This window comes from Tenacibaculum xiamenense, assembly GCF_964513065.1.
Lineage (GTDB): Bacteria > Bacteroidota > Bacteroidia > Flavobacteriales > Flavobacteriaceae > Polaribacter > Polaribacter xiamenense.
The window spans coordinates 115343-230685 of the sequence record NZ_CAZEQU010000005.1; the positions used below are offsets into that span (position 1 = coordinate 115343).

Sequence of the window (115343 nt, forward strand, 5' to 3'; positions counted from 1 at the left end):
GTCAGTACGCTCACGAACATGATCTTCTAATTCACTCATTTCAGCAACACCTCCCGCATTGTCGGCAATAGGTCCGAAAGCATCAATGGCTAATTGCATGGCAGTGGTTGCCATCATTGCAGATGCAGCCAATGCAACTCCGTAAAATCCAGCGAAATAATATGATCCATAAATTGCCGCAGCAAATAATAAAACGGATAAAAAAGTAGATTTCATACCTACTGCTAAACCAGCAATAATATTTGTTCCAGCACCCGTAGCACTGTTTTGAACAATATCTAAAACAGGCTTCTTACCTAAGCTTGTGTAGTAAGAGGTAACCATTGAAATTAAAGCACCAACAGCCAATCCAATACAAGCAGCCCAAAATACATTGATGGAAGCCACTTCTTGAATTCCTTCTCCGAAATAACTCATTTGTAAAGTTTCAGGAAGCATCCATTGTATTAAGAAATAACTTGCTGCTAGGGTGATGATGATCGAAACCCAGTTTCCTAAGTCTAAAGCCTTTTGAACTTGTGCTTCTTTTGCTGTATTATCTTTAATTCCAACTAAGAATGTTCCAATAATGGAAGCTACAATTCCTACCCCAGCAATAACTAAAGGTAAAAGGATTGGTCCTAAACCATTAAAATCATCGCTATAAGCAGAGTTTATTGACATGTCACGAATCACATAATTTCCTAAAACCATCGCAGCGAGAACGGTTGCGACATATGAACCAAATAAATCAGCTCCCATACCAGCAACATCACCAACGTTATCACCTACATTATCGGCAATGGTAGCAGGGTTTCTCGGATCATCTTCTGGAATTCCAGCTTCAACCTTACCAACCAAGTCTGCTCCAACATCGGCAGCTTTGGTGTAAATACCTCCACCAACTCTTGCAAATAAAGCGATAGATTCAGCCCCTAGTGAAAAACCAGCTAGGGCCTCTAAAACAACGGTCATTTCGTTATAGAAGTTACCGCCGTTAGTAATAAATTGATTTAGGAATAATAAAAAGAATAGTCCCAAACCTAAAACGGCTAAACCTGCAACACCTAAGCCCATAACAGTTCCACCTCCGAACGATACTTTTAACGCTTGTGGTAAACTAGTTTTGGCTGCTTCAGCAGTACGAGCATTTGCATCAGTAGCAATTCTCATTCCTATATTTCCAGCCAAAGCTGAAAAAATTGCTCCAATAATAAATGCTGGAACAATCATAATACTTGTTGTTTCTACTATTTGTGAAATTCCGAATAAGGCCAGAGAAGCAATAATAACGAAGATTAGTAAAAGGCGATATTCGGCTGCTAAAAAGGCAAGAGCTCCTTCTTTTATACTTTTTGAAATAGATTGCATTTTTTCATTACCCGCATCTTGTTTTTTAACCCAAACCATTTTTATATACATAAAAATAAGTCCTAATAATGCCAGTATAATGGGCACATAAACCATGTTTTCTTTCATGTTTTTTGTTATTTGATTAGTTATAGTTTTGGTAAATATAACTAAATCAACGGGTAATAAAAAAACTCTCAGAATTTTCTGAGAGTTTTTAATATTGTTATCCTAATGTTTACTTAGATAATAAAGCTTTCTTTTTGATTGTGCTCGCTTTCTTCATAACGATCGATGCACTTTTGAAGAATGTCATAAGCTTCGTCTGCATCTCCCCAATCTCCAACATCAACTTTTTTCTTTTCAAGATCTTTATAAACTTGGAAGAAGTGAGTAATTTCTTCTTTTCTATGTGGATTTAAATCAGAAAGATCGTTGTATTTATTCCAAATAGGATCAGAAACAGGAACACAAACTATTTTTTCGTCTGGACCTTTCTCATCAGCCATATGGAAAACACCAATTGGCTTTACTTCCATTACACACATTGGAAATGTTGGTTCTGCTCCTAAAACTAATACATCTAAAGGATCTCCGTCTAGTGCTAATGTCTTTGGAATAAAACCATAGTCACCAGGGTACATCATAGAAGAGAATAACATTCTGTCAAAACGAATTTTTTTTAATTCGAAATCATACTCGTATTTATTTCTACTTCCTTTAGGTATTTCTATTAAAACATCTACTGTTTGTTTTTCTTTTGCAGTCATATTGTTTGTTAACTTATCTTCGTTTTCTAAAATAGGTGTGCAAAAGTAGCCATTTTTTGGCATTTTTCAGGTAAAAAAAGCTGTTATTTTATAGTTAAATCTATGGTTATAAGCCTGGTCTAATTCCAATTCTAATTGCAAATTTAGGAGTCGGTGAAACCAAAGCTCCAGCTGGAGGAGTATAATTACTTCTCCAAATGGCATCAATACGTAAAAAACGTAGATTTCCGTACCCTATGTTTTCAATACCAACGCCATACTCATAATACACATCATTTGGAGTGTTGTAGTTGATATTTGAACGGCTAATAGCTCTATTTGCATCAGAAATACTACCGTAGGCGGCTCTAAATGTTACCAAACTTCTTAGCTTTAATTTTTTTAACAATGGAATTCTGTTGAATATAAAACCATTAAAATGATGTTCCAAATGCGTTGCAGCATAGGTATCAGTAACAAAATCGTAATAATTAAGTAAAGCAAAGGTGTTTTTTACCAATGAGAACGATTGGTTGGCAGGAATAGCATTTAGTAAACCAATTGGAACAGTTCCAAAGGTTTTACCACCTTCAAATGTTGCATCTAATAGTCCCAGTTCACCTAAAAGTATTGGATGGTTGTATTTAAATTGAATTTTATCATAACTATGCGTTCCGTTAAAAGGACCTTTATAACCTTTTCTATAGTTTAACACAAAAGTAGGGAAAATGTTACGCCCAAATCGTCGTTCGACACCTAAACCATAAACAAAACGACCAGGAGTATATGAAACATAAATATCAGAAGCAACATCCGTAATTTGTGACTGAAAATTACCATTTTCATCAACATAGCTCATAGAGAAATCAGCTTCTGAAGCTGAGCGGATTCTTGAATGAGAAAAGTTAACCCCAACATGGAAGTTTAATTTTACCTGATAGTCGAAGTTTGTAGCGATTTTATGAACTTTTGATAAAAAGAAGTTGTCTCCACGATTCAACAGGGCAGTAGTACCAAAAGTGTTTCCTAAAAGTTGTGTAGTGTTTAATAAACTACTTCCCAATTGCTCAATATCATTTTGATACGCTACTCCAACTGCAATTCTAGGTTTATATGAAAGCAAATATCTACTTTCCAAGCCATATTTGAATTTCTTATCTTTAAATCCATATGCAATATGTCCGCCAACTCTAAAACGATCGTCTTTAGTTTTAAACGTTCTAAATCCGAGCTTGGTTCTAAAACCTTCTACTTGGTTATTCGCAAATAATGTCCAAAAAGGTCCTATTTGAAAATTATGTCCAGTATTAAAATAACCATTAGCAACAGTATTAATAAAGCCAGTAATGGTTTTTATTTTTTTCTTCTTTTTAACGGTGTTGATTAAAGTATAAGTGTCTTCATCAACAATTTTACCCGACTTATCCCAAAACTCCTCATCTTTTTTAAATTGATCAGGTCTTATTTTTTCTACCGATTCTAAGTAAAAATTATCAGGTTTAGGCTTGTCCAGAAGATAATCACTAAAAGTGATGGTTTTTCTAATGGTAAGCCCTTTGTTTGTGTCATTTTTATCGACTAACGTAAAGTCTCCGTCATACACGTTTTTGGTGGGTAAGTAGATGCTGTCATTTTTTACTTCAAATTCTTTATCGAAGCTTAGCCCTCTTACAAAGTTAAGGTTGACTTTTTTATGAACAGCCATTTTAATTCTTCTGACAGAATAATTTTTGTCTGCTATCCATACATTCCCCTGAAAGGCAAGGTCACCATCTCTTCTTGGGAAAAAGTAAATATTATAAAGCTTTTGATCGTTTTTTACGATACTGTCGTATAATACATAATCGTAGGTTGCAAATCCGTTAGAAGATAAGGGACTCACAAATGATTTTTGAAGAAGTCTGATGTTATTTCTAAAAATATCAACATTTTGAAACGTATTGGACATCCTATCAAAAACAAAGCCTTGAGCACCCAATCCTTCTTCCTTTTCAGCTTTAATATCTTCCCTTACATTATTGTTTTTATTGTCTCCGTATACTTGTGATATAGTTTCTTGTAGATAAACAGGTATATAGTAGTTAACACCATCACTATCATACTTTACTTGTTTAATTTCTTTATCGTAATTTTTCTTAAAAACACTTTTTAGGAAAACAGTATCTAAATTGTTTAACCCAATTTCAATAGCTGAGTGTTTTTTATATTGATAGTGATTAACTAGGTTTAAGCCGAGTTTTCGTTTTCTTTTCCAATGCTCTTTTAAAATTTTGTAAGCAGGGTTTTCTTTTTTCTTTAGCCGTTTTTTAGGTCTTGTGACAACAACAACTTCTTCTAGCTGGTTTGACTCTTCTTTTAATACAATGTTTAGGTATTTAGTGTTTTCACTAACCTTTATTGTTTGTGTTTCAAACCCCACAAACGAGATCTCTAAAATACCTCTATATTTTTTAGTTTTCAGAAGAAACTTACCATCATCGTCAGTGACAGTTCCATGTGTTGTTTTTTGTAATACAACATTCACAAAAGGTAAAGGGTTGTCAAATTCGTCAACAACTTTTCCTTTTAATGTGAGTTGTGCACTTACTGAGGTGGTTATTAGGAGGAGTAAGTGTAAAATTTTATTTTTCATTCTCTTTTTTTACCGCAAAATCCTTTTGATTATTGAAATCAAAAGGATTTTAAATTATTTTTCAGTTTTAGTAAGCTTATTTGATATACATTACTTCTTTAACTGCTTTCACAACATCGTTAGCATTCGGTAGCCATTTTTCTAACAATACAGGAGAATATGGCGCAGGTGTATCAGCTGTAGTGATTCTCTTGATTGGAGCATCCAAATAGTCAAAAGCTTCATCTTGAATTCTATATGTTATTTCAGAAGAAACGCTTCCAAATGGCCATGCTTCTTCTAAGATAACGAGTCTATTAGTTTTCTTAACAGATTCTAGAATTGCTTTATGATCCATTGGACGAACAGTACGTAAATCAATAATTTCAATTGAAATACCTTCTTTGGCTAATTCATCCGCAGCTTTGTAAGCTTCTTTAATAATTTTACCAAAAGAAACTACAGTAACGTCAGTTCCTTCTCTTTTGATATCAGCAACTCCTATAGGGATAATGTATTCTCCTTCTGGGATTTCCATTTTATCACCATACATTTGCTCCGACTCCATGAAAATAACTGGATCGTCATCACGTATTGCAGCTTTTAATAAACCTTTTGCATCATATGGGTTCGAAGGAACAATAACCTTTAAACCAGGACAGTTTGCAAACCAGTTTTCAAAAGCTTGAGAGTGTGTTGCTGCTAACTGACCTGCAGAAGCAGTTGGTCCTCTAAAAACAATCGGACAGTTAAATTGTCCACCACTCATTTGTCTAATTTTAGCGGCATTGTTTATGATCTGATCAATTCCTACTAAAGAGAAATTAAAAGTCATGTACTCTACAATCGGACGATTACCGTTCATTGCAGAACCAACAGCAATACCACCAAAACCTAATTCAGCAATAGGAGCGTCAATAACGCGTTTTTCTCCAAACTCGTCTAGCATTCCTTTACTAGCTTTATAAGCACCATTATACTCAGCTACCTCTTCTCCAATCAAATAAATGGTTTCATCTCTGCGCATTTCCTCACTCATCGCTTCGCAAACGGCCTCTCTAAATTGTACTGTTTTCATACGTTTTATAAGTAGTTGTTTATCAAGATTGCAAAAGTAATAAAAATAGATGTAAAAAAATTATATTTGTCTGTTATAAAAGACATATAAAAATGTTAAAGGCTATGATTGAACAGTTAAAGCGAAACTTTCCTTTAGCGTTGTATTTATTTATAAACTCTTTATTTCTCTTGAGATATGCTTCTCGACAAAACTATATATCAGAATTTGTTGTTGTTTTTGTATACATAGTTTCTCTATTTTTTATCAAATTTTTGATGGGTAAATTGAGTTTTTTTAAGAAAGGGATTGTCATAAAAAAAGGTTACATAGTTCTTAGTCTTGTTATTTTTATAGCCACTATTGTCATTAATATTTTAGTTGATCCGAATAGCTTAAAAGTTGATAGATGGTCAGCTATGGAAGTTACTATTGAAAATATATTAAATGGTATCTATCCTTATAATAAGCTTGATCATTTAGGTCAAACTTCTTCGAATTTACCAGGGCTTTCGCTATTGGGGTTCCCATTTTATTTTTTAGGAGACGTAGGTTATTTACAAGTATTTACTTTTTGTGTATTTAGTTCATGGATTTTTATTTCTAAAAGAAAAGAGGTTGAAAAACTACTGATTTTAATATTCCTAGTGCTATCCCCAGCTTATTGGTGGGAGGTTTTTGTAAAAAGTGATTTAATGAGTAATTTATTGCTACTTGTTGTATTCATTGATTGTTGGAAGGAGAGTTTTAACAAGAACACATTTGAAAAGTCTTTGCTGTTAGGGGTGGTTATAGGTTTTTTTGTGATGACTCGTGGAGTTGTTCTTATTCCTTTAACAATAATGTTATTTCACGAGTTTGTTAAAGCAACATTTGAACAAAAGATATGGTTTTTGCTTGGAGTTGTATCTTCAGTATTGGTGATTTCATTACCCATAATTTTATCACTTGAGGATTTTAACACAGTTATTGAGAATAACCCATTCAATCATCAAACAAAATATGCTCCTAAGTTGTTAATTATTTGTTCGTTGGTTGTTCCTTTACTATTATCTCGAAAATTCAGCACCTCTATGCCAATTTTTAGATTATCAACGTATGTTTTAACTGGTTTGTTGCTGACTACCTTCATGTTAAATATATTTCAGGAAGGAGTATGGAAGAATATTTATGGAAAAGCTTTTGACTTATCCTATTTGGGAATGATAATTCCCTTTTTGTTATTGTCTTTATCTAGTCTAAATAGTAGGTCCGTTTCAATACAAGTTGAAGGTTAATTCATTATTTTTGTCGAGGAAGACTTGAGTATAATAAAAAATACTATGCACGCATAGTATTTTTTAAAAAAATTACTTAACTTCGTCGTTCAAAATAAGATTCTTTAAAACAACAATATATGAAAATATTAGTATGTATCAGTCATGTTCCTGATACCACTTCAAAAATTAACTTCACTGAAAATGATACTAAATTCGATACGAATGGAGTTCAATTTGTGATTAATCCGTATGATGAGTTTAGCTTAACTAGAGCAATGTGGTTTAAAGAAAAACAAGGAGCTAAAGTTACCGTTGTAAATGTAGGAGATGCGTCTACTGAGCCAACGTTAAGAAAAGCTTTAGCTATTGGAGCTGATGAAGCTATTCGAGTAAATGCCGTTCCAACGGATGGGTTTATGGTAGCAAAAGAGTTGGCAGAAGTGGTGAAAAGCGGAGAGTATGATTTAGTATTAGCAGGAAAAGAGTCTGCTGATTACAATGGACAAATGGTTCCAGGAATGCTTGCTTCTTTTTTAGATTTTAATTTTGTTAATGGTTGTGTTGGTTTAGAGGTAGAAGGTTCAAATGTAACTTTAGAAAGAGAAATTGATGGTGGTGAAGAAAAAGTTTCTTCTGTTTTACCCATGGTAGTTGCTGGACAAAAAGGAATTGTTGAAGAAAAAGACCTTCGAATTCCAAATATGCGAGGAATTATGATGGCTCGTAAAAAGCCATTAAATGTAGTTGAGCCAACAGGAGCAGCTGCTGCAACTTCAACGCAAACTTTTGAAAAACCAGCAGCAAAAGGTGCTGTGAAATTAGTTGATAGTGTTGACGAGTTAATCGATTTATTACACAACGAAGCTAAAGCAATTTAATTAAACCAAGTAGAATTCAACGTTGATAGTTTCGATTCATAGAAACTGTTAACATCAAAAAATAAAAAATATGTCTGTATTAGTTTTTGCCGATTCATCGGAAGGAAAATTTAAAAAATCAGCTTTTGAAGTTGTATCATACGGAAAAAAAGTAGCTGAACAGTTAGGAACTGATTTAGTAACGTTAGCAATAAATGGAGGTGATGCTTCTGAGTTATTCACTTATGGAGCCGAACACGTTGTTGAAGTAAAAAATGATTTATCGTCATTTAATGCAAAAGCTTATGCTGGAATCATTAAAGAAGTTGCTGACGCGAAGTCAGCTAACGTTGTTGTAATTGATTCAAGTATTGATGGATTAACTGTGGCTCCATTGGTAGCTGTTGGTTTAGATGCAGGATATGCTTCAAACGCAGTTGAGTTACCAAGTAGTACAGCTCCGTTTGTAGTAAAGAGAAAGGCGTTTTCAAATAAAGGATTTAACAATACTGAAATTTCAACAGAAAGAAAAGTTATTGGGGTTGCTAAAAACTCATACGGAGCGCATGAAAATGCGGTGTCAGGAAATGTTGAAAGTTTCGATGCAGCCGTTGCTGAATTAACAGTAAAATCAGAAGCTATTGAAAAAGCTTCAGGAAAAGTATCAATTGCTGATGCTGATGTTGTGGTTTCAGGAGGTAGAGGATTAAAAGGACCTGAAAATTGGGGAATGGTAGAAGAGTTAGCTGATGTTTTAGGAGCGGCTACTGCTTGTTCAAAACCAGTTTCAGATTTAGGATGGAGACCACATAGCGAACACGTAGGACAAACTGGTAAACCAGTAGCATCAAATTTATATATAGCAATCGGAATCTCTGGAGCAATTCAGCATTTAGCTGGGGTAAATGCTTCAAAGGTAAAGGTGGTAATTAACAACGATGCGGAAGCACCTTTCTTTAAGGCGGCGGATTATGGTATTGTTGCTGACGCCTTCACTGTGGTTCCAGAATTAATTGAAAAGCTTAAGGCATTTAAACAAGGATAGAAGATGGGAGAAAAGATTCTTTTTTAAGAAAATAGAAAAGAACCCATAATTTTTTGTTAAATTGTGCCCGCTTATAAAAGGCTGTCTAAAACTTTCACAAAGCCTAAGTTAGACAGTCTTTTTTATTTTATGTCGATGATAAATGGGTCTTATAAAACTAACTATTAAAGGAATTTCTTACAGTCAAACTCAAAGTGGTGCATATGCTTTGGTTTTGAGTGAGGTTGATGGTACACGAACGTTACCAATTATTATAGGTGCTTTTGAAGCACAATCTATCGCTATAGCATTAGAAAAGGAAATAAAGCCTCCAAGGCCGCTAACTCATGATCTTTTTAAAACATTTGCTGATCGTTTTTTTATAAACGTCAAGCAAGTAATTATTCATAAGTTGGTTGATGGAGTTTTTTTTTCGAGTCTTCTTTGTGAAAGAGATGGTGAAGAAGAGGTTATTGATACAAGAACATCGGATGCAATTGCGTTAGCTGTTCGTTTTCAAGCGCCTATATTTACTTATGAAAATATACTCGATAAAGCAGGTATTTATTTAAAGATTGATGAAGATCTTTCTGATCTTGATGAAGACGATGAAGATGATGAAGAATTTGAACTTGCATTGGAAAATGATGACAATGTTTTCAAAGAAATGTCTCTTACTGAATTGCAAGATCAGTTGAATGATGCTGTTACTAACGAAGATTATGAACTTGCTGCGAAAATTCGTGATGAAATAGGTAAGCGATCTTAATTTTATAAAACTACCAAGAATGAAAAAGGTATTAACTCTTTTAATGCTTTGGCTCTCGTTTGGAATGATAGCTCAAAGTATTGAAAAAGAATGGAGTTTTTCTTCTATAGAAACCTTAGATGGAAAGGAGATTCTTCCTATTAACGAAAATGATGTTTTTGAATTAACCGAAGGAAATTTCAATTATTCTTTAGTCTCAAAAGATAGTTTAAAGGCATTTGGAAGTTATATCCATCAGAATAATCTTTTAATTTTCAATTACAAATCACCAAAAGATACTGTACGTTATTACAATATTACAGAACTTTCTGATAGTGCGTTAGTGTTATCTGAGAAAAATATTCTGTATAAGTTTTCTAATACGAAAAATGAAGTTGTAAGTCCGGTGGTAATTGCCGAAAAGGGAGATGATCTAGGACAGGAGAAAAGCGAAATTGTACCAAGTCAAGGCTTCTCTATGAATAGTATGTTTAGAGGAATGCTGGGAATGTTTGTATTACTTGTATTGGCCTTTTTATTCAGTTCTAATCGAAGAGCTGTCGATTGGAAAACAGTTGGGTTAGGTCTCGCATTTCAAGTCTTAATTGCTATTGGTGTATTAAAAATTCCTTTGGTGCAAGCTGTTTTTGACTTTGTAGGAAAAGGGTTTGTGAAGATTTTGGAATTTACACAATCGGGAAGCGAGTTTTTATTCAAAGGATTGATTTCGGATATGGACACTTTTGGGTTTATCTTTGCTTTTCAAGTACTACCTACTATTATATTCTTTTCTGCATTAACTTCTTTATTATTCTATCTTGGAATAATTCAAAAAGTGGTTAAAATTATGGCTTGGTCATTAAGTAAAATATTAAAAATTTCAGGAGCTGAGAGTTTGTCGGTTGCTGGAAATATTTTTTTAGGTCAAACGGAAGCACCATTATTAATCAAGGCATATTTAGAAAAAATGAACCGATCAGAAATGCTGTTGGTAATGATTGGTGGAATGGCTACAGTAGCGGGGGCTGTTTTAGCGGCTTATATTGGATTCTTGGGAGGAAACGATGAGGCGCTGAAATTACTTTATGCTAAACACTTGTTAGCTGCCTCAGTAATGGCAGCTCCAGGAGCAATTATTATTTCTAAAATATTATACCCACAAACTGAAAAGGTAAATACGGATGTTCAAGTTTCTCAAGAGAAAATAGGTTCGAATATCTTGGATGCCATAGCTAATGGAACTACCGAAGGATTGCAACTAGCTATGAATGTTGGAGCTATGTTATTAGTTTTCGTTGCTTTTATTGCCATGATAAATGGAATTTTAGGGGGAATAGGAGGTTTTGATGGAATTGAGTACTTTGATTGGAAATTTACTTCATTAAATGAACGTATTGCAGGAGCTACTCCTTATCAATCTTTATCTCTTGAGTTTATCCTAGGATACATATTCGCCCCTTTAATGTGGTTGATTGGTGTGGCTAGTGAAGATATGGCGCTAATGGGGCAGTTATTAGGAATTAAGCTTGCCGCTAGTGAATTTGTTGGATACATTCAGTTAGCAGATTTAAAAAATGCTGCAAACGTTACTCATTTAACTTATAATAAATCCGTTATTATGGCTACCTATATGCTGTGTGGGTTTGCTAATTTTGCTTCTATCGGTATTCAAATTGGAGGTATTGGGTCATTGGCACCTGGTCAACGAAAAACCTTATCAGAATTTGGAATGAAAGCTCTTATTGGTGGAACAATTGCATCATTAATGTCAGCTACAATTGCAGGAATGATTATCGGATAATTCTAAAGTTTGATAGATTTTTTTTTCATAATTATATGATTGGTTTTACTATATTGTGATAACCAAATTTTTAAAAATTAACTAATTATGAAAGACTTAAAAAAACTACAAGGTTTTAAAATTTTAAGCAAAGAAGAAAAAAAGGAAATTAAAGGTCAAAGAGGATGGCATGTGTATTGCGGAGAACCTGGAGAGTGCTGTGTACGTTATGATGACGGAACTGGTTATTGTGATGCTGGGTATTGTACAGGATGGAGATGTATTTGGGCATAGAAAAATTTACTTTTTAGATTAAAACTTAAAGGGAACACCAATCGAGTAGATTGGTGTTTTTTTATTTAGTTTGATTTTATTAATATATTCAATAATACAAAAGCTAATTGGGTCTTTTTTAACATTTTAAATAAATGTTGGAATGGCTTTTTCTTTATATTTGAGAAAACCAAATTTATTATAAATCAAACAATTATGAAAAAATTGAAAAACATTCAAGGTTTTAAAACCTTGAATAGACAAGAACAATTAGAAATTAATGGAGGTATTGGACGAGCTTACTGTAAAGGAAGTAATCAGTGTTGCGTTCGTATAACACCTACCTTTGAATTTTGTGATTACGGTTATTGCTACGGGCATAGATGTGAATGGGCATAAATCGTTGAAATTAAAGATAAAGTAAAGGTATGAAACAAGGTTTTCATACCTTTTTTTACATCTCAACTTTTCCTCTATGAAGTCGATTTTGCGGTAGGTTTTAATGGTTAATAACTTGCTGAAAAGAAATTATCAAGCGTTAATATTTTTTATTGATGCTTTTTTATTTTTACCAAATATTATCGGAAAGGGAAGAATTAATTACTCTGATATATAATTTCAGGGTTTTTAATCGATTAATAACTTTAAATTTTGAGGCAACCATAAATCATTTAATCTTGATTGTTGCCGCGTGACAAGACAAAATGAAGCAATATTTAGATTTAGTAAAACACGTTTTAGAGAACGGAAATGAAAAAGAGGATCGTACAGGAACTGGAACCAAAAGTGTTTTTGGATATCAAATGCGATTTGATTTAAGTGAAGGGTTTCCCATGGTAACAACCAAAAAACTCCATTTAAAATCTATTATTTATGAACTGTTATGGTTTGTGAAAGGTGATACCAATATTAAATATTTGCAAGATAATGGTGTAAGAATTTGGAATGAATGGGCAGACGAGAATGGCGATTTAGGTCCGGTTTATGGTCATCAATGGCGTAATTGGAATAGTGAAGAAATTGATCAATTAAAGGAAGTTATTGAAACGCTAAAAAAGAATCCTGACAGTAGAAGAATGATCGTTTCTGCTTGGAATCCATCGGTGTTACCAGATACGTCAAAATCATTTTCAGATAATGTGTCAAATGGTAAGGCAGCTTTACCTCCTTGTCATGCGTTCTTTCAATTTTATGTAGCCGATGGTAAACTTTCATGTCAACTATATCAGAGAAGCGCAGACATCTTCTTAGGAGTTCCTTTTAATATAGCATCTTATGCGTTGCTAACATTAATGGTTGCTCAAGTTTGTGGCTATGAAGCAGGAGAATTTGTTCATACTTTTGGAGATGCTCATATTTATAACAACCACTTTGAGCAATTAGAATTACAATTATCGAGAGAGCCTAGAGCTTTACCTACTATGAAACTAAACTCTGAAGTTAAAAATATTGAAGATTTTACTTTTGAAGATTTTGAATTAATAGGCTATGATCCACATCCACATATCAAAGGAAAAGTGGCTGTATAGTAATCATTTTTTTAGTTCTTAGTAAGAAATAATAGTACAATATACATATATAAAAACACTACTTCTTGGAGTAGTGTCTTTTTTTATAGGCTTTCTTTATTAAGCTTCCTCCAGATTATGAGAGTATGCATTCTAATGATGCTTCTAAAGCATGCAATTTTTAACGTTCTTTTATCGTTCTACAAGTGTTAAAATTTAAAAGATGTTATTATCTTAGTAGAAAACAATTTAGCTAAAAAAAATGACCGCAGAAATAGACACTATAAAAGAAAGTATTTATGAAAAAATAGCTGAAATTCATGATGAAAATGTATTAATGGCTATTCAAACCATCATAAATAATATTGAGAACAGTAAAGATGATCAAATAACCAGTAAAAAAGATTTTTCGAGCTATATAAAAGAATGGGTGAAAAACATGTAATTGATACTGCTCTTACTTCTTTAAAACAAATACTTCTTGAGTTTCCTCTAAAAGCGGTATATATTACCGATAAGGATTGGAATGTCAAAAAATCTCCCAAGAAATGGAGTAGAAAAGAATTGTTAGGGCATTTAGTTGATTCCTCTTTTAATAACTTACAACGCTATATACGCATCCAACATGAAGATATACCACATGTGGTTTATCATCAGGATAATTGGATAAAAGCTCAACACTGGCAAAAACTCCCTGTAGCCAGAATTTTGAATCTTTGGGAGGCTATAAATTGGCAAATTGTACATGTTTGGGAACACTTTCCAAAAGAGAAAGTAAATCTTTTACTTGATATAAGTAAGGAAACTAAAGAGATTCATACTTTTGCAGAAATGATTGGAGATTATATCAATCATTTAAAACATCATATAACACAAATACTACCTCAAATGATAACGGTAATTGCAGCTATTGGAAAAAATAATGAGTTAGGAAAAGGGAACGATTTAATCTGGTATTTACCAGCAGATTTAAAGAGATTTAAGAAATTGACTTCTGGTCACCATATTATTATGGGGCGAAATACTTTTGAAAGTATAGGGAAACCATTACCAAATAGAACAAGTATTATTGTAACTAGAGATAAAAATTATCATCAAGAGGGCTGTTTAACAGCTGGTAGTATTGAAGAAGCTGTCGAACTAGCGAAAAGTGATGATGAAATTTTTATTATCGGAGGGGCACAAATTTATAAGCAAGTATTAAAATCTGAATTCGTGGATAGATTAGATATTACGCATGTTCACGAATCGTTTGATGCGGATGTTTACTTTCCTGAAATTAGTTCTGAAAAATGGAAAGAAGTCAGTAGAGAAGATTTTGAAGCCGATGATAAAAATAAATACGATTATAGCTTCGTTTCTTATGTAAGAAATTCTCAAGAAAAGGTGTAATAGGGAAATTGTTATTTCCTTATTCAAAGAAAACTAAGCACAGACTTAATGATTAATTTAGGTTTTGTTTGGTGTAATTTATATGAAATCGCTACAATATGTCGATACAACTTACTTCAGTAACAAAAAAATACAATACACAAACAGCTGTAAATAATATTTCTTTTTCAGCTCAAAGAGGAGAAATTGTAGGTTTTCTAGGTCCTAATGGAGCTGGAAAATCCACAACAATGAAAATGCTTACTGGTTATATTAAGCCCAGTGAGGGAGAGGTATTGGTTGGAGGAGTAAATGTTATTGAACATCCAATAGATGCTCAAAAGAAGATTGGTTACTTACCAGAACACAATCCGTTATATTTAGATATGTATGTTAGAGAGTATTTACAATTTCATGCAGCGATACACAAAATTGAAAAGACTGAAATAGAAACTGTTATTGAAAAGGTAGGACTTATCCCTGAAGTTAATAAACGCATAAAACAATTATCAAAGGGATACCGACAGCGTGTTGGTTTAGCAGCTGCGATTTTGCATAATCCTGAAGTGTTGGTTTTAGATGAGCCAACGACTGGACTCGATCCGAATCAATTGGTTGAGATTCGTCAGTTGATCAAAGAACTAGGAAAAGATAAAACAGTATTATTGTCAACACATATTATGCAAGAAGTGGAAGCAGTATGTGATAGAGTTATTATTATAAATAAAGGTGAATTAGTAGTTGATAAAACTCTAAAGGAGCTTAAAACAAGCAGTAAACAGGTAATTCGGGTAACCTTTGATTATAAACTAGAAGAACAGTTTGTAAAGAGACTACCAAATATCAGTGCTTTCAAAAATACAACAGAGAACAATTGGATTTTAGAGTTTGAGACAACAGAAGATATGCGTCCTGTTATCTTTGATTTTGCTCAAGAAAACGGACTTAAAATTCTTGGTTTAAATTCTGAAAATAAAAATCTAGAAAACTTATTTCAAGAATTGACAAAGTAGTTTTTTATTCGCTGTTACTTTATACGAACATACTTTTCAATGTTATAATGGTTTACGTTAAGTGACGTTACCTTCTCAATTCCTTTAGTAACTAAAGTGTCTCCTTGTATGCTATATTCAAACTCAAAAGTATTGTTTTCCCATTCTCGAAAATTACAAAAGTCTAAGTGTTCAATATATTTATGAGGAGTTATGCCACATCTTCCTCCTCCTGAAACAAAAATTGACGTACTATCTTGTTTAAGATCATGCCTTAAAAAGGCAAAATGTGTGCTATTAATAATTTTTATAACTTCTTGATTAGCTGTGTAGTCAGTAATAGTAGTGTCTTTTTCTTTAATAATGGTCCCGGTCAATAATTTCCATGTTCCAATTAAGGCAGTTTCATTTGTATTTTCTGATTTATGAGTCTTTGAGCTTTTTTCGCATGAAGCTAGCAATAAAGTGGAAAGAAATGCGAGTACTTTAAGGGGGAATAAAACGAATGATTTTTTCATGGATTGTTTTCTTTATAGGATAGCTAATATATAAGAAGGGTTAAAGAAAAACCTCATTTATACAAGCTTTAACAGGATATTAAGGATTTACCACGTTGGTCTAAATTTTTGATTTACTGATTTTTGACTCTTGGGGAAGAGAATTGATTATCAAACTAATTAAACATGATTACCCTTAAGAGTGTTACTTGTTAAGTTTTTTTCTTCTACGGATTTGTTGTTTTGTTCCTGTTAATTAGTGTTTTATGGATGTTTTTTAATAAGGTGATTAAAAGTTTTTCATCTTTGAATTGTAATCATAAACTGTTATGATGCAAGGTGAAACCCGAAAAGCCTATTTAAAAAGAGTAGGGAACTTAAACTTTATAATTATGGCACTTCAAGCACCATTTTCTATTACTATTAATCCAAAGAAAGATGTTTTAGATATTCATCAAGGAAAATTAATGACAACCTTAAATGGACATCATATTCATCCAAATGGAGTTTATGAAATTACCTATGCGTCAACAGTAAAATATCATAACAATGAATATCCAGTTGATAAGGTTGTTATTTACAATACCAACAATGCTTCTAAAGGGTGGTTTTACACAGTTGATACCTCGAACGATTCTAGTAATCCGTTAATTATTAGAACAGGAGCTTACGGAACAGATCATGATAAGCTGTATGCTTTTATTGTTGATGTTACATCTTCAGATAATACTGGTACTGGTACACTAACTGTTACACAAATAGCTTAAACTTGGCAAATATCATATTAAATAATGGCCTCATACATAGAGTTTCTTATGTATGAGGTTCATTAATATTCTATATCTAATAGGATAAATGGAAATGTTATTGAGATGGTTTTAATAAGCTAAAGCTCTTTTACACCATATTCTTTAGATAAAATAGGGCATTGTATTACATGCTGATCTATTTCGTTAAGTGTTACTCCTTCTTCTACAATTTTCCCACTTCTTAGAGTCATTTCTTCTATGCCAGCTGAGCTATAAAACAATAGCATTCTTGCTATTTTTTCACTATTGTTTTTAAATCCGCGTATCTCCTTTGGAGGGCAGGAAACAAAATCTTCTTTTCTAGCGATAATTTCAGCGTCCTCCAAATAAAAAGTGATTTCTCCTTCTAAAATAAAGAAAGCTTCATCTTCTCTGGTGTGTATGTGTAACGGAGCTCCTTGCCCAGGTTCTAATATAACTTCCATTAAAGAAAAGCGATTTTCTGTTCTTTTTCCGTCGGCAATAATTCGGTATAAATTACCTGTTGATAGAACTTTTACTCCTTCATTCGCTCTACAATAGAATGAGTTTTTAGTTTTTTTCATAATCGTAGTTTTGGTTGAAAATATGAATAACTGAAAATTGACATATTTGCTGTTTTCGTGTTCTTTGTTGCAAAGATGAACGATATATGAAAATTTTGAATAGGATATATTTTGAGAAGACTGGTACTTTTATAGTTTAAAAACAAGTTGTGGCTTGATAGTTAGTGTTTTAACTTTTTTCTCGTCAGTCCTTTTTGTCGAGCCAGCTAAATTTACATCATCAATATAGAGTATTAATAGGTGTAATTTCGATATTTTCTTTTTCTCATGTTCAGGCAAAAACTCGAACACAAGTCAATCATAGTACAAAGCCCATTTTAAACAAAGAATATCTTAATAATATGGGGTTATTTTTTATTGCTTTTAGAAATAGACCTCCATGTGTAGCTTTTTTGAACAATTTTCCAACTACCTTCATATTTTAAGAGTAAAAAGTAATCCGTAAAAATTCTCCAACTAGGAATTACGATTTCGGCCTTTGCCATAGCTGCATTATTTTCATAATCAATACTAATAATTCGCCCAATTCGATTGTTTTTTCGTCCTTCTTTTACATTAGATATATAGGTTTTCCCCGACCGAATCCATAGACTGTCATTAGTTATAGTATATAGATTAAAATCTGGGTGAAAGGCTTTTTTAAGTTTTTGAGGTTTACCGTTGGCGGTACCATCTATGTAAAGCATTAGGGTTTCTGAAATTTGTTGAATTTCTGAAGAGCTACTTTCTTGACCAAAAATTGTTATACATATAAAAAAGAAAATAGTTGTGAGTGATATAGTTCTCATTTGAAACGATTTTATGTAACAAATGTGCAACACCTAATCTTAGAATAGATATGAAATGATAAAGAAGTAGTTCGGATTTATAAAATAAAACTAAAAAGCTATTGAAAATTAGGTTTTTCGGTATTCGGAAGGTGTCTGCCCGATGACTTTTTTAAAGGCGGAAAAAAATGTGGATTTTGAGTTAAATCCACTATCATAACCAATACTTTCAATGGTGTAATTCTCTTTTGAAAGCAAAAGTTCTTGGGCTTTTTGTATCCTTAACTCGTTAATAAATGTTGAAAATGACTTATTTAACTTTTCATTTAGGTATTGTGACAATACATGTTTGGATATCTTTAATTCTTTAGCTACTTTTTCAAGAGTAATATTGGGATTTAAAAACAATTCTTTTTCTTTAATTTTTGGAAATCCTTCCCTTATTTTTTCCAATAAACTTTCGTCAATGTCTTTATTTTCATACCTCCCTTTTTCTTCAAAGAAAGAGCTGGTTTTGTTGCTCTTGAAAATAGTAAGCAGAATAATCAAATAAAGAACAAAAGAAAATGATAATGCACCTACAATATATGAGGTATAAGGAGCAATAAGATAAGCTAATAGAATAAATATAACACCAAAGTAAATACTTAATATCCAAATGTCGATGTTTTTAATGCGACCCTTAACTTTAATTTTTTTTAGAGATGGCTCTATAAATTTGAAAGAAAGAATTATATAGATGAACCATTGAAGATAGATGCCTTTTACAATCCAACGAGCCCAAATAAATCGATGTTCTACATAAGGATAAAAAATACCTAAAGTTGTTATTCCAATAAAATAGGGAAGTGTATGAGCTTGCCAATTGAGTTTGCCTTTATTGGTGTGATTTTTTAGATACAAATACAAAAACGGTCCAATAAGAATGCAGGCAGATAGTCCTATTTGAATAAAAACGTTGGATAAATTCGGATTAAAATAAAAAAATACAGATTTAATAATTCGGATACTCAAAACTAAAAGGAGTAAGGCCAAAAAGTAATTTGAAAAGTTCTTCTTTTCTGCCTTTAAAGCGAAGTATATTGAAAGTAAAAAACCATTGAATGCTCCTAAGGCACTAAAAAAGAAGGTTATTTCATTGCTAAAGCTCACTATGTTGGTTTCATTTGAATTAGAGCTAAATTAATATAAAATAAGACTATTTGAACTTATATTTTAAAAGATCACTATTCTAACAATAGATTTAGACATTGTAAAGAATCATTTTAATAGCAGTTTACTGTAGATCAAATTTAAAGACGTATCTTCAATTCATGAGCTTTATACCCAGTTTTTTCTTCCATAAGGTTTAGAAATTCAACAAAGCCAACAGTTTGTTGAGGTATTGTTATTGAATTCACTCTTGAATAGATTTTTAAATTACTTGTTATGATATTGAATTTTATATTTTCAATCTCATTCCATGATATGGTCGACTTCGCGTTGTACCAATTTGTTCTGGTGATTCTTTTTTGATCAAAAACTACCCCAAAATTATAATACCATATTAGGACAGTAACTCCCATTCCTAAAAACAAAAGTACGGTAAGAGGTCCAAGTATATAGATTTCGGTATTCCAGTGGGTAATAAGAAAGCCCAAAATAAATGAAGCAATAAAACAGCATAAAAAACCAAGCCATTTATAAATACTATTTAATTTTAGAAAGAACTTGCCATGAACATTTTTACGTATTCTTTTTTGCGATTGTAAATTAGAGTAAATCAAAAGCCCTCCCATAATTAAAGGAGTTATTAAATATTTTAAAATAGCTTCCATTCCATATTATTCTATAATAAGCTCGAGTTGATGATTAAATAACATTTCAATCTAATCATTACAATTAATTAAATACAGGTTCAGTTATAAATAAAAAACCACAAACAGGTTTTTTCCCCTTTTTAAAGTCAAAATTCACTCAAAATAATCTAGGGGAAACTACTTTTTGAAAAGAGATTTTCATTGCGAATTTTCGGTTTCAGTCGAAGTAATTTTACCATGTATTCAAAATGAGTCATTTGCTAATTAGTAAAGTATACACGTTTTGAAAGGGGAAAACAAACTAACCAAACTAACTACCAATGATTTTTGAGGTATTACAAATCATTACTGAAGATCTAAACGATTACCTTGGCGAAAACGCAGTAGCCTTGTCCAATATTGCAACAGCAGATGGAGAAGGAAGTTCACCAGGAAACAGTCCTGATATTTCGCTGAGTTTAATCAATCTTCAGGAAGAGTTTACCTTAAAAAACACTCCAAATAACTATACCAATGGAACTTCGGTGAGTTATAAAAATCCAAAAGTTTACCTAAACCTTTATGTACTATTTAGTGTTGATAAATCAACTTATACCGAATCCTTGAAAAGTCTTACGAAAGTTATAGAGTTTTTCCAAGGAAAACGAGTGTTTACACATAACAATACCAATTATGATGGTATTGATGGTTTGGGCGATTTAAAGAGTTTTAAGTTTATTACGCAATTATATACTCCATCATTTGAAGAGCTTAATTATATCTGGGGAACCTTAGGAGGAAAACAGTACCCTTCATCTTTATATAAGGTAACATTATTAGAAATAGAAAGAGATATGATCACCCGTGAAGGTACTGTCGTGTCAGGTATTCAAAAAGATCCATTTATTAAAAACTAAGGCTATGTATAAAACGGTATTCGACTTTAATTTATATCACACTTATTTTTTGGATGAAGGTGAAAAGACATTTTTCCAAACCAATGGATCTGTAAGACTGCCAGAGGAAGATCGTAAAGCTCTTGAAAGAGAGTATAAGCTAAAAGACTTTTTAAATATTGTGCCTACCACGAGCACTATAAAAAAACTAAAAGATCACCGACTTTTTATACGAGATCATTCAAAAGGTTTTCGAGTTTTGGCAGAAACTAATGAGCAAATAGCATTAGAAGGAGGCTCAGAAGTAAGTCGTTATAGCCCTGTAATTCCTTTAGACGACACATTAAATCTTACTTTTTATTTAAAAGTACATGATCCATATTTCTATAATTATTCAAATATCGTTGAAAAGAATACTTCACAGTTGTATTTATTGACTAATAAAGATTCTAGTGCTATCAATATTTTCAGGGCTACTTCGAAGGAAAGAAAGTGGAAGAAGTTTTTAATAAACGAAAGAGAAACAAGAGCATTGGTTTACAATTTAGAAATAGAAAATCAAAAACAATTGCTTGTTCCAAACTTGGTTTCCATTGATGTTATTCAACAAGATGAGTTAAATACGATAGAAACAAAAATTGAAAATGCACAATCGTTAACAGATACGGAGCAAGAGGTAATCGATACTCTTAATGCGGCTATTAAAGTACTTAAAAATAGAGGAATTGTAGGTGTACTTCAATTACAAGCAAAAGGAGATGATAACACTGAGTTTACTGAGAACATAAACGTTAAAAATCCGAATAATCAACAGTTTGATCTCATAAAACAGTGTTTACCTAAAGTATGTCCAGATTTTGAAGTGTTCATGAATAATAGAGAAACATTTTGGAGGTATAAAGAATTACAAACTTCCACAATAATGACTACTAAAAGAAAGAAGCCATTAACTAAAAATGGAAGAGTTGAAATTGAAAACCAAGATGTACTTCCTCAACCACAAGGAGATTATTTTTTCCCGAACCCAACCCCTGAGATTATTATTAAAGAAGCACAAAAGTATTATTCGGAAGTATTTATATAAACCAAAATTTAATTAAAACTAGTAATTATGTCAGCGTACAAAACACCAGGAGTTTACGTAGAGGAAATAGTTAAATTTCCACCTTCGGTAGCTCAAGTAGAAACAGCAATTCCTGCTTTTATTGGTTATACTGAAAAGGCAACTAATAAAATAAAGGGAGACTTAAAGGGAGTGGCCACTCGCATAAACTCTATGTTAGAGTATGAAAATCTTTTTGGGGGTGCCAAAGCGGAAACAGATATCGAAGTATTCGTGGAAGACGGAAAAGTATCGGTAAAAGCTCCTGATGCAGCCAACAGATCACCATTTTTAATGTATAACAGTTTGCAAATGTTTTATGCAAATGGTGGAGGGGCTTGTTATATAATTTCAGTAGGTAGATATGGTGACGATTTAGATGCTAATGATACACAGGTAAGTAGTGTGTCATTCAATACACTAAACGACAGCCTTGCCATTGTTAGAAAAGTAGATGAACCAACATTATTACTATTTCCTGACGCAACAGCAATAAACAACGATAATGATTTTTACTCTTTATACAATAATGCACTAATGCAGTGTAAAGATTTACAAGATCGATTTACAATTATTGACACTAGATCTTATGATGCTGAAAGTGTTACAGATCCGAATATTGCAGCTTTAAGAAACACTATTTCTTCGAACAAAGATGAAATTAAATATGGAGCGGCTTACTATCCGTTTATTGAAACAATTTTAGATTATAACTACGACGAATCTGAAATCGATGTAACCATAAGTACTGCCGCGCCAAGAAATGTACAAGCAGAAGTAAAAGCCATTTCAGATGCTATTGATACTACAGATTTAGGAGGATTATTAACGGATGTTAATGATTTGTCTACCACCATTAATGGATTTACAGGTCCAACAGCCACAGTTGATGCTGATTCTGTAGCTCAAGTTCCTAACATCATTGGAAAGATTAATGACATTAAAAACGTTTTAGGTAGTTTAGAAACTAATTTAAATAAGGCTTTAGATTTAGCTAGAGAGGATGGATCAGCTACTTCACAAGCAAACGATCTTGATTCTTGGATTACTAATGAATTGGAGGCAATTCAAGTAGATTTAAACAAAGCTATTGATCGTTTGAACAGTGATGACACGCAAACTAAAATCTTAAATGAGATTTCAGATTCGACTGCCAGTGACCCATCATTACAAAGAACATTGGGAACACATACGGCTTCAACGGATTCGATAGTTGATAAGATTACAACTTTAGTCGCTTCAGGTGAATTAAAAACTCTTATTGACAACCTACCAACTGCAAGTGGAAGCGCGACCGTTAAAAAACTGAGTGATGTTAAAAACGATAACAACCAGTTATACAATCAAATTACAGCAGAAATAGCAAACATTCCAATGGTATTACCTCCAAGTAGTGCTATGGCAGGTGTTTATGCTAAGGTTGATGCTGATAGAGGGGTTTGGAAGGCACCAGCAAACGTAAGTTTAAATTATGTAATTAAGCCTACAGTTCAGGTTTCTCATGAAGATCAAAGAGATTTAAATGTTGATACTCTAGCAGGAAAATCTATCAATGCGATTAGAACTTTTATAGGAAAAGGAACCTTAGTTTGGGGAGCAAGAACTTTGGCTGGTAACGATAACGAATGGCGTTATGTGCCAGTGAGAAGATTTTTTAACATGGCGGAAGAGTCAATTAAAAAAGCTACAGAGCAATTTGTTTTCGAGCCAAATGATAAAAACACTTGGGTAAGAGTGAAGGCAATGATTGATAATTTCTTAACACTTCAATGGAGAGCCGGGGCATTAGCCGGACCAACACCAGACAAAGCATTTTATGTAAGTGTAGGATTAGGTGAAACAATGACTGCACAAGATGTATTAGAAGGAAATATGATTATTGAAATCGGAATGGCGGTAGTTCGCCCTGCTGAATTCATCATCTTGAAATTCTCTCATAAAATGCAAGAAGCATAATTGAGGTATTAGTGTTGAGCATTGAATACTCCAATTCAAAATTAAACACTCAACACCTAAAACTTAAAAAATAACATTTAAAAATTAGAAGAATCATGTCACAAGCATATCCAATTCCAAAGTTTTCCTTTAAAGTAAATCACGGGGGAACAGAAATTAATTGTACAGAAGTTTCAGGTTTAGATTTTCAGAATGAAACCATCGAATATAGAGGTGGAGCTGATAGTGAATATCATAAAACAAAGCAACCAGGAATGTTTAAATACAGCAACATTACCATCAAAAGAGGAACTTTTGTTGATAAGAGCAAGCAATTCTACGATCAGTGGGCTAAAACAGTTTACTTCCAAGAAGATGGTGAAAAATTTAGAGGAGATTTGACCATTAGTTTATTAGATGAAAATGGCGATCCAGCCGTTACTTGGAAAGCACAGAATGCTTACGTAACTAAAGTACAGCCAACAGATTTAAAGGCAGATGGAAACGAAATAGCCATTGAAACAGCAGAGTTCGTTCATGAGAAGTTAACTATTGTTTAATGCATCAAAATATCTAGTCGATCAATGAATTGATTTAAAAATTGATAACTGATCACTGTTTATTAAACATTGAATATTAAAAACAATAATAATGGCTAATTACTATCCACCGGTTGGATTTCATTTTACGGTAAAGTTTTCAGATATCGCAAATAAAAAACACGATCATCGATTTCAAACAGTTTCTGGTCTTTCAGTAGATCTGGAAACTGAAGAAGTCGCTGAAGGAGGTGAAAATCGATTCAAGCATAAAATTCCGGTCAGAACCAAATACCCGAACTTAGTTTTAAAACGTGGAATGCTTATCGATTCTGGCGTGATTAAATGGTGTCGAAAAGCGATAGAAAACTTTGACATTCAACCGGTGGATTTAACCATATCACTTCTCGACGAAAAGCAACAAGCCTTGCAAACTTGGAAAATATCGCATGCTTATCCAATCAAATGGAGTGTAGCCGATTTAAATGCTGAGGAAAACAAGGTAGTTATTGAAACAATTGAATTATCATATCATTATTTCACAGTGAGTTAGTTATGGCAATAGAAATTAAAGAATTATACATTAAAATCAATGTAAAAGAAGGTCCGAACAAAGAAAGTTCAAATAGCGGTCAAGAAACAAAAGACAATAAAGAAGCTATTATTTCAACATCAATTGAAGAAGTAATGGAGCTTTTAGAAAAGCAAAAAGAACGTTAAGAGTTAAGTCATGAGCGAAGGTAAACTACAAAAACTGGTAATACGATGTTATAAAGAAGATAGCTTTGATCAGAAAGATGAAATCAAAGAGCTTCGTTATACAGCATTACTGAATCCTGAGAAATATACACAGTCATATAAAACTGAGTATAAAACCGAACAAGCATCGGGAAATAGTAATTCTGATCCTAAGTTTACAAGGTCTTTGCCTTCAGATTTAGACTTAGAGTTTCTTTTTGATAGAACCGGAGTTATTGCTCACTTTGGAAATGATAAAGAAGCAAAACAAGATGAGAAATTCTATAAAGATCATGGTAAGGGAATAATCGATGATATTGAAAATTTTAAAAAAGCAGTTTTCGATTATAATGGGGATAAACACAAACCAAACTATTTAAAAATCATCTGGGGTTCGCTCAATTTCAATTGTTTATTAACCACACTTTCGTTTGAATATAAGTTGTTTAAATCTGATGGAACTCCTTTGAGAGCTATTGCAAAAGCAAAGTTCATAGCGTATATCGAGCCTGAAAAAAGAGTTGCCGAAGAGAACAATCAATCACCAGATTTAACGCATTACAGGATAGCCAAGGCTGGAGATACCTTGCCTTTAATGACCTATAAAATTTATGGAGATTCGAAGTATTATTTGGAAATAGCCAAGCTAAACAAACTGAGCAACTTTAGAAAGCTGACTCCAGGACAAAAATTATTTTTTCCACCCATTGCAAAAATCTCATAAATGAATAATAGCGGCGTTATAGCAACATCAAAAAGTCCAGATTTAATTACCTATAAGTTATTAGTGGAAGGAGAAGAATTGTCTTCAGTATACCAAGTGAAAAGTATTTTGGTAACAAAAGAAGTCAATCGAATTCCAACGGCACAAATCGTTTTGATTGATGGCGAAGCGGCTAAAAGAGATTTTGAATTGAGTAATGAAGAATTATTAATTCCTGGAAAAAAAATAGAGATAACTGCGGGATATCATTCTGATGAAGAAACCATTTTCAAGGGAATCATTATTAAGCACAATTTGAAGATTAGATCGAATACAACACATCTAATTATTGAATGTAAAGATGAAGCTGTGAAAATGACCATTGGTAGAAAAAGTAACTACTACTTTGAAAGTAAAGACAGCGAAATCTTTGAAGAAATTATTGGGAAATATGGTTTAGAAAAAGATGTTGAAGCAACTAATCAGAAACATTTAGAATTGGTACAATACAATACTTCTGATTGGGATTTCATACTGTCAAGGGCTCAAGCAAATGGTAAGATCTGTATTGTAGATGATGGTAAAATAACAATAGCAAAACCTAATGTTTCTCAAAGCGAAATTGAGACCATCACTTTTGGTGCAACCTTACTTGATTTTGATGCTGAAATCGATGCAAGACATCAAGTTCAAAAAGTAGCTTCCTATGGTTGGAACTATGCTGATCAGGAACTTTTAGAGATTGAAGGAAAAGATCCATCAGTTAGTTTGAATGGAAATCTGTCAACAAATGATTTAACCGAAACCATTGGTTTGGAGAGTTATGAGTTGAGGCATGGGGGAGCGGTAACTGATACTTCATTACAGGATTGGGCAGATGCGAAATGGTTATTTCAACAGTTAGCAAAAGTTAGAGGAAGAGTCAAGTTTCAAGGAATTCCAGCGGTAAAACCTGATACTATTTTAAAATTGGAAGGCGTAGGAGATCGTTTTAATGGGAATGCTTATATCACAGGGATAAGTCATACCATAACAGAAGGAAATTGGGTGGTAAATGCCCAGTTTGGATTGAATCCGGAATGGTTTTCAGAAACCTATGATATCAGTGCACAGCCAGCTTCAGGATTAATTCCAGCAATTGCTGGTTTGCAAATAGGAATTGTTTCACAGTTAGAAGAAGATCCAGATGGAGAGGAACGAATCTTAGTTCAAATACCCATTATTAATAATGAAGAACAAGGTATTTGGTGCCGTTTGGCGCTACTTGATGCAGGAGAAAATAGAGGAACTGTTTTTAGACCTGAAATAGGTGATGAAGTAATTATAGGATTCATCAATCAAGATCCAAATAATGGAGTGGTTTTAGGAATGTTACATAGTAGTGCAAAACCTTCTCCAATATCTGCTAGTGATGACAATCATGAAAAAGGGATTGTTACTCGAAGTGATATGAGAGTTGTTTTTGATGATGATAAAAAATCAATAAATATCTCAACACCAGCTGGGAAAATTATCACACTTGATGAGGATGCAGGAACAATTGTAGTTGAAGACGATAACTCAAATAAAATAACTATAGACAGTAGCGGGATACTTATGGAAAGTGCCGGAGATATAGCTTTAAAAGCATCGGGGGATGTTTCAATAGAAGGGACAAATGTAAGTATTGCTGCTAATGCCGAATTCAAAGCAGAAGGTTCAGCGGGGGCAGAAGTGTCAACAAGTGCTATTGCCGTATTAAAAGGCTCACTAGTACAGATTAATTAATGTAGTGTTGAGTTATGAATGTTGAATGTTGAGTTTTTAATAAGGTATTTCTGGTAATAACTAAAAATTTAAAACTCAAAATTAATAATTAGAAAAGGGGTAATGCTAAGTGATGAGTTTTGAGTTGTAAGTTGTTGATAGGTAGTGTTTTTTGATGGTGGTTTAGACTTGAAAAGGAGTTTGTCATGTCTAGTGATTTTTAGGACTAGAAGGAATAAAAATTTTATCGAGACATATTTAATGTAACAATGTATCAATTCATAATTGAGCATTCATAATTAACAATTAATAATTAAAAAAAATGGGGAATCCAGCAGCGAGAGTAAATGATATGCATGTATGTCCAATGTCAACAGGACCTGTTCCACATGTGGGCGGACCAATCTTACCCGCGGGTGAACCAACAGTTTTAATTGGAGGAATGCCAGCAGCAAGAATGGGTGATATGGCAGTTTGCACGGGGCCTCCAGATACGATAGTTGCAGGTTCAGGTACTGTTTTGATAGGAGGAATGCCAGCCGCACGAATGGGTGACTCAACAGCGCATGGAGGAACTATTGTAGCAGGTGAACCAACAGTATTAATTGGATGATTTATCAATGAGTTAATGTAGAAATGGATCAATGTAACAATGTAAAAAGGCTATGTGATGAATTTTGAGTGTTAAGTTATTGACAAGTAGTATTTCAAATGACAACTCAAAATTAAAAGGAATTTGTCATGTCGAGTGATTTTTATGACTGGAAGGAGTAAAAATTTTATCGAGACATATTTAATGTACTAATGTAGAAATGTAACAATGAATTAATGTACCAATTCGTGATTCGTAATTGAGTACTCGAAATTAAAAACTCATAATTCATAATTAACAATTCGTAATTAAAGAGATGGAAAGTAAAAAAGCATTTTTAGGAACAGGTTGGGGATTTCCACCTGAGTTTAGCAAAGGAAGAAATGAAGTGATTATGACTTCCAATGAAGAAGATATTCAAAAGAGTCTTCAAATTCTGCTAACTACTCAGCTAGGTGAACGTGTAATGCTTCCTGAATATGGATGTAACCTCGAAGAATTACTTTTTGAAAAACTGAATAGAACACTAATTACTTATGTAACTGATTTGATTAGAACAGCTATTCTATATCATGAACCAAGAATTGATGTTTTGAAAATAGACATTTCCGAAACGGATACACTTGAGGGAAAACTAATCATCTCAATAGATTACATAGTGAGAGCAACCAACTCAAGAACCAACTATGTGTTCCCATTCTATAAAGAAGAAGGAACTAATATTTAACCAAACAAACCAAACTGATGTGTAATACATGTTGTCATATAGATAATGTCATTTTTAAAAGAAACGGGACCAATCAAAATGATCGTTTTCAAGCGTCATTGAATCCTGATAACGTGCAATTGCATGACTTTACGATTGAAGATTGGTTGTTGTTTGCATTTCATTTTGCACAACAGGTGAATTATTTTTCGCCAACCAATGCAGAGCAACCTGAAGGGAATTGGCAATCGTTTTTTAACCTATTGAATACTGCTGAAGGAGAAATTCCAAATAGAACAACAAAAGAGTATGTAAAATTAAAAGTGGCTGTAGCTGAAGTGCTGAATGAATTTGAAAGTAATGGGGGGTTAACGCCACACTTAACCTTGTTCGTTTGTTTTCTAAAACTATTAGAGTATTCAAAAGAAAGATTTAATTCTTTAACACAAAGACATCTTTCTTTCTTTTACAAAGATATTTTAAGAATAGAAAAGCTGCCAGCAAGGGAAGATCAAGTTCATGTATTGTTCGAACTGGCAAAAAAAGCATTAGAAGAGGAGATTCCTGAGAATGCTCAATTAGATGCAAAAAAAGATGTAAATGGAGGGAACTTAGTATATAAAGTTGATAATAATTTCGTAGTAAATAAAGCTACTGTTGCGAGTTTAAAAAGTACTTACAATGATATTTACGATGGAGAGTTTAAATATAGTGCTATAGCTAATTCATTTGATGGGCAAGGAAAAGAGCTTCCAGAGAGCTCACCATTCTGGTTGCCTTTTGGATACAATTCTTCAGAAAAAAATTATGACCCACTTCCAGACGTAAAACTTGGATTCAGTATCGCTTCACCAGTTTTAGCAATGAAAGAAGGGGTAAGAAATGTGTGTATTACGATTAACTTTAAAGAAGCAATTACTGTCGATGGTCTTACTCCAGACAAATTATTAGAATGGATTCAGGTTTCCTACAGTACTCAAAAAGCATGGCAAGAAATAGGACTATCGAAAACAGGTTTAGCCCTTCATGTTAAAGGAACACAAGCGTTAAAATCGACATTCATTAGTACAACGCAATTACAATTAGTGTTTTCAGTTGATAAAGATTTACCAGCTATTGAAAACTATAATGAGGAACGCTTAAAAACTCACTTGAAGACAGAGTTTCCTGTAGTACGTTTTTTATTGAAAACGGATAGCAAAGAAGGACACGACTTTTTTAGACGCATAGTAAAAAAAGCCATCTATAAAATAAAAATAAACGTCGCTGTTTTTGATGCAAAAGAGCTACAGATGGAGAGCGATTTTGGAATTTTAAATCCAGCAAAACCGTTTATGCCATTTACGAGTCAACCAATTAGAGGAGGGGCTTTTCGTATCAATTATCCAGAAGTTTTTACTAAAAAATGGAGTGATATTGCTATTTCAGCAAACTGGATGAATACACCAACAAGTTTTGTAAGTCATTATAACGCTTATAAAAAATCATTTTTAAGTAAGATTAGTAAAACCAATTATGTAGACGCTCTTTTGATGGAAGAAGAACCTTTAAGAGAAGCAAATCAACCTACAAATGGCGTAACACCTTCAATAAATGACACTACAAAAAAGTTAATTGTAAATAAATCAGACTTAATAATTAATTCTGATCAAGATTTTAAAGCGACTTCGAGTTTATATTACAAGGAAGACTGGAAAACTAAAGACAAAAACGTTGTCTTATTTAAAAAGAATAATGGTGTGTTTCAGTTGAACACATCTTTTAAAAATACAGAATCAGAAATCGATGAGAATTCTGAATTAAAACTAACATTAAATCAATCCTTCTTACATTCACTATATCCAATGTTGTATACATTGGCTTTTACCGCTAACAATGATCAGGCACCGATACCTAACCAGCCTTATACACCTCTTATTGAAAGTATTGAAATGTCATACGCCGCAGAAGAGGAAACAAACTTAGAAGTGCTTGAATCAGATGCTTATGAAACAAGTAGAATCCAGTTGCATCATAACGATGTGTTTGGTGTTTATGAGGAGCATAGTTTCTTAAAGGAGCAGGCGAGGAAATCTTCAATTATCGCCCAAAATACTTCATGCTACTTGGTACCTGATTATTGTCATGGTGGTGAATTGTATATTGGAATAAAAGATGTAGAACCATTGCAACAGGTGTCGCTACTAATACAAGTTTTAGAAGGTAGTGAAAATCCTAATGTAGATACTTTTGTTGGAAAGCAAGGTGTTTCTTGGTCTGTGTTATGCGATAATTACTGGAAAAAATTAGAAGATGAGGTACTGGTAAATGAGGTAGATAACTTTTTGAAGTCAGGAATAGTACAAATTAAAATTCCAGAACAAGCAACGACTACAAATACTAAGTTTTCTGAAAACTATGTTTGGTTACGAGCTAAAATGCACAAGAGTTACGATGCTGTTTGTAAGGTTTTTGGAGTGTATGCCCAAGCCACAACAGCTACTTTCTCAAATAAAAACAATGAGCTTTCTCATTTAGAGAATGGACTTACAGCGGAAACTATTTCAAAATTAGTGACTAGAATTCCTCAAGTAAGAGGGATTCAGCAGCCATTTAATTCTTTTGGGGGAAGACCAGAGGAAACCGATTTGAAATACTACCAACGTGTAAGCGAAAGACTTCGTCATAAAAATAGAGCGATTAATCTTTGGGATTATGAACATCTAATATTGGAAGAGTTTCCAGAAGTGTTCAGAGTGAAGTGTTTAAATCATACTTCAAAAACATCATTTATGTCGCCAGGGAATGTTTTGGTGATTGTTATTCCAGATATCATCAACAGAAATGTATTTGATATTTATGAACCAAGGTTGAGTCAAACAACACTGAATGATATAGAAAAATATGTAAATACCTTAAATGGAAAGCAAGTAGAAGCATTTGTTGATAATGCGCAATATGAGAGAATTCATGTTGAGGTAAAGGTGAAGTTTTATCCTCAGTTCGATGAAAACTTCTACAAAATGAAACTACAAGAAGATATTACCAAGCTATTATCACCATGGGCTTTTAATGAATCGGAGAGTATTGAATTTGGAATAGAGTTGAATAATAGTAGTGTCATCGATTATGTTGAAAAATTATCGTATGTGGATTATCTAGTGTCTTTAGAACTAGCTAAAATTTCTACGGAAGATGATATTAAGTTGGCAGAAGGCGATACATCTATTTTGGAGAATTTAACGTTTGAGAAAAAGCTTTCTCCATCGAGTCCAAAACACATATTAGTGTCTTCAAAAACGCATACGATATCAACTAATGTTCCCACATGTCATCAAATTAACCTTCAAGAATCAGAGCAATGTCTATATTAAATCAACATATAAGTATTCCTAAAAATGTCAGTACCAAGGACGACTTAGATTATTACTATTTAAGGCAAATAGGTATTGAGTATATCGAAAAACTTGGTGGTAAATTATGGACTGATTTTAATTCTCACGATCCAGGAATTACCATCCTTGAAGTAATCTCCTATGCAATTACCGATTTAGGGATGAGAATTAATTTACCTATTGAAGATGTATTATCATCTAATAATTCTGGCGATTTTCATGAGCAGTTTTTTAAAGCTTCAGAGGTATTACCAACAAGTCCCGTTACTGAAAATGATTATCGAAAATTGTTTATTGATATTCAAGGGGTAAAAAATTGTTGGTTGACTGTTCATGAAAAGCAAGTATTTGCTGACTTAAAAGAAGGAAAACTTTCATATGATTCTGCAGATACAAGTCATTTAACTACCAATTTGAAAGATAACTTTTGGTTAAAGGGACTCTATGATGTTTATGTAGATTATGAAGACGGAACAGAAGAGATTGTAGATGATATAAATGATGAAATTAAAAGACGTTTTCATGCCAATAGAAACTTATGCGAAGATTTAGTTTCTATAAAACCGATAAACCAGTACCCTATTAAAATTTGTGCTGATATAGAAGTTGAAACTACAGCTGATGAGGAAAAAATTCACGCACTTATTTTGAATGCAATTGATAACTACTTTTCTCCTTCAGTAAACTTTTATTCTATCCAGCAAATGCTAGATAAAGGGTATGGATCTACTGAAATATTTGATGGACCTATATTGGATAACGGATTTATTGAGAACGAAGAATTGGCGAAAGCCGATTTGACAAATGAAGTTCGATTATCAGATATTATCAAACTGATCATGGCCATTCCAGGAGTAAAACACATCAAAGAAATAGCTATGGGTGATTGTGCTCAAGAAGCTGCGATGTTAGATGATTGGTTGTTGTGCATGGGCGATTATCAGAAGCCAATGTTATGTGATAAAAGTGTTTTTAATTATAACAAAGGAGTATTACCATTAAGTATTAATAAAACCAAAGTTGCTGAGTATTTACAAGAGTTAAAAGATGAGGAAGAAGAAAAAAGAGTAAATGCGAGCGAAAACAAAACTTTTACACTACCTGAAGGTGAAAAATATAACTTAAGAGATTACACTTCTATTCAAAGTGAATTCCCTTTAACCTATGGAATTGGTCCAGAAGGTTTAATTGATACACCAACAACTGAGCGCGTTGCGCAAGCTAAGCAGTTAAAGGCTTATTTGACTTTTTTCGATCAAATTTTAGCAAGTTACTTCAAGCACTTGGAACAAGTGAGTGATTTACTTTCAGTAAAAGGAAATTTGACTCAAACCTATTTTACACAAGCTGTTAAGGACATAGAAGGGCTTAATGACTTGGTAACGGATTATGATGTAAATAGTGATAGTACACTAACACAAACTTTGTTTGAAAAACAAGACAATGATATTGAACGTAGGAATGCACTTTTAGATCATTTACTATCAAGATTTGCAGAGCGTTTTTCTGAATACACTTTTATTATGCGCGCTATTTATGGTGCGAGTACTGATGAAATGGTATTGAGAAATAAAGAAGATTTCTTGAGTGATTATAAAATAACAAGTACTAATAGAGGAAATGCAGCAAACTTGCACAAGCAAGAAGAAATTAACTTATGGAACACAAGTAATGTAAGTGGAACACAGAAAAGGATTGCTAGATTATTAGGAATTAAAAATTACAATAGAAGAAGTCTTTCACAGCAACATAATGTTGAAACGTACACACTTATTAACTCTGATAACGAAAGAGTATATCGTTGGAGGTTACGAGATAATAATCATAAGATAATTTTATCGGCTACTGATGAATATTATGATTTATCATCTGCCAACAGAGAAATCTACTTTGCGATATCACAAATCATTCAAACTTCAGAAGAAAAGATAAAAGAGGTATTTGAAAATCCTTTAATCATAGATGATGAGTTGGTTATTGATAATATTCAGATACATCAATCAGACTCTGGTAAGTATTCATACGATATTATAAATCCCAGAATAACCAGTCATCACAATCCAGACAGAATCATTGCAAAAAGATTCAATTATTACGAAAAACAAGATGAGTTAAAAGACTCTATTCTTCAATTAATTCAATTCTTAAAAAACGAGTTTTCAGAAGAAGGATTATTCGTCGTTGAACACATGTTGTTAAGACCAGATGTTACTGCTGATATAGTAGATAAAGAATTGTTTTTACCCATTAGTAAAGAAGACTGTCATCAATGTGAACCAACAGATCCTTACTCTTATCGGGTTAGTATTGTGATTCCAGGGTACACATTTCGTTTTATGAATACCGACTTCAGAAATTACATGGAAAAGATTATTAAAGAAACATTACCCTCTCATATTTTACCCAAAATATGTTGGATAGGGTACCGAGATAATGAAGTTCAAAATGAAGAAGACAATGACCTTTTGCAATTTGAAAACGCCTACCGAAAGTATTTATTTGAAAAGGCAAAAATTCAGAAAGAACCAGAAGAAGGACAAACTGATCAAGATCAGCCACCATTAGAACTGAAAACATTTATAGATAAACTAACTAAACTTTCAAACGTATATCCTACCGGAAGATTATTTGACTGTAGTGATGATGATAATGAATCATTATCCGGAAATATAATTTTAGGAAAAACAAACTTAGGATCACTTTAAAATTACGAATCATGGCTACGAAACTTTCAGATATAACAACAAACTACCGCCGATTTTCACCAAATCAAGTATTAACCGAAGGGCAGCTAAACGAAATAGTAAACTATTTTGATGATCAAGATCGTCTATCCAGAATTCTTTTGAGTGGAGTTGGATTATTATGTGGTTTTGAAGTGAAATTTTTCCAACATAAACCTTCGATATTTATTTCTCAAGGTACCGGAATTACGACAGATGGAGACTTAGTGAAGTTCTTTGAAAATATAAAAGGTGATAATACGCTTCTTAGAAATGGAAATGAATACTTGTTTTATCGATCACATAATAACGAGGAAGCCGATTATCAAAAATATTTCTATGATAATGGTGATCAATTAGAGATTTATGAATTATTTACTTCAGATCAAAGAGATAGTTCGAAAACCTTAACAGAGGAAACGAAAGAGTTAAAAGAACTTCTTGATTATGGACAAGGAGATGATGATTCATCAGATTTTCAAAAAATACCTGTAAACGATGCTGTTATTTTATTGTATTTAGAAGAATATGATAAGAAAAAAGATCTATGTGTGAGTCTTTCGTGCGATAACCAAGGTCTTGAAGTTAGTAGTAATTTGAAAGTGCTTTTGGTGAGAAGTGCTGTTGCTCAAAAGATAATGCGTTTTGATACCATTAGTAAACGACCAAATTTATCAACAAGCATTTTAAAGAGTTTACCTGATTTAATTGCGAATCGCGTATTAATGCAGCCTCAAGACTTTTCGGATTATGAAGAGTTGAAAACTGTATTTAGCAAAGGTAGTTTTAGAAATGAAATTGTAGGACGAACTTTAAAGGCATATCAACAATTATTTTATGGACTAAACCTTGCTTCTTGGTATAACGCATTTGAAGAACGTTATAAATTTTTGTTTCAATTTAGTGATGGAGAGAATATTCCACCCGATTTTCAATATAGATACGATGTTTTAAAAGATATTATTGATACTTACAATGAGTTGAAGAAGGAAATCCATTGCGTGGAGTATCATCTTTCTTGTACGCCAGATATTAATGCGTTCCCTAAGCACATTATGCTTGGGAAAATCACTGAAGAAAAAACAGGTGTGTTTAGACATAATTTTTACAAGTCGCCTATTTTTAAGCAATGCACAAAAACATACACCAAGTTTACATCACCAAGATTTATAGAAGATGAATTTAATCGTGAACAGGTTTTTGATTTAGAAGCCACCTTAAAACTATTATATCAAAGTCAGAATTTACAACAAGTAAAACTGTATACGCTGCTTAAAAGAAGTTTACAATTACTACTCAATTACAATGTCAATTTTACCAATATAAGAGTAACACCTTCTTACGAATTAGGAGCTTTAAGTAAAAAAGCAATTCCTTTTTATAATAATGTAGGTCAACATCTTATAAACCTTTGGGATATTGAAAAAACAGTAATAGATGAACAAGGAAAGAATCGAAGTTATCACACCCAACTACTAGATGAAAAAAGACCTTTGGAGGTAACTATTGATGCCGATTTTTATAGAATTGAAGGGCATCAAGGAAAAAATTATAAAGAAGTAGTAAAGGAGTTACAAACTATCCGTTCTAAGTATAACTTAAGCTTTAACATTGTTGCTTTAAAAGTAAAGGCTACTAGAGAGCAAAGTAAAGACTTTTTGCACCAGTATACTGAGCAGTATTTAAAGAGAAATCATGGATATGAACATAAGGCCGGAATAGTACCAGGAGGAACCTTTATCTTAATTTATATTGATAGCGAATATGATGGTTACCCTTATCCTTATGGATATGGTTATCCATATTATTATCCAAAAGCTTTAACACTTTCAGGCGATTTTGATGGAATGGAAGTGGAAAAACCAATCGAGGTGTTAACACCTGTGGTGGCAGATTTCTCAATTCCTTATTTATGTTGCGATGAAAACTTAATTGGACTCAGTTTACCAGTTAAAGAATTATGTTTTGATGAAAATACACCTGCAATTCCATTTACAGTAATGCCTAAAAAAGGGTATGTCGAAGCGGAAGTAGAAGAAGGCTTAAATGGAGGTGTGGTTTATAATGAGCAAGGTGAATTTGTTTTTGATCCGAAATTGGTTTCTTCGGAATTATATGGAAAACCTATCAAATTTACAGTGAACAACTTTGAAACGGAGTGTGCTATTATCGTTAGTCGACGACCTGAGTTTAGCTTTATCGTCGATACCATTTCAGAACCAACACCTGATAGAGAAATTAAGGTAGTTTTCAGGATAATTACGAGTCCAAATCAAGATGACGTTGATTATACATGGAATTTTGGAGATGGATCTGACCCGCTAACATCATCGGAAATAGTAGTTTCTCATACTTATAAGCTAGAAGAGAACAAAGCTAGATTCAAGGTTCGTTTATTTGGAAAGAAAGATCGTTGTTCGAATCAGTTTTCAGAAGATATTTTGTTAGAAATTCCAGAAGTGGAATTAAGTCTTCCAGATGATCATGTTTGTTTTGATGATAACACAATTCCATTACCGTTTAATGTTAAACCAAGAGGAGGAGTTGTAGAAGCTATAGTTAGCGGTGAACTCAATGCTGGTGTTGTTAGGTTAGACGGAAGCTATTTCTTTGACCCAAAATTAGTGAGCCCTGATTTACATGGCCAACCTATTGAATTTACTGTGAATGGTTTTGATACCGATTGTATAATTTCAGTTTCACCAAAACCTAATTTTGAGTTTATGGTCGAAACTCTTGGAGAACCGATTGAAGAGACTGTGTTGGTGACGTTTTTAGTAACACAAACACCTCCTATTGATGGAACGGAATTCACTTGGGATTTTGGTGATGGAACTCCAACCAAAACTACGACAGAAATTAGAATATCTCATAGGTATACTGTGTCAAGAGGTCTTATTAGACCTATAGTCACCGTAACAGCAAAAGCAGGGCCTTGTCGCAGTGAGTTTTCTGATACGATAGTGGTAGAATTACCTAGACAAACAACTGTGTCTATTGAGCCAAAAGAGTTTTGTAGAACAAGAAATGAAGTGCTCCCATTTGTGATTTTACCACCTAATGCTATCGTAGAATTGGATGGTGAAGGTGTGGTAAATGTAGAAGGACGATGGGGATTCAATCCAAGTTTAACAACCTCATCTAGCGTTACAGTTATTGTTGATGGAACTCCAAGTAATTTGGTTATCAGTATTTCTGATCTTCCAGTTCCTAGATTCGATGTAACCATTGAAGGTGAAAACTTAGTACTTGTAAATAACTCAGACAATGCAGACACGTATTTATGGAATATCAATGGTATAGAAACGGAAAAAACTACCCGACATCGAATGGTAATTCCATTGAGTGAAATACCAAATTCAGAAGAAGGAATTGTGGTTGCATTACAGACAGTAACTGAAATTTGTGGAGTTAGTGAAAAGTTAGAAAAAACGATAAAGAGAGATAAGTGTTTAGATGAAATCAATAATTATCTTGAAACTATAGGGGCCGAATATGAGTCATTGATACCTAATTTTGAAGATAAATTAGGAAGGATTATAGCTGGTTTATGGAATAGTTATTCAGGTACATTGTCTAAACTAGAAACACTTAGAGATAATCTAGAACAAAATCCAAATATTACCATTGATTTTGTAAACTTCTTTGGAGGTGGAGTTGAAGGACGTTTAACAAAATTCCAAGAATTAGAAAGAGCAACAATCAATATTGAAACAGAAGAGGATAAATTGGCTTTAAGTTTCTTAGGAAGAGCCTATACCACGTTATTCTATTTACTATGGTGTTGTGCAGGAAAGAGAGAAGGATTCAATTTCGAAGCAATAGCAGACCTAGAGGGAACTTTACAAAATTTCTTAGTAGCAGCAGCTCAAAACGATTTTGATATAGATAGAGAAAACATTCTAAAACCGTTTTTAATCAGGGTTAGAGAAGAATGTGATCAAACAAGAATAACAAGTTCGGTTAATAAAAGTTTAAGCAGTTTAAATTTTGGTATTAGATAATTCACATATCATTCATAAAGTTTTTGTAGAGGTTGATACCGATTCTCTATCAAGTGGAAATCAGTTTAAAGATTCTTTCTTGGAGTATTTAAAGGATAAAATTTTACCACTGTTAGATACCAAGTTAACTGAAGTTTCTGCGAAAACAGAAGGGTTTCAAGTTAGAATACCTCATCTAGAAGTTGATGTTTCTATAGATAAGTCTAATAACTTTAGAGGGATTGAGTTGGATGTTGTGACAAAAGTTGAACAACGTGTTGAAAAAACTATCGAAAAGGACTTATTACAAGAAAATAGTTTTGATGAGCCCGTTTTGATTAGTTCTAGTAAAAATAAGGAGCAATTATTTAAAGAGTTTTTAAGAACAGGTGCATCTCCATGGTGGGAGTTAAAAAATCTAACAAATTTTAAAAGTGAAGAATTTCTTGAGTTTGTAAAACCAGCATATTTACAGAGCATTGAAGTAAAAGAACGTTTCATCAAACAATTTGATAATGATTTTCTTTTAAAAACGGTTTTAAGGTTCAATAAAGACATTCAGGAAAAGACGAGTTCAGGAATAACTTCTGATAAAGTAGAGAAAATCTATACTCACATTATTGAAAAAGTTACGGATGTTAAGCAACGTTTTTTGGTTTGGGACATTTTGTTGTCCGAGTATGTTAATGCAAAGGGAATTGTTAGTCTTCGAGAGAAATTGAAGGTGTTTCTTCATAGATTTTTGATTCAAGAGCTAGAAGCAGTAAAGCTTGAACAGTATAGCAATGATTCTGTAAACCAGTTGTTAAAGTTGTCGAACGATACGTCTTTAAGGTTTTATGATGAAGTAAAGAACATTGATTCGAAAAAGAGTAGACTAAAACTTTATTTGATAGATAGAATTCTAACCACGGAACAATCTATGGATGCTTTAGTGCAAATTCCTGAAGAAATCAACAAGCTTCAAAAGGAATTGAAAGGAATTGAAAGGAAAATTAAGCTGGAAAATAAGGAAGAAAATAAGACTGAGTTGTCATTCCAAGACAAAGCTGTTAAGAGTAAACAGGATACTGTTTTAGATAAAACCAATTCTGGTGAAAATAATATAGAAGAAACCAGATCTGCAGTAGAAAATGCTGGTGAAGAAAAGGAGTTGAATTCGAATGTTTCCGAGAATGAGATTAACGGGATTGTCCATAAGTTGAAAGCCTATGGAGCTTTTATGAGCGAGTTCGATAAAGAGTTGTCAATACTTAAGAAAGAAAATGTAGCTATTACCTTAAATGGAATAAAAAAGTTACTAATTGAAGAATGGGGCCCTTATTTTACTCCAATGAAACTAGAGAGAAATTTTAGTGATGAGAAATTTCAGATCTCTCTTTTTGAGTTAAATAAATTGGTGGAAACCCTTGATTCGATAGTCATAGAAAACAAAAGCCTTCTTCGAAAAGATAAAGAAACAGAACAAAATAGATTCGCAAGATTAATCGCTTTGATAAATGAATTGAATCAAGAAATTAAAAGGAGTTTGATTCAGTTTTTAGAAAATGATGAACGAGATATTGACCTGTTAGAGTTTTTTGGTTCTGATAAAGAGTTAGTCTCGGAAATGCTTCCAAAGGAAGTAAATCAAAGCTCAAGCTTTCTGCAGAAAATAAATCCTTTTAAAAATAAAAATGGCAAGAATGAGGGAGGTGAAGATGATAAAAAAGAAGCGGCTTCTGAAGAACCAAGAGATTCGATTCAATCTCGTATAAAAACGGAAAAACACTTGAAAGAAGTGGTACAGGGAAAAGATACTAAAAAGCACGAAACAAATCAGGGGTCGAGTACTGATAAGATAGTCTTAAAAAATGAAGAGCTTTTTCAGATAGAGCAAGGAATCTTCGGTTCAGAGAATCATGAATCTTCAATTTTAAACTTAGAATTAAAACCTGAAATGTATGTCGAAAACGCAGGAGTCATTTTAACTCATCCATTTTTAAAATTCTTATTGATCAATAGAGAACTTTATGATGAAGAAACTCAAAAAATAACAAATCCTGAAAAAGCAATACACCTTATCCATTTTGTAGCTACTGGAAAAGAGCAGGATTTGGAAAGCAATATGGTTTTTGAAAAAATCATCTGTGGAATATCTCCAGATCAACCTATCAATCGGTTCATTTATTTATCTGAAGAAGATAAACAAGAGGCAGAGAATATGATTCAGGCGGTTTTATCAAATTGGGAGAAAATGAATAATGCATCTATCGATTTATTGAGATACGAGTTTTTCAATAGAAATGGAAAGCTAACAACAGGTAAGAAAACGGTTTCCTTAAAAATAGAGAGAAAACCACAGGATCTTTTATTGAATAAAATCAATTGGAATATGTCGATGGTAAAATTACCATGGTTAACTACAATGATTCAAGTTGAATGGTAGAAGTCTAATGTCTAAGGTTTAAAGCCTCAAGCTGATAGGATAAAAGATGAAAGTAAAAAGCTAAAAACGAGATGATATAGGTAAAAGTAGTTGGTAGTTATTTAAAATAATTGACTTCACGTTTACCTCAAATAATACTTTATAAACTGATAACTGATAACTGATAACTGATAATGAAGAATACTTATATAAATATTGACAATCGTTTGATTTTTAGGGAGCAAAAGCAGGTTCTAAGAAGCGTTTTTGATCAAATAGATATGAAAAAGATCGTATTTATAGGAGGAATAGCAGATTATATTAACCTGAGGAAACAGTACCATTTAATGGTCAATGATATTGATATAGCCTTCGAAAATGAAAATGATATAGCTCCTTTTCTTAATAATTATGGATATAAAAAATATAGGAATAGATTCTATAGCAGCGAAGAGAATGAGGTGATTGTGGTGAACATTCCAATAGGAGGTAAAAGTGTTCATTTTGATTTTTTTAAAAAAGGGTTTCGCCATTTAGAAGTAGAACATTCATATCTGTTGGGTGAAAAAGTAATGCATGCCGGCTTTAATCGAATGAGAAGATTCCACAATAGAGAAATAGGAAATCAAACTTCGACAATGCAGAGGGAACGATATGAATGGAAACGATTGTATAAGCACAGTATAAAAGCCTCTTTGTACAACGCAGTATATCATGATTTATTCACGAAAACGGAGAATGTTCCATTGAGATGTGCTTTAACAAGATAGTTAATTAAATATGTGAGAAATGAAACAGCAGCCTAAAATAATATACAGTCTTGATACCTATCCATTGATAAATAACCGATGGCATATGGGAAATCGATTAAAAGAAACTATCTATATGACGAGTTTGAGTGTATTGCAGAGCCATATGTGGTATCCAGAGATTGAATTGTTTGTTGATGAAACCGCTTATAAGTTTTTGTACATGCTGCCGTGTAAAGTAACATTGATTTCTCACGATTCGGATCCTGATTTATGGATGAAGGTAAAAATGGCTGCAATTGAGTGTCAGAATACTCCTTTTGTACATCTGGATACTGATGTTTTTTTGAGTAATAATATTGACTTTGATTTTTCTCAAATTATTATTGAGCGTCAGGAATTTAGTTACAAAGGACATTATAAACCTCAATTGAAGTTTTTCAATAAATATATGAAACATCTTAGTTTTTGGAATAATGATCTTGGAACATCATATAGTTGTGGAGTAGTTGGATTTCAAGATTTGGAACTTAGAGACAAGTATATTGAAAGTTATAATCAAGTTGAAGAACTGTTTAAATTATACAAGCAAAATTATCGGGCATTCAAACAAAATGGATATGAACCTTGCATTGTCATAGAACAATATACGCTCGCATGTTTACTAGATTATTTACAAGTTAAACCTAACCTTTTACTTAAAGGTAAAGATATGTACGAACAAGCAAAGAATGCAAAGAATATTGGATTTAGCCACTTGTTTGGAGTAAAAAAATACGAAGAGAATGTTAGTAATTTAATCGAAGAAAGGTTAGAAAAGATATTCCCGTATTGGTATCATCAAGTTAAAAATGAAGTGGATAAGTATAGTTATGATAATTCCATGGCATTATGCTTTTAGTGATTGAAGATGTAGTGAAAAGTAAAAACGAACCAAACTAGCTCAAAATGTTTTTAAAAGATAAAAAAACAAACGGACCTTCTACACCCAGTAAAAAGAAGTCGTCTTTTATTCAACCTAAGTTAAAAACTGGTAAGCCAGGAGATAAATATGAGGTTGAAGCAGATAAAATGGCAGACAAAGTAGTTAATAAACCCGATAGCTCCGATACCACTGTTTTCAAAAAAGAAGCTGAAGATGAGGTACAACAAAAACCATTAGCTTCGGAAGTAACTCCGTGGGTGCAAAAGAAAGAAATGGGAGAAGAGGAATCGGTTCAACAAAAAACTGAAGAGGAAGAGTCAGTTCAGAAAATGGAGGAGGAAGAAGCAGTTCAAAAACAAGAAGAGGAAGAGTCAGTTCAGAAAATGGAGGAGGAAGAAGCAGTTCAAAAACAAGAAGAAGAGGAGTCTGTTCAGAAAATGGAAGAGGATGAAGGAGTACAGCAACAAGAAGAGGAAGAAGTTCAAACGAAAAAAGCAGGAAATGCCGGAGTAGGAGCTATTGAAGGAAAATTGAAAAGAGGTACTGGAGGTTCAAAAATGGATGCAAGAACTAAACGTGAAATGGAGTCTGGGTTCGGAGCCGATTTTTCAAATGTAAAAATACATACTGATAGTGAGGCACAAAGAATGAGTGCCGATATAGGTGCACAAGCGTTTACTCATGGAAACGATATCTATTTCAATAAAGGGAAGTACAATCCAGGTACTACGGTGGGAAAACATTTGTTAGCGCATGAGTTAACGCATACCATTCAGCAAAAAGGAATGACCGAACTCCCTGTTCAAAGAAAATCGGTAGTCCCAGGTTCTGAAAACAAGGACAAAAACCAACTTAAAAAGTACAAGACAGCGTTTCCGTATTTCTACAAATACATGACAAGTCATTTTGGTGAGTATTTAACAGGAAGTGAAAAAATAAAGAAAGCGTTATTGAAAAACTCTGTAGGAATATTAACAGAAGAAAAGATAAAAGAAACTACGGATTTTGAGAAAGGGAATGGTCCTAAAATAGAACTTGTTGAATTCCCGAATCCTGACCAACATGGCGAATATTTTTATCAAGGAAACACGATCAAACTTGACTACCGATTGGTTGAGAAATATGAAGAAATTATGTCCAACCCAAAGTCAACTGCAGAACAAAAGAATGCAATTAGCATAAGCTTAAATCAAGTTCTTATCAATGAGTTTACACACTACGGAGATGCGCTTGACGATATAGATGCTATTAAAGATGATCAAGGAAACGTAGTCAATAATATGGAACCAGGAGAAGGTTTAGAAGGAAACTTTACCTCAAAGTATGACGAAGGAAACGAAGCTGTAGCAGAAATATTTGAGTTTTATGGAACCACAATGATTGAGGGGTTGCAAAATTATGCGGCACACGCCAAAGGAATTTATCTAGATCCTGACACTTTAAAGGAGATCGAAAAAGATCCTTCTTTGATTGATGAAAGTTTAATTCCGCCAATTCCTAAAATAGAAAAATAGAAAGATGTCAGATTCAGCTAAAACAAAATTTACTGCAACAATTATTGCCATTACTGGATTACTTACCGCTATAGGAGGAGTGATTACAGTATTGCATAATGTAGGTTTTTTAAATCTGAAAAAAGACAAAAAAGAAGAGTCGAAAATAGAAATAGAGATTCCTGAAAAGAAGAAGGTAATTGATGAAAAAGAAAAAGTAATAAAAACGATAGTTTCTGAGAAAAAGATAAAGAAAGAAGAACCTTTAGTCTTATCAGGATATTGGTGGAATAAAGACAATCGAAATGGTAAATACTATATTGAGTCCAACTCTAGTGGCAATATAAGTTTTACAGAATACTCTTTGATGTATGGACAATGGATTAGCACAGCCACTGGGACTGGCAGTGTTAAACAAAAAAATATTGACATTCCATACACAACTTATTTAGGAACTTCAGGGAAATTTACGGGTAAAGTCGTTGATAATGGTAAAGAAATTCATGGTTCAATTCATGATTTTAGCGCTGGGATGAAAGTAATACTCAATCTTATAAAAGAGGAATAAGAGATGTTTACAGCAAAGAAAAATATAGTAAAACCTTCACCAAATACTGGTTTGGCGAATTCGAATTTTATTCAGCCAAAAATGAAGGTGGTTAAATCTGATGATAAAAAAGAAGAGGCAACTCAAAAAGTTGAAAAAGCGAAAGAAAATACGCAAAATCAGAATACCTTTTTTGCTCCTAAAGTGCCAATAGATAAAAAGAATTCAGGGGATAAGTTACCTGAAAAAGAAGAAGGAAAGCAAAAAGAAAATCAAAAAAACGAAACAAAAAATAGTAGTTCAGAATTACCTGCAGTAGCGGCTCCAAAAAAAGGAGATACTCCTATTGCTGCTCCTAAGAAAGAAGCCTCTCCTAACAAGAATGAAGTAAAGAAAGACGCGAAAGATAATAAAGACAAAGAAACTCAAAAAGAGAAAAAAGAAGAGGTAGGGAAAGAAGAACAGCAAATACCAAAAGCACCAACAAGACCAGAAGATGATCCTGCTTTTCAAGAGCAAATTAAGCAAACTGAAAAAGTAAAAGAAGAAAAGTCACAACATCCTGAACCTGACACAAAGGTTTCAGAACAGAAAGAAGCTGGTCATGCTTCACCAGCAACCCAATCAAAGAAAAATGATCAAGCGGCTCACTCAGAAGCTATGAATTCTACTTCAGAAGCAGAGAAGAATCGCGAGCCATTTACGCCAGAAGGGTTTAAGAAAATGCTTCAAAAGAATTTAGATGATTTAGAAAAAGAGCTGCCCAAGAATTCTGATGAAGCCAAAAAATTCAGAGATGAGAAACCAATTAACAAGATTAAGGATAACATTTCAGGTCAGGTAACAGCTGAAAGTGATAAGTTAGCTGGTCCTATGAAGAGTGAGGCGGATAAACCAGCACCGGCAACTGGTCAACCAACTCAAGAAGCCAAGCCTTTACCTCCCGCAGCACCGGGGAAACCACCAGCGCCATTAAATTCAAAGGCAGCCATTCCAAAACCAAAAACTTCTCAGGAAATTTCCATGGAAAAAGAAAGTCAGTCTTTAGATGACTATATGGTGGAAAATGAGGTTACTGATGATCAATTGGCAAAATCAAATGAGCCTAAGTTTACAGGAGCTCTTGAAGAGAAAAATACTGCACAAAAAGAAGCGAAGTTAGCACCTGTTAAGTATCGTAAAAAAGAGCAGGCTCAATTAGCCGTGGCTAAAAAAGTAGCAACAGGAACGAGTAAGGACGGACTTGATCAAATGCAGGCGGCTAAGTTATTATCGGAGAACAATGTTTTAGCAAGCCAAGGAGAGAATAAAACTAGTGATAAAACAGAACAAGAAAAAATATATGCTGAATTTGAAAAGATTTATGAGGCGACGAAAAAAACAGTTACAGATAGCTTAGAAAAATTATCTGAAAGTGTTGATAAGAAGTTCAGTGAAGAAGCCGAGTCTGCTCAAAAGACGTTTGAGAAAAATGTTGAAGATGGATTGGGTGAAATTTATGGATGGACTGTAATAGATGACTGGCTTTTTGGAGAGGATACTGAGGCAATAGATAGATTGTTTAGAGTTGAAAAACGAAAGTTTGTGTCAACTATGAATAAAGTACTCGATGATATTTCAGTAATCATAGCTAATGGATTGAATGGAGCTTTAGACGCCATTGCAGAAGGAAAGAAAAAATCAAAAGAAAAGTTTGATAGCCTAGATGAGTCTCAGAAAAAACTGGCAGAAGATGCTTTCAATGATTTCAATGATCAATATGCCGATTTAGAAGATACTGTTTATGAAAAACAAGAGGAGTTAGCAGCGGATTTAGCACAATCATATAAAGAGAATGTAGATTCTCTTCAGGAGAAGTTTGATGAAATTAAAGAAAAAGTAAGTGCTGGTTGGATTGGAGCAGCATTTAACGCTTTGGCCGGAGTGATCAAAACTATTCTGAAGATAAAAGATATGTTAGTGAATCTATTGGCCGCTGCGGTTAGTGCTATTGGAGCTATTATATCAGATCCTATTGGATTCTTAAGTAATTTAATTAGTGGAGTAAAACAAGGTTTCTTAGACTTTGGAGCAAATATTAAACAACACATGATCAAGGGGCTAATCGAATGGTTAACTGGTTCACTTGGCAATGTAGGAATTACACTTCCAGATAACTTATTCAGTCTTTCAGGTATCTTTAGTTTGGTAACTCAAATGCTAGGACTTACTTGGGATTATTTCCGAAGCAAAGCCGTTAAGCTATTAGGAGAACCTGTTGTTGCTGGAATGGAAAAGGCTGTAGAAATTTTCCAAATAGTAAGAAAAGATGGAGTTGAAGGACTGTGGCAATATATCAAAGATCAGTTTAGTAACTTGAAGGAAATGGTAATGGATGCTATCCGAGATATGATCATTACCAAAGTCGTAGAGGCCGGTATTAAATGGATACTTGGATTGTTGAGTCCAGCAGGGGCTTTTGTAAAAGCAGCTATGATGATTATTGATATTGTGAAGTTCTTTGTTGAGCGCGCTGCACAAATATTTGAATTGGTAAATGCCTTTATTAATAGTATCAAAGCTCTAGCCGCTGGAAATGTAAAAGCCGTTGCCAAAGGAATTGAAACTGCATTAGCAAAAGCAATACCTGTATTAATAGGATTCTTAGCCTCTTTACTAGGAATCACAGGACTGACTTCTAAGATTCAAAAGATTATTAAAAAGGTTCGTAAGAAAATTGATAAGGCAATTAACAAGATTATTAAAAAAGCAAAAAAAGCGTTTAAGAAACTTGTTAAGAAAGGAAAGGCTAAGGTTAAGGGAGTTGCTAAGAAACTTTTGACATGGTGGAAATCTAAATTTGGTTTTAAAACAAAAGATGGTCATCAACATAATCTGTTATTAAAGGGAGGTCCCGATAACCCTAAAGTAATGGTGGCATCTAAATTAACAGATTATGAAATTTTCTTAACAAATGCACAAAATAAGTATAATGAACTAAAAAAAGAAAAATCTGATACACAAAGTGATGAAGGAGATAGGGATAAAATAATTTTAAGATTGTTAAACGAAGCAAGAACCAAGTACACAGAAATAAAAACGAAGATAAATAATTTAAGAAAACTCAAAAAAGATAAAACACAAGATAAAGATAAAATTGAGGCTTTACAAAAAGATCTAAGGGCTTTAAAAAAGGATACAAAAGCTTTAATGGATGCATTAATGTTAGAGCCTGGGAATGATGAAATCCCAGAAACAGCAAAAGTAAGTTACGGAACAAAATTTAAAGGTTTTGCGAGTTCAATGACGGTTAAACCATTAACTTTTAAAGGTCCTTCAGGCTCAGGTCCAAACCCGAATAGTGTAGGTAAGAAATGGAAGGATTTACTTTTAAGAAGAACAAGGACGAAGAAAAAAGGAAGTTATTATATTCTTGGGCATTTATTAAATGATAATCTTCATGGTCCTGGAGAAGGTAAAAATTTAACACCTTTAACAAGGGGAGCAAATAAAGATCATAGCGATAACTACGAAGAGAAAATAAAAAAGGCAGTATTCAAAGGAGCGGTTGTTTATTATAAAGTTACGGTTCAATATGGTATTTCAACCCCTACTGATGCCGATGTAGATGCTCAGACAAGTTGGTCCGATGATAAGAAAAACAAGGCTAAGAAAATTATAGCGGCAGAAAAAGAGGTGGTGCCTAAAACAATTACATTATGGGCATACAATACTGATAAAGACGGAAACGAGCTCGATACTACTGCGATGGGTGCACTACCACCGGAGAAAAAGTTAGCCAAAGTAACTGCTGAAACTGTTACAAATAATATTGAAAGTATAGGTGATTATGTTATTTCAGATGATAATGTTGATCAAATTGATGCTGCGCCAATTGATGACTTAGATGCAATGCTAGAAAATGGTGTAGATGCTAAGTTGGCGGAAGCTATTTATGAAGAAGTTGAAAGTAGAAAAGAAAGAGGACTGAATACTACAGAAACAGGACATTTAGGTAATATACCTTCTGTGTATGCATTGGCTTGGCAAAAAGCGTATAAAGAAGATATTAAACTTATTAAGTTAATACATGAGTTTGTTAAGAAAGAAGACGTATATTTAATTAAAGTTGGTTCACAAACTTTTAATAGAGATGATTTTAGATCTAACTGGTCAGATACGGATTGGAGTAGAGAATTCTATGAAAATAATAAAGAAAGTCCTGTTGTTTTAACTGTAAGAAAGGTAGGAAAAAAAGAAAAGATTGCTAGGTATCCAAGTTTTGATGAATTTTTCAGAAGTGGTGCATTAAGAAACAATATTTACAATAATGATTAATAATTATTTACTTATGTTAAGTGATAAACTTTTTAGTGAAAAATTGGATGAAATCAAAGAAGGACTGAACGAGGTAGATAAAACATCAGAAGATTATAAAACCTTTTTGGGAGATATTATGATGCTTGAAAGTTTTATTGAAGGTAATAGTTTTTTGCCTTTAGAAGAACTCATTTATCAAATTAACACAAAAAAGGAGCTAATTATTACTGGTAAATCTTTAAGTAGTGTTCTTTCTAAAATAAAGTACTATCGAAATGTGGATAGTGTTAAGTTTTTGAAAACTGATTTTGAAGTGATTCCTGAAGAATTGTGCTTATTACCAAAACTAAAATGCATTGAGTTTTTATTTGGAGTTTTGAAAGAAAGTATTCTTCCTGACAATCTTGATACTTCTATTCTTCAAACAATTCGTTTGGATAACAATCAAATACATGAGGTTTCTGAATCAATTATGAAGCTTTCTAATTTAAAAGAACTGTCTTTAAAAGAGAATCGAATAGAAAAAATTCCTGAGAAAATAAAAGGTATGGAAAATATACAACGTTTTTATTTAGAAGGGAATCCGTTAAAAAGTGTTAGTATAAATATCAATCAATTAACTTTTTGGGATTGGTTGGAAGGTAGTCAAGGAACAGCTCTAGAGACGGTATGTGAATTTTATTTACTATATAATAGTGTGGTTTATCCAAGAGAAAAAAACTTAGAGGAAGAATATAAAACTCAAAACTTTAAGGGAGTAAAGAAGAAGATAATGATAAAAAATCGCTTAGAAATAGATGAAAACTCTGTCCAGATACTATCTAATCTATCATATTTTGAAAAGGTCTCATCGATAGAAATTGTAGGAATAGATTTTAATGTTTTTTCTAATAAATTGCATCATGCAAAATGTTTGAGATCACTAATATTGAAGAGGTGCGGATTAAAAGAAATACCTTTAGAGTTAAAGAAATTAAAAAAAATTGAGTATTTGGAGATTTGCGAAGAAACTATTTTGGACACCAAAAATTTAAGCGTATTAAAAAAATTAAAATCTTTAAAATTGTATCAGTGCAATTTAAGTAATTTTCCTAAAGAAATTAGCTCGCTTTTGTATTTAGAGCATTGCGAACTAAATGATAATTTTATTCAAGAAATACCAAGAGGTATTTGGAAATCAAATAAAGCTTTAAAGTTTCTTAAGATTATTAATAACGAAATTGAAAAAATATATGATTTACCTCAGAATATTGAAGGGGTAGATTTTTCAGATAATCATTTAGTTGAATTTTGTGAAACAGAGATACCATCTAAAGAACAGTTAAAAAACATTCAATATATAATCTTAGAAAATAATATTTTTGATGAAAAGCCACAATATTTAAATTATTTTGAAAAAGGAATATTTCATTTAAAAGGGAATCCTTTTCTGAGTTAAATAATAGCAAAATAGTTTAAAAAAATATAGATATACTAAAAAAATAGAAAAGTATTTCTGTCTTTACTTAACAGGAATTCATAACGAAAAGATATTTCTAAAAGCAGTTCAGAGCCTAATAGTGATTTGTATGAATTATCTTAGATATTCAAAGAGAAAGAGTATTTTAAAATCCTAAAAAAACTACAAGACATGCGCATACTAAAATATCGATCACGAGGACCATCAGTTTATATTTTGGAAGAAATATTGGTCAAATTAGGTTATAAACTTAATGTTTCGGAATATTTTGGAAAAGACACGGATAAAGCAGTAAGAGAGTTTCAATTAAAAAACAACTTGGTCGTTGACGGTCTAGTGGGACCAAAAACTTGGTCTAAAGTTATTGAAAAAGAACAGTTATTACCGAAGTTTAATGACAAGTTTTTGTCGGAACAGGATTTAATAGATTTCGCCAGTGAGAATAATTTGGAGTTGGCTGTTGTTAAAGCGGTAAATGAAGTAGAAAGTAGGGGGAAAGGATTTTTCGTTTATGGAAAACCTGTTATTCTTTTCGAGGGGCATGTCTTTTGGAGACAACTAGAAAAAAGAGGTGTTTCACCTGAAAGCCTACTTAGTGAGGAAAGTAAAGATGTACTCTATAAAAAGTGGACGCGAAAATACTATATCGGAGGTGAAAAAGAATATTCTCGTTTAGAAAAAGCAGCAGAACTTTTAAATTCTGAAGATGTAAGAGAAGCAGCATATTGTTCGGCATCTTGGGGTGCTTTTCAAATCATGGGATACCATTATAAAAGTTTAGGATATGATTCTATAGACGATTTTGTTTCTAAGATGTATGACCATGAAAGAGAGCATTTAAAAGCCTTTGGTAAGTTTATTGGTGTCAACTATTTTAAAGGAAAGAAACTAATCGATTGGTTAAGAGATAAAAACTGGGCAAATTTTGCTCGTGCCTACAATGGACCAGGCTATAAAGAAAATAGGTATGATAGTAAATTACAAAATGCATATGAAAAGTATTTTCATTAATCTCGTCAAAACCACCAGGTAAGAACAGGTAAATCCCCTAGTCTTTGTAAGGAATAAACTAGTAACTTGCTTGTCTCATAAAGAAAACATTGAACTACAAACTAACTAATCATGAAAAAAACGGCATACAAAAAAGAACTAGTCCTAAAAGGAACTCAACAGAGAAATGGAGCAAACAATAGACGAAATGAAGTAATAAAAATTCAATCTTGGCTTACTTTATACGGAACTCAACACCCGACAAGTGGAACAGCTACTTCAATTGACGGCTCCTTTGGTCCAGCAACCGAAAGAGCTGTAAAGATTTTTCAAAATCACAATGGATTATTAGCTACAGGAATTGTAGATCAGGAGGTTTTTTCAGTCCTAACTCAAGGAATGGTCAATGCTTTTGAAACACCTTTGCAAGCGAATAATTTAAGAGATATGGTTTTGGAAGCTGCTCATTTACATTTAAATCAACAGCCTTTAGAATTACAAATTAATGGAGAGTGGAATAGTGGACCCTGGGTACGAAGTTATATGGATGGAAACGATGGAAGTATTTGGTTTTGGTGTATGGGATTTGTACAAACAATTATTGACCAAGCTGCTTCTGCATTGGGAAAGGATTTTACGAAGTTGATGCCATTAACCTATAGTTGTGATACTGTTGGTCAAAAAGGAGTTCAAGAAGGCTCTTTACATAGATATCAACAATTAAGAAAGAAACCTTCGTTTATGAAACCAGGAGATATTTTCTTAATTCAAAAATCAAAATTCGATTGGGTTCATACCGGAATTATCACAGAAATAGAAGGAGACACTATTCAAACAGTTGAAGGGAATACGAACCAAGCGGGATCAAGAAATGGCATTGCCGTGATGAAAAGGATACGCAATTTTCATAAATCGAAAATAGATGTATTCTCTATAGATTCGTTAGTTTAAATAAAAAATTACTAAAAGTTTAGTTGGCAAATGCAAGAGCATCTTACGATAATATCACCCAATAACATTAATGAAAAAGAAAATTACTTTTTTAATTTTTTATCAGAAGTAATAAAATACCGTCTTGATAAAGAGTTTGGAGAAGGGGGGGCTGAACAACCTATTTTTGAATATCGAAAAGGAGAAACTTACATTGATAAATTCATTATTGAGAATAATTTATCTCAAGAAGATACAGTTATTTTACTGTTAGCATTAATACCTCATATTTCACCAAACTTTATCAATGACATTATTGTTTCGTTTTTGCCAAATGGTGGCGAGTTTCCTGAGTTTGGAGGAGTAAAGGGAAAAAACCATAGAGGTATTTTACCAACCGTTGAAACGGCTTTATACATTTTGTATGGAAATAGTTTAAAGGATAGATTACAAGGAATTTCTTATGTTCTTAATGATTCTTTTGTTATCAATAATGGAATCGTAGATATTGAGAGAATTCCTTTAGGAGAGCCGGAAATGAGTGGTAAGCTTTTGATAGATGAAGAATATAAAAGTAAAATTTTATTAGGAGAAACAGTAAAACCAGAATTGAGTCCTTCGTTTCCTGCTAGTTTAATTGATACATCTCTTAGTTGGAATGACTTAGTTTTAAAATCATCAACACTACAAGAAGTTAAGGAGATAGAAGCTTGGTTGCAATGCAACGAAGTTCTCTTGAATCAATGGAATATGAAAGGTAAAATAAAACCAGGGTATCGTGTGTTGTTCTGGGGACCTCCAGGAACCGGTAAAACTTTAACAGCTGGTTTGCTCGGGAAGTATACTAAGAGAGATGTATATCGAGTAGATTTATCAATGGTAGTTTCTAAATACATTGGAGAAACAGAAAAAAATCTTTCAAAATTATTTGATAAAGCAGAGAATAAAGACTGGATTCTGTTTTTTGATGAAGCCGATGCTATTTTTGGAAAACGAACTAATGTAAGAGATGCACATGATAAATACGCAAACCAAGAAGTATCCTATCTTTTACAAAGAATTGAAGGACATGCTGGCTTGGTTATTTTAGCTTCGAATTTCAAAAACAATATTGATACTGCGTTTACTCGAAGGTTTAATAGCATTATAGAATTTGAAGCTCCGTCGTATGATGAAAGAATCAAGCTTTGGGAAAAGAGTTTACCAACAGGAATTGAAGTTGAAGAGTCTGTTTCTATTCCAGAATTAGCCAAGAAATACGGAATTACAGGCGCAAACATTATCAATATTGTACAATATGCTTGCCTAAAAACAATCCATGCAAGTCATGATAAAATTCAAAAAGAGTTCATTTTAGAAGGAATTAAAAGAGAGTATGGAAAAGAAGGGAAAACGATAAGGATATAAATTCAAAATTAGTTAAATTTTCTGCGATCTATAATGCTCTCTTTAGGTCTTTTACTTTCGTATAAGATTGGAATTGTTCCGTTCCTTAATTTACTATTGAGCTCTTTGAGAAATTTAGCATTTACAAGTTTGTTTAAAATTATACAGGTATCGGAATAGTATTTTTGATTTACTTCATAGTTGTATATTACGTTAAAAGAATTTGTTATTAAAGATGTTCCTGAAGCTCCATGAGAAAAACCATTATTCTCTGTAATGTTTTGAATTATGGCAGAGGTAGGAGTATCGTATTGAGAATAATCGGGTTCGGGAATATAATATATTGTAAAATATGTAATTAGCGATCCGAAGGATATTGTTAGTAAAACAAAAAATAGATTTTCAAAAATAATTTTTAAATCAAATCTTTTATAAAATGGGATAAACAATTTAGTAGGCTTTGACTTGTTTTCTGAAATTTGATCTTTGTGTTTCTTATTATATCTCAGATATTCTCTTATTTCCAACTCTTTTTTTGATAGAAATTTTTCAGACGTATGACGAGGTGAATTAGAGTTTATTATTTCTAATAGTTGATCATCTGTAAGTCTAGATAGTCTTTCTTTAACTTTTTTAAGTGATGTTTCTTTTGATTTCATAATTACAATTTTTAGCCACTCCTATATCCAGTAAAACTGAATAAATTGGAGGAATTTAAAAATGGTCTAATAAAGATTCATTTTTATCAATTAATCCTATTATATTTAAAAACAGATGATTTGCAATGTGGTTATAAGTATCTGATATTAAGGTTTTTTTTGTTGGATTGGCTGTTTTTTAATTTTAATTTTTTTTCATCGCATGATCGCCTATTAAACAAGCTTCTACGAAAACTGTTTCCTAAACCAAACCTTTTTCCAAATCCTTTTAAGGATTTCGAACGAGACTTTTTCGAAGTATTCAGTCATATTATTAGTGTTTGAGTAAGCTATTTTCTTTTCAGAAATATCAATCCTATATAATAGATTCAAATAGGTGTTGAAGTCCGTATTGATGAGGTTTTCTACAATTACAATTAGGTTTTCCTTTAGTTGAATAGGTGTTTGATCTTTTGAAAAAGTATAATCTAATCCAACTAAAGAAAAATCTTTGTTTAATTGTAATATAAGTTCTTGGTATAAGTCTTGCTCAGAAACAGTATTTAAAAGATCTAGACTGTTGTTAAATTCTGAGAGCATACTTTAATTTAGTTTATAATTAATGAATTGTTCATCTAAAGAAACAAGGAACTTATTAGAGATTTTCACTTTGGTGGTTCTACTCGGTAAACTGAGTTCTATTTTTTCCTCAGCATCCCAAATGGTAAAGTGTAAACTTTGTGAACCTTTATTTGTGGCAAATAAATGCTGTAAATCTTTTATGGTTTCTTCTTTAATTTCATTTAAAGGCATGGTGATGGTGATTTTCTTACAGAGCTTATCCATAATATCTTGAAGGAGTGTAAACTCCGTAAATGAAACTCTTGGATCTCCTTTTACACCTTCCTTGTTCGTCCATCCAGGCTTCACCATAGTTTTTACAAAAACAAAGGAGTTTGGTACTAAAAAGTGCTTGAATCGTAAGTATTCTTCTCCGAAAATTCTAAATTCAAAACTATCTCCGTAATCTTCCACTGTGAAGGCAGCCCATCCTTTACCCATTTTAGATACTCGATGCTGTACATCAGTAACAATACCAGCAAAGCTCAATGCCATACCTTCGTATTTCGCTAAATCTTTATAATGACTCAAAGAAGCATTACAGAACTTTAATTCATTCTTAAAGTCATCAAGAGGGTGCGCTGAAATATACATTCCAATAACCTCTTTTTCTTTGGCTAGAAGTTCCATAGTTCCCCAGGTATCACATAGAGGAATTGTAGGTTCAGGTAATTCTACTGCAGAGGCTTCCCCAAATAAAGAAACTTGAGAAGAGTTTTTATTTTCTTGATATTTATTACCAAATCGCAATGCTTTTTCTAAAAAGGTCTGATTTTTCTCATCTAAAGCAAAATATTGTGCTCTATGTGCACTGGTAAACGAATCAAAACCTCCAGCTAAAATAAGTCCTTCAAAAGCCTTTTTATTCGCAACCCTTAAATCTACTCTTTTGGAAACATCAAAGATAGAAGTGAAATTTCCATTTTCTTTACGTTCATCAATAATCGCCTTAACAGCCGATCCTCCAACACCTTTAATTGCTGCCATTCCAAAACGTACAGCTCCTTCGTTGTTTACTGAGAATTTAGAAAAAGATTCATTCACGTCAGGACCTAATACTTCAAGTCCCATTCGTTTACATTCTTCCATAAAGAACGAAACTTGCTTAATATCGTTCATGTTATTGGATAGAACTGCAGCCATATATTCTGCAGGATAATGAGCTTTTAAATAAGCTGTTTGATAGGCAACCCAAGCATAACAAGTAGAGTGGGATTTGTTGAATGCATATGAAGCAAATGCTTCCCAGTCTTTCCAGATTTTTTCAAGCTTCGTTTCATCATGACCATTTGCGGCTGCTTGCTCTACAAACTTAGGCTTCATTTTTTCAAGAACCGCAATTTGCTTTTTACCCATTGCCTTACGAAGTACATCGGCCTCACCTTTGGTAAAGTCGGCTAGCTTTTGGGACAAAAGCATTACTTGCTCCTGATAAACCGTAATACCATAGGTTTCTGCTAAGTATTCTTCCATAGCAGGAAGATCATATTCAATAGGTTCATCACCATGTTTCCTTCTAATAAAGGAAGGGATATATTCTAATGGACCTGGACGGTATAATGCGTTCATGGCAATTAGATCAGCGAAAACGGTAGGTTTTAATTCACGCATGTATTTCTGCATTCCAGGAGATTCATATTGGAATATCCCAACGGTTTCTCCTCTTTGGAAAAGTTCATACGTTTTTACATCATCAATCGGGAAACTTTCTGGGTCGAGATCCACATCATGACGCGCTTTTACAATTTTTACAGTATCCTTAATCAGGGTTAGTGTTTTTAACCCCAAGAAATCCATTTTAAGTAATCCAGCACTCTCTACTACGGAGTTATCGAACTGGGTTACATACATGTCAGAGTCCTTCGCTACCGAAACCGGTACGAAGTTGGTAATATCATCAGGTGTAATAATTACCCCACAAGCATGAATTCCTGTATTTCGAACTGATCCTTCAAGAATAACTGCTTGACTAATGGTTTCAGATTCTAAACCATTTCCTTGAGCAATATTTCGAAGTTCTTCTACACTTTCTTTCTCTTCCGAGCGAAGCCCTGCTATTTTCCCTTTACTCTTTTCATCATCACCAAAAATGTTTTTCAGCTTTACCCCAGGGATCAATTTAGATATTCGGTCTGCTTCGAAAAGGGGTAAATCTAAAACACGAGCGGTATCACGAATTGACGATTTCGCAGCCATCGTACCATAAGTGATAATCTGAGCTACCTGATTCGCACCATATTTATCAATTACATAATCCATTACACGTCCTCTACCTTCATCATCAAAATCGATATCGATATCGGGCATCGATACACGCTCAGGATTTAAGAAACGCTCAAAAAGTAAGTCGTACTTAATTGGGTCAATGTTTGTAATGGTTAAACAGTAAGCTACAGCAGATCCAGCGGCCGAACCACGACCAGGTCCAACGGATACTCCCATTTCTCGAGCAGCTTTAATGAAATCTTGTACAATCAAGAAATACCCTGGATATCCAGTATTTGCAATTACATCAAGTTCAAAGTCTAAACGTTCTCTAATGCTATCAGTAATTTCCTCATATCTTTCTTCAGCGCCTTCATAAGTTAAGGCTCTTAAATAATTGTTTTCTCCCCTTTTACCTCCATCTTCTTTATCGGCTTCATCCTGATACTGTTCAGGAATGTCGAATGCAGGTAATAATACATCTCTTGCTAAGGTATATTCTTCTACTTTGTCTACAATTTCCTGAATATTAATAATAGCATCAGGAATATCAGCAAAGAGTTTTTTCATCTCTTCAGATGACTTGAAGTAATATTCTTCGTTAGGTAAACCATAACGATATCCTCGCCCTCTACCTTTAGGAGTAGCTTGTTTTTCTCCATCTTTTACACATAATAAAATATCATGTGCATTGGCGTCTTCTTTGTCTAAATAATAGGTGTTGTTAGTCGCTATAATTTTTACATTGTGCTCTTTGGCAAATTTTAGAAGCGTCGCATTTACAGCATCTTCATCTTCTTGTCCATGGCGCATCAATTCAATATAAAGATCGTCACCGAAATGTTCTTTCCACCAAAGTAAAGCGTCCTCGGCTTGTTTTTCACCAACATTTAAAATTTTACCTGGAACTTCTCCGTACAAGTTACCCGTTAAAACAATAATATCTTCTTTGTATTGTTTTATAACTTCTTTATCTATCCTTGGAACATAATAGAAACCATCAACATAGGCAATAGAGGCCATTTTGGCCAAATTATGATATCCTTTTTTATTCTTAGCAAGAAGTACTACCTGATAACCATTATCTTTCTTAGACTTATCAGCATGATTTTCACAAACAAAAAATTCACATCCGACAATTGGTTTAATAGGAGTTTCGGCAGATTTGTTATATCCTAAAACTTCCTTAACAAAGTGAAAGGCAGCCATCATATTTCCACTATCAGTAAGAGCCACTGCGGACATTCCATCTTTTGCCGCAGCCTTTACAATACTACCAATTTGAATGGTTGATTGTAAAACTGAATATTGAGTATGATTGTGTAAATGAGCAAACTTTACGTTTTCTAATTTGGCTAAACCTTCAGAGGTACTATGTGTTGATAAATCACTCGTTTCAGAAGATTTTCTTTTACGAATTTTATCACTCTCCTTTTTTAAGTTTAAGTGCTTTAACCCAATTACCTTAATAGGCATTGGATTGCTTTCTGAATATTTATCAAAATAATCTTCAGGTACATCTAATTGTTCCTGAGTATATTGACGAAGTCTAATTAATTCGAGAAAACAACGTGTAGTTGCCTCAACATCGGCGGTGGCGTTATGAGCTTCACCAAAGCCTACACCAAAAAGGAAATTATGTAATTCAGTTAGGGTTGGTAGTTTAAATTTACCACCTCTACCTCCAGGAATTTTACAAAGCTCAGCAGTATGCTCGGTACATGTATCTAATACAGGAAGCTCTGTAAGATTATTTTCGACACCTAAACGATGGAATTCGCATCCCATAATATTCACATCGAAACCTACATTCTGACCTACAATAAACTTGGTTTTTTTTAACGCTTCATTAAATAAATCAAGACCTTCAGAAAGTGTAATACCTTGTTCATCTGCTAAATCTGTTGATATTCCATGAATACGTTCAGCATCGAAAGGAATGTTAAAACCGTCAGGTTGAATTAGAAAATCGTTGTGTTCAACTAAATTCCCCATTTCATCATGTAATTGCCAGGCAATTTGAATGGCTCTAGGCCAGTTGTCGGTATCAGTAATTGGTGCATTCCAACTCTTTGGTAATCCAGTTGTTTCCGTATCAAAAATTAAGTACATTCTCCTTTTTTTTCTGTTTGAAGCTTTATCCCAAGTAAGCATGTAAAAATACGAAGAATTTATGGTTCATTTGAGAGTTATATGATCAGTTTATTAACAGTGTTATTCTTTTTTTAAGAGAGACATTTCATCTATACTTTTTGTTGTTTAGTAGTTGGTTTTTAATTGTTTAAAGATTTTTTTTACTTGCGTTTGATATAAGTTTTTAAATTAGATTGTTTTTAACCTTAACCCCCCCAAGAAATGAAAGGAGCTAGTTCTAAGCTACTTCTACTATTGCTGTTATGCATTAGTATAAGTTGTTCTGATGATGTGTCAACGGAACAAATCGATCAACAGTCAGATATCGAAGATATCGAAAACCTCTACAAAGAATTATTAGAATCCCCAAACGAATTTACTTCAACAGATGCCGTCAAGAGAAATCCCAAAAAGCTATATGTTCATTACATGCCTTGGTTTCACAGTAAGGAGTATGATGGTTATTGGGGACAACATTGGACAATGACCAACAAAAATCCTGATAACTTTGATGAGTTGGGAAATAGAGAAATTGCAGCTCATTATTATCCCTTAATAGGTCCATATTCTTCTCAAGATCCAGACCTGCAAAAATACCACCTACTACTAATGAAATTATCTGGAATTGATGGAGTCATTTTTGATTGGTATGGAAGCCGTGATATTAATGATTATCTGTCAATTAAAGAAAATACTGAATCCTTTATTGAAGAAATAGAGGAAGTTGGATTGGAGTTTGCAATTATGTATGAAGATCGTGTTGCTGAATACACGATGGCCAGAGTACCTGATGCAAAAAATAGAACAGCGGCAGGAATGGAAGCTGTTATAAACGATATTAAGTATATTGAAAATACATACTTCACAAGCGAAAATTACATTAGGCATAATGGAGCTGAAATGTTATTTGTTTTTGGACCTCATTTTATGGTTACTTCAGAACAATGGAATGAAGTTTTTTCTAGTATTAATAGTAATCCAGAAGTTTTTTCACTTTGGAAAGCTAGTGATCGTGTGGGAAAAATGTCAGGAGGAGAATTTAGCTGGGTAGATAAGAATCATATGGAAACATTAACGGATTATTATAACTATGCTAGAGAAAATGGATTGACAACAATAGGTGGAGTATATCCCGGTTTTGATGACTTTTATGTAGAAGGTGGCTGGAGAGAACCTGGTGAGAACGATTGGAGAATTCCTCATAATAATGGAGAAACGCTTTCAGAAACCTTAAATCTTATGGATACAGAACCTGTTGAGTTTATTCAGTTGATTACTTGGAATGACTTTGGAGAAGGAACCATGTTGGAACCTACTCGAGAATTTGGTTTTAATTATTTAAAAGAATTACAGGCCTATACTGGAGTTGGTTTTTCGGAAGAAACGTTGAAGTTACCTTATCAATTGTATCAATTAAAAAAGAAGTACAAAAGTCACAGAAGATTGAACCGAGTATTAGATGGGGTTTATAAGTTTGTCTTTAAATTAAGAACAAAAAAAGCGAATAGATTACTAAAGCTTATTCAGAGAAGATTTCCTGTATAAATGAAAAAATATGTTCGAGTTTATTATGTTGAAAATTAATCGATTAAAAATAAATGAGAAAAATTTAATATGACTCAATAATTAAGCGTACATTGCCGGTTTAATTTTAATACATTTATAATGAAAGAAGGAACGGTAAAGTTCTTTAATGAATCTAAAGGTTTTGGATTCATCATTGAGTCAGGATCAAACAAGGAGCATTTTGTGCATGTGTCTGGATTAATCGACGAAGTTCGTGAAGGAGATACAGTTGAGTTTGAACTTAAAGAAGGAAAAAAAGGATTAAACGCTGTTAGCGTTAGAGTAATTTAAGATATAAATACTTTTAATTTTTTTAAGCACCTGTTTTACAGGTGCTTTTTTCTTTTAAAAAAGAATGTTTTACAGGTTATTAAGTTAAAAATATTTTATAAATTTGCCCACTTAAAAATTAATAATCAAGGTACGTGTACCTTAAAAATTAAAATTATGCCTGTAAAAATTAGATTACAAAGACACGGTAAAAAAGGAAAACCATTTTATTGGGTAGTAGCTGCTGATTCAAGAGCTAAAAGAGACGGACGTTTCTTAGAAAAGATTGGTACTTACAATCCTAACACTAACCCTGCAACTATTAATTTAGATGTGGATAGCGCTGTAAAATGGTTACAGAATGGAGCACAACCAACTGATACTGCGAGAGCAATTTTATCATACAAAGGTGCTTTGTTAAAAAATCACTTAGCTGGTGGGGTAAGAAAAGGTGCCTTAACAGAAGAGCAAGCGGAAGCAAAGTTTAATGCTTGGTTAGATGAGAAAGCTGGTAAAGTAGCTGGTAAAACTGAAGGTTTAGCGAAAGCTAAAGAAGAGGCTAAAGCAAAAGCTTTAGAGGCTGAAAAAGCAACTAATGAAGCACGTATCGCAGCAAAGGCTCCTGTAGCTGATGATGAAGATGCAGCTGGAGAGAATGCTAGTTCTGATAGTGAAGAATAAAAATTCTTAGTACGATGATGCACAAAGACAACTGCTTTTATCTTGGCAGAATCGTAAAAAAACATAGTTTTAAAGGTGAAGTGGTAATCAAATTAGATACCGATGAACCTGAACTTTATGGAAATTTGGAATCAGTTTTTGTCGATTTAGGCAATAATCTGGTTCCTTTTTTTATTGAAAAATCATCTTTAAGTAAAGGAACAATGCTCCGACTAAAGTTTGAAGGTGTTGATAGTGAAGAGGATGCTGAAGCTATTCTAAGATCAGGTATTTATTTACCTATAGATTTACTTCCAAAACTCACAGGAGATAAGTTTTACTATCATGAAGTTATAGGCTTTGACATAAAAGATAGTTCTTTTGGAACTGTAGGCGTTATTAAAGAAATCAATGATTCATCTGCTCAGCCTCTTTTCGTGGTAGATAGAGAGGGAAAAGAGATTTTTATACCGATGATTGATGATTTTATCAAGAAAGTAGATCGCGAAAATAAGACAATTGAAGTTGTCACTCCTGAAGGATTAATCGATTTGTATTTATAATTTTTAGGAAGAAATTTAAGGGGAAAAAAGAAGAAACGAACTTAAATTTTTTTAAGTCTAATTACATCAGTAATTTGATAACTGACTCCGTTAAAGTTTTTCTTAATTAAAACGTTTTCTAGCCAGTACATTGATCCTCTATAAAATAAAGGAAGCACTAAGAATTTTTCTCGTTTTGTTTTACTAATACGTGAGTCTTTCTGTTTAGATAATGGTAGTCTCATTTGGTTTGTAGTTGGTTTATATTGCTAATATTTCACTAAGGGGTAGTACTACAAAAGTATATTATTTAGAACGTTTTTTAAAATAGAAAATTTAAAAAAGGATAATTTTTTTCAACGATAATTGTCAATAAAGTTTAAACTGTTTTTAATCTTGTTGATACATAGGTGTTTATTGTTGTTTAAATCCTGTTGTTAATTGTAGTTTTTTTCAAAACAATTGTGCTTAGGTGTTGGATTGTAGTAGAGAATTCCCATTTAGAATGAATGATTCTTTTGATTTTCCATTTTTTTGAATTGTCTCTTAATTCATTTGTTTTTTATCATATTATATGACAATAACAACTTTGTTTTCCTTTGAATAAATAAAAATTATTGAAGTCATATTAAAAATGTACTTTTGCCTGATTAATTTAACGGATATCATGAGTTTATTACAAGAATTACAGGCAAGGAGTGGACATCAATGTGAATTATGTGGTTCAAAAGAGAATCTAAGTATTTACGAGGTACCTCCTATTTCTACAGGAGGAGTTGATGGAAGCTTATTGGGGTGTAATACTTGTATTGATCAAATAAATAATCCTGAATCTGTTAGTTCCAATCATTGGCGATGTTTAAATGATAGCATGTGGAGTGAATTTAGAGCTGTAAAAGTTGTCGCTTGGAGAATGTTACACAGATTAAAAAAGGATGGTTGGTCTCAAGATTTACTGGATATGATGTATTTAGATGATGAAGAGTTGCGTTTTGCAGAGGCTTCTGGAGATCATTTGGATGAAAGCGAAAAAGTAATCCATAAAGATGTCAATGGAACTGTTTTACAAGCAGGAGACAATGTTGTTTTGATAAAAGATTTAAAAGTGAAAGGCTCAAGTATGGTTGCAAAACAAGGAACTGCTGTAAGAAGAATTTCTTTAGACCCAGAAAATCCTAAATACATAGAAGGAAAAGTTGGAGGAACGCAGATCGTAATTATTACAGATTATGTTAAGAGAATGGCTGAAAAAGAGTAGTTTTGCAAATGAAGAAGAAAATAACTAATTATAGAGATAATTTGCTGTTAGAGAATGTTTTGTTTTTTTACTATTTTCTGACTATACATGCTACGAGAAGTTGAAAAGAGATAAAATAATGTTTTGAAAAGGAATTTAATAAATTCTTGAAAGGAATAATTGCTAGATTCAAAAATTGTATTGCACATAGACAACACTGAAGTTTAAAAATAAATCATAATTAATATGAAGAAGTCAATATTGGCTATGACCTTTTTAGGTCTGGCTGCATTTGCTAATGCGCAAGTAATAACTGAAAAAGATGGAAAGGTTGGAATTGGAACACCAACCCCCGCAACAAAATTGCATATTCAGTCAAGCTCCAACTCCGAGACTTTTAACACCTATTTTACAGGTAATAATTTACATTTTAGTAGGAGCACAGGAGGGAGTTCTTATTTAGATAAAACAGACTCTGGCCATCTTATTCTAAGATTTGGATTACCTGTTACAAATCGTTTTATTTTTAAAAATGATGGAAGTTTTGGTATAGGAACGACTACACCTTCAGAAAAATTGGAAATTTATGATTCAGCCACAGCTCCTGGAGCAATTTCTTTAAAAAGTTTAAGAAATGACGCTGGGTTTGTAGATGTAGGTAGGATATCAGCTAAGCAAGGTAGTACAGAGGTTTCAAGAATTGGAATGCCTAGAGCTGGAGGAACCTATACTGGTTATTTAACTTTTTGGACAAAGAAGAGTAATGAGACTGCATTAAAAGAGAGTGTAAGAATAGACCAAGGAGGTAATGTTGGTATCGGTAATACAAACCCAGTAGCGAGATTACATGTTGTTAATAATATTACTGGAGAAGGAGACTCAAAAGTAAATATGAGTAAAAACTCTGTATTAACATTAAAACCACATGCTACGAATTCAACAAATATGCAATTTGCACAGGTTAATAATGGAAATGGTATGGGGATTCAGGTTACGAATTCTGGAAATACTGCAAATTGGGATATTACTTTAAATCCATTCGGAGGTAAAGTCGGTGTTGGTACAACAAAACCAAGATCGAGACTGGATTTAGGAGGAAGTGTAGGTGCTGAAAAAGGATTAAGAGTAGGAGATTATATTGAGATAAACGAACGTGAAACAATTAACAATGCGGGAGTTATTGGGTTTAATGCTACTATTGATAAAGCGGATGTAAGTAAATTTAAACCTTCCTGGGCGGGCGCTTCAAATGCTTCGGGTATGGTTATGACAATGGAATCAGGAGGAAGAAGTGACTTGAATTTTTATGGATATCAATGGGGGACTAATGCTACCCCTCGTTCTCTCAATGAATTCACAAAGGTATTCCACTTAGGAACAGATGGTGATGTAGGTGTCGGTTTAACAGAACCAAATGGAAGATTAGAGGTTAGAGGTAGTTCCGCTGTCTACAGTGATTTTGCTGGTTATTCAGGAGTTACAAACAATGCAACCTCTCCAAATAATAAAAGGGCTACTTTTATTATAAGTGAAACAGCAACTGGAAATTATATGCCAGGTAATGGAGGTCAAGTTACCTACAAAGGAGGTTTAGTTTTTGGAAAAGGAGGCGCGGGTATTTACTCTATAAACCCAAACCCGGCTGGAAGTGGATATTATGGTGAGCTTCGTTTTCATACAACATCTTGGAATTCATCTGATAGGCAATTTTATAATGCAGATAGAATGGTTATAAAATTGAACGGACGTATTGGTATGGGGACTTCAAATCCTAATAATCAACTTCATGTAGTTGGTGAATCGGGTATAAGAGTATCAGGTAAGGGAATAAATCAAATATTTATTGAAGGTGAAAGGCAACAGTATGGGACCAATTTTAGATTATATGATAATCAAAATATAGTTTATTATGACTCTCGATCAAGTATGACTTTCAGAGCGAATCAATTAGGGGGTAATAATGGTACTATTAACCTAATGGGAGGTAATGTGGGAATTGGAACAATAACTCCAGATGCAAAATTATCAGTCAACGGATTGATTCATACAAAAGAAGTTAAGGTAGATTTGATAGGATGGCCCGATTACGTTTTTGAGGATGCTTACGAATTAAGAAGTTTAGAAGAAGTTGAAACACATATTACTGAAAAGGGACATTTACCAAACATTCCTTCCGCAAAAGAAGTGGAGAAAGTAGGTGGGATTCATTTGGGAGAAATGAACAAAAAACTTTTAGAAAAAGTTGAGGAGTTAACATTGTATACAATTCAACAAGAAAAGCAGTTGAAAAAGCAATCTAAAGAAATAGAAAAACTAAAAAGTCAAAATTCTAAGTTATTAGAATTGGCTAAAGAGATAGAAATTATCAAACAAAAATTAAAATAAAGAAGAGATGAAAAAGATTTTCCTTTTTGCTGTGATGATAACAATTTTTTATACAGTAAAAGCTCAGAATTATACGAATAATGATAATCCAGTGGGACTAGAACATAATGTTTTATTTAATGCTAATTCGCGATATAAAGTTACTCAATCGGGGAGTGCTCAGCTTAATTTATCTATTATGTTCGATGGTAACTTTACTCCGTCTTATACTTCTACGGCTCCTAGCGTGGCTAATCCAACGGTTGTATTGATCGAAAATTTACCCAATAGGCATAGTCAAAGAGGTGCATGGGTAGGTTGGTCTACAAGATATTGGCAGGCTAAACGTTTTAAAATTGAAGGGTTTAATTCTTACCAAGCGAATCAATGGGTAACAATAGCTGATTATACGAATCAAGATTACGCTGGTGGAGCAAAATTTATTAAAAAAGTACCCTCTGGATCTTATACGCAACTCCGCTTTACATTTTATTCTGCTTATGGAACTAATGGAAGATTAGGAGTTTCAGAATTGTTTTATTTGCATCCCGAAGCAACAACACCTTATCAAGGTCTTTTACCAGGTAAAACTCAAGAAGAAATGAGCTTTCCTTTGACTAACTATGACTTTTCAAAAGCACCTAGAACTCAATTAGGAGATATGAGCATAAAACTATTTGATGATTATCATACCAGAAGACCAGGAGGAAGTGCTCCTGACAATAATAATTATGGAACTTTGTTGTCACTTTATGGTTATAATAATCATTGGGAGTCAAATATTTATTTTGGTGCGAGTACTAAAAAAATGTATTTCCGAACGAGTACTTGGTCTGGAGGAACAGCTGAAGGAGGTGTTATTGGTGGTTTTCATCAGTGGCGAACTTTGTTAGATTCAAAAAGTGATATAGTATCATCAGGTTTGCTAAGGGTTACCGGTAGTGGAAATCATTTCATTGAAAATGGTAATATAGGAATAGGAACAACAAACACGAAAGGATTTAAGCTGGGCGTAAATGGGAAAATAGCTGCTACAGAAGTAAAAGTGGCAACTTATGGTAACTGGGCAGATTTTGTATTTTCAAAAGAATATAAATTGCCTTCTTTAGCTGAGGTTGAAGCCCATATAGAAGAGAAAGGACATTTGGAAAACATACCTAGTGCTGAAGAAGTAAAAAAAGATGGTTTTTTCTTGGGTGAAATGGATGCCAAACTTTTACAAAAAATCGAAGAACTAACATTATATACCATTCAACAAGATAAAGAGCTGAGAAAGCAATCTGAGGAAATAGAGGAGTTGAAGAAGTTAGTAAAAGCTTTATTAGAAAAAAAGTAAAGTTAAATGTCCAATTACTATAAAGAGAAACATTTACAAGCCACAAAGAATAAGATAGAGGCTGTTAAAAGTCAAGAAAACTTTTTAGGAAAACGTTTATGGAAAGTTATTTTCGGAGGTGTTTTATTCTCTTTTTGGGCACCACATTATACTTCTCATGATCCATTTAGTGATAGAGAATCTCTCTTTGAAAAAGGAGAGTATTCCTTTTTAGAGTTGGTTTTATTATGTGCTACAGTATACACTGTTTTTTGTTTGCTGTATCATTTTTCATCGAAGTATCAAGATAAGAAGAAGTTGAAAAAACTGACGGACTTAAAAGAGCAATTGGAAAGTGAATTAAATAAAAAAAGCGATTAGAATCTCTAATCGCTTTTTTATTCTGTTGAATAAGATTATTTCTCAGCATTGAAATAAACTTTGTAAAATTTCATTTTTTTATCTTCATCGTATCCTCTTTCTAGATATTCTGAAGGTGCATCTGGAGCATCTACATCAATTTTAATTTGAATATTGGTGTCTAGTTTAATTTCTGTTTTAAACTTGCTTTTTTCCTTTTTTAATACAGCATCAGAAACATCAAAGTTATTGCGAATTAAAACATCATTGAGTTTTTCGAAGTGCTTTTTGTAATCCTCAAACATGTCTTTATGCTTGTCTTCAGCAAACACATCATCCTTAAAATTATGATAATCTACACTTTCATGCTCTTTAAAATAATCAACAGTATTCGCTAAAAACGAACTCTGTTCTTGCTTTCCGAATTCAGGTTTAATTACCTCTTCTGAAAATTCTCTACATAGCTCCAAGTAGTTTTGTGTATGTAAATTTCGGTCATCTGCATATTTTACGTTCAAAAAGTTTTTAATCCAATATTGAGCGTCATAATTATTATTATCAACGGATAAAACTACCGTTCCTTCAACATCTGAAGTATTGAGGATTAAACATCCTTTATCCAGTTTTTTTGTTGAAATTCCTTTTTGAACAACTACGTCAAAACTATCCTCTTCATCCAAATAGGTCTGAAAGAAATCTACTTTACTTTCAATTTTAAAAATACCAACAGCTTCCACCAGCACATCTCGATATTCCAGTCCTTCAAAATAGGCAACGATTACATCACCAGTTTTTATATTGGCTGAGTTTGATTGCTCATATAAATGGTTCACAATATTTTTAGAATGCTCAATAAAACTTTCTTCATTTTCAAAGATATCCGCTGAATATTTATTGATCTCATTTAAACCAATATCAGCGTGATGGTTAAAACGATAACTTTGAGTAACAGAACCAAAAGGTTTCAGTAAAAAAGGAAGTAACAATTCATAACTTTCTTCATCAAAACGAACTAAACTTTCAGAGAGAGCATTTTGTCCGCTATTGTATTTATTAGCTACTTTATGAATAATACATTTATTGAGTTCAGCACGTGTTCTTTTGATCATTGTTCTAAAAAATTGAATCACAAAAATACATGAAATTTTTAATTTGAACTCTTTGTAGCAAAGCTTCGCTAAGTCAGGTAGATAACAGTTATTTCATCTCTGAAATTACAATGTGTACAAACAACTATTTTTCAAATAGTGCAGTAATTGATTAGCTAGAGCAGAAGTAATTACGTTTTTACAGAAGAAAAATAACTATTTTAGTGTCTTCTAAAAAAAATAGTGAGGTATAAATCGTTTACATTACGGGATAATTAATTAAGATCCTTCAATGTTTAGGAATACCTTACCTAAAAAACGGTAAAAATTAAAGAAATGAAATTATTAGGAATAGGATCAAGAATTAATCATCCAGAATATGGTTTTGGTGTAGTAACTAATGTTGATAGCAAACATTATTGGGTAACTTTTCAGGAAAAAGGTTTAGAAACAATTTCTTTAGATGAAGAAATTGAAGTTATTGAAGCAGTGAATGATGAAGTTGATACCGTTAGTTTTTATGAAGTTGAAAGTACATTAAGAAAAATATTAAAGCAATGGAGTGATATTTCTGAAGTAGTACCCATAGCAGACAAGTATAAAGGGGGAAAGTTAATTATTGAGCCGGCCGACACTAATTTAGTATCAAAAGAAATTCCTATTGATACCTTTTTTCATAAAATAGTTATGGTACGCGATAGAATTCGAGTAATGGAGCAAAAGATCAACTCAAGCAAAACACTCGATGATCAAGATAAAATTGACTTGCAACAATATATTACCAGGATTTACGGAAGTTTAACCACCTTTAATGTGCTTTTTAAGCTTAAGTCAGATCAGTTTGTAGGATCAAAGTCTAAGTAATAAAGAAATGATTATTTATCAGTATACTAATGGTTCTTGTGGTTGTTAAGTTTTAACCAAGAGGTGGAAAATCTAGAAAATTGTTTGTGTAAGAACTTATAAATCCAATTTTAATTGTTCTGGTAATAATTTAAAGGATTTACGGTGATATTGGGTTGCGCCAAATTCTCTAATGGCATTTCGATGTTCTTTAGTTGGGTAACCCTTATTTTTTTTCCAGTTATATTCAGGGAATTCTTCATGGATTTTCTCCATATAATCATCTCTATAGGTTTTTGCTAAAACGGAGGCCGCAGCAATATTCATGTATTTACCATCACCTTTAACGATGGTTTCATGTGGAATTTCTTCGTAAGGTCTAAATTTATTACCATCGACAACAATAAACTCTGGAGCGGTTTTTAGTTTAGCTATAGCTCTATGCATACCTGTTATAGAAGCTTGTAGTACGTTTAATTCATCTACTTCAGTTTGATCGATAAAAGAAACACCAAAAGCAATAGCATTTTCTTCAATATAAGGGCGGAGTTTTTTACGTTGTTTCTCAGAAAGTTGCTTAGAATCGTTTAGCAGTTCATGAGAAAAATCTTCCGGTAAAATAACAGCAGCGGCCACAACTGGACCAGACAAACACCCTCTTCCAGCTTCATCTGTTCCTGCTTCTAGAGAAAAATCGCTAAATTTTAGTTTCAACATGCTACAAATTAACAGTTTTCAAAGAAAATATTGGCGCTTTTTTTCGTTTTATTATTTTACTTTTGCCACTATGAAGAAAAACTTGTTGTTAATAGTCTTTTGTTTAATTGGAATTCAGACGTTTTCACAACTTAAAACAGTAGATGGAGGATTCGCTGCCCCAAGAACAGGGCAAGGTCTTGGAGATAGACGCGTTGATAGTCTTGGAGGAGAAATAGATGTTCTGTTAAGCGGGAAGACAAAATATACGGATTACAAGATAATTTCTCATAAAAATGATACCACTATTGTTGATACCACATTAACAATTCAGAAATATTACAAGTTTAATTTTTTAAGAAAAGATAATTTCGAATTATTAGCGTTTCATAATCAGGGACAAACATTTAATCGATTAGGTTATGACTTTGGCAAAACTTCTGTTATTCCGGATATAGGTTTTGCGGCAAAACAATTCAATTATTTCAATATTGAAGATGTGGATTATTACTACGTTCCAACACCTACAACCGAAATTATGTATCGAACAGGTTTAGAACAAGGACAGGTTTTGGATGCTTTGTTTACTGTAAATTTTTCGAAACGTTTAAATATTGCAGTTGCTTATCGCGGATTAAGATCTTTGGGTGCCTATCGTCGTTCGTTGGCCAGTACAGGTAATTTTAGATTTACATTTAACTACGAAAGTCCGAAAGGACAGTATGCCATAAGAGGTCATGCTGTAAATCAAGATTTTTTAAACCAAGAGAGTGGTGGTTTAACGGAAACAGCTCTAACAGCTTTTTTAAATGATGATCCAAATTTTAGTTCTGATAGAGGTAGATTGGATGTTAATTTGAATGATGCGGAAAGTAATTTAGAGGGGAAGCGACTCTACTTTGAGCAGACCTATAAAATACTATCTTCGAAAGATACTGTAAATGATAAAGACTTTTCGAATCTAAAAGTAGGACATTCGTTTACAAGAGATTCAAAGTTTTTCGAGTTTAAACAGAATACCGCTTCTGATTTTTTTGATCTAAATAGAATATCTGGGTCGGTTTCAAATAAAACAAACTATTTGGTTTATGATAATCAGTTATTTTTAGATTTCAATTCTAAATATGTTCTTGGTAAGTTTAGGGTTAGATCAGGCTACACAACTTACAATTATGGTTATGAAAACCTTCAGAACAATCTTGTAGATATTCAAAACAATCGTTTAAAAGGTGATGCTATTTCCTTTGGAGCGGATTGGAGAGGGAAGGTCAAAAACTTTCATATCAACGCAAGTGGAACTTTGATTCCAGGTAGCGGGAGATTGTCAGGAAATGATTTAAAAGCTGAAGCTTTTTATAAAAAAGATAGTGTTTTTTCAATAAAAGCAAAACTCCGTATAAATAATAAAAGCCCCGATTTTAATTTCCTTTTAAATCAAAGTAATTACAATAAATTTAATTGGGAAAACAATTTTTCAAATATTGGAGCTAGAGTTTTAGGAGGTGAGTTTAACAGTAAATGGGGAAATGCATCTTTAGACATTACTAATATAGATAATTATACCTATTTTAAAGAAGATGGAACTCCCGAACAACATGGTGGCAACATTAATTATTTAAAAGCAAAAGTTTCAAAAGAGTTTAAATTTTGGAAGTTTGGTTTTGATAACACAATAATGTATCAGAAAGTAGCGAGTGGAAGTGATGTTTTAAGAGTACCTGAATTTGTAACTAGAAATACTTTATACTATCAAGATAATTGGTTTAAAGGAAACCCTTTACTAGTCCAAATAGGGGCAACGTTTAAATATTTTTCTGAATACAAAGCAAATGCTTATAACCCTTTATTGGGAGACTTTACCATTCAAAATAATACAGAAATTGGATACCCTACGGTTGATCTTTTCTTTAATGGTAGAGTTAGGAGAACAAGGATTTATTTTAAAGCTGATAATATAAGTTCTTTTTTCTTTAAAAAAGATTATTTGTCTGCCCCTAACTATCCTTATAGAGATTTCGTTATACGTTTTGGAGTTGTGTGGAATTGGTTTATATAAAATAAGGATTACTAAATTAAAGTTAATTGAATTTGATAGTGCCAAAAATTAATGCTAAACACCATATAATAAGCGAGAAAATTGAACGATCGGTCTAATTTAATTAAGACTAGTTACAAACAAATAAAAGAGCGAATTCGCTTTGTTTATAGTCCAAATGATAGGTGTAAATAGCTCAAAAACAACTAAAAAAACCTGTTTTTGTAGAAAAAACGCCACATATTTAGGAGTTTTTTTTATTTTTTAATTTTATAAAATAAGATGTAGTTTTCTGTTTTTCAGTTGTTTGTGGTTTTGTTTGAAGGTGTTTAGCTTACTTGTAAAAAAGTGGTTACACTGTTTTTAAGTTTTTTTAACATTAATTAATTTTTTTGAGGTAAAAAATTACTATACTTGTAAGGTAAAATGATAGTTATTAATACCTTACTACCTACTACATCAATAGCTATCAAATAAAGGGATTTTGAGTCCATTTTATTTTACTTAAAAAATAGACCTTACGTAAGTGAGATAGGCGTAGCCTAGTCTAGTTTTTAACTAATCAAAAATTTAACCGAACTATGAATTACACGAGTGGATGGCATGTGATATATGTCAGGTCTCGTTGGGAAAAGAAAGTATATGAATCTTTAAAAGAGATAAGCTTAGAGACTTTCTTACCTTTAGCGAAGACCGTTAAACAATGGAGCGATAGAAAAAAAATCGTTCTTAAACCCTTACTTCCCTCCTATGTGTTTGTTAATCTTAACTCCCCTAAAGAATTCCATAAAGCACTGTCAGTTGATGGGGTATGTTCTTTTATTCGATTTGGTAAAGAATATGCAAAGGTTACTGATAAAGAGATAAATAATCTTCGATTTTTAGTTGAAGATAAAAACATTATGGATTTACAAACAGATAATAATTTGCCTAAAATTGGAGATAAACGGACGATATCATTTGGTTCTCTTCAAGGAATAGAATGTGAAGTGATTAAAGTAAACAATTCCAATAAAATTGTAGTTAGAATAGATTCTCTACAACAGAATATAATTGCAACTGTACCTACCAGTTATGTTTCTGAACTAGCAGTGGCTATTTAACATGTTTTAAAGGGAAGGATACCTTGAAGAAAGCACTCCGTGAGCTTGGCACGGAGGGTTTTATGTCAAATGAATTTTAGCTTTTATTCGGAATTACGATAGCTTTAATCTGAGTACATTGGAATTTCAATCTTTTAAGTTGCCAAAATACTCAAAATCAGAGGGTGTGAATAGTTACTTATACGGGGTGTATGATTAAATAGGAAATTATTAAAGAGATGCAAGTTTTAAGATGTAACTTTGACTAAGAAGAATAATAAATGTGTGTTTCAACTGTTGCGCTGTATATAATTAATGATCGAGAATGGCCGTCTCATGTATTTGAAGAAGTTATTGAGGAGCTACCTCATGATTTTCATGAGAAAGCTAGAAGGTTTCGATTTTGGAATGATAGACAAGCATTTGTCTTGGGAAAACTTCTTATAAAGAAGATATTAAACGATTATACTAATTTAGGTCTAAAAGATGTTCAATACACTAAATACGGAAAACCTTTTGTTCCTGATAGAATATCCTTTAATATTTCTCATTCCGGGAAATATGTAATTTGTCTGTTTTCATTGACAAAAAGCTTACTAGGAATTGATATAGAAAAGATAGATTCAAAAATAAATATAAGTGACTTTAAAGAGGTGTTAACTCATCAAGAAAGCCTCAAAATAATGAACTCAAAAGATCAGATAGAAGCTTTTTACGAAATATGGACTATTAAAGAAGCAGGAATGAAAGCTGATGGAAGAGGTTTAAATATTCCTCTTAAAGAAATATATATAGATTCTCAATATGTTGAAATAGAAACAACCAAGTGGTATTATCGAAATTTATTTATAGACAAAGAATATAAATGCCATCTGGTAATTGACTGTCCAGAGTTTAATGTTTCCGTTAAAAAAGTCAAAAGGGAAGATTTAACAAGACGCAAACTTCTAACTTACTAGTACTAATTGTTGTATTATTTTGTTGATTCTCTAATAACTAATTCTGTAGGAATTTTTATGGTCTTATGCTCAAAAGGTCTGTTATCTCTTTTGGCATGGATTTCTTCAATTAATATATTGCATGCTTCCTGACCAATTAAAAAACCCGGTTGGTTAATAGTAGTTAAAGTTGGTGAACTCGTTTGAGTAATAAACCAATTACTAAAACCAACAATTGATATTTGTTCTGGAATACTGATACCTAACTCATTTAGTTTTTTTAGAGCGCCCATGGCAACTAAATCAGTAAAGCAAAAAATTCCATCTACCTCTGGATGTTCTCTTAGAATGAGTTCAGCAAGGTTATATCCATCTTCATAAGACATGTTTTCAGCATTATATACAAGGTTTTTATCGTAAGTTATATTATTGTCTTGTAGAGCTTGCCTATATCCTTTAGCTCTATCAATAGTTGTTTGAGGTTTTAATGGACCTCTGATATGGGCTATTTTCTTACATCCTATATTTATTAAATGCTCAGTAGCCTTTATTGCAGCTTGAATATCATCAATTTGAACTTTAGAAGCTGAAATGAGTTTTGATATTCTATCGTATAATACCACCGGAACTCCAGAGTTTATTACTTGTTTTATATGCGAATAATTAATAGTATCATTTGATAATGAAACTAAAATCCCATCTACATTTTTTTCAGTAAGTAATTTTATTTGATTTACTTCATCTTCGTAAGATTCTTCTGAAGGCATTACTAAAACGAAGTAACCTTTTTTTCTGGCAGTAACTATTACACCATTAATAATATTCGAAAAAAAGTGATGAACTATCTCTGGAATGATTAAACCAATAATCCTTGATTCATTTGAACGCAAACTTTGTGCAAACGAATTAGGTTTATATTTAAACTTCGTCGCATATTCCAAAACCTTCTGTTTGGTGTCTTCGCTAATATCCTTATAATCTTTCAACGCTTTTGAAACTGTAGCTACTGAAAGATTCAACTCTTTTGCGATACTTTTTAAAGTGATTTTATTAGACATAAAAGGTTGTAAGCGGTTTAATTATTTTAAAATAAGGGTATTAGGAATACTGCAATATGCATATTTTTTTTCAAATTAACAGTATAATAAGCCGAAAACGTTTTCGGCAACAAATTGATACTCTTACTCTTAAATATTTGTAAATGTGTTAAAATTTTGCAAATTTTGTTATAGATGTGGTTTCGTTTTGGGTGTAGAAATCACACGTGAAGATTAACTAATTAAAACATAAAATCTAATTCAATTATGAAAAATGGTTTGCTTAAGAAGTTAATACTTCTGACTTTATTATTAGTAGGAAGTATTACCTATGCACAGCAAATATCTGGAAAGGTTTCCGATTCTCAGGGGCCTTTACCTGGTGTTAGTGTGTTGGTTAAAGGAACTACTGTTGGTTCCGAAACAGATTTCGATGGAAATTATTCCCTTGAAGCGAAAAAAGGAGATACTCTCGTTTTTAGTTTTATAGGTTACAAAACAAAGGAAGTAGTAGTTGGAGATTCATCAACCATAAATGTGGTTTTACAAGATGATGACCAACAACTAGACGAAGTAGTAGTAGTGGGGTATGGTACTACTACCGTAAAAGATGCTACTGGAGCGGTATCTGCCGTTAAATCGGAAGAATTTAACAAAGGGGTTATTTCCTCTCCAGAACAATTAATTCAAGGTAAAACAGCTGGGGTTCAAATGACGGCTGCCAGTGGTGAACCTGGTGCAGGAATAGCACTTAGAATTAGAGGGTCAAACTCTATCCGCTCAAACAACAATCCACTATTCGTAGTTGATGGAATTCCTTTATCTAGTCAAGGAACAACTCCTGCCGCTGGAGGTATTGTTGATGGAGGTGATACAGCTAGAAACTCATTAAGCTTTATTAACCCTAATGATATTGAGAGTATTTCTATATTAAAAGATGCTTCGGCAACGGCGATTTATGGATCTCGAGCTGCTAATGGGGTGGTAATTATTACCACAAAGAGTGGTAAATCAAGACAAGGAAAGTTTGAGTTTAGCTCTAATGTAAGTTATTCAAGTCCTGCAAACGAGTACGACTTGTTCGATGCAAATGAATATAGAACTCAAAAACTGGCGATTACAGGAACTCCAATTCCAGCAGTAGACGACAGAGGAGGAAATACGAATTGGCAAGATGTTATTACAAGAAGTACTTTCTCAGTGAATAACAATATTTCGTATTCCCAAAATTATGGGAACGGGAATATAAGAGCTACGTTCTCCCAATCATTACAAAATGGTATTTTAGAGAATTCATCTCAAGAGCGTATAACCGGAAGAATCAATGCTTCTCATAAGTTTTTTAATGATAAATTACGTTTAACAGCAAATCTTTCTGTTGCACAAGTTGAGGATGAGTCTCCTCAAGTAAGTGGAGGAGCTGGAGCGAGTGGAAATTTAATTGGTGCAGCTTATTCTGCGTTACCAACTTGGCCTAACTCTCCATCATTCTCAATCCCAGGAAACAGGTTAAACCCAGCAAACATTTTAAAAAACTATTTAGGTTTAACAAATACTGATAGATATCTATTAAATGGATCTGTTGAATATGATATAACGAGCGATTTAACGGCTAAAGTAAATTTAGGATACGATCAATCTGATGCCGTAGCAACTTCTGCAGTTTCGGCGAACTATGCTAATAATGGACGTATAACTGGTAATGGACAGGCTTCTAGAAATACATTGAAAGCAACAAGTAAATTATTAGAAGCTACATTAAATTATAAGAAAGATATTTCTGAAGACCTATCTATTGATGCTTTAGTAGGGTACTCATTCCAAGATTTTAGAAGACAAGGATACAACTCTCAAGCTTGGGGAAGTCCTACAACAGATTTAGAGAGGATGAATAGTGTTTTGGAAAGCTCAATAACAACAATTACAGATGCAATTGGAGGTGCTCCTTACCAGCAATTTGGTTATGATTCTAATGGAAGCTTTATTAATACTTTAGACCCTTTTAGTGATTCAGGAACTTTTAATGTAAGAGGAAATTATAGATCACTTTGGTTAGATACCTTTGATAATACAGATGAGTTACAAGGTTTCTTTGGAAGAGTTAACTTAACATTAAATAACAAGTTTTTATTTACAGCTACTTTAAGAGCTGATGGATCTTCACGATTTGGAGGGAACAATACTTATGGTTATTTTCCTTCTGGAGCTTTTGCTTGGAAAATGCATGAAGAAGATTTCGTAGGAGATAATGTTTCAACGTTAAAATTAAGATTGAGTGCTGGTATTACTGGTAATCAGGCAGGTTTAGGGTACGCGAATTATTTATTTAGGGAAAGATTTGCAGGTCCTAGTATTCCTGATGGAGGAAGTATTCAAAGACCTGGTCTAGAGACTGTTTCAGTTCAAAACCCGAATCTGAAATGGGAAAAATTAACTGATTATAACTTAGGTTTAGATTTCGGATTCAATAACGACAGGCTTTCAGGATCTTTGGATTTCTATAGAAAAGAAACAAGAGATTTATTGTTTAGAAGCCCAGCTGCGGCGCCTGCAGATCAACCTTTCGTATTTAAAAACTTAGATCAAGGAGTGGTAATAAACCAAGGGGTTGAACTTTCTTTGGCTTATGATTTTATTCAGAAAGATGATATGGGATTCTCTGTTGATTTTAATATCGCTTATAATGACAATGTTGTTGAAGGTTTACAACCAGGATTTACGGCGGATATAGGGCCAATTCGTGGACCTGGATTAACTGGGGCATTTGTTCAACGTATTGGCGAAGGACATTCATTATTTTCGTTCTACATGGCTGAATATGCTGAAACAAACGGAGTTCCTGATTTTGTACCAGACAACAAAGATTTTGTAGGAAAAGATGCTTTACCTGACATCACTACTGGTTTGTCGTTAAACTTTAATAAAGGAAACTTTGATGCTAGTGCTTATTTTACAGGTCAATTTGGATTCTACGTATATAATGCTACGGCCAATGCGTTTTTAAATAGACCTACCTTCGAAACTGGTAGAAATGGAACATCTGATTCGGTAAATTTATTATCTCAAGAAATTTCTACTTTATACTTAGAAAAAGGAGATTTCGTAAGATTACAATCGCTAAGTTTTGGTTATAACATACCACTAAAAGAAGAGGGACCGTTAAAGTCTTTAAGATTCTCATTAAGTGGACAAAACTTATTCTTAATAACAGGGTATAGTGGATTAGATCCAGAAGTTTCTTCTGATACAGGATCTGTTAACAATAATGGAATTCCAAGTTCTGGAATTGATTATACTTCTTTCCCTAGACCTAGAGTTTACTCGTTTGGTATTAATGCAACATTTTAAAAAAGGAAAAAATGGAAAATAAAATATTTAATAGAATCACCACGGCGTTAATGTCACTTGTTTTGATATTCGCTGTTGGTTGTACTGATTTGAAAGTGGAGCAAACTGATTCTATTCTAGGAGAGGCTTTTGATGGTCTTAGTGCGGATGAATCTAGTGCTAGAGTAAATGATATGTATAACCAGATAAGAGGTTATATAGGTGATCAAGCTAACACTTTTGCTTTAAGTGAAGTAACAACTGATGCCTTGTTAATTCCAACCAGAGGTTCTGACTGGGGGGATAATGGTATTTGGAGACAGTTACATCAACATTCTTGGACTCCAGATCATGCATATATAATGAATGTTTGGAATCAATGGAATCAATTACAATTGTCAGGAAGTAGGGTGATCGATGATCGTTCTTCACCTTCTACAGAAATAAAGGCGCATGCTCAATTTTTAAGAGCATTAGGGATGTTTATTATTTTAGATAATTTTGGTCAAGTGCCTTATAGAGATACACAAGCAGATCCAATTGCAGATCCTGATGTATTTACAGGTGCTGATGCGGTAGACTTTATTGTTTCGGATTTAGAAGCTTCAATGACTGGATTACCTGATGCAACTGTTAGTGGAGATAATGGAAGAGCAACCAAAGCAGCAGCAAGATATTTATTAGCAAAAGTTCTTTTAAACAAACACATATATACCAAGTCTGGATCTGCTGATGCAGCTGATATGACAAGAGTAAGCTCGTTAGTTGACGAAATTACAAATCAAGGTTTTGCTTTACAGTCTGGATATTTCGATATTTTTAAAGACACACCTGATACTGAAACTATTTGGTATATAAATACAAGTGTGGGTAACAGAATTTTCAATGGATTACATTATAATTCAACTTCAGCCGGAGGTGGAGGATGGAATGGATTTAGTACTCTTGCGGAGTATTATGATTTATTTGAAGGTGATGCTAACAATAATCGTTATGATGCATCAGGAATGGCTATCGATAATCAAGAAGAGCGTCGTGGAGGTGTCCCACCAAGTGGTGATGGAAGTATGACTGAAGGGTCAAACGTTGGTTTTGGTTTCTTAATTGGTCAGCAATATGATCTAGATGGAACACCGTTAAAGGATAGATCAGGAGATCCATTATCATTTACTCGAGAATTTACAAGTACTGCAACTGGACAGTCTAGTTTAGTTGATAATAGCGAAGTTTCTGGAATCAGAATGATGAAGTACAACCCAAGAAATGGTGGATTTACTGAACATGAAGTATTTTTTAGATATGCCGATGCTTATTTAATGAAAGCAGAAGCAATGATGCGTTCAGGAGGAGATCCAACAGCAATGATTAATACTCTAAGAACTATGAGAGGAGCAGCTACCATAGCAAGTGTTACAGAACAAGATTTAATAGACGAAAGAGGTCGTGAACTATATATGGAGTTTTGGAGACGTAATGATTTGATCAGATTTGGCCAGTATACCAGAGATTGGGAGTTTAAAGATCCTAGTGCGGTAGGGAATGCAGATCGCCAACTTTTTCCAATTCCAGCATCACAAATTATTTTAAATCCGAACTTAACTCAGAATCCTGGATATTAGTTGTTTGAATAATTAATATGATATTAAAGAGGGAGTACTCCCTCTTTAATATTTTAAATTTTACTTGTTGAAAAACTTCATATATTTTCCAATTATGAAAAGTTTTTTGCTGTTTAGTTTATTGTTTTTACTACTACTCTCTTGTAAAAAAGAAAGTACTTTATTTACTGCTTTAACCAGTAACGAAACAAATATTGATTTTCGAAACAATATTGAAAATAGCAAGAATTTAAATATTTTAAATTATCTCTATTTCTACAATGGTGCAGGAGTAGCTTCTGGCGATTTTAATAATGATGGACTTGCAGATTTGTACTTTGTAAGTAATCAGTTTTCAGATAAGTTTTACTTGAACTTAGGTGATTTTAGGTTCAAAGATATAACTGAAAGATCTGGCATAAATAACGATGCTCCTTGGACTACTGGAGTGACTACTGTTGATATAAATAGCGATGGTCTTCTTGATATTTATGTTTGTAAATTAGGAAAGCACCTTTCAATCAAAGGAAGGAATTTATTATTCGTAAATCAAGGTATTGATGAAAATGGTATTCCTTTTTTTAAAGAAGAAGCTTCTTTATACAATTTAGATATTGAATCCTTAGCGACACAATCAGCGTTTTTTGATTACGACGGAGACGGAGATTTGGATATGTTTTTATTGAATCATTCCTTATATCCAAATAGCAATTATAATCGTGGTAGTTCTAGAAAATCAGTAGATAAAATTTCTGGAGATAAGCTTTTCGAAAATATTGACGGTAAATATGTTGATGTATCTTCAAACGCAGGAATTTTTCAAGGTAAAATTGGATACGGACTTGGGGTTTCGATAGGAGATATTAATAATGATGGTTACCCAGATATTTATGTAGGGAACGATTTTTTTGAGAATGATTATCTCTACTTGAATAATCGCGATAAAACTTTTAAAGAGGTTATTTCCGAAAACAAAAACAAATTGGGACACACTTCTCATTATTCTATGGGAAATGCTTTAGCAGATTTAGACAATAATGAAGCTTTAGATATTATTTCTCTTGACATGCTTCCAGAAGATTTAAAAACATATAAAACCTCCGGATTAGAATATCCATACCAAACCTATGAATATTATTTAAAAAACGGGTATACTCCACAGTTTATGCAAAATACATTACACTATAATAATGGGAATGCTACTTTTAGCGAAACTGCTTACTTAAGCGGTATTGCTGCGACGGAATGGTCTTGGTGTCCTATTGTTAGTGATTTTGACAATGATGGTTTTAAGGATTTATATATCACCAATGGTATTTTAGGAGCAACAAACGATATGGACTTCATTAACTTTATTTCTGATAATGAAATCCAAAAACAATTAGCAACTGAAAATTCTCAAAGGAATGTTGAGTTATCAAAAAAAATACCTGAAAAGAAAGTTAAGAATTACTTTTATCAGAACAAGGGAGATAGAAGGTTTGAAAATGTTACGGATAATTGGGTGAATCATAAAAGTTCTTTTAGTAATGGAGGTGTTGCAGTGGATTTAGATAACGATGGTCATCTAGATTTGGTGATTAATAATGTAAACGAAGAAGCCTACTTGTTTAAAAATACCTCAAAGTCGATATCAGGTAATAACTATCTTAGAGTGGAATGTAAGGGTTCTTCAAAAAACACCTATGGTATTGGAGTAAAAGTGAAAGCTTATCTCGGAGATAAAGTAATTACTGAGGAGAACTATACAACCAAAGGATATCTTTCAGCTTCAGAACCAAAAATTCATTTAGGATTGGGAGAAAACAAAATAATTGATTCGCTGAAGGTAATTTGGGTGAATGGATTTTCTCAAACAATTAAGAATATAAAAACCAATCAAACTATTAAATTCTTTGAAAAGGATGCAGTTCAGAGTGATTCGATTGAAAGTTTAAAGCTTGAAAAACCATTTTTAGTTAGTTGCGATTCAGTACTGGAGTTCAAGCATAATGACTCACAATCTATTGAATTTAATAGAGATCCTTTGATTCCTTTTGCAAATACCAATCTGGGACCAGATGCAGCCATCGCAGATGTCAATAAGGATGGAATGGATGACATTTTTATCTGTGGAGGAAAACTACAATCAAGCAAAATGTTTCTTCAAAATTTAGATGGAAATTTTACTTCCTCTCAAGATTCGATTTTTGAAAAGAATGCGAAAAGCGAAGACGTTAAAGCAATCTTTTTTAATGCAAATAACGATGGATATAAAGACTTACTAGTAGTTAGTGGAGGAAACGAATTTAGAAAAGGCAAACCTTTGCAACCTCGTTTATACATTAACAATCAGGGAGTATTTAAGGAAGATACAAATCAATTTAAAGAGTTAGAGTTGAATGCTTCTTCTGTTCAAGCGATTGATATTGATAATGATGGAGATCAAGACGTTTGTTTTACTTCAAATCTTATTCCTTGGGAATTCGGGAAAACGCCGAGACAGTTTATTTATAAGAATGATGGCTCAGGTAATTTTCAAGATGTTACGAGTGAAATGAGTACTCAGTTTCAGAATATAGGAAATGTTCAAGAAGTTCAGTGGGTAGATATAAACCAAGATTCTTTTTTAGATGCCGTTGTTGTTGGGAAATGGATGCCTGTGAGTATCTTTTTAAATGATGGCAAAAAACTAACACTTCAAAATCAAAATGGATTAGATAAATCTCACGGTTGGTGGAATACAGTAAAAGTAGCCGACTTTGATAATGATGGGGATATAGATATAATTGCTGGTAATTGGGGCTTGAATACAAGGCTTAAACCGTCAATAAATGAACCGATTACTCTTTACAGAAATGATTTTGATGACAACAAAAAAGTAGATCCAGTAATTACTCATTATCATGACGGGAAGGAAACAGTACTTGTTTCAAAAGATATATTGGCTTCTCAGTTACCTTTTTTAAATAAGAAGTACTTGTACTATAAAGACTTCGCTGAGGCGAATTTTGATGACTTGTTTTCTAAAATTAAGATTAAAGAAGCAGAGAAAAAACAAGTTTTTGAATTAGCCAGTTGCTATTTTGAAAATAAAGGAGATTCTTTTAAAGCACACAAGCTCCCATTCTTTGCTCAAATTTCTTCTGTTAATGCTATTGAAGTTCAAGACTTCAATAAAGACGGATTTTTAGATGTATTCTTGGTTGGGAATAATTATCATGTTAATACCCAGTTGGGTAAGCTTGACGCTTTGCATGGTGTAATTTTAATGAATGATAAAAATGGCTTTTTTAAAGAAGAATTAAATCATAAATTTAATGTGGAAGGAGATGCTCGAAATATTGATAAAATAAAAATTAAGGATGACCATTATTTCTTGATTTCTAGGAATAATGATTCTCCTGTCTTTTTAAAAATAAATGACTAAACTTTTATGCTAAACAAAATCGCTTTAACCATTGTTGCATGCATTTTTCTATGTTCCTGTAGTAAAAATGAAAAAAAGGATGAGACACAAAACAAAACATTATTTACACTACTACCATCTGAAAAGACGGGAATAGATTTTATGAATAATGTCAAAAACCAAAAAGACTTCAACATTTTCAAGTACAGAAACTTTTATAATGGTGGAGGAGTTGCTATTGGTGATATTAATAACGATGGTCTTCCTGATATTTATTTAACTGGAAACATGGTAGCCAACAAACTTTATTTGAATAAAGGAAATTGGCAATTTGAAGATATTTCAGCAAGTGCTGGTATTGAAGGAAACAAGCCTTGGTCTACAGGTGTTGTAATGGTTGATATTAATCAAGATGGTTTGCTGGATATCTATGTAAGCAATGCTGGGAATTTAAAAGGAAACAATCACGATAATGATTTATACATAAACAATGGCGATCTAACCTTTACTGAAAAAGCAGCCGAATACAATTTGGCGAAAACAGGTTTTTCTACGCATGCTTCTTTTTTCGACTATGATAAGGATGGTGATTTAGATGCTTATATTTTAAATAACAGCAATATTCCCGTAAGTAGTTTGGGATATGCTGAACAGCGAGAAAAACGCGCACAGGATTGGGAAAATGTTCCGCATATTTTTAGAGGAGTGGGTGATATGCTTTTACGAAATGATGGAGGCAAGTTTGTTGATGTAAGCGAAGAAGCTGGCATTTATGGAAGCTTAATTGGTTTCGGTCTTGGCGTTATGATTACCGATATTAATGGCGATTTATATCCTGATATTTATGTTTCTAACGATTTTTATGAGAGGGATTATCTGTATTTAAACAATCAAGATGGAACATTTAAAGAAGATATTAAAAATTGGATGTCGCATTTAAGTTTATCTGCCATGGGAGTTGATATCGCAGATATTAATAACGATGGAAATGCAGACGTATTTATTACAGATATGTTACCAGAAGCGGAGCAGAGAATTAAATCCGTAATGGAATTTGAAAACTATAATGTCTTTAAATTAAAACAGAGTAAAGATTTTTCGCAACAATACATTCAAAATACTTTACAATTAAACAATGGAAATCAAACGTTCTCAGAAATAGCCTATTTCAGTGGAGTGGCAAAAACAGATTGGAGTTGGGCAGGTCTTTTATTTGATATGGATAACGATGGTTACAGAGATATCTTCGTGACCAACGGTATTAATCACGATTTAACGGATCTAGATTTCGTTGATTTTTTCGCGAATGAAATCATTCAAAAAATGGCATTAACAGGTAGAAAACAAGCCATAGATTCTATCATCAATAAAATGCCAGTAAAGCCACAGCCAAATTATGCTTTTAAAAACAATGGAGATATAACGTTTAAGAATGCAAATAAAGAGTGGGGCTTCGAAATTCCAAGTATGTCTAATGGAGTTGCTTATGGAGATTTAGATAACGATGGCGATCTTGATTTGATTGTTAACAACGTAAACATGGAAACTTTTGTTTATAAGAATAATACAGATGTATTAACCGAAAACAATCATATAAAATTAAAACTTGAAGGAAAACCAGTAAATAAATTCGCTATTGGAAGTACAGTAAAGTTGTACTATGACGATAAAGTTTATTTACAAGAACTAATTCCTTCAAGAGGTTTTCAATCTTCAATGGACTACGCAATGACGATTGGTTTAGGAAAAGCAAAAAAGATTGATTCCTTAAGAGTCATATGGCCAGATGATAAAACACAATTGTTTACAAATCTTGATGTGAATACTACGTTGTCATTAAAGCAAACTGATGCAACTGAAGTTCAAAAATTGTTTAACAAAAAAGAAGAAAAAACCTTAATCACAGAGGTTACGAATACAAAGCTAGAAAAGCATGTTGAAAATAATTATTCAGATTTCGATTATGAAGGATTGATTAATAAAATGCTTTCACAAGAAGGACCTGCACTTGCGGTTGGCGATGTGAATAATGACGGAAATGAAGACTTCTATATTGGTGGAGGAAAGAAGCAAGCAGGAACTTTATACCTAAACCTTGGAGCAGGGAAAACAAAGAAATCAAGTCAAAAAGTATTTGAAACGGATGCGCTTTTTGAAGATACTGCAGCGAGTTTTTTCGATGCAAACGGTGATGGCTTTGTGGATTTGATGATAGGATCAGGTGGAAATGAAGTTGGGCAAGCAAAAGATTACAATGTTCGATTATATCTAAACGATGGTAAAGGAAATTTTAGTTCAACACAACCATTGCCTTCTCTGAGAAGAAATATTTCTGTAATTGCTCCGACCGATTTTGACAATGATGGAGATATGGATGTATTTGTAGGGGCACGAAGCGTTGTTGGTACCTACGGTGTAAATCCGAACCACCAATTTTTAGAGAATAATGGTGATGGAACTTTTGAAGAAGTTACCGAGAAAGTGGCTTATGATGTTCGAAATGCAGGGATGGTAACAAGCGCTATTTGGGTAGATACAGATGGTGATAAAATAAAAGATTTAGTAACTACTTCAGAGTGGGATACTCCTAAAATATTCAAGAACAATGGAAGACGTTTAATCAAACAAGAAACGTCTTTGGATGATTTGTTCGGAATGTGGAATGCACTTGAAGCTGTCGATTTAGACAACGATGGCGATTTAGATTTTGTTTTCGGAAATCAGGGAAGTAATACCTTTCATAAAACATCAGAAGATGCTCCGTTAAAACTATGGATTAATGATTTTGACAATAACGGAACGATCGAACAAATTTTGACAAAACAGAAAGACGGGAAAGATTATCCCGTTCACATGAAAAAGGAGTTAACGGCTCAATTAGTATCACTTAAGAAGCAAAATTTAAAGGCTTCTGAATATGCTGGTAAATCTATTGATCAATTATTCCCAAAGGAAATATTCGATAAATCCATCATGAAAAAAATGTCCATTTCTGAAACAGTTATTGCAGTTAACGATGGAGGAGGTAAATTCAGTATTCAGAAGTTGCCGAGCAATGTTCAGTTTTCTTGTGTATGTGACATCATTTGTAAAGACCTGAACAATGACGGTAATATCGATATTTTAACAGCTGGAAATAATTTTGAGTTCAAGCCTCAATATTCAAGGTTGGACGCTAATTATGGAAGTGTTTTATTGGGGGATGGTAAGCTTGGTTTTTCTTGGCAAGATTATAATAAAAGCGGTTTTGTTATTAAAAATGAGGTAAAGCATTTAAAAACCATTAATGATAAAAATGGGAAAGCTTTTATCGTTGCTGCTGTTAATAATGATACTCCAAAAATATTCTCTATTAATGAATAAGTATAGTGTAATCATATTTGGAGTTGTGCTACTATTCTTTGGATGTGCAAAAGATGGAGAGTTATTGTTTAAAACACCATCTTCCAAAGATACTGGATTAACTTTTGTAAACACCTTAACAGAAACCGATGAGGTTAACATTCTAGAGTATCTATACTTCTACAACGGAGGAGGTGTTGCCTTAGGTGATATTAATAATGATGGTTTGCTCGATGTTTTTCTGTCAGGTAATCAAGTGAAGAACAAACTGTTTATCAATAAAGGAAACTTAACTTTTGAAGATATAACGGAAAAAGCAGGGGTTGCAGGCGAAAGTTCTTGGAATACAGGAGCGGTAATGGGAGATGTAAATGGTGATGGACTGCTTGATATTTATGTTTGTGCAGTTGTCGGAGTAAATGGATTTTATGGGTATAATGAGTTGTATATCAATAATGGAGATGAAACATTCACTGAAAGTGCTAAGCAATATAAATTAGACTTTGATTCTTATAGTTCTTCTGCGGCTTTTCTTGATTATGATTTGGATGGTGATTTGGATATTTATTTACTGAACCATGCAATTCACACTCCTGAATCTTTTGGAAAGGCTGAATTGAGAAACAAAAGAAATTATCAAACAGGTGATAAATTACTGCGAAACGATGGAGGAACATTCACAGATGTAAGCAAAGAAGCTGGGATTTATGGAGGAATCAATGGTTATGGTTTAGGAGTTACTATTTCAGACTTTAATCAAGATGGTTACCCTGATATCTATGTAGGAAACGATTTTCATGAAGACGATTATTACTATTTAAATAATGGAGATGGAACGTTTACTGAAAGGCTAAAAGAGTATTTCGGTCACACATCTCGTTTTTCAATGGGGAATGATGTTGCTGATATCAACCATGATGGTTATCCAGATATTATTTCTTTGGATATGTTACCAGAAGATGAAACGGTACTGAAAACTTCGGAAGGTGATGATAACGTACAGGTTCAAAAAATGCGGATCAATAACTTCGGATATCATTATCAATTTACACGAAACATGCTCTATGTTAACCAAGGTAATAGTCCATATTTAGAAACAGCTTTGTTAAGTGGTGTGTCTGCAACGGATTGGAGTTGGAGTAGTTTGTTTGCAGATTATGATCAAGATGGGGAGCAAGATTTATTCATATCGAACGGAATTCCAAAACGCCCTAATGATCTTGATTATATAAAATTTGTCTCAAGCGATCAGATTCAAAGTAAGATAGATAATACCAAGTTAGTCGATAAAGAGGCTTTAGAGATGATGCCATCAGGTGTGGTTGAAAATTACATCTTTAAAGGGGCAAAAGACTTGAAATTCGAGGATAAATCGCGAGTTTGGATTCCTAACCAAAAGTCGGTTTCGGGTGCTACAGCCATGGGTGATTTAGATAATGATGGTGATCTTGATTTAGTAGTAAGTAATCTAAATGAAGAGGTGGCTATTTATGTAAATCAAACCAATGAAAAGGCGAATTATTTGCAAGTAAGTTTTAAGTATACTAAACCCAATCCTTTTGGAATTGGAACAAAAGTGTATTCGTATTCAAAAGGAAAATTACAATTCAAAGAGTTGTATACAGTAAGAGGTTTTCAAGCATCTTCAGAGCCTGTAGTTCACTTTGGATATGGGCAAGAGCAAAAAATTGATTCACTTAAAATCGTTTGGCCTAACAAAACGTATCAGGTCTTGAAAAATGTTTCGGTAAATCAACGATTAGAAATAAGTCCTGAAAATACGATTTCAGTAAAAGTTGATTCAATAAAAGCTAACGAAACCGCTTTGTTTAAAAAAGTGGAAAATAATTTAGGGATAGACTTTAAACATGAAGAAGATAATTATGTTGATTTTACTCGCCAAAAATTAATTCCTTATCAAGTTTCTGACCGTGGCCCTGCAACAGCTATCGGAGATTTAAATAATGATGGTAAAAAAGATATTTATTTCGGAGGATCTAAGTTCAAAGCTGGAAAAATATATGTTCAGAAGGATACTTGTTTTGTTGAAGAACAAATGACTTCTTTAACAGAAGATCTGAAAAAAGAAGATGTTGTTGCCGTTATTTCGGATTTCAATAATGATAAAAAGGAAGACATGATTTTAGGTACTGGTGGTGGTGATTTTTTCAAGAAAATGAAACCATTATTGGATAGCTATTATCAGCAAACCGAAAACGGTTTTACCAAACAGAGTTTTCCTGAGTTCTTTGAGAACGCCTCAGTAATTGAACCTTGCGATTATGATAAAGATGGAGATATGGATCTTTTTATCGGAAGTAATTCTGTTTCCAATGATTTTGGAGCGATGCCAAATTCATATATTCTAAAAAATACAAATGGACAGTTTGCATTGTTAGAAAACCAACCTTTTCAAAATGCTGGGATGATTACCGATGCCATTTGGGATGATTTTGATTCAGATGGGAATATGGATTTAATTGTGGTTGGAGAATGGATGAATCCTAAGTTCTTTAAAAATGTAAATGGAAGTTTTCAAGAAGAAAAAAAGTTGACAGCGTTAAAAGGCTTATGGCAACAGATAGCTCCTTTCGATATTGATAATGATGGTGATACCGATTACCTGTTGGGTAATTGGGGGACAAACTCAAAGTTTAGGGCTTCAACGGAGCATCCGCTACGAATGTATTATTCTGATTTTGATAAAAATGGAAGTACGGAAACAATTGTCTGTAACTATAAAGACGGCGAGTATTACCCATTGTTAGGCTTAGATGAATTAGCGAGTCAAATTGTTAGCTTACGAAAGAAATTTACAACCTATAAGAGTTTTGCGGGAAAACCTATTGAAGATCTTTTTGAGAGATCAGTTTTAAAGAAAGCTGATATTTTGGAAGTACATACCTTGGCTTCAGGATACCTTAAAAATGAGGGAGGTTCTTTTGTATTCGTACCTTTTCAAAGCGAATTACAAGTATCTCCGATTTCCTCATTTTTAGAATATGATTTTGATCAAAATGGAAAAAATGAAGTATTACTAGGAGGGAATTACTTCGGAGTAAGCCCATTTCATGGAAGGTTTGATTCGTTTCCAGGAGCAATAATTTACGATGAAAACAAGATTGTTTTAGGAAACAATCTTGGGCTAGATTTTAGTAGAAAAGCAGTGAAAAACTTACAAATAATATCATTAAACAAAGTGCCGTATTTATTAGCAACCATAAATAATGATAGGGCACAAGTGTATAAATTAACCAAATAAAATGATTCGAAAACATTACAAATTATTATTCGTAATACCATTTCTTGTATTCAGTTACGCTTGTAAAAAGAATACAGAACCCATTCAGGTAACAACAGATAATTTTCATCAATCAGTAGACAAGGTTGTTGAAATTATGGTTCATGATATTTTCTCGCCACCAGTAGCTAGTAGAGTTTTTGCGTATCCAAATATTGCAGCTTATGAAATCATAGCTCAAAACGATAGTGCTTATAACTCATTAAATGGGCAAATAAAGCATTTCGGAGCAATTCCTAAACCTAAAAAGAAAGTAAATTATCCATTGGCTGCTTTAATTGCTCATATCGATTTGAGTAAACAGCTTATATTTTCTGAACAGAAAATGGAAGAGTACCGTGATAGTTTGTATACCGTATGGAAAACTAAAAACGAAAAAGAGTTTGAGGAAGCCAAGGAATATGGATTGGAAGTTGCTGGTTTTATTGCCAATTGGATGAATAAAGATAACTATGCTCAAACAAGAACTATGTCTAAGTATACCGTAGATTCTGATATTGAGAGCAGATGGCAGCCAACACCTCCTTCATATATGGATGGTTTGGAACCTCATTGGAATAAAATTAGAACATTTGTGTTGGATTCAGCAGCGCAATTCAAACCTATTCCACCACCTGCTTTCTCAATGGATAAAGATTCGGATTTTTATAAGGAACTCAAGGAAGTCTATGATATCAGTTTGCAGTTGGATAAAGAGGGAGACACTTCTGAAAAAATTGAAATAGCTCAGTTTTGGGATTGCAATCCTTATGTTTCTGTAACCAGAGGGCATTTAATGTTCGCTGTAAAAAAGATTACTCCAGGTGCCCATTGGATTGGGATTGTTAAGATTGCAACTAAGAAGAGTGAATCGGATTTCAATAAAACAATTTATGCGTACACTAAAACATCAATAGCAATCGCAGATGCTTTTATCAGTTGCTGGGATGAAAAGTACAGAAGTAATTTGGTAAGACCCGAAACCTTAATCAACAAGTACTTTAATGATGAATGGAAACCTATTTTACAAACACCTCCTTTTCCAGAATACACGAGTGGACATTCAGTAGTTTCGGGAGCTGCTTCAACAGTACTAACATCAATTTTTGGAGATAATTTCGACTTCAAAGACGATACAGAGACTCCTTACGGATTACCAGTTAGATCTTTTCCTTCATTTAAAGCTGCGGCAGATGAAGCGGCCATTAGCAGAATGTATGGAGGAATCCACTATCGTGCAGCTGTTGAGGTTGGTGTAGGGCAAGGAAGAAAGGTAGGAGATTTAGTGGTAGAAAACATTAAGATGATAAACTAACAGAGAACCGAGGGGATTCTTCCTTTTGAAAGAATAGATGAGTTTAAAATGAAACCAGTATTTAAATCAAAATCGAGCTTGTGAAGAAAATTTGGGGACTTATAGCAATGCTTCTAATAGCGGGATTACTTTGGTATTTATTTATCAAACCTTATGACTATTTGGTTACGTTCAAAGTAAAAACTACTGCTGGAACCATTAACCAATCGTTAAAATCTTGGAATGAAACTCTTAAGGAGACAACATCTCTCAAGCAAATTGAATTAGATCACTTGTTGCAGGAAATAAAGGTGAAAGACTCTCTCTTTACATTCGATTGGAATATTGAATCAATGAATGATTCTGTATCAAAAGTAAAAGTGTATGTTAAGGATGACAATAATAGTTTTCAGAATAAAGTCGTAATACCTTTTAAAAATACAGCTATAGAAAAAAGAGCGACGAATACAGTAAATGACTTTTTCAAAGTTTTAAGAAAGCATTTATCTGAAATTAAAGTGTCTGAGGTTGAAGAAACTCAAACTAAGGAGTACTACTGTGCATATATTAACATAAAGGCAAAACAACACGAAAAAGCTTTAGGGATGATGAGATATTATACATTTCTAAGTGGCTTTCTCAATAAAAACAAGGTCAATTATAATGGACTTCCCTTCGTAGAGATTGAACATTGGGATATTGAACAGGATAGTATTTACTTCAATTTTGGGTTTCCCATTATAAAAAGTGATTCTTTACCAGAACATCCTGAGGTAAAATATAAAATAAACAAAAGTGTAAATGCTTTAAAAGTTATTTACAACGGAAACTATATAACATCCGATAGAGCTTGGTACAAACTTCTCGATTATGCTACCAGAAATGGCGAAGCTATTACTAGAAAACCTATTGAGGTTTTTCATAATAACCCAAATTATGGAGGTGATGCTTTACGTTGGAAAACAGAAGTGTACATGCCAATCGAAAATTAACTAACATTTGAAATTATGAAACTTTATTATCTCTATTTTGCATGCCTTCTTTTGATGGCCTCATGCAATAAAAAAGAAGAAGTGCTTAAAATAAAATCACCAGATAACAATATTGAAGTAAGCTTCGATGTAAACGAGAAAGGCGAGCCTTATTATACGGTATCACTTAAAAATAAAACAGTGATAGACTCTTCAGGTATGGGCTTCGAATTCAAAACACAGAACCCCTTACAATCTAACTTTCAAATATCGAAGGCTGATATTACCAAAGTTGATGAAACTTGGCAAATGCCTTGGGGAGAACAATTGGTTGTTCGAAATAACTACAACGAGCTTAAAGTTGTTTTGGAAGAGCAATCAGAAGCAAAAAGACAGTTGGTTGTAAATTTTAGAGTTTATAATGATGGTATAGGTTTTCGATACGAATTTCCAGAGCAAGGAAGTGTGAAGGAACTTGTAATTACTGATGAGAACACAGAGTTTAATTTAACAGGGGATCATACTGCTTGGTGGATTCCTGGAGATTGGGATATTTACGAACACTTGTATACAAAATCTAAATTTTCAGAGATTGATGCTTTGTCAAAAAGGGATCATCCAAATTTAAGTGCGACCTATATTCCAGAAAACGCAGTGAATACTCCTGTAACGTTAAAAACGGATGATGGACTTTATGTAAGTTTTCATGAAGCCGATTTAACTGATTATTCAGGAATGACTTTAAAAGTAGATAAAGAAAATACAGCTTTTGTTAGTGAGTTGGTAGGGTCAAAAAACTTAGAAGCGAAAGCGAAAATAACGTTGCCTTTTAAAACTCCTTGGCGTACTATTCAGATAGCGGAAAGAGCTGGTGATTTAATTGAATCGAATTTGATTGTTAATTTGAATGATCCAAATGCTATTGGTGATGTGAGTTATTTCACCCCTATGAAATACGTTGGTATTTGGTGGGAAATGCATATTGGTAAGTCAACATGGGATTATGAAGCGAGTCAGGATATGACAACTTATGTTGAAGGGAATGCTAGTTCTAAAAGTCACGGAGCCACAACTGAAAACGCTAAGCAGTTAATTGACTTTGCTTCTGAAAATAATATCAAAGGAATGTTGGTTGAAGGATGGAATACTGGATGGAGTCAATGGTTAAGTGGAAACCGTGAAGGTATTTTTGATTTTATGACTCCATACCCTGATTATAATTTTGATGAGGTAATGAAATATGCAAAGGAAAAAGGTGTAGAAATCATCATGCATCATGAAACATCTTCAGCTCCAAGAACCTATGAAAAGCAAATGGAAGTTGCCTACAATTTCATGAAAAAACATGGAATAAATTCAGTAAAAACTGGATATGTAGGAACCATTTTCCCGAAAGGAGAATATCATCATGGACAATGGATGGTAAATCACTACCACAAAGTATTGGAGGAAGCTGCAAAGAAAAAAATAGCGGTAAATGCACATGAACCCATTAAAGGAACGGGGAAAAGAAGAACGTATCCGAATGCCATAGCAAGAGAAGGATTAAGAGGGCAAGAGTTCAATGCTTGGGCCAGTGATGGAGGAAATCCTCCGAGTCATTTACCAACCGTAGCTTTTACGAGAATGCTAAGTGGTCCTATTGATTTTACGCCAGGAGTGTTCAATATCAAGTTTGATGAGTATAGAAAAAGCAATCAAGTAAATACCACGCTAGCACATCAGTTGGCGCTATATGTTGTAATTAACAGTCCGATTCAAATGGCATGTGATCTTCCTGAACATTATATGAAAGATGGAAAAATACACCCAATGTTTCAATTTATTAGCGATGTTGGGGTGAATTGGGAGAAAACAAAAGTACTGAATGGAGAAGTAGGTGATTTTGTAACCATTGCAAGGAAAGAACGTGAAACTGGGAATTGGTTTGTCGGAGGAATAACGAACGAAGAAGCACGAACTGTAACCTTAACTTTCGACTTTTTAGAGGAAGGAGCAACTTATAAAACAATCGTTTATAAAGATGGAAGTGAAGCACATTGGAAAGATAATCCACAAGAATATGAAATTTCAGAAGGGGATCTAATTAAAGGCAAAACTTTGGTAATACCTATGGCTGCTGGTGGAGGATTTGCAATTTCAGTTATAAAGAAAGAAATACAAGGTTAAGATCAAATCCTAGGATATGAGTGTTTTTGTTGCAGAATTTATCGGAACTTTTTTATTGATCTTACTCGGAAATGGAGTTGTTGCGAATGTCGTTTTAAAGAATACCAAGTTTAACGGAGGAGATGCTTGGGTAGTCATAACTACTGCTTGGGCTTTTGCAGTTTTTATTGGAGTAACGGTAGCAGGCCCTTCAAGTGGGGCGCATTTAAATCCTGCAGTTACGCTTAGTTTGGCTATTCTTGAAAAAATAAGTTGGACAATTGTTCCTACCTATATTGCTGCGCAAGTTTTGGGTGCTTTTTTAGGTGCTTTAACGGTTTACTTATTTTACATTCAACATTATCAAATTACCGAATCTCATGATGATAAATTGGTGACGTTTTCTACGATTCCAGCCATACGTCATAATCTACACAATTTTATTTCGGAATGTATAGGGACGTTTGTACTCATCTTTGTGATTTTATTCATCACAGGAGCATCATTTGAATTTAACAATACAGAAATCCCAATTGGCTTGGGAAGTATAGGAGCTTTACCAGTAGCCATATTGGTTTGGGCTATTGGATTAAGCTTAGGGGGAACAACAGGATATGCTATAAATCCTGCTAGAGATTTAGGGCCAAGATTGGCTCATACCATTATTTACAAAGGCAAGAGTAATTGGGATTATGCTTGGATTCCTATTGTAGGACCAATAGCAGGAAGTGTGTTGGCCGCCTTTCTTTATTCACTAATCTTTTAAAACAACTAAAAATGATAACGAAACCTAAACTTTCCTTTTGGCAAATATGGAATATGAATGTTGGTTTTTTTGGAATTCAATTTAGTTTTGGATTACAGCAATCGGCAGTGAATCCTATTTTCGAATTTTTAGGAGCTCATCATGATGAGTTACCACTGCTTAATTTGGCAGGTCCAGTAACAGGTTTGTTAATTCAGCCGATTATTGGTGCTATTTCTGATAAAACATGGTCTTCTAAATATGGTCGACGCAAGCCATTCTTTTTAATTGGAGCAATCTTAGCAAGTTTGTGTTTGTTCGCATTTCCTTTTAGCCCTGAATTATGGTTTGCTGTAGGTTTATTATGGATTTTAGATGCTGCAAATAACACAGCTATGGAACCCTATAGAGCCTTTGTAGGTGATAAATTACCAGACAATCAATTGACCTTTGGGTATCAAATGCAGAGTTTATTTGTAGGAGCTGGAATTACCATTGCAAATTTCTCGCTATTTCTATTTCAAAAATGGTTTAGTGATTCTGGAACAAATGAAACGTTACATGCCATTCCAACATGGGTATATTACTCTTTTTTCTTAGGAGCTATTGCGTCCATAGGAACGGTGTTATGGTCAGTAATGAAAACACCGGAAATACCACCTTCTGAAGAAGAGTTAAAAGAAATTGAAGAGTTTAATGAAGGAAAACCAAACCCATTGGTTCAAGTATTAAGTGCTTTGTTTATCGTGTTGTCTGTTCCTTTGGTTTTAGGTTTAGGACTAGGCTATATTTTTCCGTACCTCTTTGTAAACTATAACCTATTGGTGATAATAATGCTATTGATTGCATTTGTATGGTTGTATTTCATTTATCGATTAATCAAAACCAATCCAGAGAATGAAACCATTCAGAAGTTTGGCCATTTGTTGATGCCTTTATTAGAAGCAGCCGAAGCGATTGGAGACATGCCTAAATTCATGTGGAAGTTATCAGGAGTTTACTTTTTTCAATGGTATGCCTTATTTATTTATTGGCAATTCATTTCTCCTATGCTTAAACATTCCATTGATGGAATTAGTGATAGCGATGCACTTGCACAAGTAGGATTAATGAATGGAACTTACAACTTTGTTACGATGACAGTGGCTTTAGCTTTAGTGCCTTTGGCGAGTAAATTTGGATCAAAAAAAGTATATGTATTGAGTTTGTTTTTATCAGCAATATCGATGCTTTCATTACCTTTTATTCAAGATGAATATTTATTACTAATACCAATGGTCTTATTAGGAATCGGGTGGGCAGCCATGATGGGAATTCCATATGCGATGGTATCGAAAGTGATTCCAGCAACCAGAAGAGGTGTGTATATGGGAATTGTAAATATGATGATTGTAATTCCGATGTTAATCGAAACTGTAAGTTTTGGACCTATCGTAAAGTACGTTTTGGATGACAGTCCTATTAACGCAATTTTGTTTGCAGGTGTATTTTTTACCATATCAGGAATTTTAGCGTTGCGTTTAAAAGAACCGAAAGATTCTGGAAATGGAATTGAAGTGCCTCCAATTGCAGGACATTAATTTAATTATCGAATATGAAACATATAGGAATTAAAATATCATTGTTTTTAATCTACTTTGTTTTTGCTGCACTTTTAAATAGTGTAGGAATTTTAGTAGAACGTTCACAAGAAGTTTATGGCGTGTTAAAATCTGATGCCGCCTTATTAGAACCATTTAAAGATTTATCAATAGCCTTTGTATCTTTTCTTATTGGTTCTTTTCTTCCAAGATTAGGATATAAAAAAGGAATGCTCATCAGTCTTGCCTTTGTATTTATCGGTTGCTTGGGAATGTATTTAGGAAATTCATTTTGGGCTGTTAAAATTTTATTTGCCATTACAGGGATGACCTTCGCTATAGTGAAAGTGGCAGTATATGCTTTGATTGGATATATAACAGAATCTAAAAATGATCACAGTCAATTAATGAGTTACATAGAAACCACTTTTATGGTTGGTATTATTTTTATGTACCTAGTTTTTCCTCTTTTTTATGAACATCCCGATCCCAATAATTGGCTCAAAGGATATTTGTTAATGGCGGGACTCATCGCTATATCATTCCTCATTATTTTGTTTTCTAAGTTTGATATTAAAGTTGAGCGAAAGGATACAAGCATACAAGAGGATTTTAAGAGTATGTTTCAGCTTTTTTCGAAACCTGTTATTTGGATCTTCGCCACCTTTGCATTTTTTTATGTAATGACGGAGCAGGGAATCATGACTTGGCTACCTACTTTTAATAAAGAAACCTTACATATTACACCGCAGCTAGCTACTCAAGTAGCTGTCATATTAATGGCATCATTTGCTGTTGGTAGGTTTATTACTGGAATATTAGTAAAGAAAATTAAATGGTTTTATATAGCTATTACAGGGCTTATTCTAGCAGCTGTTTTGGTGGTCATTGTATTACCAATGGCGAATAATGTACCAAATCAAGAAGTGAATTCAATTGGTGATTTACCATTAGTTTCTTTTTTATTCCCGATGATAGGTTTGTTTTTAGCACCATTATATCCATTATTAAGTTCAACGGTATTATCGAATACAGATAAATCTCAGCATAGTGCCTTAGCAGGAATCTTAACTTTTTTCTCTGCTATTGGAGGAACCTTAGGATCCGTAATTATTGGAAATCTATTCGATTTACTTGGAGGTGATCGAGTATTTTATCTTTCCTTAATTCCTATGTGTGCAATATTAGTAGCAATTATCTTTTTAAATAGAAAAGTACAACAAAATGAAGCTTAGAGTTCCAATAGAGAGCACCTTAAAAGCTCTCCTAGCACAAGAAGATACTGATGGAGATAAGAAAATAACCATCGAAGACAATGGGTCAAAGTCTTTTACTATTAGCTCGGAAGGAGTTACGTATGAAATAAAAGGAACGTATCATTTATCCAATTTACTTCAAGAATTAGTGATAGCTAAAAACGAAGGGAAAACAGAGTTGGAAATAACGGAAGCTATTATTGAAGAATTGCCTGCAAAGCGTGTTTCAAGAATGATAAGAGATTATTACTGGAATGGTCTTACAAGAACAATGGATGCTGATGGTATCGAACGCTTAATAGCTGATACGAAGAACGAATCATTAACTGCCGAAAGACTTCCCGTTTATGTTCCTTTTCATGATGAATTGGCCTTTAATTATTATAAAGAATTAGAAGCTAAACTTTTGATAGAAACGCTTAAGTTACCTGAAGAAATCACACCAGAATATGTGAAGTCTATCAATAAGAAACCCGGTGTTTTAAGTCTAAAATTAGAAGAGAAGAACGGAGAAATAGAGGCAGTTCCTTTTGTGGTTCCGGGTGGACGTTTTAACGAAATGTACGGATGGGATAGCTATTTTGAAGCGGTAGGTCTTTTAATTGATAAGAAAGTTCATTTGGCAAAGGGAATGGCAGATAATTTTCAATATGAAATTGAGCATTATGGAAAAATTTTGAATGCTAATAGAAGTTATTATCTCACAAGAACGCAGCCTCCTTTTTATACTTCTTTAATTCGCGAAATTTATGAAGTTACCAAAGATAAAGAGTGGCTTAAGAGTCATTTAATAACAGCAATAAAGGAGTATGAAACTGTTTGGATGGTTGAAGGGGAAAGGGAAACATCAAATGGATTGAATCGTTATTTGGCTGAAGGAATCGGAATTCCTCCAGAATGTGAAGAAGGTCATTTTGATGCTGTTTTTGCACCTTTTGCTGAAAAGCTAGGGGTTGATATTGCGGATTATGAACGTAAATATGTAAATGGAGAAATAAGCAATCATTATTTGGATACTTATTTTATACATGATAGGAGTGTAAGGGAATCAGGACATGATACTTCTTATAGAATTGATGGTAATTGTGCAGACTTGAATTTGGTTGATCTAAATGCTTTTTTATACAAATATGAGACTGATTTTGCCGAATTAATTAGTGAGGAATTCAATAATAACTTTGAAGGGTTTACCAGTGAAATTTGGGAAGGAAGAGCGAATCATAGAAGAGAACTTGTTAATCAACACTTATGGAATGAGAATGCTAATTGTTTTTTCGATTATAACTGGATGACAGAAAATCAAATTGAATTTATTTCGGCAACATCTTTGCTTCCTTTATGGTGTAATTTAGCTACGGAAGAGCAAGCTGAAGCGTTAGTGGAAAATATTCTACCATTATTATTGGAAAAAGGTGGGATAGCTGGATGTACAAAAGAAAGTAGAGGAGCAATTTCGAAGGAAAGACCTCAAAGGCAATGGGATTATCCAAATGGTTGGGCACCACACCAAATGATGATTTGGAAAGGGTTGTTAAATTATGGATTTAAGAATGAGGCTCAGGAAGTAATTTATCGTTGGCTGTATATGATTACCAAAAACGCAGTTGACTATAATGGGACAATTCCTGAGAAATACGATGTGGTTGAAGCCACTCATAAAGTATTTGCAGAATATGGAAATGTAGGAGTCGATTTTGAGTATATAACAAGTGAAGGTTTTGGTTGGATGAATGCCTCGTATCAATATGGGCTTTCGTTATTATCAGATTCTTTGTTGGAACGATTGAATAGCTTAGAAGCTCCTGATCATATTTTTATGAAGAACAGGGTTTAAGTGTTTGTTTAATAGAGTTCTTTAAATTTAATAGGATAAGAAAAGTTACTTGTAGTCAGGTAATTAAAATTCGAAAACGATTTCGCTTTCAATATCAGGTGTTTAAGGCTTGTTTTTTAACATTTGGATACAAATATTTTTATATTGCTTTTAGAATGAAAATAAGCTAAATCGAAAGGATAAAACCAAATGATTATTGGCTTCGTATACCTACTACAAAATACTATTCAAATAAATTATTTTAATAAAAAGGCAATGCCTTCTATGTCTTCTTATGTTGAAAAGTAGTAAGTCTTTACATAATAATATCTCAGAGGAAAATACATTATATCGACCTCAAATACATTTTACTCCGAAGAGTAAATGGATGAATGACCCTAACGGAATGTTTTATCTGAATGGGACATACCATTTGTTTTATCAATACTACCCTGATGGCAATGTTTGGGGACCGATGCATTGGGGGCACGCAACCACTAATGATTTCATACATTGGGAAGAGCATGATATCGCCTTGTTTCCTGATGAGTTGGGATACATTTTTTCTGGAAGTGCTATTGTTGATTATCACAATACTTCTGGTTTAGGAGATGGAAATACAATTCCTGTGATAGCTATTTTTACCTATCATGATCCAGAGAAGGAGAAAAACGGAGAAGAGGAATATCAAACACAAGGAATAGCCTTTTCTTTAGATGAAGGGTTTACTTGGAAAAAATATGAGGGGAATCCTGTTTTACCCAATCCTGGATTAAAAGATTTTAGAGACCCGAAGGTGGTTTGGGATGAGGAAAGGAATTCTTGGTTAATGGTTTTATCTACTTATGCTAAAACCTTATTTTATCGCTCCAAGAACTTAATCGACTGGAAATATTTATCGTCTTTTGGTAAAGATTTAGGAGCGCATGGCGGTGTATGGGAATGCCCTGATTTCTTTCAACTTCAGGTCAATGGAATAGGTGAGAAAAAATGGGTGTTATTGCAAAGTATAAATCCGGGAGGACCCAATGGCGGTTCTGGAACGCAATATTTTATCGGTGATTTTGATGGCGTTGAGTTTGTAATTGATAGTGAATTTCAAAAGCAACTTGATCGTTATGGAGCCATTTGGTTGGATTATGGAAGAGACAATTATGCTGGAGTTACTTGGTCTAATGTTCCGGAAGAAGATGGTAGAAGACTGTTTATAGGTTGGATGTCGAATTGGAACTATGCAGATAAAGTTCCCACATATCAATGGAGAGGAGCAATGACGATCCCTAGAGAATTGAGTTTAAAAAGAGTTGAAAGTAAAGGTTATTCGCTACAATCACTTCCAGTAAAAGAATTGATTGATAATTCAGACTTGATTTATGAATTAAATGAACCATTAAGAACAAAGACTTTTGATATTAGTAAAGACGAATTCGCGGACGGAATTAGTTTTAAAATTGAACTAGAGGATTTATCAGATAATGTGTATACTTTTTCATGGTCTAATAATAAGGGGGATAGTTTGGAGTTTGGTCTGGATGCTATTTCAAATACTTTTTTTATTGATAGAAGCAAAGCGGGTAATACGAATTTTAGCAATCAATTTTTGATTGAAAAACTAACGTATAAATTAGAAAAAGAAGTTCAAGGCTTAAGTTTGGAAGTTGTCATTGATAAAACATCAATAGAGATTTTTGTAAATGAAGGAGAACATGTATTTACGGAGATCTTTTTCCCAAAATATAAAATGACAAATATGTCATTATTTGCTAAAAAAGAGCTTACAATTAAAAGTTTAAAAACGTACAAAATAAAATCATATGTCTAATATAGTCTGTTTTGGAGAGGTTTTGTGGGATGTTTTTCCAACTTATAAAAGAATTGGAGGAGCACCTTTAAATGTAGCATTACGGCTACAATCTTTTAATAACGATGTAACCGTTATTAGTGCCGTTGGTGAAGATTCTGAAGGAAATGAGATCTTATCTTTTATGAAGCATGAAGGATTGTCACTTGAATACATACAAAAGGTCAATCATCCTACAGGAAAAGTTCAGGTGAGTCTGGATGATAATGGATCTGCGAGCTACATAATTGTAGAGGGGGCTGCTTGGGATTTTATCAAGTTTGAAGATAGAATGAAATCTATTGTAAGAAACTCTGATGTGTTTATCTTCGGATCACTTATCAATCGGAATAGAGTATCTCATGAAACACTCATAAAATTACTTAAAAGAGCACCTTATAAAGTGTTAGATATCAATTTAAGATCGCCTTACTACGATACACTCATTTTGAAAGAATTATTGCAGTTAACGAATTTTCTTAAAATTAATGAAGAGGAATATATTGAATTATTCCAGTTGTTGAATATTGAAATAACTAATGTAGAAACTGATTTTAGAGTTCTTTCCAGAATTTATAATTTGGATGCAATTTGCATGACTAAAGGAAAAGATGGGGCAGTATTGTATTATAAGAAAGTCTTCTACCATAGCAAAACAATACGAGTTGACGTTGTTGATACTGTAGGTGCCGGAGATTCATTTTTAGCGGCATTACTCGACGGATTATTGAAGAATAAACCACCACAAGAGGCATTGCGATATGCTTGTGTAACTGGAGCATTAGTGGCAAGTAAGCCTGGAGCGAATTCTAAAGTTTCTAACGAAGAAATAAAGAATTCACTGGAGTTCATAAATACCAACTGACTGACCCTTTCTTCTAATTAAACTGAAAATCTTTTATAGGAGAAGAAATATCCACCAAAGTTCCGTTTGGATCTTTCAAAAGCAGTCTTCTTTGTCCGTAAAAGGTATCTGTAGGTTTGCTTAGTACTTCAAAACCTTCCTTTTTTGCTATTTTATATAAATCATCAGCATTGTCAACAACAAATGTGATAAAGAATCCTTCTGGTTTTTTCTGATAATCATTGTGAACAGTTTCATTATTGCGGTCAATAATTCCTAATTCTAAACCATTATTTTTAGAGATAAGTTGTATAAACCAATCACTATCAAAAGCAATGGAAAAATCAAATAACTTTGTATAAAAGTATTTACTTTTTTCTAAGTTGTCCGAACATATATTGGTAATGAGTCTACTTATATTTTTCATTGGAATATTAGTTTTTAGTGTTATCTACTTTTAATAAATCAAGCATTTTTAATGCGTAACGCTTTCCCAGTTCTCGATATCCTTCAGAAGTAAAATGTGCCACATCTTTGGTCGTACAATCTTTAGAAGAAATTACATGAGCATTATTAATAGTTTCTGGGATTTTATTGATTATCAAATTCATGGAGCTACAACAACTGTTTTCTTGAGAGGCCACTTCACCAACTAAAAGAGGGACTTCTTTTGAGTTTAGATTTAAATCATGTAAAAGATCATTGTGGATTTTACTTACATAATTAGGCCATTTTGCATCGCCTGTATTTGATTCACCTTGATGTAATAAAATCCCTTTAATAACACCATCTTTTTGAGCTTTTCTGGCTAAATCGATTAGGCGTTCATATGGATTTCCACCATAACTTTTAACAATATTATTAAACCAATCTGCTTTATGAGTATCATCATAGGAAGTGTAAAGCTCTTTGTCAAATAATCGAATATCGCATCCTGAAATACTCACGTTAATTACTCCTATTTTAGTAGTGTTCGGTAGGTTTTCAACCATCGTTCTACCAAAATAATCCGCAGGACTTAAGCCTGATTCACATTGACATAATGGAGGAATTGCTGCTCTCCAAGTACCTTTCTTTCTGTTGTCAGGACAATCAACTCCTTGAAGTACAACGAAGTTTTCTGGAACAACTTTGTCAATTTGTTCAATGATTCCAGCACCTTCCATATTCGATTGTCCAAAACATAAATAAATATGAAAGTTCGTGTCTTGTGAAAAACAAAAGGAAACAGAGGTTAACGCAAGGAATACGAATATTCCTAGTGTCGTTTTTTTGAACATAGTAGTAGAGTTAGTTAGTTTTCAAAAAACAATCTTATAAGAATTGTTTTATGTGAACAATATAGTTAAAAAAATAACAACGGTTCAAAAATATAGATGAACCGTTGTTGATAATTGTGTTTCGGTATTGTAAACTTCGACTAACGTTATTTATAATACCTTCTGTTTTAATTTGTAGAGTGAAGACCAATAATATTCCCTTCCGTATCAATAAGAAGAGAAATAAAACCGAATGTTCCAATAGAGGTTTTAGGTTTTAGAACTTTTCCACCAGCATTTTTTGTTCTATCTTCTTCTGTTGTACAATCTTTTGAAGAAAAGTAGACAATTGTATTGTTCGCATTAGGCTCATAGTTTTCCTTTTCAACCAAAGCGCCAGTGGCATTCACTCCCTTATTCTCGAAAGGAAAAGTAGATTGACGCCCCCATTCAATGGGTAAATCCGTGAGTTGAATATTAAAAACGGTTTCGTAGAAGTTTTTTGCTCTATCGAGATTGGCAACATGAATGTCGAACCAACATACAGGATTTAAATTTTTCATAAGTGCTTGTTTTATAATTGAACTACAAAATTCTAAACTAGCATGATGAAAAAATTGTAAAAATGAGACAGGACTAAAGCTTCTATGAAACTAACGCTTTTTGTCAAAGATTAACGACATTTTCAAATCAGTTCCATAAAACTCTTTTGGAGTAATTCCAGTAAACTCTTTAAAATCTTTTATAAAATGAGCTTGATCAAAGTATTCGTTGCTATGTGCAACTTCAGTGAGTGTGGTATCTTTTTCATTTAGTAAAACTTTTAAGGACGCTTGAAGTCTTATAATTTTCGATAATTGTTTAGGGCTTAATCCTATGCTTGAAGAAAATTTACGTGCTAAATTTCTTCTGTTTAGTTCAAGTTTATCCGAGATTTCATGAATTGGAATTTGACCATTTGCTGTTGAAATGGTTTCAATAGCCGAAGTTAGAATTGTGTCAATCGTTTTTCTATCAGATAACTTATTTCTTAAAAACGTTTCAATGATTTTAATTCTCTCATCAATATGTAAGGCATTCAAAATATTCCTCCCCAGAAGAATTCCTTCTTTTCCATACAAATCCTTTAAAGGAATGGCTTTATTTTCCATTTTTTTTATTGTTTGATTGGTAAAAGGAAGAAATCCATTTGGATGAAACCTAACAATAAATGTACCTGTTTCACCAGTTGGCTCAACAATATAAGGCTGGGTAAGTTGACCAATTAAGAAGCATTTTGGTAATAAAAAGGATGGCTCATCTTTAGGATGGTGTTTATAAGTAGCACCATAGTGAAATATAAACTTCATAGTTCCATCTGGAACAATAGTATTTATCTCTGGAGTGTCATTTATTGAGCTTTCCAAAGTCCAATAACACATCACAAAATCTGCTAAGTCGTTACTCGGTGTATATATTTTTCCGTTCACTGATTTAAACTCTAAAAAAGTGTGCAATAATGATAAAATAATTGCACACTTACACACTATATGGAAAAATAGGAAAAAAAAAGCTGGATTTTAGTTTTCAGACGCTAATAAAGCTATCTCTCTTGTTATTTTAGTAGGAGAATTGCAATCACAATTTGTTAAACTGATGACATAAATATCACTTTCAGGCAAGTAAACTCCCATTGATTTAAAAGACGGTCTATCCTATCTAAATCTTGCGCGTTCAAGAAAGACGAGGTAAGTAATAAAATTGCAAATAGTCGTATGAGGAAAAATGTTTTTTTCATTAAATATAGTTTGAGAATATATTCCTCTGACGAAAATTGAATGAAGGAGGTTACAAAAACATTCGTTTAGAAAATAAAAAACAAAGAATAACCAACAGTTTTACGGTGGTATTCTTTGTTTTTGTTTTACGATCTTCTAATTTGTCGGATGTTTACTTCCCGGTACAATAATAATATTAGAGACTTTTAACGTCAATTACTTCAAAGTTTCTAACGTCAAAATAGTCGTCTAATCCGTAGTCAGTATTGATTACAATTCCTCCGAGTAAAGTAATGGTATCAACGTGAAATTCCTTTTTACAAGCTTTTATATGCTCATGAATTTGTTTGTCAATAATCTTATATGTAGCCTCAGTAATGGCCTTTTGTTGATTTTCATGATTAAGAATTTCTTCTCTATAAGGAAGTAAGCTTTCTTCAAGCTTCATTTGCTGATAATCTTCATCATTAATAGTTGGTTCATAGTCTTTGTTTTTCAGTCTGCTTAAGGCTAACATTAATGCACCACAAGAATTACCCATTTCTTCTTGTCTTGGTCTGTACATTTTACCTAAATGACCTTCTGGTGTTATACCAATATGGGGACCGTAAAAAATAAAAGCACTTCCGTTATCAGGGATATGATGTGCAAATGCAGTCATTCCTGTTTGGCCAACAAATGGGATGCCTCCCAATCCTCCCATAATAAAAGGACCAAATAATACATTAAAAAAAGTTGTCGATGGAACGTTAATGTCATCTGAGCACACAGAGGTAGCCATTAATACTTTGGAGATATCAATGTTATGTTCAATGTGCATTTTCCCTAAATAATGGATGGATGTGTCCTTAGCATCCTTGGCATTTGGGAAGTGTTTTTTCACGGTTTGATCAAATTTTCTTTGTAACATTATAATTATATTTATTAAATAGACCGTTAAGGTCTGTAGCTTATTTAGTTATAAATATACTAGAATGTTTTTTAAATGCAACTCTGTTGCTTTTAAATATTGAGATTACCGTATAAATTATGTTATAAAACTAGTTTTTATTTTAATTTATTGTTTAAAAATTGGTATTTTGTTAAGGTTTTGGGTGTTTGAAATGATTTTCAGAGAATTGTTTTCGTTGTTATATATAAATATTTTACCTAGCATGTCATTTACACCAAATATACCGTTGACATTTAGAGGTTTTAACTCTTCTAGATTAGCACTTTCCATATTTAGACAAAGTCTTTTATTATTAGAAGTGACCTTCGTTAATCTACTAGGGAATTGCGTGTTTTGAAAAGTTACAGTTGAGTCTTTTATTGATAGATTTAAAGAATTGTTGTCTAATTTGGAAACAGGAGTACCAGTATCAAAAAGTAGTCGGAAAGTCTCGTTTTTTGTCGATTTAAATTCACTAATTAAGTAACCATAATCACTATTGATAGACGAGTTAAAACCATCGATATTAATAGGTTTTTTGTAAAGTTGGATTTTATTTTTTTTGAAGTTTAATATAAAATTCTTGTTTTTAAAGTACCCGAATCCAATAACAATTTCGAAGATAGTTCCAACCTGTTTACTAACGGATTCAATTTCGTTTTTGGCTGAGAAAAATTCAATGTTGTTTTCAGAGATCTTATCAATTTTTAGTTTTTTTATGATTCCTTTTTCAAGGGCATATTGATTTCCATTTATATCAGACATGATAATGTCTGATTTTTCTGTTTTAATACCCAGTTTAGTAATGAGTTTTGTTGACAGTTGCAGTTTAGCAAAATCTCCGAAATCAATAAGAGCTTTGTACTTTTTGTTGTTAATTTCAACGGTTGTAAATAACAAATTATACTCAGATATTTCAAAATGGATTTCTTCTTGAGAATAGCCTTGTATTGATACAAATAAGCAAGTTAAAAAGTAGAAAAATGATTTCATAGATTGTAGTTTCATTAGGGGAAACAATAATACTATTTTCCTCTAATGAAAAACGTTAACTAAACTTAATGAAGGTTAACAAATGTTAATACTACAAATCTATTTATATTGTTACAGACAAGGCCATTTACAATTCCCATCTACATAATCAACAGCAGATAAATACCATCTCTTGTTTTTTCTAACTAGGCGATATTCATAGTCAACTTCAAAATTGTGCATTTTATTCATCTTAGTCATAACTATAGCTTCATCGCCTTGAATATTTTCAGAAGTTATTATTTCTTTTTTTGGATGATGAGCAGTATCATCACTAAAAGAAATGGGTTGTCCTTGGAAATCTTCATGACAATACTTTTCAACTATCTTTTTAGAATAATTCTGTTTAGCCTCATTAATAACACTAGAAGAATCTTGAGTAGTACTTTGGTTTTTTACTGCGATTTCATTCCATTTATGATAATCTTTTATGAATTCATTTACAAAGTTTTTAGGAGAACTTGATCTTTTCGCGAAATAAATATTTGAAAAAATAGAGAACATAATTCGGGGTTTTTATTAGTGATTCAATTAATATCAGGAGAGTCTCTTCAGCTCTCAAATGATTGTCGATTTCATTTTAAGTTTAGGATGGATTGTTTTTTAGCTTTATAAATATACTGAAAATTAAGCTTTTATGCAGGGTTGTATGTTTTTTATTTTTAATTTCTTGATAAATAAGAGTTTTAGAAAAGTAGAAATTTAGAATAAAATGATTATTTGATTTATTTAGTTTTCTAATTAGTTTGAGAGAGGAGTTAAGTATAATGTCGATAAAGATAATATAAAGCGATTCTGAATTTGAATAATTTCAATAATGCCTTTACCTATAGTGTATCGTTAAGTGATAATTTATTTCCAGAAAATGAAGAAGGAACGTTTTGATAAATTGTTTTTTAACCATTTTCAGTAGGGCTTTTAATTGGTTATAATAAGGTGTTACCTGAAAGGACACAAAGTGTTATCATGAGTTATTTACTAGGCTAATATTAACTAAATATGTTTTTTATTTACGTTAGAGTCTATGCGAGAACAACGATAAACAAGCTTGAATATTTTTTATTTGAATAGTGTCTCAATTTTTCCATTATTAAAAACCATTTTAAAAAAGTTGTCTTGTTCTATGAATTCAATTTCAAAACTAGAGGAATAAGCTTTGTCGCCTGTTGGATACCAATCTTTAATTTGTTTATTGATGCAAATAAATAAACCATTTTCATCTCCAATAGCGCAGAACCTTTCCAATCCACCAGAATATATAGCCATTCCAGTAGTTTTATGAATATCTTTATAGATACTTTCGATGTTATTCACAGGAAGTCCTATTTCGGAAATTTCGAATATGGAATCTCCACTGAATGAATCTGTACTTTGATTATTAAGGTTTTTACGGGCAATCAACTCCACAATATTGTGATCTTGATCGTAAAAATAGATAGCTTTTGCGTTCCATGACTGGAAATCTTGTATTTCGGCATTACCATCCTTTAAAATCTTAACTCTGGTTTTTAACCATTCTAAGGCTTCAATTTCTTTATTAGAAGGAATATTGAAGGCAAAATGATAAGGTTTAAATTTGTCTGATTTAACCAGTGTTAACTCTGAGTTTCCGATCTGGATTATTGCTTTATGATTCGATTTTTCAACTAACGTTAGCCCTATTTTTTGAGTGTAGAAGGTTATCTGATTGTTTAAATTAGAGCAATATATCTGTAGTCTTTTTATTTTCATTCTTAAGTTAAATAATGAGTTTAATATAAAGACTTATTCTTAGTTTCTAAAATATTCATTCAAGAAGATAATACTACTTTTCATACTTAAAATGAAATACTTCCGAATAGTTATGTTGTTCTTTCATAATGTTTGCTATTTGTTTTACAATTTCAGGATGTTTATCAGCAATATTGTTTTGTTCACCTATGTCCGATGTTAAATCATACAATTCAATTGGAGCTTCTGGATTGTTGGTCATGCTTAAACGAACACCTTTCCAATTATTAATTCTGACTGCTTGTTTTCCTCCTTTCTCAATAAACTCCCAATACAAAAACTTATGTTGCTTTTGTTTTTTTCCTAATAAGGTAGGTAAAAACGAAATACCGTCAGTTTCTTTTGGGGTGGTTATTTGCGTAAGATCACAAATTGTGGGTAAAAAATCCCAAAAAGCAGAAACATGATTAGAGGTGGTATTAGATTTAATGGTGCCGGGCCAATATGTAATCATAGGAACACGAATTCCTCCTTCATATAAATCACGTTTATAACCTTTAAACTTTCCGTTACTATTAAAAAAATCTGAGTTTTTTCCACCAACATTGTGAGGACCGTTATCAGAGGTAAATATGATCAAGGTATTTTCTGCAATACCAAGATCTTCCACTTTTTTTCGAATTTGGCCAACCTGCTCATCTAATAAATATACCATAGCGGCGAAAGCCGTGTTTGGTTCTTTTTGTGAACCATAACCACCATTCTTGTATCGCTTACCACTGTCAACACCTTTATAACTTTTTTCAGGAAGGAGTTTTCCTCTAAATTTTTTCATATATTTTTCAGGAGCTGCAAGTTCGGCATGTGGAATAATAGAGGGGTAGTACATGAAAAAAGAAGTGTCCTTGTTTTTTTCTAGGAAGTCTAGCGCTTTTTTATGGATGATTTCTGGAGCATAAACTTTTGTATTTGTGCCAGTATTTTCTTCTAATAAAATTTTTGTTTGATTGTGCCAAAGATGATAAGGGTAATAGTTATGAGCAATTCGCTGACAATTATAACCGTAAAATACATCAAAACCTTGTTTGTTTGGATCTCCTTCCGAAGAAGGGTCTCCCAATCCCCATTTACCAAAAGCTCCTGTGATATAGCCGTTAGCTTTTAAAATTTCAGAAACAGTAACCGATGATGAATTTAAAGGGTATTGACCTTCTGGTTGAACACTTTTATTTCCTCTGATAAAAGTATGTCCCGTATGTTCTCCTGTTAATAAAGTGGATCGGGAAGGGGCGCAAACAGTTGAGCCAGAATAATGTTGAGTAAAAAGCATTCCGTCTTTTGCTAATTGATCAATATTAGGAGTTGAGAATTTCTTTTGACCGGTTACACTTAGATCGCCATAGCCTAAATCATCAGCCAAAATATAGATGATATTTGGTCGTGAATTAGTTTTGGAATTCTTTAGGTTTTTTGAGTTAGAACAATTAAATAGAAAAGCTGATAAAATTGTTATTACAAGTATATTTTTTATTTGATTCATTGTGCCTTGTATTAGTGAGTATAGTGAGGGTTTAATTCAGTAGGGATTGGTGCTTTTGTTTTTTGCCACCAGTTTTTCAATAGTGTAAGCATTTCTTCTTTCTTTTTTACTTTATTAAAAGCAAGGTTTTTCTTTTCTCCAATATCATTGCTCAAATTGTAAAGTTCTACTTCATTGTTTTCAAAATAATAATGAAGCTTATAATCTCCATATCGAATAACCGAACCTGGACGAGTTCTGAATAAAGGATCCCTATTTTCATTTTGATCTTTGTTATATGCTTGTAAATAAATTGGGAAATGCCAGTAAAGTGAACGATTGAAAGTTTGAGTGTTACCTTCTAGAATTGATGAAAGATTATCTCCATCCAAATTCAAGTTAGAATAATCGATACCTGCATAATTTAAAATAGTAGGGAATAAATCCAGCTGAGTAATGGGAGTATTGTTTTTAGAATTTGTCTGTATTTTGGATTTGTAAACAAATAAAAACGGAACTCTTATACCTCCTTCATAATAACTTCCTTTACCTGCTCTTAAAGGTGGTTGTTTTGTAATACCATATAAACCACCATTGTCGGATGTGAGAATTATAATTGTATTATTTAAAATGCCTTTATTTCGAAGCTTTAATATGAGTAGTCCAATATTCCGATCTAGATTTTCTATCATACTTGCATACTCGGCATTATTCTGTCCATTTGACTTTTGTTTTGCTTTGTACTTATTCAGTAGGTTTTTTACAGGTGTAATTGGAGTGTGTACAGCGTAAGGAGCGTAGTAAAGAAAGAATGGGGATTTCACAGAATCGACAAAATTCAACACTTTACTCATAATTACATCGGTCAAATGTTCCTTAGAATTTCCTTCTATGTTTATGTTTTTATATGGAGGATAATAGCTTTTAGGTCTCCCGTTGTGTCCTCCTCCAATGTTTTTATCAAAACCAAAGCTTAGAGGATTATTGCTTAAATGCCATTTACCAGCGTGACAAGTTTCATATCCATTCGATTTCAGAATTTCTGGAAAAACTTTGTGGTTTTTACCCAAAGTTTTTGTGTTTTTGATAGGAATAAGTTTTCTATCTCTATGGCTTCCCCTTTCAGAAGATCCAACGGTGTAAATTTCGTGTCTGGGAGCCCATTTACCTGTCATTAAACAAGCTCTACTCGGTGCACAGTTTGATGAAGCTGCATAACCATTGGTAAATGACATTCCGAGCTTAGCTAAATTATCAATATTGGGAGTTTCGTAGTATTCGCTTCCTTGATAGCCAGTATCTTTCCACCCCATATCGTCAATGTTAATTAGGATGATATTGGGTTTGGATTTACTCTTTGAGGAATCGGAGTTGCAGAAGATTGAAGCTACTAAAACAATGGAGCACAAGAATCTCATAATTAATGATTTTTATGTTGAAAATCATTAATTCATAATCTATAACAAGATCATTGATTTCAACATTTACGGTTTATAATTAGAGAGCTCCCAAACTCTAAGACAAGTATTCTTTGATAAGGTTTAAATTTCTATTTGAAATTGGAATATTAAAGTTAAGGTATATTATTTTGAAAATCAAGTGTATTGAGTGATTTTTATACGAGTTTAAGAGAGGTAATAGGATAAGAACTTTTAAGCGAAATTAAAGTAGAATGAAACTAGTAGTGAATTTGATTTTGGCAAAATCAAATTCACTATGTTTTACTATGAATATCTCACTATTCTTTTGTTTCTTCCTTTTCTTTTCTCCATAAAAAGTAGCAAATAATTGCCCAAATAATATTTACAGTTACGATTCCTATGACAAAATGATCTCTTCCAGATTCTAGTGATTTTCCCATAATCTCAAATATATAATAAGCGACTAGGATAAAAGAGATTATTATACCTACAAAATAGGCTATCTTTCCTGTTTTGGTTAAATGTTTAAGTAGTAATCTTTCTATCATAAATGATTGTTTTTTTTGATAAAGTCAATGTTTTTCACCTATTCTTTTGTAGTTTCAGTACACTAAAAATACTTGATTAGTTTTGAAGTGCTTTGACGTTTGTAATCTCCAAACTTTTTTGTTGGAAAATAAAGTAAAAAGGCGATAACTGCGGATACCAACCATAGTTGATAAATATGATTTAGCTTTATGATCTCTCCATTGTTAAGGGTGAACATTAAGATTCCGTGCACTATTAAAAGAGTGTAGAGGTGGACCAAATAGAAAAACATAGGTGCTGAACCATATACTTTTAAAATTTTGGCGAATTTGTTTGAAATGGTTTCAAAATAAGATAATAGTAGAAAACCAATTCCTAAAGTAAGAAGTAGGAAATCAAGAGAGGGAGGATACTTTGTGTAATTTAAAAATGACATGGTAGATTGTAGGATTGAATTCTGTTGTTTCCATGGTAAAGTTTCTCCATAAATATTAAATCCTCTCAACAATATTAGAAGAGCTAAAAGAGATAAACCTATATAAAGTAATAGTTTCTTTCTGTTTTTTTGAACTCGATTATAATTGTATATAGGGCCTGTGAAGTAGCCTAATAATATAACACCTATCCAGGGAAGTACTGGATAGGAAACTCTGGTTTTTATAAATCCTTCAATAAACAAATATCCGCGGTCATGTAATATAGTCCATAGGTTGTATCCAAATTCGGTATTTGTAAAAGTAATTGGAGTTAAAAGATTATGCCCGAATACAATTAATAGTCCTATTACGCCAATCCAAACCCTTGGAAGTTTACTAAAAAAAGCTAGGGAAATCATACTAATGCCTATAGCCCATATAACTTGTAAGTATAAGGTGTTATATGAGGCAGACCAAGAGAAATTCACTAGTGTAACCTCTAAAAGTAGTAAGAATAGTCCTCGCTTTAATAAGAAACTAGTTGCTGATCTTGATGGTTTTCCTTTAGGATTAGAATAGAGCCAAGCAGATAACCCTGTTAAAAAAACAAAGATAGGAGCGCATAGGTGAGCAGATAGTCGAGTAAAAAATAAACTAGGATTGGTTTCTTGAATATTCATAGGATCAATAACATGTTGATGAGAGAAAAAGTGTTCTCTGGCATGATCAACCAACATTATTAACATAACCAATCCTCTTAATATATCGATTGATGCAATTCTTGTAGTCTTATTTTCCAAAGTTGCAATAGTGAGTTATGACTTAATAGATAGTTTTCTAACTTTTTATTTAGATGTGAACAAATTAAAAAAAACAGAATAACCTAGAATCACAATCTTTTGTTAATAGTACTATAAGGTTCTAATGAAAAAGAGGTAGCGTTAAAATTTAAAAGAAAAGTATGAGTGTAAAATGAAAAAAACACCACTGTTTAGCGGTGTTTTTTAAATCCATTCCTGTTGATACTCAAAATCTATAGGTTGATAGTTGATATATTGAACTATTCTAGGCAATTCAGCAAGGTTTCTTCTGCTCCCATGAGGTAAGCAATGATTCCAAAAAATAAAATCTCCAGCATTTGCAGATATAGGTTTTTCCTTGAAAGAATCTAATAAGTTTGTGTCCCTCGGATCGTCATTTAAAGAGTCTAACCAACTGGTAATAGAGTTATGAAAGCCTGGAATTACAGTAAAAGCTCCTTGATCTTCGGATGTGTCAGTCAGGTATAACAAACCTTGAATTCCAAAGGGTATTGGTTGTTTTAAACTGACATCCCAATGTAAATTTGGTCCTTGAAACTTATAATAATCGGTTTCAGGAGGGTTAAAACTGACTCTATCCATGCTTGCAATTAAATTTTTCTTATTCCATAATTGTTCAAAAGCTAATCTTATTTTATTCGAGTATCGATTTTTTTCCAGAATCTCATGATTGAAAAGTTGGACCATGATTCCTTGTTTCAATGGATGAGAACGATA

At 33.0% G+C, this 115343-nt stretch carries 90 protein-coding genes (2 of these 90 running past the window's edge); 61 read left to right on the forward strand and 29 right to left on the reverse strand.

Translation table 11 applies throughout. The annotated features are described in order from the left end of the window. From ACKTTV_RS00945 to ACKTTV_RS00960, 4 genes are all read right to left on the reverse strand, one after another. Positions 1–1458: the 5' portion of a sodium-translocating pyrophosphatase gene (locus tag ACKTTV_RS00945; protein ID WP_408028928.1), read on the reverse strand. The gene continues 936 nt to the left of window position 1, outside the view; the window shows 1458 of its 2394 coding nt (coding positions 1–1458); its start codon is at positions 1456–1458; the stop codon falls past the left edge of the window. Positions 1459–1571: 113 nt separating this feature from the next. After that, entirely contained in the window at positions 1572–2099 is a 528-nt protein-coding gene (locus ACKTTV_RS00950; protein WP_408029065.1) for an inorganic diphosphatase, read from the reverse strand. A gap of 106 nt (positions 2100–2205) precedes the next feature. Next, on the reverse strand, positions 2206–4710 hold the full coding sequence (locus ACKTTV_RS00955) for a DUF5686 family protein (protein ID WP_408028929.1): 2505 nt from the start codon (positions 4708–4710) through the stop codon (positions 2206–2208). A gap of 76 nt (positions 4711–4786) precedes the next feature. Continuing rightward, positions 4787–5767: a pyruvate dehydrogenase complex E1 component subunit beta gene (locus ACKTTV_RS00960; RefSeq protein ID WP_408028930.1), complete on the reverse strand. Its 981-nt coding sequence runs from the start codon at positions 5765–5767 to the stop codon at positions 4787–4789. 257 nt (positions 5768–6024) lie between these two features. Between ACKTTV_RS00960 and ACKTTV_RS00965 the strand changes: the two genes are divergently transcribed. The 11 genes from ACKTTV_RS00965 (at position 6025) to gldA (ending at position 15579) form a co-directional block, all read left to right on the forward strand. Then, entirely contained in the window at positions 6025–7023 is a 999-nt protein-coding gene (locus ACKTTV_RS00965) for a hypothetical protein (RefSeq protein ID WP_408028931.1), read from the forward strand. 119 nt (positions 7024–7142) lie between these two features. Next, the gene (locus ACKTTV_RS00970; RefSeq protein WP_408028932.1) at positions 7143–7883 is read left to right on the forward strand and encodes an electron transfer flavoprotein subunit beta/FixA family protein; all 741 of its coding nucleotides are present in this window, start codon (positions 7143–7145) and stop codon (positions 7881–7883) included. Between the two features lie 70 nt (positions 7884–7953). After that, positions 7954–8907: an electron transfer flavoprotein subunit alpha/FixB family protein gene (locus ACKTTV_RS00975; protein ID WP_408028933.1), complete on the forward strand. Its 954-nt coding sequence runs from the start codon at positions 7954–7956 to the stop codon at positions 8905–8907. Positions 8908–9049: 142 nt separating this feature from the next. Further along, complete coding sequence (locus ACKTTV_RS00980) at positions 9050–9655, forward strand: bifunctional nuclease family protein (RefSeq protein WP_408028934.1); 606 nt, start codon at positions 9050–9052, stop codon at positions 9653–9655. 19 nt (positions 9656–9674) lie between these two features. Beyond that, positions 9675–11435 (forward strand): NupC/NupG family nucleoside CNT transporter, encoded by a 1761-nt coding sequence (locus tag ACKTTV_RS00985; RefSeq protein ID WP_408028935.1) that lies wholly within the window; start codon positions 9675–9677, stop codon positions 11433–11435. 87 nt (positions 11436–11522) lie between these two features. After that, positions 11523–11708, forward strand: a complete 186-nt coding sequence (locus ACKTTV_RS00990) for a hypothetical protein (RefSeq protein ID WP_408028936.1) — start codon at positions 11523–11525, stop codon at positions 11706–11708. Between the two features lie 195 nt (positions 11709–11903). Beyond that, a complete protein-coding gene (locus ACKTTV_RS00995; RefSeq protein WP_408028937.1) occupies positions 11904–12086 on the forward strand; it encodes a hypothetical protein in 183 nt (60 codons plus the stop codon). Between the two features lie 305 nt (positions 12087–12391). After that, complete coding sequence (locus tag ACKTTV_RS01000) at positions 12392–13216, forward strand: thymidylate synthase (RefSeq protein WP_408028938.1); 825 nt, start codon at positions 12392–12394, stop codon at positions 13214–13216. A gap of 241 nt (positions 13217–13457) precedes the next feature. Beyond that, positions 13458–13640: a hypothetical protein gene (locus ACKTTV_RS01005; protein ID WP_408028939.1), complete on the forward strand. Its 183-nt coding sequence runs from the start codon at positions 13458–13460 to the stop codon at positions 13638–13640. Continuing rightward, complete coding sequence (locus tag ACKTTV_RS01010; protein ID WP_408028940.1) at positions 13622–14587, forward strand: dihydrofolate reductase; 966 nt, start codon at positions 13622–13624, stop codon at positions 14585–14587. Before ACKTTV_RS01005 ends, ACKTTV_RS01010 begins: the two co-directional genes overlap by 19 nt. Before the next feature lie 98 nt (positions 14588–14685). Further along, positions 14686–15579, forward strand: coding sequence for a gliding motility-associated ABC transporter ATP-binding subunit GldA (gene gldA, locus ACKTTV_RS01015; RefSeq protein ID WP_408028941.1), 894 nt, complete (start codon positions 14686–14688; stop codon positions 15577–15579). 14 nt (positions 15580–15593) lie between these two features. Here the strand turns inward: gldA and ACKTTV_RS01020 are convergent, their stop codons facing one another. Continuing rightward, complete coding sequence (locus ACKTTV_RS01020) at positions 15594–16076, reverse strand: hypothetical protein (protein WP_408028942.1); 483 nt, start codon at positions 16074–16076, stop codon at positions 15594–15596. A 371-nt stretch (positions 16077–16447) separates the two neighbouring features. On the opposite strand from ACKTTV_RS01020, the gene ACKTTV_RS01025 reads away from it, so the two are divergent. Next, a complete protein-coding gene (locus ACKTTV_RS01025; RefSeq protein ID WP_408028943.1) occupies positions 16448–16822 on the forward strand; it encodes a hypothetical protein in 375 nt (124 codons plus the stop codon). Between the two features lie 119 nt (positions 16823–16941). Here the strand turns inward: ACKTTV_RS01025 and ACKTTV_RS01030 are convergent, their stop codons facing one another. The 4 genes from ACKTTV_RS01030 to ACKTTV_RS01045 all read right to left on the reverse strand — a co-directional run bounded on the left by ACKTTV_RS01030 (position 16942) and on the right by ACKTTV_RS01045 (position 19993). Beyond that, entirely contained in the window at positions 16942–17409 is a 468-nt protein-coding gene (locus ACKTTV_RS01030) for a cupin domain-containing protein (RefSeq protein WP_408028944.1), read from the reverse strand. 347 nt (positions 17410–17756) lie between these two features. Further along, positions 17757–18197: a nuclear transport factor 2 family protein gene (locus tag ACKTTV_RS01035; RefSeq protein ID WP_408028945.1), complete on the reverse strand. Its 441-nt coding sequence runs from the start codon at positions 18195–18197 to the stop codon at positions 17757–17759. A 108-nt stretch (positions 18198–18305) separates the two neighbouring features. Next, entirely contained in the window at positions 18306–19328 is a 1023-nt protein-coding gene (locus ACKTTV_RS01040; RefSeq protein ID WP_408028946.1) for a helix-turn-helix domain-containing protein, read from the reverse strand. A 140-nt stretch (positions 19329–19468) separates the two neighbouring features. Then, positions 19469–19993, reverse strand: a complete 525-nt coding sequence (locus ACKTTV_RS01045; protein ID WP_408028947.1) for a hypothetical protein — start codon at positions 19991–19993, stop codon at positions 19469–19471. 302 nt (positions 19994–20295) lie between these two features. Between ACKTTV_RS01045 and ACKTTV_RS01050 the strand changes: the two genes are divergently transcribed. The 23 genes from ACKTTV_RS01050 to ACKTTV_RS01160 all read left to right on the forward strand — a co-directional run bounded on the left by ACKTTV_RS01050 (position 20296) and on the right by ACKTTV_RS01160 (position 54197). Continuing rightward, a complete protein-coding gene (locus ACKTTV_RS01050; RefSeq protein ID WP_408028948.1) occupies positions 20296–20871 on the forward strand; it encodes a DUF4255 domain-containing protein in 576 nt (191 codons plus the stop codon). Between the two features lie 4 nt (positions 20872–20875). Further along, positions 20876–21934, forward strand: coding sequence for a hypothetical protein (locus tag ACKTTV_RS01055; protein WP_408028949.1), 1059 nt, complete (start codon positions 20876–20878; stop codon positions 21932–21934). Between the two features lie 24 nt (positions 21935–21958). Continuing rightward, positions 21959–23908, forward strand: coding sequence for a phage tail sheath family protein (locus ACKTTV_RS01060; protein ID WP_408029066.1), 1950 nt, complete (start codon positions 21959–21961; stop codon positions 23906–23908). Positions 23909–24003: 95 nt separating this feature from the next. Continuing rightward, positions 24004–24447 (forward strand): phage tail protein, encoded by a 444-nt coding sequence (locus tag ACKTTV_RS01065; protein WP_093670042.1) that lies wholly within the window; start codon positions 24004–24006, stop codon positions 24445–24447. A 91-nt stretch (positions 24448–24538) separates the two neighbouring features. Further along, positions 24539–24979, forward strand: coding sequence for a phage tail protein (locus ACKTTV_RS01070; protein WP_408028950.1), 441 nt, complete (start codon positions 24539–24541; stop codon positions 24977–24979). Between the two features lie 2 nt (positions 24980–24981). Continuing rightward, positions 24982–25146, forward strand: a complete 165-nt coding sequence (locus tag ACKTTV_RS01075) for a DUF5908 family protein (RefSeq protein ID WP_408028951.1) — start codon at positions 24982–24984, stop codon at positions 25144–25146. Between the two features lie 10 nt (positions 25147–25156). After that, entirely contained in the window at positions 25157–25888 is a 732-nt protein-coding gene (locus ACKTTV_RS01080; RefSeq protein ID WP_408028952.1) for a CIS tube protein, read from the forward strand. Continuing rightward, positions 25889–27634: a type VI secretion system tip protein VgrG gene (gene vgrG / locus ACKTTV_RS01085; protein ID WP_408028953.1), complete on the forward strand. Its 1746-nt coding sequence runs from the start codon at positions 25889–25891 to the stop codon at positions 27632–27634. 301 nt (positions 27635–27935) lie between these two features. Then, positions 27936–28226, forward strand: coding sequence for a PAAR domain-containing protein (locus ACKTTV_RS01090; RefSeq protein ID WP_408028954.1), 291 nt, complete (start codon positions 27936–27938; stop codon positions 28224–28226). 295 nt (positions 28227–28521) lie between these two features. Then, a complete protein-coding gene (locus tag ACKTTV_RS01095; RefSeq protein WP_093670032.1) occupies positions 28522–28932 on the forward strand; it encodes a GPW/gp25 family protein in 411 nt (136 codons plus the stop codon). A 17-nt stretch (positions 28933–28949) separates the two neighbouring features. Beyond that, positions 28950–32264, forward strand: coding sequence for a baseplate J/gp47 family protein (locus tag ACKTTV_RS01100; RefSeq protein ID WP_408028955.1), 3315 nt, complete (start codon positions 28950–28952; stop codon positions 32262–32264). Next, positions 32252–34990, forward strand: coding sequence for a hypothetical protein (locus ACKTTV_RS01105; protein WP_408028956.1), 2739 nt, complete (start codon positions 32252–32254; stop codon positions 34988–34990). Before ACKTTV_RS01100 ends, ACKTTV_RS01105 begins: the two co-directional genes overlap by 13 nt. An 11-nt stretch (positions 34991–35001) precedes the next feature. Then, on the forward strand, positions 35002–39012 hold the full coding sequence (locus ACKTTV_RS01110; RefSeq protein ID WP_408028957.1) for a PKD domain-containing protein: 4011 nt from the start codon (positions 35002–35004) through the stop codon (positions 39010–39012). Then, the gene (locus ACKTTV_RS01115; protein WP_408028958.1) at positions 38999–41419 is read left to right on the forward strand and encodes a contractile injection system tape measure protein; all 2421 of its coding nucleotides are present in this window, start codon (positions 38999–39001) and stop codon (positions 41417–41419) included. Before ACKTTV_RS01110 ends, ACKTTV_RS01115 begins: the two co-directional genes overlap by 14 nt. A gap of 260 nt (positions 41420–41679) precedes the next feature. Next, positions 41680–42168: a hypothetical protein gene (locus ACKTTV_RS01120; protein WP_408028959.1), complete on the forward strand. Its 489-nt coding sequence runs from the start codon at positions 41680–41682 to the stop codon at positions 42166–42168. A 19-nt stretch (positions 42169–42187) separates the two neighbouring features. Further along, a complete protein-coding gene (locus ACKTTV_RS01125; RefSeq protein ID WP_408028960.1) occupies positions 42188–43048 on the forward strand; it encodes a DUF6734 family protein in 861 nt (286 codons plus the stop codon). Positions 43049–43095: 47 nt separating this feature from the next. Beyond that, complete coding sequence (locus ACKTTV_RS01130) at positions 43096–44586, forward strand: eCIS core domain-containing protein (protein WP_408028961.1); 1491 nt, start codon at positions 43096–43098, stop codon at positions 44584–44586. A 4-nt stretch (positions 44587–44590) separates the two neighbouring features. After that, positions 44591–45133, forward strand: coding sequence for a hypothetical protein (locus ACKTTV_RS01135; protein ID WP_408028962.1), 543 nt, complete (start codon positions 44591–44593; stop codon positions 45131–45133). 3 nt (positions 45134–45136) lie between these two features. Next, complete coding sequence (locus ACKTTV_RS01140; RefSeq protein ID WP_408028963.1) at positions 45137–49429, forward strand: phage tail protein; 4293 nt, start codon at positions 45137–45139, stop codon at positions 49427–49429. Next, positions 49422–50849, forward strand: a complete 1428-nt coding sequence (locus ACKTTV_RS01145; protein WP_408028964.1) for a leucine-rich repeat domain-containing protein — start codon at positions 49422–49424, stop codon at positions 50847–50849. Before ACKTTV_RS01140 ends, ACKTTV_RS01145 begins: the two co-directional genes overlap by 8 nt. A gap of 192 nt (positions 50850–51041) precedes the next feature. After that, on the forward strand, positions 51042–51881 hold the full coding sequence (locus ACKTTV_RS01150) for an N-acetylmuramidase domain-containing protein (RefSeq protein ID WP_408028965.1): 840 nt from the start codon (positions 51042–51044) through the stop codon (positions 51879–51881). A 111-nt stretch (positions 51882–51992) separates the two neighbouring features. Next, the gene (locus ACKTTV_RS01155) at positions 51993–52811 is read left to right on the forward strand and encodes a peptidoglycan-binding protein (RefSeq protein ID WP_408028966.1); all 819 of its coding nucleotides are present in this window, start codon (positions 51993–51995) and stop codon (positions 52809–52811) included. A 30-nt stretch (positions 52812–52841) separates the two neighbouring features. Then, positions 52842–54197: an ATP-binding protein gene (locus ACKTTV_RS01160; RefSeq protein ID WP_408028967.1), complete on the forward strand. Its 1356-nt coding sequence runs from the start codon at positions 52842–52844 to the stop codon at positions 54195–54197. 8 nt (positions 54198–54205) lie between these two features. On the opposite strand, the gene ACKTTV_RS01165 is transcribed toward ACKTTV_RS01160, so the two are convergent. The 3 genes from ACKTTV_RS01165 to dnaE all read right to left on the reverse strand — a co-directional run bounded on the left by ACKTTV_RS01165 (position 54206) and on the right by dnaE (position 59752). Next, complete coding sequence (locus tag ACKTTV_RS01165; RefSeq protein WP_408028968.1) at positions 54206–54835, reverse strand: hypothetical protein; 630 nt, start codon at positions 54833–54835, stop codon at positions 54206–54208. A gap of 225 nt (positions 54836–55060) precedes the next feature. Beyond that, a complete protein-coding gene (locus ACKTTV_RS01170) occupies positions 55061–55414 on the reverse strand; it encodes a hypothetical protein (protein WP_408028969.1) in 354 nt (117 codons plus the stop codon). 3 nt (positions 55415–55417) lie between these two features. Then, positions 55418–59752 carry a DNA polymerase III subunit alpha gene (gene dnaE / locus ACKTTV_RS01175; protein ID WP_408028970.1) on the reverse strand — a complete coding sequence of 1445 codons (4335 nt, stop codon included), beginning with the start codon at positions 59750–59752 and terminating at the stop codon, positions 55418–55420. Positions 59753–59995: 243 nt separating this feature from the next. Between dnaE and ACKTTV_RS01180 the strand changes: the two genes are divergently transcribed. The 4 genes from ACKTTV_RS01180 to rimM all read left to right on the forward strand — a co-directional run bounded on the left by ACKTTV_RS01180 (position 59996) and on the right by rimM (position 62832). Continuing rightward, entirely contained in the window at positions 59996–61318 is a 1323-nt protein-coding gene (locus ACKTTV_RS01180) for a glycoside hydrolase family 71/99-like protein (RefSeq protein ID WP_408028971.1), read from the forward strand. Positions 61319–61438: 120 nt separating this feature from the next. Next, positions 61439–61630 carry a cold-shock protein gene (locus tag ACKTTV_RS01185; RefSeq protein WP_408028972.1) on the forward strand — a complete coding sequence of 64 codons (192 nt, stop codon included), beginning with the start codon at positions 61439–61441 and terminating at the stop codon, positions 61628–61630. Positions 61631–61786: 156 nt separating this feature from the next. Further along, positions 61787–62290, forward strand: coding sequence for a 30S ribosomal protein S16 (locus ACKTTV_RS01190; protein ID WP_408028973.1), 504 nt, complete (start codon positions 61787–61789; stop codon positions 62288–62290). Positions 62291–62307: 17 nt separating this feature from the next. Then, the gene (rimM, locus tag ACKTTV_RS01195; protein ID WP_408029067.1) at positions 62308–62832 is read left to right on the forward strand and encodes a ribosome maturation factor RimM; all 525 of its coding nucleotides are present in this window, start codon (positions 62308–62310) and stop codon (positions 62830–62832) included. Positions 62833–62873: 41 nt separating this feature from the next. On the opposite strand, the gene ACKTTV_RS01200 is transcribed toward rimM, so the two are convergent. Continuing rightward, positions 62874–63056 carry a hypothetical protein gene (locus tag ACKTTV_RS01200; protein ID WP_408028974.1) on the reverse strand — a complete coding sequence of 61 codons (183 nt, stop codon included), beginning with the start codon at positions 63054–63056 and terminating at the stop codon, positions 62874–62876. Positions 63057–63478: 422 nt separating this feature from the next. Here ACKTTV_RS01200 and ACKTTV_RS01205 point away from each other — a divergent pair, with 422 nt between their 5' ends. The 4 genes from ACKTTV_RS01205 to ACKTTV_RS01220 all read left to right on the forward strand — a co-directional run bounded on the left by ACKTTV_RS01205 (position 63479) and on the right by ACKTTV_RS01220 (position 68108). Next, positions 63479–64069, forward strand: coding sequence for a PhnA domain-containing protein (locus ACKTTV_RS01205; protein ID WP_408028975.1), 591 nt, complete (start codon positions 63479–63481; stop codon positions 64067–64069). Between the two features lie 225 nt (positions 64070–64294). Further along, positions 64295–66433, forward strand: coding sequence for a hypothetical protein (locus ACKTTV_RS01210; protein WP_408028976.1), 2139 nt, complete (start codon positions 64295–64297; stop codon positions 66431–66433). A gap of 7 nt (positions 66434–66440) precedes the next feature. Next, complete coding sequence (locus ACKTTV_RS01215; protein ID WP_408028977.1) at positions 66441–67748, forward strand: hypothetical protein; 1308 nt, start codon at positions 66441–66443, stop codon at positions 67746–67748. Positions 67749–67754: 6 nt separating this feature from the next. After that, on the forward strand, positions 67755–68108 hold the full coding sequence (locus tag ACKTTV_RS01220) for a hypothetical protein (RefSeq protein WP_408028978.1): 354 nt from the start codon (positions 67755–67757) through the stop codon (positions 68106–68108). A 35-nt stretch (positions 68109–68143) separates the two neighbouring features. On the opposite strand, the gene ACKTTV_RS01225 is transcribed toward ACKTTV_RS01220, so the two are convergent. Continuing rightward, positions 68144–69196, reverse strand: a complete 1053-nt coding sequence (locus ACKTTV_RS01225; protein ID WP_408028979.1) for a nucleoid-associated protein — start codon at positions 69194–69196, stop codon at positions 68144–68146. Between the two features lie 315 nt (positions 69197–69511). Here ACKTTV_RS01225 and ACKTTV_RS01230 point away from each other — a divergent pair, with 315 nt between their 5' ends. Further along, entirely contained in the window at positions 69512–70039 is a 528-nt protein-coding gene (locus ACKTTV_RS01230; RefSeq protein WP_408028980.1) for a hypothetical protein, read from the forward strand. Between the two features lie 96 nt (positions 70040–70135). Here ACKTTV_RS01230 and ACKTTV_RS01235 read toward each other — a convergent pair whose 3' ends face one another. After that, on the reverse strand, positions 70136–70735 hold the full coding sequence (locus ACKTTV_RS01235; protein ID WP_408028981.1) for a ribonuclease HII: 600 nt from the start codon (positions 70733–70735) through the stop codon (positions 70136–70138). Between the two features lie 70 nt (positions 70736–70805). On the opposite strand from ACKTTV_RS01235, the gene ACKTTV_RS01240 reads away from it, so the two are divergent. The 3 genes from ACKTTV_RS01240 (at position 70806) to ACKTTV_RS01250 (ending at position 74790) form a co-directional block, all read left to right on the forward strand. Then, entirely contained in the window at positions 70806–72770 is a 1965-nt protein-coding gene (locus ACKTTV_RS01240; protein ID WP_408028982.1) for a putative porin, read from the forward strand. A 560-nt stretch (positions 72771–73330) separates the two neighbouring features. Next, positions 73331–73852 carry a UpxY family transcription antiterminator gene (locus ACKTTV_RS01245; RefSeq protein ID WP_408028983.1) on the forward strand — a complete coding sequence of 174 codons (522 nt, stop codon included), beginning with the start codon at positions 73331–73333 and terminating at the stop codon, positions 73850–73852. 260 nt (positions 73853–74112) lie between these two features. After that, a complete protein-coding gene (locus ACKTTV_RS01250) occupies positions 74113–74790 on the forward strand; it encodes a 4'-phosphopantetheinyl transferase family protein (RefSeq protein ID WP_408028984.1) in 678 nt (225 codons plus the stop codon). Between the two features lie 14 nt (positions 74791–74804). On the opposite strand, the gene ACKTTV_RS01255 is transcribed toward ACKTTV_RS01250, so the two are convergent. Beyond that, positions 74805–75827 carry a LacI family DNA-binding transcriptional regulator gene (locus ACKTTV_RS01255; protein WP_408028985.1) on the reverse strand — a complete coding sequence of 341 codons (1023 nt, stop codon included), beginning with the start codon at positions 75825–75827 and terminating at the stop codon, positions 74805–74807. Between the two features lie 246 nt (positions 75828–76073). Between ACKTTV_RS01255 and ACKTTV_RS01260 the strand changes: the two genes are divergently transcribed. From ACKTTV_RS01260 to ACKTTV_RS01325, 14 genes are all read left to right on the forward strand, one after another. After that, entirely contained in the window at positions 76074–79154 is a 3081-nt protein-coding gene (locus tag ACKTTV_RS01260; RefSeq protein WP_408028986.1) for a SusC/RagA family TonB-linked outer membrane protein, read from the forward strand. A gap of 11 nt (positions 79155–79165) precedes the next feature. Next, the gene (locus ACKTTV_RS01265; RefSeq protein WP_408028987.1) at positions 79166–80752 is read left to right on the forward strand and encodes a RagB/SusD family nutrient uptake outer membrane protein; all 1587 of its coding nucleotides are present in this window, start codon (positions 79166–79168) and stop codon (positions 80750–80752) included. A 94-nt stretch (positions 80753–80846) separates the two neighbouring features. Further along, on the forward strand, positions 80847–84140 hold the full coding sequence (locus ACKTTV_RS01270) for a VCBS repeat-containing protein (RefSeq protein ID WP_408028988.1): 3294 nt from the start codon (positions 80847–80849) through the stop codon (positions 84138–84140). Between the two features lie 6 nt (positions 84141–84146). Continuing rightward, a complete protein-coding gene (locus tag ACKTTV_RS01275) occupies positions 84147–87482 on the forward strand; it encodes a VCBS repeat-containing protein (protein WP_408028989.1) in 3336 nt (1111 codons plus the stop codon). Further along, the gene (locus ACKTTV_RS01280; RefSeq protein WP_408028990.1) at positions 87475–90723 is read left to right on the forward strand and encodes a VCBS repeat-containing protein; all 3249 of its coding nucleotides are present in this window, start codon (positions 87475–87477) and stop codon (positions 90721–90723) included. Before ACKTTV_RS01275 ends, ACKTTV_RS01280 begins: the two co-directional genes overlap by 8 nt. A 1-nt stretch (position 90724) precedes the next feature. Further along, a complete protein-coding gene (locus tag ACKTTV_RS01285) occupies positions 90725–92056 on the forward strand; it encodes a vanadium-dependent haloperoxidase (RefSeq protein ID WP_408028991.1) in 1332 nt (443 codons plus the stop codon). Between the two features lie 80 nt (positions 92057–92136). Beyond that, positions 92137–93027, forward strand: coding sequence for an AraC family transcriptional regulator (locus tag ACKTTV_RS01290; protein ID WP_408028992.1), 891 nt, complete (start codon positions 92137–92139; stop codon positions 93025–93027). A 15-nt stretch (positions 93028–93042) separates the two neighbouring features. Next, on the forward strand, positions 93043–95175 hold the full coding sequence (locus tag ACKTTV_RS01295; protein WP_408028993.1) for a glycoside hydrolase family 97 protein: 2133 nt from the start codon (positions 93043–93045) through the stop codon (positions 95173–95175). A gap of 16 nt (positions 95176–95191) precedes the next feature. Next, on the forward strand, positions 95192–95920 hold the full coding sequence (locus ACKTTV_RS01300) for an MIP/aquaporin family protein (RefSeq protein WP_408028994.1): 729 nt from the start codon (positions 95192–95194) through the stop codon (positions 95918–95920). A gap of 11 nt (positions 95921–95931) precedes the next feature. Next, a complete protein-coding gene (locus ACKTTV_RS01305) occupies positions 95932–97479 on the forward strand; it encodes an MFS transporter (RefSeq protein ID WP_408028995.1) in 1548 nt (515 codons plus the stop codon). Positions 97480–97493: 14 nt separating this feature from the next. After that, positions 97494–98714, forward strand: a complete 1221-nt coding sequence (locus tag ACKTTV_RS01310) for an MFS transporter (RefSeq protein WP_408028996.1) — start codon at positions 97494–97496, stop codon at positions 98712–98714. Beyond that, positions 98704–100569 carry a trehalase family glycosidase gene (locus ACKTTV_RS01315; RefSeq protein WP_408028997.1) on the forward strand — a complete coding sequence of 622 codons (1866 nt, stop codon included), beginning with the start codon at positions 98704–98706 and terminating at the stop codon, positions 100567–100569. Before ACKTTV_RS01310 ends, ACKTTV_RS01315 begins: the two co-directional genes overlap by 11 nt. A gap of 274 nt (positions 100570–100843) precedes the next feature. Further along, positions 100844–102370 carry a glycoside hydrolase family 32 protein gene (locus ACKTTV_RS01320; protein ID WP_408028998.1) on the forward strand — a complete coding sequence of 509 codons (1527 nt, stop codon included), beginning with the start codon at positions 100844–100846 and terminating at the stop codon, positions 102368–102370. Then, a complete protein-coding gene (locus ACKTTV_RS01325) occupies positions 102363–103253 on the forward strand; it encodes a carbohydrate kinase family protein (RefSeq protein ID WP_408028999.1) in 891 nt (296 codons plus the stop codon). Before ACKTTV_RS01320 ends, ACKTTV_RS01325 begins: the two co-directional genes overlap by 8 nt. A 13-nt stretch (positions 103254–103266) precedes the next feature. On the opposite strand, the gene ACKTTV_RS01330 is transcribed toward ACKTTV_RS01325, so the two are convergent. The 13 genes from ACKTTV_RS01330 to ACKTTV_RS01390 all read right to left on the reverse strand — a co-directional run. Continuing rightward, positions 103267–103659 (reverse strand): VOC family protein, encoded by a 393-nt coding sequence (locus ACKTTV_RS01330; RefSeq protein WP_408029000.1) that lies wholly within the window; start codon positions 103657–103659, stop codon positions 103267–103269. A gap of 7 nt (positions 103660–103666) precedes the next feature. Further along, positions 103667–104512: a sialate O-acetylesterase gene (locus ACKTTV_RS01335; protein WP_408029001.1), complete on the reverse strand. Its 846-nt coding sequence runs from the start codon at positions 104510–104512 to the stop codon at positions 103667–103669. Positions 104513–104679: 167 nt separating this feature from the next. Further along, positions 104680–105054 (reverse strand): VOC family protein, encoded by a 375-nt coding sequence (locus ACKTTV_RS01340; RefSeq protein ID WP_408029002.1) that lies wholly within the window; start codon positions 105052–105054, stop codon positions 104680–104682. A gap of 90 nt (positions 105055–105144) precedes the next feature. Continuing rightward, positions 105145–105960, reverse strand: a complete 816-nt coding sequence (locus ACKTTV_RS01345) for a DUF6597 domain-containing transcriptional factor (RefSeq protein ID WP_408029003.1) — start codon at positions 105958–105960, stop codon at positions 105145–105147. Between the two features lie 484 nt (positions 105961–106444). Next, a complete protein-coding gene (locus ACKTTV_RS01350) occupies positions 106445–107158 on the reverse strand; it encodes a hypothetical protein (RefSeq protein ID WP_408029004.1) in 714 nt (237 codons plus the stop codon). A gap of 147 nt (positions 107159–107305) precedes the next feature. Next, positions 107306–108172, reverse strand: coding sequence for an aspartyl protease family protein (locus ACKTTV_RS01355; protein ID WP_408029005.1), 867 nt, complete (start codon positions 108170–108172; stop codon positions 107306–107308). Positions 108173–108283: 111 nt separating this feature from the next. Next, positions 108284–108715: an NTF2 fold immunity protein gene (locus ACKTTV_RS01360; protein ID WP_408029006.1), complete on the reverse strand. Its 432-nt coding sequence runs from the start codon at positions 108713–108715 to the stop codon at positions 108284–108286. A 555-nt stretch (positions 108716–109270) separates the two neighbouring features. Beyond that, a complete protein-coding gene (locus ACKTTV_RS01365; protein WP_408029007.1) occupies positions 109271–109942 on the reverse strand; it encodes a VOC family protein in 672 nt (223 codons plus the stop codon). Between the two features lie 73 nt (positions 109943–110015). Beyond that, positions 110016–111461, reverse strand: coding sequence for an arylsulfatase (locus ACKTTV_RS01370; RefSeq protein ID WP_408029008.1), 1446 nt, complete (start codon positions 111459–111461; stop codon positions 110016–110018). Positions 111462–111472: 11 nt separating this feature from the next. Beyond that, positions 111473–112858 carry a sulfatase gene (locus tag ACKTTV_RS01375; RefSeq protein WP_408029009.1) on the reverse strand — a complete coding sequence of 462 codons (1386 nt, stop codon included), beginning with the start codon at positions 112856–112858 and terminating at the stop codon, positions 111473–111475. Positions 112859–113178: 320 nt separating this feature from the next. Beyond that, on the reverse strand, positions 113179–113409 hold the full coding sequence (locus ACKTTV_RS01380; protein ID WP_408029010.1) for a hypothetical protein: 231 nt from the start codon (positions 113407–113409) through the stop codon (positions 113179–113181). 62 nt (positions 113410–113471) lie between these two features. Next, positions 113472–114605 (reverse strand): DUF1624 domain-containing protein, encoded by a 1134-nt coding sequence (locus tag ACKTTV_RS01385; RefSeq protein WP_408029011.1) that lies wholly within the window; start codon positions 114603–114605, stop codon positions 113472–113474. Between the two features lie 204 nt (positions 114606–114809). Continuing rightward, a protein-coding gene (locus ACKTTV_RS01390; protein WP_408029012.1) for a phytanoyl-CoA dioxygenase family protein crosses the window boundary here: on the reverse strand, positions 114810–115343 show its 3' portion. It continues 444 nt past the right edge of the window; the window shows 534 of its 978 coding nt (coding positions 445–978); its start codon lies off the right edge, out of view; it ends in the stop codon at positions 114810–114812.

Coding starts and splice junctions, on each gene's coding strand:
- ACKTTV_RS00950 (WP_408029065.1), bottom strand. CDS start 2,099: ATGACTGCAAAAGAAAAACAAACAGTAGATGTTTTAATAGAAATACCT.
- ACKTTV_RS00955 (WP_408028929.1), bottom strand. CDS start 4,710: ATGAAAAATAAAATTTTACACTTACTCCTCCTAATAACCACCTCAGTA.
- ACKTTV_RS00960 (WP_408028930.1), bottom strand. CDS start 5,767: ATGAAAACAGTACAATTTAGAGAGGCCGTTTGCGAAGCGATGAGTGAG.
- ACKTTV_RS00965 (WP_408028931.1), top strand. CDS start 6,025: ATGGGTAAATTGAGTTTTTTTAAGAAAGGGATTGTCATAAAAAAAGGT.
- ACKTTV_RS00970 (WP_408028932.1), top strand. CDS start 7,143: ATGAAAATATTAGTATGTATCAGTCATGTTCCTGATACCACTTCAAAA.
- ACKTTV_RS00975 (WP_408028933.1), top strand. CDS start 7,954: ATGTCTGTATTAGTTTTTGCCGATTCATCGGAAGGAAAATTTAAAAAA.
- ACKTTV_RS00980 (WP_408028934.1), top strand. CDS start 9,050: ATGGGTCTTATAAAACTAACTATTAAAGGAATTTCTTACAGTCAAACT.
- ACKTTV_RS00985 (WP_408028935.1), top strand. CDS start 9,675: ATGAAAAAGGTATTAACTCTTTTAATGCTTTGGCTCTCGTTTGGAATG.
- ACKTTV_RS00990 (WP_408028936.1), top strand. CDS start 11,523: ATGAAAGACTTAAAAAAACTACAAGGTTTTAAAATTTTAAGCAAAGAA.
- ACKTTV_RS00995 (WP_408028937.1), top strand. CDS start 11,904: ATGAAAAAATTGAAAAACATTCAAGGTTTTAAAACCTTGAATAGACAA.
- ACKTTV_RS01000 (WP_408028938.1), top strand. CDS start 12,392: ATGAAGCAATATTTAGATTTAGTAAAACACGTTTTAGAGAACGGAAAT.
- ACKTTV_RS01005 (WP_408028939.1), top strand. CDS start 13,458: ATGACCGCAGAAATAGACACTATAAAAGAAAGTATTTATGAAAAAATA.
- ACKTTV_RS01010 (WP_408028940.1), top strand. CDS start 13,622: ATGGGTGAAAAACATGTAATTGATACTGCTCTTACTTCTTTAAAACAA.
- gldA (WP_408028941.1), top strand. CDS start 14,686: ATGTCGATACAACTTACTTCAGTAACAAAAAAATACAATACACAAACA.
- ACKTTV_RS01020 (WP_408028942.1), bottom strand. CDS start 16,076: ATGAAAAAATCATTCGTTTTATTCCCCCTTAAAGTACTCGCATTTCTT.
- ACKTTV_RS01025 (WP_408028943.1), top strand. CDS start 16,448: ATGGCACTTCAAGCACCATTTTCTATTACTATTAATCCAAAGAAAGAT.
- ACKTTV_RS01030 (WP_408028944.1), bottom strand. CDS start 17,409: ATGAAAAAAACTAAAAACTCATTCTATTGTAGAGCGAATGAAGGAGTA.
- ACKTTV_RS01035 (WP_408028945.1), bottom strand. CDS start 18,197: ATGAGAACTATATCACTCACAACTATTTTCTTTTTTATATGTATAACA.
- ACKTTV_RS01045 (WP_408028947.1), bottom strand. CDS start 19,993: ATGGAAGCTATTTTAAAATATTTAATAACTCCTTTAATTATGGGAGGG.
- ACKTTV_RS01050 (WP_408028948.1), top strand. CDS start 20,296: ATGATTTTTGAGGTATTACAAATCATTACTGAAGATCTAAACGATTAC.
- ACKTTV_RS01055 (WP_408028949.1), top strand. CDS start 20,876: ATGTATAAAACGGTATTCGACTTTAATTTATATCACACTTATTTTTTG.
- ACKTTV_RS01065 (WP_093670042.1), top strand. CDS start 24,004: ATGTCACAAGCATATCCAATTCCAAAGTTTTCCTTTAAAGTAAATCAC.
- ACKTTV_RS01070 (WP_408028950.1), top strand. CDS start 24,539: ATGGCTAATTACTATCCACCGGTTGGATTTCATTTTACGGTAAAGTTT.
- ACKTTV_RS01075 (WP_408028951.1), top strand. CDS start 24,982: ATGGCAATAGAAATTAAAGAATTATACATTAAAATCAATGTAAAAGAA.
- ACKTTV_RS01080 (WP_408028952.1), top strand. CDS start 25,157: ATGAGCGAAGGTAAACTACAAAAACTGGTAATACGATGTTATAAAGAA.
- vgrG (WP_408028953.1), top strand. CDS start 25,889: ATGAATAATAGCGGCGTTATAGCAACATCAAAAAGTCCAGATTTAATT.
- ACKTTV_RS01090 (WP_408028954.1), top strand. CDS start 27,936: ATGGGGAATCCAGCAGCGAGAGTAAATGATATGCATGTATGTCCAATG.
- ACKTTV_RS01095 (WP_093670032.1), top strand. CDS start 28,522: ATGGAAAGTAAAAAAGCATTTTTAGGAACAGGTTGGGGATTTCCACCT.
- ACKTTV_RS01100 (WP_408028955.1), top strand. CDS start 28,950: ATGTGTAATACATGTTGTCATATAGATAATGTCATTTTTAAAAGAAAC.
- ACKTTV_RS01105 (WP_408028956.1), top strand. CDS start 32,252: ATGTCTATATTAAATCAACATATAAGTATTCCTAAAAATGTCAGTACC.
- ACKTTV_RS01110 (WP_408028957.1), top strand. CDS start 35,002: ATGGCTACGAAACTTTCAGATATAACAACAAACTACCGCCGATTTTCA.
- ACKTTV_RS01120 (WP_408028959.1), top strand. CDS start 41,680: ATGAAAAAGATCGTATTTATAGGAGGAATAGCAGATTATATTAACCTG.
- ACKTTV_RS01125 (WP_408028960.1), top strand. CDS start 42,188: ATGAAACAGCAGCCTAAAATAATATACAGTCTTGATACCTATCCATTG.
- ACKTTV_RS01130 (WP_408028961.1), top strand. CDS start 43,096: ATGTTTTTAAAAGATAAAAAAACAAACGGACCTTCTACACCCAGTAAA.
- ACKTTV_RS01135 (WP_408028962.1), top strand. CDS start 44,591: ATGTCAGATTCAGCTAAAACAAAATTTACTGCAACAATTATTGCCATT.
- ACKTTV_RS01140 (WP_408028963.1), top strand. CDS start 45,137: ATGTTTACAGCAAAGAAAAATATAGTAAAACCTTCACCAAATACTGGT.
- ACKTTV_RS01145 (WP_408028964.1), top strand. CDS start 49,422: ATGATTAATAATTATTTACTTATGTTAAGTGATAAACTTTTTAGTGAA.
- ACKTTV_RS01150 (WP_408028965.1), top strand. CDS start 51,042: ATGCGCATACTAAAATATCGATCACGAGGACCATCAGTTTATATTTTG.
- ACKTTV_RS01155 (WP_408028966.1), top strand. CDS start 51,993: ATGAAAAAAACGGCATACAAAAAAGAACTAGTCCTAAAAGGAACTCAA.
- ACKTTV_RS01160 (WP_408028967.1), top strand. CDS start 52,842: ATGCAAGAGCATCTTACGATAATATCACCCAATAACATTAATGAAAAA.
- ACKTTV_RS01165 (WP_408028968.1), bottom strand. CDS start 54,835: ATGAAATCAAAAGAAACATCACTTAAAAAAGTTAAAGAAAGACTATCT.
- ACKTTV_RS01170 (WP_408028969.1), bottom strand. CDS start 55,414: ATGCTCTCAGAATTTAACAACAGTCTAGATCTTTTAAATACTGTTTCT.
- dnaE (WP_408028970.1), bottom strand. CDS start 59,752: ATGTACTTAATTTTTGATACGGAAACAACTGGATTACCAAAGAGTTGG.
- ACKTTV_RS01180 (WP_408028971.1), top strand. CDS start 59,996: ATGAAAGGAGCTAGTTCTAAGCTACTTCTACTATTGCTGTTATGCATT.
- ACKTTV_RS01185 (WP_408028972.1), top strand. CDS start 61,439: ATGAAAGAAGGAACGGTAAAGTTCTTTAATGAATCTAAAGGTTTTGGA.
- ACKTTV_RS01190 (WP_408028973.1), top strand. CDS start 61,787: ATGCCTGTAAAAATTAGATTACAAAGACACGGTAAAAAAGGAAAACCA.
- rimM (WP_408029067.1), top strand. CDS start 62,308: ATGCACAAAGACAACTGCTTTTATCTTGGCAGAATCGTAAAAAAACAT.
- ACKTTV_RS01200 (WP_408028974.1), bottom strand. CDS start 63,056: ATGAGACTACCATTATCTAAACAGAAAGACTCACGTATTAGTAAAACA.
- ACKTTV_RS01205 (WP_408028975.1), top strand. CDS start 63,479: ATGAGTTTATTACAAGAATTACAGGCAAGGAGTGGACATCAATGTGAA.
- ACKTTV_RS01210 (WP_408028976.1), top strand. CDS start 64,295: ATGAAGAAGTCAATATTGGCTATGACCTTTTTAGGTCTGGCTGCATTT.
- ACKTTV_RS01215 (WP_408028977.1), top strand. CDS start 66,441: ATGAAAAAGATTTTCCTTTTTGCTGTGATGATAACAATTTTTTATACA.
- ACKTTV_RS01220 (WP_408028978.1), top strand. CDS start 67,755: ATGTCCAATTACTATAAAGAGAAACATTTACAAGCCACAAAGAATAAG.
- ACKTTV_RS01225 (WP_408028979.1), bottom strand. CDS start 69,196: ATGATCAAAAGAACACGTGCTGAACTCAATAAATGTATTATTCATAAA.
- ACKTTV_RS01230 (WP_408028980.1), top strand. CDS start 69,512: ATGAAATTATTAGGAATAGGATCAAGAATTAATCATCCAGAATATGGT.
- ACKTTV_RS01235 (WP_408028981.1), bottom strand. CDS start 70,735: ATGTTGAAACTAAAATTTAGCGATTTTTCTCTAGAAGCAGGAACAGAT.
- ACKTTV_RS01240 (WP_408028982.1), top strand. CDS start 70,806: ATGAAGAAAAACTTGTTGTTAATAGTCTTTTGTTTAATTGGAATTCAG.
- ACKTTV_RS01245 (WP_408028983.1), top strand. CDS start 73,331: ATGAATTACACGAGTGGATGGCATGTGATATATGTCAGGTCTCGTTGG.
- ACKTTV_RS01250 (WP_408028984.1), top strand. CDS start 74,113: ATGTGTGTTTCAACTGTTGCGCTGTATATAATTAATGATCGAGAATGG.
- ACKTTV_RS01255 (WP_408028985.1), bottom strand. CDS start 75,827: ATGTCTAATAAAATCACTTTAAAAAGTATCGCAAAAGAGTTGAATCTT.
- ACKTTV_RS01260 (WP_408028986.1), top strand. CDS start 76,074: ATGAAAAATGGTTTGCTTAAGAAGTTAATACTTCTGACTTTATTATTA.
- ACKTTV_RS01265 (WP_408028987.1), top strand. CDS start 79,166: ATGGAAAATAAAATATTTAATAGAATCACCACGGCGTTAATGTCACTT.
- ACKTTV_RS01270 (WP_408028988.1), top strand. CDS start 80,847: ATGAAAAGTTTTTTGCTGTTTAGTTTATTGTTTTTACTACTACTCTCT.
- ACKTTV_RS01275 (WP_408028989.1), top strand. CDS start 84,147: ATGCTAAACAAAATCGCTTTAACCATTGTTGCATGCATTTTTCTATGT.
- ACKTTV_RS01280 (WP_408028990.1), top strand. CDS start 87,475: ATGAATAAGTATAGTGTAATCATATTTGGAGTTGTGCTACTATTCTTT.
- ACKTTV_RS01285 (WP_408028991.1), top strand. CDS start 90,725: ATGATTCGAAAACATTACAAATTATTATTCGTAATACCATTTCTTGTA.
- ACKTTV_RS01295 (WP_408028993.1), top strand. CDS start 93,043: ATGAAACTTTATTATCTCTATTTTGCATGCCTTCTTTTGATGGCCTCA.
- ACKTTV_RS01300 (WP_408028994.1), top strand. CDS start 95,192: ATGAGTGTTTTTGTTGCAGAATTTATCGGAACTTTTTTATTGATCTTA.
- ACKTTV_RS01305 (WP_408028995.1), top strand. CDS start 95,932: ATGATAACGAAACCTAAACTTTCCTTTTGGCAAATATGGAATATGAAT.
- ACKTTV_RS01310 (WP_408028996.1), top strand. CDS start 97,494: ATGAAACATATAGGAATTAAAATATCATTGTTTTTAATCTACTTTGTT.
- ACKTTV_RS01315 (WP_408028997.1), top strand. CDS start 98,704: ATGAAGCTTAGAGTTCCAATAGAGAGCACCTTAAAAGCTCTCCTAGCA.
- ACKTTV_RS01320 (WP_408028998.1), top strand. CDS start 100,844: ATGTTGAAAAGTAGTAAGTCTTTACATAATAATATCTCAGAGGAAAAT.
- ACKTTV_RS01325 (WP_408028999.1), top strand. CDS start 102,363: ATGTCTAATATAGTCTGTTTTGGAGAGGTTTTGTGGGATGTTTTTCCA.
- ACKTTV_RS01330 (WP_408029000.1), bottom strand. CDS start 103,659: ATGAAAAATATAAGTAGACTCATTACCAATATATGTTCGGACAACTTA.
- ACKTTV_RS01335 (WP_408029001.1), bottom strand. CDS start 104,512: ATGTTCAAAAAAACGACACTAGGAATATTCGTATTCCTTGCGTTAACC.
- ACKTTV_RS01340 (WP_408029002.1), bottom strand. CDS start 105,054: ATGAAAAATTTAAATCCTGTATGTTGGTTCGACATTCATGTTGCCAAT.
- ACKTTV_RS01350 (WP_408029004.1), bottom strand. CDS start 107,158: ATGTTACAAAGAAAATTTGATCAAACCGTGAAAAAACACTTCCCAAAT.
- ACKTTV_RS01355 (WP_408029005.1), bottom strand. CDS start 108,172: ATGAAATCATTTTTCTACTTTTTAACTTGCTTATTTGTATCAATACAA.
- ACKTTV_RS01360 (WP_408029006.1), bottom strand. CDS start 108,715: ATGTTCTCTATTTTTTCAAATATTTATTTCGCGAAAAGATCAAGTTCT.
- ACKTTV_RS01365 (WP_408029007.1), bottom strand. CDS start 109,942: ATGAAAATAAAAAGACTACAGATATATTGCTCTAATTTAAACAATCAG.
- ACKTTV_RS01370 (WP_408029008.1), bottom strand. CDS start 111,461: ATGAATCAAATAAAAAATATACTTGTAATAACAATTTTATCAGCTTTT.
- ACKTTV_RS01375 (WP_408029009.1), bottom strand. CDS start 112,858: ATGAGATTCTTGTGCTCCATTGTTTTAGTAGCTTCAATCTTCTGCAAC.
- ACKTTV_RS01380 (WP_408029010.1), bottom strand. CDS start 113,409: ATGATAGAAAGATTACTACTTAAACATTTAACCAAAACAGGAAAGATA.